We start from the raw sequence: 115343 nt of genomic DNA, 5'->3' as shown, positions 1-115343 counted from the left end.
GGCTTACTTTATTAGAAAAAAACGGTTTGCAAATGCAGTCATGTCTTACTTTTGATAAGAAGTTTGATTTTGACTGGTGGTGTAATATGATGGATGTCCCTTTACAAAAGCGTGAAAAATTAACAGAATGTATGATGAAAGCACCAAACGAAATGAAGGGATATTTTAATATTCAATTTAAAAATAATAAAGTAGAATCGTTCTATACTGAAATGGCTATGTTTATATGTAAAAAAAGTACAACGTTAAAAAGATAAATGTGTTGCAGTCTTTCTGAAGTACGATATACTTAGTACAGAGAAACTGAGAATTGAGGAATAGTTATAATGATTCGTGTACGCATTGAAGGTACTGAGGAAGAAATGCTTGAATTTATGGGGAAAATGCCAGACATTCCTGGATTTGAAAAGACACATATGAGAGAGCCGAGAAAAGGAAATAACCCGAAATACGATTCAAGTAAAAATGTACTTGCATATTTGTCTTATAAAAAGATTGAAGTCGCCAATAAATAGGCGGCTTTTTTAGTTTGCGCTGTTTCACCGCCTTGTCTTTTTTACATAATAATAATAGTAGATTATGCTCAAGAGGGGTGAGAATAGTTAATAAGAAAATTATCTTTTTTGGAGACTTTGGTATTGATGACGCCGTAGCGTTAATTTATGCAAATAAAACATGTAAATTAGATATTCTAGGTATTGTTGCTGAGTACGGGAATGTATCACGAGATATCGTTACGGAAAATGTTTATTTTTTAGAAAGGTACTATGCTACACAAGTGAAAATTATTGAAGGTGCGAGTAGACCGATGACAGCTGAAGAGCCTTTGTTTTTCCCTGAAATCCACGGGGATCACGGTTTAGGTCCTATTATTCCACCTGAGATGAGAATTTGTAAACGAGAAAATTTTTGTGAATTAATCAAATTAATCGAACCTTGTCCAGAAGATATTATAATTGTGGCGACAGGGAGACTAACGACGCTTGCTACGTTATTTTTATTGTATCCAAATATAATGGATCGTATTTGTTCGTATTATATAATGGGCGGCGCTTTCCTATTTCCAGGTAATGTTACACCAGTATCTGAAGCGAATTTTTATGGTGATCCAATTGCAGCAAATATTGTTATGAAATATGCGAAAAACGCTAGCATATACCCGTTAAATGTAACACAGGGCGCGCTTATAACACCTGAAATGGCCAATATAATAGATAAACAAGGAACTGGACAGGCGAAACTCATTAAACCAATGATTGATTTTTATTATGAGAACTTTTATAAAAAAGAATATCCGGGTATTGGTGGAAGTCCTATACACGATTTACTACCGTTTATCTCGTTTATAAATGACAGTATTTTCGAATATAAAAAATCGGCAGTGTGGATTAGTACGACAAATGATGTGACTAGGGGCCAAAGTGTAGCAGACTTTAGAAAAATAGCTGAGCCAACAAGGTTTGATGATCGGCCGATTCAAAGAATTGCTGTTGGTTTTAACTATGCAGCTTTTAAAGAAGAGTTTATGCGAACAATATTGAAGCCAGATTGTCCTTAATGTGTGTAATAACAAGTCGGATAAATCGTTAGTTCAAAAAAAGGTTTAATCTGTGTGTATTATTCTCAAAAATCTTAAAGTTGAACAACATGAATAACTTATGAAAAATGTCACATAACTAATGGTAAGCAATTGTTTCTAATTATATTTTGATTGGTGAAATGTAAAGGAGGTTATTATATGATTTGGTCTTTAATCGTCGGTGGTATATTAGGATGGCTTGCGAGCTTAATTACTGGAAAAGACGTACCTGGTGGTGTAATTGGTAATATTATTGCTGGTATTATCGGTTCTTGGGTTGGTTCGAAATTACTTGGTAGTTTTGGTCCAGTCATTGGCGGATATGCAATTATTCCAGCTTTAATCGGTGCGATCATTTTAATTTTCATCGTAAGCTTCTTATTACGAGCAATGCGAAAATGAATGTAAGGACTGTTTACATTTGTAAGCAGTCCTTTTTATATGTTATGCTAGTATTATACAATCAGGAGGTGTCAGCATTGAAAACATTCACAGTAAATTTCCATCAAGAAGATAATGCTAAAGCGACAACAGTACATAAATTAAGTGAAGAGGACTTTAACAAAGCAACAGAAAAAGGCACTCGTCATCTATTTGATTTAGATACAAACGTTGGATTCTTCGTATTCTTTGATGCAGAAGATGCAGAAGGAAACGATCAATACTTAATGTTACAATACGAAGGTGATCATGAAGAGCCAACTGCGTGCTACGGATTTGATTTAAAACTATACTATCAATTTTTAGCACTGTACTTAAACGATCTTGAGTTCCAAGGTGAAACAGATGAGGAAGAGGAAGAATACGGTCCAATTCATCATTTAGCGCATTTACTTTATCATATTGTTGAAGATGGTAAATCAATCGAAGTGTAATATACATATTTGAAGCTGCCCTTTTTGGGCAGCTTTTTTATATGACATTCGAATGGTGTACTGTGAGCTAAATAAAGTGAAACTTTAATCAGTGGGGTGTTCATCCCCACTGATTATCAGCCCTCACCAATCGGGCTTTTACGGACAGCAGGGCCCCCACCTAACTTCTTTGTTTCCGCTGAATTTTGAGGTGGGGATCTTACTGCCCGGCAAATAGCGGGATAAATTAATAATAGAAATTTATTTATTACTTTCATGTTAGCATCGTAAAACACCTGTTATAATGATTGTAATTAAATTCATGGAGGCTAATTTTATGCTTGTAGATGTAAAAGCTTTTATTAAAGCTGCAGTTTTAACATGTATTTCATCATTAAGTGGAGATAACACGTTTGCTTATAATTTTGAAACTGTAAAAAATACTATCGCTACATTTTTTAAGAAGCTAAGATTTACCGTATAATTTTATTTTAACCAGTAGGAAAAGAGTAATCACTTCCTACTGGTTTTTTTCTGTTTCAAGGAGCTGTTGTGAGAGCATGTTTTAAGTTATAGATAGAGGATATTATCATTGAGAAGAGAAGGTTTAAATAAGGAGATGAAAATGGTTTCGTTTATCAGGAGGTAGTTACTTCGGATATAACAGACTTGGTTACTTTTTAGAAACAGCTTTTGTAATATATTTTGTACAAGCTTTTGGAGAGAGTGAAGCACTGACTTTTTTGGAACAAACATAATTTGAAAAGTAGTGTAATGGGTTGGTTAACGAAATGAATAAGATGCAATAGGGGGTAAAGATGATGAAAATATATTTAAAAATAGTTATGTTATTTTTGGTGTTTACATGTATGTTTGCGCTAGCCGCATGTAAAGAGACAGACGAAAAAAAGGAAACAAATCCAACCTCGGAAAATAATAAAAATGAACAAAGTAATTTTTCAGAAGAACAGAAAAATCCTGAAGCAAAACCAAGCAATGAAAAAACAACAAAACCATCGCCTGACCCAGATTCGAAAAATAGAACACTTAATCAAAAATCAATTAACCACGTTAAAGATTTGTTTGAACTCGCAAAAGAAGGAAAAGTACCTAATGTACCATTTGGAGCCCATACAGGGGATATTGAAGAAATTGAAAAAGCGTGGGGGAAAGCAAATAAAACCGAATATGCAGGGAACGGAATGTACGCAACTTTTACAAATAAAAATATTGTTTTCGGATTTAATAAAGGGTCACAAGTTTTTGATGTACGCTCATATCATGCAGAACTAAAATTGATTACATTACAAGAAATTGAAAAAGCATTAGGAAAACCATCTTCAGTTAAAGAGAATGGTGAAGATAAAATATATGTATACAAAGTAAATAACCAGTATGAGCTGAAATTTGTCATTCCAAAATCGACTGGTAAGGTAGATCATATTTCTGTATTTTCACCAGAGGATAGTATTAATAAAATGGCAGGATAAGAAATTAAGTGATTTCAAAAACACCTCACTTTCCTTAAATGAGGTGTTTTTAGTTGTAAATAAGGAACGTCTCCTGCCATATAAAACATACTTTCATACGCGAAATACTTCACTTTTGTTTTTTAATATTCATCCAATAAGAAATATTGATCTACTGAAAAAGTAGTAACCTATAAATTATGTGTAGGCTGGTTCGTGATTTTTTTACGTTCTAAATTTTGAACAAACAGTGCTTGAACAATACCTCCAATTAATAAGAAACTAGCACAAATATAAAACAGCATACTTCCATTTAACTTACTTAATAAAACTGCACCAATAACTGGTCCGCACGTTCGAGATATATCCCAGTGTATACCGTAAATTGAAAAATATAAACCACGTTTATTGTGAGGTGCAATTTCTGAAACGAATCGTAATAAGTGGTTTAGAGCAATACTTTCTCCAATGACTAAAAAGAGTAAGGTGAAGAATAACGACAATATCGTCGTTGAATAACTAAAGCCAACTGCAGCTATTGTATAGCAGGCGTAAGAAATAAGGATGATTTTCGCCATAGAAAATCGTTCAGACCATTTTACGAGGAAGATTTGTAGTATGATTTCCAAAATGGCTTTGCATGTTGAAATAAATGCGAGTATGAATACGAGATTAGGAAATACATGTTCTGCAAAAATACGATAATTCGTCTCAGTTTGTGCATAAAAAAAGCTAATAGGGAGTGTAGAAACCATAAGACCGAATATAGCATAATGTTTAAAAATAAATTGCTTTGGTGAACTTGCCTCAACTGTTTGTTTCGACTTACTCATAGGTGGAACGGTTTCTGGGAGCTGGGTCCAAACAACAACGGCATATATCGTAAGGGTTACACTTTGCACGATAAATAAATATTCTGGGTGAGTATTATAAAAACATGCACCGATTAAAGGGCCGACTACGGATCCAATTGCTCCCATCGTTTGTAGGAGAGCAAAAATTTCTGCTTGCTGCTCTTGTTTTGTTAAATCAGCAATTTGTGCACGCTGAGCTGGAATGTATAAGGAACGGCCAATACCATTAATGACATATAACAGTGCAAATATAAAAACAGATTGAGCGAAAACGAAACTGCCGATTGCAACACCTTGTAGTAATAATCCGAGTAACATAATCTTTTTTCGGCCATATTTATCAGTAATTCCTCCAGCAATAAGCGTAAATAAAATGTCTGAAAGTGGCTGTAATCCGAAAATTAGCATAGTTATTATTACATTGCCGTTTAACATTTTATTGACGTAAATAATCATAATGAGAGCTAACATAGATTCAGTCGTTCGGGTTAATAATTCACCACACAATCTAATAAAAATAGGTTTATTGTAACGAAGTAAGAGATAATTCAATATTAATTCCTCCTTTCTATATTGAAATGATAAGATGAAAGGAGAGTTGGAAAAAGGGTAGAGACTATAGGGAGGATTTTTCACCTTTTAGGGGGAGTATGATGTTTATTTTAGATCAATACATTGAACTATGGATTGCTTATGGAAAAGAAAAAAAAGAGGGAGAACGATTGGAAGTAACAGTGCAAAATATATCTGGTACATTATTTTGTACAGAGCGCAATAGTAAGTTAATTATAAAAAAATTAGATGAGTTAAATTGGATCAAGTGGTTTCCAGGTCGCGGCAGAGGAAATCGGTCTAAGTTAATATTTCAAAAGCACCCGATATCTTTAATTTTAGATAGAGGAAAAGAAATAACGAAAAAAGGGGATGTGAAAAGCGGAAGTATATTTGTGGAACGCTATAGCTCACATTTTCCATCAGTAAAGGGAGAATATCATTCCTGGGTGGATTCAATATTTGGTCATAAGGTTGAAATGACATCTGAAGGGAGAAGAGATGTACTCCGGTTGCAAGTACAAATGAATTTAGATATCACATTAGATCCTGTATACGCTACAATGCGCTCAGAATGCCATATGGTAAAACATATATTCGACACACTCGTGTATGTAGACGGTAATACAAACATTATAGAGCCAAGACTTGCATTTCACTGGGAATATAATGACGCTGAAAAAATATGGACGTTTTACTTACGAAAAGGAGTTCACTTTCATAATGGAAAACAACTTACTGCACATGATGTTATATACTCGTTGAATCGATTTATGAAGCTGGAAAATAATGCACACGCATGGATGTTACAACACGTTGAAAGTATCCGTTCAGTGGATGACTACGTTTTCGAAATTCAATTACATACAGAAAATCGAATGTTTTTACATATGCTAAGTGCAGAACAGTGTTCTATCGTGAATGAAGATGAAGCAGGAGGGCTAATTGGAACCGGGCCTTTTCAATTATATAAAAGTAATGAAAATCTGTTCATTTTAGAAGGACATCCTTTATATTTCCGTGAAAGACCTTTTTTAGATCGTGTTGAGTTGTGGAATGTAGAACAAGGTGTAGGTACATACGATGTTTTAGTAAAGGCGCAGTATAAAGATAAAGAAAAACATAATAAAGAATTGTCTCGGCTTGAGTCGAACGTGACATATATAACATGTAATCTTACGAAAGAAGGACCAATGCAAGATGAGTTATTTCGGAAAGCGTTATATAACATCATTCATGGTTATACAATCGTTCAAGAACTCGGCGGAGAACGTGGAGAAGTGGCAAAAAAACTAATATTAGCAGGTGAAAGCATTGTAGAGATTGAGGAAGATGTAGAAAGTTTAATTAAAAGGAGTACTTATCATAATGAAGTGCTACAACTCTACACATTTACAGGACGAGATCATGTTGAAGATGCACAGTGGATACAAAAAGAGTGTGCGAAATATGGGATTCGTGTAGAAAATAATTTTCTTGATATAGAAGAGCTATTGGAAGTAAGTACGATACAAAAGGCCGATATGATGCATGATAGTGCCACAATTAGTGAACGAATAGAAGATAGTCTATTATATATGTTTCTTACAAAAAATAGTTTTATTCATGGACAAAGCAGCATGGACTTTCATGAAAAGTTGTCTCCTTATTTTAGACAAGAAGAATTAGAGAAAAGAGTTACACTGTTACGTGATATCGAGGATACTTTGTTACGTCAAATTCATATTATTCCTTTATATCGTAATAAACAAGAGGTAAGTACACATGAAAAAGTTCAAAATATAATGATTAATTCACAAGGTTGGATTGATTTTTATAATATTTGGTTTAAGTCTTGATATATAAGGGCTTTTGCACATTTTCATAAGGTGTGTAAGAGCCTTTTTTATATGTAGGAATAGGTTTGTTTTACACATTGTTACGCTACTTGTGATAAAAGTTTATTTACAGCGTAACAGTGTTATGTTACATTATTATCAGGAAGGAGTGTTATACAGTTGAGTACAGATTTAATTTCAAAAAAAGATTTATTAGAACTAACTGGTATTTCATATGGACAGTTATATAGGTGGAAAAGAAAAAATTTAATTCCGGAAGATTGGTTTGTACGAAAATCAACGTTTACAGGTCAAGAGACATTTTTTCCGAAAGAAAAGATATTAGAGCGTATCGATAAAATCCAAACGATGAAAGAGGATTTATCACTTGATGAACTAGCTAACATGTTTTCACCGAGTGTGAGAGAAATTCTTTTAACAAAGGAAGACATTTTACGCAAGGGGATTGCATCAGAACCAGTTTTACAATTTTTCATAGAACAAACGAATAAAAGAGCAGATTTTCAATTTGTAGATATTCTTTATGTGTACATGTTAGAAGAATTACTACAATCAGGAGAGATTAGTTTAGAAGAAGGAAAAATGGTCTTGCAAGTTTTACGTGAAAATTATGAAGCAATTAAACATAAAACTTGTGACTTAATCATTGTCCGAAAGTTAGGGATTTCTACATGTTTATTAGTTTCAAACGTGGACGATTTAATTTTTGAAAAAGGCACCAAAATCGTTTTACGCGAAGCGATTATGAAATATACCGAAGCATTAAAAACTAAATTGTTGTAGTGGAGGAGAAAGTATGCGTACAGATAATTTGATTATAAATGGTTACGGTTCATCGAATGGCGGCGAGTTTCATAAAGTGCAATTAAACGGAAAAGGAACTGTGAATGGAAATGTTGAATGTGAGCAATTTGAATGTAACGGTTACGGTGCAGTTACTGGCAATTTGAAAAGTAGTAGTGCACGAATTAGCGGATCTGGTAAAGTTGATGGCACAGTTCATGCTGAAACGATGCGAATTGATGGAAAAGCAACAATTACGCAAAATGTAAAAGCAAACAGTTTGAAAATTGCAGGAAAAGGTACGATAGGTGGAAATGTCACTGGTGAAGAATTTAAAGTCAATGGTCAAGCTACAATTGACGGTAATTGTGAAGTGGATACTTTTTCTTCAGAAGGACAATTTACAATCGGTGGTTTATTAAACGCAGATGAAATTAATATAAATATTCACGGTACATGTCGAGCGAAAGAAATTGGTGGTCAAACGATTAAAGTAAGACATAGATCAGGTACATTTAGTAGGCTATTTAAAACAGTGTTTGGCTTGCAGTTAGAAGCTGAACTATTAGAAGGTGACAATATCGATATTGATTATGCTCACATAAGAACAGTAAGAGGAAACAATGTTACAGTAGGAGCAAACTGTGAGATTGAACTGATTGAATATACTGGTGTTCTTACTGTTGATAAAAATGCAAATGTAAAAGAAATTAAGCAGGTTTAACGGAAGGGAGAAATCAGTATGGAACATCCACATAGTCTGACAGTAAATGGTTCTGGTAATTCAGCAGGCGGAGATTATAATAAAGTGAAGATTCGCGGTGAAGGAACAATTACGAATGATATGAGTTGTAATGAGTTTAAAACGTACGGAACGAGTGATGTACGCGGTAATATGAAAGTGAAAAATTATGTCGTGTATGGAGATAACGAAGTACAAGGAAATGTAGATGCGGAATATGTAAAAGTATATGGTAATACACAAATTCATGGTGATGCTCATATTGAAAAAACAAAAGTTAGAGGTATGATAAATATTGAAGGAAAGTTTTCAGGTGATTTCGTAGATGTAAAAGGTGCTTTAAATGTAAAGGGAGATATTGAAGTAGAAGATTTATCATTAACTGGTGGTCTTGAAAGTGATGGATTACTTAATGCTGAAAATATTGAAATTTCACTTCGTTATGAAGGCAGTAAGATAAGAGAAATTGGTGGTAAAAAAATTACCGTTCGTAAAAAAGCGAGATTTATTCCTTTTACTAGTCATGCTGGGAGCCTCCAAACTTCGATTGTTGAAGGAGATGATATCTATTTAGAACATACGATCGCTGAAGTGGTAAGAGGCAACAACGTCACAATTGGTCCTGGATGTGAAATTAGTGTTGTAGAATATCATACTAGTTTTAATCAAAAAGGTAATGCAGTCGTAAAAGAACATAAACAAATATAAGTAGTATGAGGGAGAGCAAGAGATATGGTTGAGAAGAATAATAAGCTCGGCTTTGTTGTGGCGGGCTTATTGCTAGGTATTTTAATGGCATCGATGGATAATACCATTGTCGTAACGGCGATGGGAACAATCGTTGGTGACTTAGGAGGCCTTGAAAACTTTGTATGGGTCGTTTCTGCCTATATGGTCGCAGAAATGGCAGGCATGCCGATTTTCGGTAAGCTATCAGATATGTATGGTAGAAAGAGATTCTTTATTTTCGGTTTAATTGTCTTTATGATTGGTTCGGCACTTTGTGGTACTGCTGAAAATATTACACAGTTAGGTATTTATCGTGCCATTCAAGGTATTGGTGGCGGGGCATTAGTGCCGATCGCGTTTACTATCGTTTTTGATATTTTTCCACCTGAAAAACGCGGGAAAATGGGTGGTTTATTCGGAGCTGTATTTGGATTATCTAGTATTTTCGGGCCATTACTTGGCGCATATATTACCGATTACATTAGCTGGCACTGGGTATTTTATATTAACTTACCACTTGGCATTTTAGCACTTATTTTTATTACATTCTTTTATAAAGAATCACGCGTTCATAGAAAGCAAAAAATTGATTGGTTTGGCGCAATTACTTTAGTTGGTGCAGTAGTTTCTTTAATGTTTGCGCTTGAACTAGGCGGACAAAAATATGATTGGGATTCTAGCTTTATTTTAAGTTTATTTGGTGGATTCGCTATTTTAATCATCGCATTCATTTTTATTGAACGAAAAGTAGAAGAACCAATTATTTCATTTGAGATGTTTAAGCAGCGCTTATTCGGAATGAGTACAATTATTGCATTATGTTACGGTGCTGCATTTATGTCAGCAACTGTTTACATTCCGTTATTCATTCAAGGTGTATACGGCGGGACTGCAACAAACTCAGGATTATTACTTTTACCTATGATGCTAGGATCAGTCGTAACAGCGCAGTTAGGTGGATTTTTAACGACTAAGCTGAGCTACCGAAACATTATGATTATTTCTGCTGTTATTATGTTAATCGGATTATTCTTATTAAGTACATTAACGCCAGAAACAAGTCGTGTATTATTAACAGTTTATATGATTATTATCGGATTTGGAGTAGGTTTCTCATTCTCTGTACTAAGTATGGCTTCAATTCATAACTTCGGTATGGAACAGCGTGGATCTGCGACTTCAACGAGTAACTTCATTCGTTCATTAGGAATGACACTAGGTATTACAATCTTCGGAATGATCCAAAGAACAGGTTTCCAAGATCAATTAGAAGAAGCATTTAAAGGGATGAGCGGGGAAATGAATACAAAATTAGGGGATTCAAGAGCCATTTTATCAGAATCGGCAAGATCTCAAATCCCTCCGCAAATATTAGATAAAATTATTGACGCTCTTTCTAGTTCAATTGTTCAAACATTCATGTGGGCATTGGTACCAGCTGGATTAGCATTCATATTCATTTTCTTTATGGGAAATGAGCGTATGGTAATTAAGAAAGAACAAATGAATAAAAAGAGTGAAACATCAAAAGCGTAATGAAAAAGCTCCTTTCCAATTGGAAAGGAGCTTTTTCGTATGTACGGTGTTAGATTAGCCTTCGATAATTTCGTATTCTTCGTCTGCAAGTAATAAAATTTGCGTTTTCTTGCCTTTGTTTTGAACTTCGATTACATCGTATGCGCCTAAGTCTCTTACTTTGCTTTGAGAAGCGTTAACCATAACTTCAATAGAATCAATTAAGATATCTTCTTCAATATATGATTCAGGCAATGCCATATCTTCAGTATCTAATACACACGCATATAGATTTTGTAAATTTTCAGTAGTTGGGTTTTGTTCCTCAACATCAATGATATTTTTTACTGCATCCATATTTTCTTCTTTTGCTTGGTACACTTTAATTTTAGCCATAATTTTAATCTCCTTTATAACGTAATCGTAGAGGCTACACCTCATTATAACGTTTTTTTTATGAAAGATGAAATTGTTATATGTATTTATAGTAAAAATTATGTGTCCTTACTCAAAATTGGTGTAATTTCCATATAAATGTACGAGTAGGTAACGATAATGTTACGTTAAAGTTATATTGTCCAAGCTTTTCTTATTTTCTTCTCATATATATGTAGTAGCAATTCTATATAGAGAAGGGATGGAGTGTAAGTGGGTTGTGAACCGAGAGTTTCTAGAGATTTTGTTCAAGTACCTGAACTGGTAGGTTTTCGATTACTTTTATCACATCCAGCTGGAGACCCTTTAAACTACGGATTATTATTTATTAATTTTCCTGATACGATTTTTATTTTTATATTGGCATCAAGCGGATACCTTTCCATTTCGAACTGTTTAAAAATAGAGGGCGGAACTGGTGATGCCGAAATAGAAGAGATAAAAAAATGATAGAGGATGACGTTAACACGTACAAATCAGTTGTTAAATTGACTAAAGTATATAAGAACGGTGAGACGGAATCTTTTATTTATAAAAATGAGTTATAATACATGTATTTAAATGCACCCTCAAACTATTGTTGAGGGTTGTTACATAATTAATTATGTTGGTCCTTCAAACCGTTTGTTAACGGGTAAGAAATATATTTATTGTTGACTTATTTTATAGGTTGATCATTTCATAGTTAGTAGATGTTATAATCATTTTATGTTTACTGATATTTTATAAATATTTGAAGTTTTAATTTAATAGTCAATTGCTTTTATGATGAACAGGTGGGTATGTATATGAATACGAATTATGGAGCGCTCATGAAAATGTTAAGAGTAGTTGATTCTAAAGAAGGCGGGAATGTAAATGATATATGAAGCGAATATACATACAAGAAAAAAACTAGTTTCTATGTTTGAGGATTTCAATAACGTTGTTTTACTTTCTTATTTACAAGGGCATATGGGTACTGCTTGGGTAAATGACCTTGAAAATCCAAAAGTAGCACAAGTTACGGTAGGGATTTTTACATTTTACGCTGGAGACCCAAATACGAAAGAAACAGAAGAGTTATTACGTAATATTCCAGAAAGAATTTTAGTTATCGTAAATAGTGAAGAGTGGAAACAACGCTTAGAAACATTCCATGAAAGAAAAATAGATAAGTTTTTACGTTATAAATTCAAACGAAATCCAGAAGTTTTTAATCGTTCAAAATTACAATCTTTTATATCAACACTTCCAAAAGAATATGAGTTAAGAAGAATAGATGAGCATATCGCAAATAGCCCCAAATTACATAAGATATCTGAAGATTTTACAAGTCAATTTCATTCGGTAGAAGATTATATAAACCGTGGTATAGGTTATAGCATTTTATATAACGGAGAAGTTGTATGCGGTGCATCCTCGTATAGTATTTATAATGACGGGATTGAAATTGAAGTTGCGACTGATCACAATCATAGAAGAGAGGGCTTGGCAACTGTAGTTAGTGCAGCTATTATATTGGATTGCTTAGAAAATGGAAAGTATCCAAACTGGGACGCAGCGAATACTACATCTGCTAAACTAGCAGAAAAGTTAGGATATGAATTTGATAAGGCATATGATACTTATTTTGTAGATAATAGATGAGTGAAGGAGTTACATACTAAAAAATAAATACGCCCTAGTACGTAAGTCTAGGGCGTATTTATTAGTTGGTAAATATCTTCATAACAATTTTATCATATTTTATCTTTTGAATGTTTGGAATTAAAGATATTTATGTGACTTTTTGAAAAAATAAAAGAGCAGCTAGCAAAAGCTAACTGCTCTTCTCCAAGGGGGAATGGAGAAATACAATCATGTTACCTATAGTATTGACAGAACATTGAGTTTTAATCAGCCATTTATAAAAGGAGAGATAAAATATCTTTGATTAATCCTTAGCTCCAATTAGGAGTACTGATAGAAAAACGATTGAGAATATATTTTTTTATTACATTTACAATTTGAAGAGTAGAACGTGTTTATCGTAATTCTCCAAACACCAATTATATTTTTTTAGAATGATTGGATGGACTGCTTCTTTCGTAGTATCGACTTCAGTATATCCATATTTCTTATAAAAGTTTTCTAATTCCTCAAAAGGAAGACAATATACATTTTGTATTTGTGATTTTTTTGCAGTTTCTACTAAAAATGAAACAAGCTCACCAGCTAATTGTAGCCCTCTAAATTGAGGCAGAATAAAAATTCCGCCCATTTCTAAAGTATCTTCATCTATTTGGACTAATCGGCCAACACCTGCATACTCGTTGTTATATGTAATAATTGCAACTTTATCTCTCTTTAAATCACTCCGTACAAATCCTATTGAGTCATATTGGTTATTAATCCATTCTAAATCGTTAGATGTGGCCAATTGAATACTCATATACATCCTCCTTCGGAATACTAGCGCTCTCTTCATTATATAGAACATAAGATACTATATCAAAAGAACCTTGAGATAGCACATTTGTTTAAGTTATTAGTTAAAAGTGTGGGATTGCTGGCATTGAAATCATGGCTTCACCAAACATAGGATAATAATCTTGTGAATTTAGTGTTACATAGTCAAAATAAAAATTAGTTTATGTGTTCGGTAACGTACGATTGTTTAAGTGTAGAGAAAATCATAGGGTTATTTTAATTAGTAGCTACTGTATTCATTGAAGCTATTAAGGAAATGTGGTAATCGCCAGCCCTAGTGATACAAATCATATTAGGATTTAGTAAAAAAAATTCTTCCTGAAAAAGAGGGGGATTAAAGATAAGAGCACTTCGAAAAGTGCCCTTCAGTAACGACTACTCATTCTAAAAAGAAAGGATGCAATATATCATATGAAGTTAAGTGTATTTAAGTATGGGTCTTTTATATAAATGTGAAATAAAAGAGGGTTGTCTTCTTATTAGAAGGCAGCTTTTTGTTATTACAAAAAAGAATTAGAAATAAAATATAAATTCAGTTACTTGTCCAAACAATTTTTTTTAAAATACATAAAATGCTAGTAGTTAGCCAATATTTTTATATTGCTAATTTTTTAGACTAAAAGGGGTGATTTTATGTGTGATTGTGAAGTTTGTAGAAGAAAGAAAAAACGTGATCCATTAAATCGGGGTTCTGAACCAAAAAAACAGGATTCCGAATCAGTGAATTCTTATTCATTTAGTAAAAATGCAAATTTTTTAGAAGAAGCTATACAAACAGATGAAATCGATCAAGTTTCTGAGGAATATATTGAAATAGTAGATTCAGCAGATGTACAAGTTACGACTACAGATACAAAAGCTGCACTATCTATCCAAGCCGCGTTACAAGCAGCTATTGTGGTTGTAGTAAGTATTTCTATAGCAGATAGTGAAAAGGCAGATAAAATAACACAAGAATTGTTTCAAAAATCATCTATTAAACAAATTAATAGACAAAAAACATTTATTAAAAATTCCAGAAACGTAACCGTAACAACTACTGATACAGATATTGCAGTGAATATTCAAATTCTGCTTCAAATTTTATTAGCGTTACTAGTTAAACTAAACATTTTATAAAGTGTCTATCCTATTTATATTTAGCTATAAGGGTTCACACTAAGTAAATATTTTTTGTTGTAATATGTGGTACAAGCTTGGACTTTCTCATTATGACCGAATTAATATTCAAGATTGATGGGAAATTAAGTGTGGAAAACTACACAATAACAAAGGTGAACCTATTATTTAACAGTGAATAAAACTTATATATGTGAAGTAAAGGAAAGCTGTCTTCGTATTAGAAGACAGCTTTTTAATTTTATTAGTAAAAAGCCGTGAAAATAAAAGATTAAGTTACTTGTCCAAGCATTTTTTATTTAAATACATATAATGCTGGTAGTTAATCTAAATTTTTATAGAAAACTGATAGGAGTGAATATTGTAAATGGATGATTTAAATAAGTTTTCTTCCTTTAAGTTTGATAAGGATCAAAAGAATATAATTATAGACCTTTTACTCTCAGATATTTTTAATAGGCATGGGATAAATGAAGAAAAACTAAAAAATTTATCGCCAGAAAAAAAGCAGCAAATTAAAAGTATTGTTTCTGAAATACAATCACAAGTTAATAATTATTTAGATTGAAAGGGGGTGAATGTATGAAAAAAACATGTCATTCAGATGAAAATAAAAGGTGGAGTGCATTAGACTCCTCAAATCCTCATCCATCTTTTAAAAATGATACCGTTTCAGAAGCTGCAGCACAAGAAAGTAAAACTTACCAAATTTCTGAAGAATCTATTACAATTGTAGATTCAGCAGATGTAGAAGTTACGACTACAGATACAAAAGCTGCGTTATCTATTCAAGCTGCATTACAAGCAGCTATCGTGGTTATAATAAGTATTTCTATAGCAGATAGTGAAAAAGCTGACCGTGTAGCACAAGAATTGTTTCAAAAATCATCTATTAAACAAATTAATAAACAAGAAACTGTTATTAGAAATTCTAGAAATGTTACAGTTACGACTACAGATACAGACATAGCAGTAAATGTTCAAATTCTTCTCCAAATTTTATTAGCTTTACTAGTAAAATTAAATATTTTATAAAATGTTTAACCTTTTTTAGATATAGTGCATCTTACAGGTAAATATTCACTGTTTTAATTATAGTACAGGCTATAAATATTTATCATAACTGGACTAATATTCAACATCACCAAAGTATGAATGTAAACAAACAATGTGATGGAAAATAAAGTTTGGTTATTTTACGAAAATTTAAAAGCCATTTCCTTTATTGGATTTGGCTTTTAAATTTTAAACAGTATAAATTTGAAAAGATAATATTAAGTTAAAGAAGTAAAATATACTGATACAAAATACTTATAAAATTACTCGTGTTATAGAAAAATAATAAGAAAAGGATGTTTAAAATAGAATCATTTTCATTAATAGTTCAAGTTTTGAAGAATAGTGCATACAATATAAAGTGTTTTCCTTTCTTCATTTAAGTTTTACGTATATAATTTAAAAGTACTATTTTTATTTTATTATTTTATATTTATAACAGAATAGAGGTTTAAAAATGAGTGTTAAAATCATTACGGATAGTGCGGCGGATTTACCAGTAGAATTGCTGCAAGCATATGATATTGATTTAATTCCACTCCGTGTATATGATGAAGCAGAAACAGAGTATTTAGATGGAGTAACATTAGAGTCAGTTACATTATTGCAAAAAATGAGAGAAGGCGCTGTTTATAGAACGTCATTGCCTTCGCTTGAAACTTTCCAAGAAAAATTTGTTTCTTATGCAAAAGAAGGTAATCCTTGTATATATTTAGCTTTTTCATCTGAACTGTCTGGTACATATCAATCATCAGTTGTCATTAAAGAGGAAGTAAAAGAAACATATGCAGATTTAGATTTAGAAATTATTGATACAAAATGCGCTTCGCTTGGTCAAGGTCTTGTCGTTTTAGAAGCTGCTAAAATGGCAAAAGACGGCGCATCAAAAGAAGATATTTTAAACCGTGTCGCTTTTCTAATGAACCATATGGAGCACATCTTCACTGTAGCTGACTTACAGTACCTTGTTAGAGGTGGACGTTTAAGTAAAGTAGCTGGTTTTATCGGTGGTTTACTAAACATTAAGCCTATCTTAAACGTGGAAGAAGGAAAACTTGTACCACTTGAAAAGGTAAGAGGGAAAAAGAAAGTATTAAGCCGAATTGTTGATATTATGGAAGAACGTGGTAAAGACCTTAAAGGTCAAACAATCGGTATGACTCATGGTGATGACTTAGAAACAGCGGAAGCATTAAAATCATTAATTACGGAAAGATTCGGTTGTGAAGTATTTATCGTAAATACAATTGGTGCAGCAATCGGAGCACATACAGGACCTGGCGTTATAACGTTATTTTTCTTAAATGAAGTAGAGTAAAGGATTGATCATTTGATCAATCCTTTTTTCTTTAATCTGTGATTACCGGTCGATATGGTATTGGTGAAGATAAAATCTTTGAAGTTTTCCTATATGAATTGCTCTCTTGTAGAGGGAGTATTTTTTATATGTGGAATGATACTTAATGGTAGAAGAAAAGAGTATAAATAAGAATGTATTTGTAGGAATTTAAATATTTGAAGATATCGAAATTTTGCCATTTCATATATAATTGTGTGGGGAGAAATATCTGTAACTATTTGTAAAAATAGGGGTGGCTATAAAAATGCAAGAAATTGCTAGATGGGATTTAAATCGATTGTATTCGAATGAGGATATTCTATTTCCGATTTTGGAGTTGAAAGAGCAATATTTTGTAACAAAAGATGTAGAGGTTCTTTCAAAGCTAATACAAGCTATTGAAAAAGCAGAATACTATTTGTACTGTAGATCAGTTGAAGAAAGTGTACCATCTGACCTTACTAAATTGACCGTGAAAGTGAAGGAACTAAAAAATGAATTACAGCAAGTAATAAAACATAATGAAGTGGAAACTTCAGATAATACTAAGTTAATAAAAGATGAGCTTAATGCGTGGGAAAATATGTACATACAATTACGGGATAGGATAGAAATAGAGCGCAATAATAGACAATTATCCTTTGGACAAGCAAATACTATTGCAATGAATAGTGATAATGAAAAGGAAAGATTAGAAGTATTCGAGTTACTTACAAGTACTTTACATAAGGAAAAAGAAATCTTTGCTACTGTATTAAATCAAATAGGGAGATTGCGTAATGCAAAGAGTAATGAAATAGAAGATAGAGAGATTTTAACACAATCTTTTCATGCGAATGGCATTTCAGAAACTGTATTATTCCAAATGTGGAATGCGACAGAAGAAAACCTTGATAAATTAGTAAGTGCTTTAAACGTGTATAAGAAAGGAAAAGCTTCAATTACATGGCATGAACTTATGACGGTAAAGGAAAGTAATGAGGTCATGATTCCTTTTTCAGTAGCAATACAAAACGTTTATGATGCATGTAAGAATATTGATGAAGAATTAGCAGAATTTGCACGTAATGCGATAGAAAGTGGTTGGGTAGATGCTGAACCGAGAGAGAATAAACCACCAGGTGGGTTTTGTGCTCCATTTTTCAGTGAGAAAGAATCGCGAATTTCCATTCGTTATGATGGGAGTATAGATAGTGTAAGAGTGCTCGCTCATGAATTAGGACATGCTTGGCATTTTTATAATATGAGTTTTGAACAATCTACATCTTTTTTAGATGATTACTTGCCAATGAGTACGGCTGAATCAGCATCTATTTTCTTTGAAACGGTACTCTTAAATTATCTAATTGAAACAACGGATAGTAAAGATATGAAAAAGTCATTACTTAGCTGGAAAATAAGAAATAGTTTTAATTATGTAATGGCAATACGAGCATCGTATCAGTTTGAAAAAACATTTTATGAAAAATGTAAAGAGGGTCCTTTAAGTGCTGATGAAATTGAGAAATTATCTATAATTGCACAAAAAGAAGCTTATGGAAAAGCTTTAAGTGAATACCAGCCGTTTGTATGGATGAAATATATTCAATTTTATATAGCAGATGTTCCTTTTTACAATTATCCATACACATTTGGATATTTAGTAAGTTTTAGCTTATTAGAAATAGCTCAAGAAGGTAAAAGTACTTTTCATTCGAAATATAAAGAGTTCTTACGAGAAACAGGAAAGGCTCCAGTAGAGGAGCTTATGAAAAAACATTTTGAAATAGATATAAGAAATTATGAATTTTGGAATAAAGCTTTTATTCAAATTTCTAAAGACATTGATGAATATTTGCAGCTTATGTAAGGGGAGAGTACAGTGGATCAGCAGTTTATAAAAGGTATACCTTTTTCAACTTTAGAATATGCAAAAGCTATAAGTTTATTAAAAGGTTGGCTACATGAACAACAAGAGAAACCCAGGTTTGTAGTAACTGCAAATCCTGAAATTGTTATGTCTGCAAAGGAAAATACGGAAAAATCAAAGGAGTTTAAAAAGATGTTACTATCTGCGGATTTAATAACAGCGGATGGGATTGGTGTCATAATTGGCTCGAAAATATTAAAAGGAACTTTGAAAGAACGTGTTACTGGGGTGGATTTAACTCACGATTTAATAAAATATTGTAACGACAATGAATATCGTGTCTTTCTTTTTGGAGCTGCGCCAGAAAGTAATAAAAAGGCATTAGAAAAATTAAATGAGCAGTTCCCAGGAGCACAATTTAAAGGACGGCATGGATTTGTAAATGGTGAAGAAATAGAAGAAATAAAAATGAAAATTAAGCAGTTCAAGCCGCATTTACTACTCGTAGGACTAGGCTCACCAAAACAAGAAGAGTTCATCTATGAAAACATACAAACATTAAACGTTCCGCTATCTATTGGTATCGGAGGTATGATTGATATAATATCTGGTACTGTAAAAAGAGCACCAAAAATAATGAGGGATACTGGAACTGAATGGCTGTATAGGTTACTCTCACAGCCGAAAAGATTAAAGCGACAACTTGTACTTCCGAAATTTTTATTATCGGTTATGTCTGAGAGGATTAAAGGGATTAATTAATAAAGGGGACTACATACATGAACAGAATCGGCATTATCGGAGCAATGCAAATTGAAATAGATTTACTTTTAAAAAAGCTAGTAATACAAGAAGAACAGACAATTGCGGGAATGCCATTTTATATTGGAGAATTCATGGGAACAGAAGTAATTATTACACGTTCTGGTGTAGGGAAAGTAAATGCTGCTGCATGTGTGCAAACATTAATTCATAAATTTAATGTAGACTCTATCATCAATACGGGCGTTGCTGGTGGATTACATCCAGGTGTAAAAGTTGGCGATTTAGTTATTTCAACTAACGTTACCCATCATGATGTAAGTAAAAATCAAATGAAAAAATTATTCCCGTTTCAAGAGGAGTTTATTGCAAGTAAGGAATTGATAGAGTTAGCACGTAAAGCATGTAACAGTAATAGTTCAAATATTCAAGCTCACGAAGGAAGAATTGTAAGTGGTGAATGTTTTGTTGAAGATTCAAAGTTAAAGGCAAAATTAATAGATGAATATGCACCTCATTGTACAGAAATGGAAGGGGGAGCAATTGGACATGTCGCCTACATAAATGATATACCGTTTCTTGTTATACGATGTATTTCTGACAGCGCAGATGATGAAGCTCAAGTTTCTTATGATGACTTCGCGAAAACTGCTGCGAATTATTGCTCAGAAATTATTATTGAGATGCTTAAAAATATATCTGGTAAAACTATAGTCCAAAAGGAGAGATAGGAATGTTACAAGCATTAATTTTTGATATGGATGGAACATTATTTCAAACAGATAAAATTTTAGAATTATCGTTAGATGATACTTTTGATCACTTAAGATCAATTCAATTATGGGATACGGTAACACCGATTGAAAAATACCGTGAAATTATGGGTGTGCCGCTACCGAAAGTTTGGGAAGCTTTATTACCGGACCATTCTATTGAAATAAGAGAACAAACAGATGCATATTTTTTAGATAGACTAATTGAAAACATAAAAAGCGGAAAAGGCGCTTTATATCCAAATGTAAAAGAAATATTTACATATATAAAAGAAAATAATTGTTCAATTTACATTGCTAGTAATGGTTTGAAAGAATATTTACGAGCAATCGTAACGTATTATGCTTTAGACAAGTGGGTGACAGAAACGTTTAGTATTGAACAAATACAATCGCTAAATAAAGGTGACTTAGTTAAAAGTATTATGAACAAATATGATATAAAAGAGGCAGCGGTAGTTGGTGACCGGCTATCTGATATAAATGCAGCGAAAGACAACGGTTTACTTGCAATTGGGTGCAATTTTGATTTTGCGCAAGAAGATGAACTTGCTCACGCTGATATAGTAATAGATGATTTAATAGAGTTAAAGCGGATACTGCCTGCTGTACAGAGATAAATAAAGTGTGTGCATTTTTTCCAAGTCCTATATGTCTTATTTTATGGAGGGAGTATGCTTAAAAATAATTTTAAAATTAGTAATATTCCTGCGGTTTTGTGGGGAGAGAAGAGTGAAAAAGTTTTTATTGCAGTACATGGAAATATGTCAAATAAGGAAGATGCAGTTATTCAAATATTAGCTGAAGAAGCCAATCGAAAAGGTTATCAAGTATTAAGCTTTGATTTACCTGAGCATGGAGAAAGAAAAAATGATAACACTCCTTGTAAAGTACAGTTTTGTGTTAATGAATTATCTATAATTATGAACTATGGAAAAGTACATTGGAAAGAAATAAACGTATTTGCATGTAGTATGGGGGCGTATTTTAGTCTTTTAGCTTATCAAAATGATGTGCTAAAAAAGGCATTATTTTTATCACCAGTAGTTAATATGGAACGAATTATTGAAAATATGATGAAATGGTTTAATGTAACACCGGAGCTTTTGCAAAAAGAAATGACTATAGAGACACCTATTGGTCAAAAGTTATATTGGGATTATTTATGCTATGTAAAAGAGCATCCTATTAGTACATGGAATACAGATACATATATTATGTACGGAGCTAAGGATGAACTGTGTGAACTTGAAACTATTAACTATTTTACAAAAAAACATCGTTGTGAATTAGAAGTTATGGAGACGGGTGAACATTACTTTCATACCGAAGAACAGTTAAAGATATTTGAACAGTGGTTACACAAACATATCGATTAACAAATTATAATTTATCTTGAACCTGTTAGAGAAGAATGAGGAATATATAAACTGATAGTATATTTGAGAGAAATTATAAATGGTGAATGTATACACTTAAACAAACAGATGCTTTAGTTCAATAAGAATTAAACAACTTTAAAGAGCCTTACGACACACTAGATTGTAACAAGACTCTTATATTTTCATAATAAAATTAATCGACTGTATTATCGATTTACATATGAAGTGAAGTATATGCATACTATGAATTAAATAAAGTAATAAGCATAAAAATGCTCAGAATAAATGGTTCTCGAGCATTTTTATGTATTTTCGTACTTAGGGGGAGTGGACTTGAAAGATATACATATTCAACAAATAGAAAATTTAATGGAATATGAATTCAGTCATCTCGTTCAAGACAGTGAAGAAGAGGGCTTTAATTTCCTTATAAGGCTAATAAATGAATATAAAAACAAAATAAATGTATTCAATAAAACTGGAGAATGTTTATATGGTATTTTCCAAGGGGATATGTTAGTCAGAGTTGGAGGTTTAAATAAAGATTCGTACATAAAAGACAATAGGATTGGGCGGTTAAGGAGATTTTATATTTTAAGGGATTATCGGCGTATAGGGTTAGGGAACTTATTATTAAACCAGCTATTAGGTCATGCGGAAAAGTATTTTGAAGTGATTGTTTTACATACTGACACGAAGCAAGGGGATGTGTTTTATACTGCAAATGGATTTGTGAAAGGGGGATTATATAAGGGATCAAGTCACTACAAAGTATTATAGAGATTGCTATCCAAACAATAGCTACGGAAAGGTATTTTCGTTGATAAGTCGATATATCTTAAAAAATCGCTGATATATATGAAGGTGCGACCCTTATATTAGAAACAACTTTTATAATTTCATTTACCAAATTGTCATTATAAAAAAGAGCACCTTAGCTTTTAAAATTTAGCTTATAAGGTGACTCCTTTTCAGTCAATTACGTTTTAACCTTCATTTGTTTCAATAATAATCCTGGTTTACCTTTTACATAATAAAAATGCGGATTATTTTCATCATCATAAAGCATAATATAAGGCTTTTCTTTTAGTGGGAGTAGTATAAGTACTTCGTCTATTGTAGTGTGTAACCATTGATTAGTAATAGAAACCGGCTTAGATAAAGGGATTTTTATCATATAGCCATCTTTTGGAACGACATTTAAGTTTTTAAATGGACCAGTAATTGATTTAGCGTATTGAACTGCTTCTTTTTGGATTACTGGATCTAAAGATTGTTTTTGGATGACCATTTCTTTTTGACAATCAAATACTTCAATTTGTTGATTTGTATTTGCGAACGCATTTGTTGATAATAGAAATAGAAGAAGAGAAATGACCCCGATTTTTTTTATCATAGTACAACACCTCACCATTACTATCCCCTCAAAAGCTTTAAATATTTTTCTGTCACATTCATGTAACAAAGATGTTGTATGATACAATTGGTTTTTGTTTAAAAGCAATGGAGGAAAAAATATGAAAGTTTTAATTGCAGATGACGAACAAGATATGTTAAGGATTTTAAAAGCTTATTTTGAAAAAGAAGGCTTTGAAGTATTATTAGCGAAAGACGGAGAGGAAGCACTTCAAATATTTTATGATGAAAAAATTGATTTAGCTATTTTGGATTGGATGATGCCGAAACATAGTGGTATTACTGTCTGTCAGGAAATAAAAAAGAATTCAAGCGTAAAAGTATTAATGCTTACGGCGAAAAGTGAAAGTGAAGATGAATTAGCAGCGCTTCAAAGTGGGGCAGATGAGTACGTAAAAAAACCATTTCATCCAGGAGTACTAATTACACGAGCGAAAAAACTTATTCAGCATGATGATATTATTCAAGTACAAGATGTAAAGATAAATTTCGCCAAAAATAAAGTATATAAAAATGATATAGAGTTAGAAATTACAAAAACAGAGCTCGAATTAATAAAATGCTTTTTAAATCATAAAGGAACTATTTTAACTCGTAAAAAATTGTTAGACATTGTATGGGGATTTGACTATTTTGGAGAAGAGAGAACGGTTGATACACATGTAAGAAGGCTGCGTAAAAAAATTGGAGAAAATATTATTAAGACGCATCGTGGGCTGGGTTATAGTTTGGAGGAACAAAGTGAATAAACTTGGGAAAAAGCTATTTCTCAGCATTTCTTTAACCGTTATTCTTATATTTACAATTTCTTTATTATTAATTAACTTTCTCCTGCCGAAATATAATATTTATAAAACACGTGAAAACTTAAATGAATTTACAACTCAAATACAAAATGCGCCAGTCAATGATTTAGAAGATGTTATTCATACAATTGAAAGTGAAAATAATGTTACAATTGCGTATACGCCAATTAATCAGTCAGAAGATGCTATGAACGACGCGTTACGCATGCAACTTACGAAAAAGAAAGTAACGTTAAATAAGCTTTGGATTACGAAAGACGAAGTTATGAAAGTGAAGACGGAAGGGCAATCGAATAAACTGTACGATCAAGGAAAGGTAAAAGCGAGTTTTTTTGCTAAATATATTGCGAAAGATGATACGATAATTTTAATTGGGACTTCCATTGCGAATTCAAATGAAATTATAAATACGTTAAATACATTTTACTTATATATCCTATGTTTCTCGCTCCTTCTTATTATTTTACTTGTGTGGATACTTTCAAAAATAATAACGACACCACTGAAAGAGTTAAGTGATGTGGCTCAGGATATTTCACATTTGCAGTTTAAAAGAACGAAAGTGAAAACGAATGATGAAATAGGAGAGTTGGCCAATAGTATTAATATCATGAGTGAAAAACTACATGAAGCACATCAAGACTTAACTGATCGTAATGAACATTTAAAACGATTTATGGGTGATGTAACGCATGAATTAAAGACACCGATCGCATTAGTAAAAGCATACTCTATGGGGATTAAAGATGGATTAGATGATGGGACTTATGTAGATACAATTATTAAACAAACAGATCAAATATCAAACTTAATTGAAGAACTATTACGATTTTCTAAACTAGAAAGAGATATTTTACAAAAAGAAGAATTCCCCATTGAACCACTGGTCCAGAGTATATTAGATAAGCATCAGATTGAACTGGATTCGAAAGAAATTAACTTGCAAGTAAATTGTAATGCGGGCGATACAATCGTTTATGCAGATTTAAATAAAATGAGAATGGTGTTTCAAAATTTAATTTCTAATGCGATAAAATATACAGCAAATCAAAACATAATAATTACATTAGAAGATAGAAATAAAAGTATATATTTCCAAATAAAAAATGGCATTCCTACGGATAAAATTAAGGATATCGAGAAAATTTGGGAGCCTTTTTATGTACTAGAATCTTCTCGTAGTAAAGAAAAATCAGGTACAGGATTAGGTCTAGCGATAGTGAAAAGTATTTTAGAAAGGCATGGTTTTGAATATGGAGTTTCCTCTATAGATAGAGAAATTCAATTTTATATAAATGTGAAAAAGGACTAATGAAAATATTAGTCCTTTTTGCAGCTTTAGAGATTAGCGATACAGGATGAATCACCATAATTTTCAAAATTGATGTATTAAATGGAGAATTAGCAAATGTTCTACTTTCATTAAATTCACGTGAAGTTCACAGGAAAACGTTATATTTACATAGTTATATTTGAATTTAATGAAGTGAGGTATTCAGATTTGAAAAGAAAGAAATTAGTAATTGGTAGCATTTTAATGGGTATGACGTTATCTTTATCTGCATGTGGTTCATCAGATAATATTGTAACGACAAAATCAGGAAGCATTTCAGAAAGTGATTTTAACAAAAAATTAAAAGAAAACTACGGTAAACAGAATTTATCTGAAATGGTAGTAGAAAAAGTATTAAATGATAAATATAAAGTTACGGATGAAGAGGTAACGAAACAACTAAAAGAATTAAAAGACAAGATGGGCGATAATTTTAATACATATATGGAATCTAATGGTGTGAAAAATGAAGATCAGTTGAAAGAGAAATTAAAGCTTACTTTTGCTTTTGAAAAAGCTATTAAAGCAACCGTAACGGAAAAAGATATTAAAGATCATTATAAGCCAAAGCTTCAAGTTAGCCATATTTTAGTAAAAGATGAAAAGACAGCAAAAGAAATTAAAGAAAAATTAAATAGTGGCGAAGATTTCGCGACATTGGCTAAACAATATTCAGAGGATCCAGGTTCTAAAGAAAAAGGTGGGGAACTATCTGAATTTGGACCTGGTATGATGGTGAAAGAATTTGAGGATGCTGCGTATAAGTTAGAAGTTGGTCAATTGAGTGAACCTGTTAAATCTTCTTTCGGATATCATATTATTAAGCTAACGGATAAAAAAGAGCTTAAACCGTATGAGGAAGAGAAAGAGAATATTCGTAAAGAATTAGAACAGCAACGTATACAAGATCCTCAATTCCATCAACAAGTTACTAGAGAACTGCTTAAAAATGCAGATATAAAGGTATCTGATAAAGACTTGAAAGATACCTTTAAAGAGTTAGAAAAATAATAAATGGAATGTAAGGCAAGCGATAGAAATATCGGTTGTCTTTTTCTCTATTTATCCCGCTATTTGCCGGGCAGTAAGACCCCACCTCAAAATTCAGCGAAAGCAAAGAAGTGGCCCTGCTGCTCGTAAACGCCCAATTGGTGAGGGCTGATTAAAGTTTTACTTTATAAAGAAGGAGGAAGCGGGAAAATACTTTCATACCTGCATTAAATTTTACTTAATAAGAAATCTTTGAGTTTCTCAACTTTTATATAAAAATAAAACTGAATTTTCAGTTATTTTGTTATATAGTAAAAGAGAACGAATAAGGGGAGGGAACATTTTGAGTAAAAAGAAAATGGCAATTACACTGTCAGCAATGCTATCTGCAACAATTATACCTAGCTTTACTATGAATGTGCATGCAGAGAAGAAGGAAGAGATTAAAAATACGAAAATTGAATTAGAAAATGGGATGACAAAGCCGATTTATTCTCTCGATGAAGCTATTATCGAAAATTTATATGTAGAGACAGAAGTTGATAGTGATCGAGACGGTAAGAAAGATAGAGTATCGATAAAAGTTATGCGTCCAAAGACAGATCCGAATGTGAAAGTTCCTGTTATTTATGAAATGAGTCCATATCGATCTGGATTAAAAGCTGTTCCTGTATATAATGTAGATGAAGAATTATATGCGTATGAAGGAAAACCGTATGGAGCGGTTAATCTTGGTTCGTATGGGAACTATTACGTGCCAAGAGGTTATGCAGTTATTCTAGGCGAAAGTATCGGTACTGGAAAATCAGATGGATGCCCTACAACTGGAGATGAACAAGAGATACTCGGGACAAAATCTGTTATTGATTGGGTAAACGGTCGCGCGAAAGCATTTACAGAACAGGGTGAGGAAGTTCAGGCAAATTGGTCTACAGGAAATGTAGGTATGACTGGAGTTTCCTATAATGGTACTTTACCAAATGCTGTTGCGACTACTGGAGTCGAAGGTTTAAAAACAATTGTTCCAATCGCAGCAATTAGTAGTTGGTATGATTATTATCGTGCAAATGGTGCAGTCATTGCTCCAGGCGGATATCAAGGAGAAGATACAGATAATATGGCAGAAGCAGTACTGACAAGGGAAAATCCTGAAGTTTGCGGACAAGTTATAAAAGAATTAACGGCTGGACAAGACCGAAAAACAGGTAATTATAATGATTTTTGGGATAAACGTAACTATGTAAAAGATGCTAAAAATGTAAAAGCGAGTGTATTTGTTGTTCATGGTTTAAACGATTGGAATGTTAAGACGAAACAGTTCGCGCAATGGTGGGAAGCACTTGCGGAAAATAATGTTCCTCGTAAAATGTGGCTACACCAAGGTGGTCATGGTGGGACATCAAGTAATAACTGGCAGCAAACACAAAATAAATGGTTAGATTATTGGTTGTACGGAATTGAAAATGGAATTATGGATGAACCAATGGTTGATGTGCAACGAGAAAATAAAACGTGGCAAAAGATAAAAAATTGGCCAGATCCAGCGGCTGTACCTTCAAAAATCCGTATGTATTTAAGTAATAAATCAGTCAATTTACCATTAAGTATGGGAGCGGCTAATAAAGTTTTCTCAGTCTTAGATGATGCACAAATGAAATCAAACCAATTAGTAGCAAACCCAGAATTAGAAGTAGCAAATCGATTAGTATATACAATGCCTGTACTGCAAAAAGATACGCGTATAAGTGGTACACCAAAGATTTCAATTACAGGAAATATTGATCGATCTGTATCAAATTTAACAGCATTACTTGTTGACTATGGAGGAGCGAAGCCGGAAATCGTAACGAGAGGCTGGATGGATCCACAAAACTTAAAGAGTATAGAAAATTCAACAGCGATTCAACCGGGCAAAGATTATACATTTACATGGGACATGCAGCCAGATGATTATGTATTTAAAGTGGGGCATCAAATCGGAGTTGTTTTAATTGCAAGTGATTATGATTATACAATTAGACCGAAAGCTGGCACGAAACTTACAGTGAAATTAAGTGAAGTGACATTGCCGATTGTGAAATAAATATTTTTTCTAAAGAACTTACTAAAGTAAGCTCTTTAATTTGTAGTCTGAATTTTTAATTTTTATATTTCAAATTGGAAGGTTATGTAATACAATATCATTATATTCTATGGAAAGTGAGTGATATATTATGACAGTCAGCTCTTTCGAAATATCATTAAAATTAGAGGTACAGGAAGATTAGTTGAATTAAAATCTTCCGTACGTAAAAACGGAGGAGAAAATAAATGTTTAGCTTTTATAGTACACTTTGTACGGAACTGTATGATTACACAAAACCAGTCGGTTATTCTTTAAATGGTGATATTGAGTATTACAAAGAACGTTTAAAAGATTGTAGAGGAAGAATCCTCGAAGCTGCAGTAGGTTCAGGGCGTGTCATCATTCCGCTTCTAGAGGCTGGTTTTAAAGTGGATGGGATAGATTATTCACCTGAAATGCTAGATTCTTGCCGTAAGCGCTGTAAAGAGAGAGGCTTACATCCTAATTTATATGAAGGAAGCTTGCAACAATTTTCACTTCCGCATAAATATGACGCAATTATCATTCCTACTGGATCTTTTTGTTTAATTGAAAATCGTGTGGATTCTATAAATGCATTGAAATGTTTTTATGAACATCTTAATCCAGATGGACGATTAATCGTAGATATTATGCTTCCGCATGACTGGAAGACTGGGGAAATTCATACATCGACTTTCTCTTTGCCGAGTGGAGACGGAATCACATTAGAAAATAAATCAATTGAAATAGATTGGCTGAACCAAGTTACTGTATCATATTTGAAATATGAAAAGTGGAGTAAAGGACAGTTAGTACAAACAGAACTACAACGCTTTGCGGTACGTTGGTGTGGAATAGAAGAGTTTAAACTTCTGTTAGAAAGTATAGGTTTCTCTAACATTACTTGCTCTGCTGAATATGATTATGAAAAAGAACCGTCAAATGCAAATCAAATGATTACTTTTGAAGCTATGCGAAAAGAATAGAACTAAAACTATGAATAAAAAATAAGGCAATCGATTTAAAATCGGCTGCCTTATTTTTAATTTTATGTAATGGTTTATAGAGAAAGATTGGAGGGAAATAAATGAAACTTATATTAATATTTGGCCCACAAGCAGTTGGAAAAATGACAGTGGGGCAAGAATTAGCAACATTAACCGGTTTAAAACTTTTTCATAACCACATGACAATTGATTTAGTAAGTCCAATTTTTGATTACAGTACGAAAGAAGCAAAAAGACTAGTAAGTTTATTTCGTAATGAAATATTTGAAGAAGTATCTAAAAGTGATTTATCTGGAATGATTTTTACGTATATATGGGCATTTGACCTCCAAGCGGATTGGAATTATATACATCATGTAGAAAGTATTTTTGAATCAAAAGGTGGGACAGTGTATTTTGTAGAGCTGGAAGCGGAATTAGATGAAAGATTAGAACGAAATAAAAGCCCGAATAGATTAGAACATAAACCGAAAAAAAGAGATATTGAGTGGTCTGAAAATAATTTGAAAGAAACGATGAAAAAGCATAGATTAAACTCTCTTCATGGTGAAATTGAAAAAGAAGAGTATATAAAAATTAATAACACGTATTTGAGTGCAAAAGAAGTAGCGGAAATGATTAAAGAGAAGTTTCAATTGTGAAATTTTTGAAGTCTATTTCGTTTTCGTTGTCCAAGCATTCTCCTACTAATTACACATACTATTTATGTTAAAGTCGGCTACTATTTTATATAGGGCTGTTATTTTCCTATAAATGCTATTTTAGTGAAGTGGGAGGAATCAATTTGGAAAACGTAGAACAAGATAGAATTGAAAATCAAGTGTATTCAAATCGTGTAGTAAGATCAGAATTTGATTCGAATTGGGAAACTTGTATATCAAAGAGTGGTTATGTAATTTATGTAGCAACAAGTAATAATGCTGAAGTAATAGTGCTTCTTGCAGATGGTTCAAGTAAATTATTAATTTTCGAAAAAGGCGGTAAAGTAGTAGTAGGTGGCGGTGAAACAAGTCATTACAGTAAGCCGCATATTGCAAGAAATATTTAAGATAGAACATGTTAATTAAGAAGAAGCTGGAAAACGGTTGTCATTCATGTTTAGGGCATGATAGACGAACCGTTTTTATTTGTTTATAAATTTAGAAGAACTTCATTGATTACAAATACATCGGGATGACCAGCAAAATTAGAAGAAAACTTGGCGGGTAATGGTACAAAATATTATGTAGGTTTGCAAAAATGTTATAAGCGATATAAAAAAGCATTTCCTATTTGGGTAAACACTACTTCTATGTTATAGTATAATAGTGTTTTTAGATGGTGCTATTTTAATATATTTATAATTTTGTTATGTATTATTTTTATATTAAATAAGCGTCTAAAGTATTTTTTTATATAAGGAGTAATAATTAGAGAAATGAAAAATATAGACTTTATACTAGAAAGTGATGAGGCATTAAAACCGTCTGAACGATTAGTACTATTATTATTAGAGAAGCATAGAATGTTATATACGAACGATCTATTGGCATTATCAAATTTATCATATAAAACATTAACAGATTCATTAACGGCGCTAGTTTTAAAATCGTATGTGTTAAAGGAAACAGGTAAGGGAAGAAGACAGAATTGCTATAGATTAGTATGATAAGGCAGCTGTTTTAGAAACTTTTACATATGTTTTTTCAATCGTAAGGTGAAATTGTATTTTTGTTTTCAAACGAAAAACTTACTATAAGAGGGGCTAAGATAGTAGCGTTTCATTTTTGTAAATGTAATTATTTCATCATTGAAAATACAAAAATAAAATAAACCGCATAAAACAGAAATAAAAAAACAATCCATTTTAAAAATGGATTGTTTTTTTATTGGAATAATATTATTTGATATGTTGAAAGCATAAATAGCAGAATAAACATTACCTGTTTTAGTTCATGCAACTGAACAAATATGATGAAAACTATGTGTATAGTTTTTTGCTTGCTTTTTCAGTAACTCTAATGAAATCATGGTCTTCATTGTTTAAAGGTAGTATTTTTAACATTATTGCTATTCAGCATTAAGCACAAAAAAGTAATATATATAATATTATTATGTAAACTTAAGATTTTAAAAGGAAAATATAATAATTAATAGAACATGTAGAAGGAGATGCTTAAATATTTTGAAGGATGGGAGATTATTATGGAGCATTTACAATCAATAGCACAAGCTGTTATAAGTGGTAATAAGGAAAAAGTAGTGAAGTTTATAAAGGCGAGTCCAAGTATTGTTAACGAATGTAGTGAAGATGGCTGGACACCACTTCATTTAGCAGCTTATTTTGGACAGAAAGAAATAGCGAGTTTTCTTTTAGAAAGCGGTGCAGATATACATAGTAGAGCGAAAAACGAAAATGAAAATACACCTTTGCAAGCGGCAATTGCGAACAAGCAAAGTGAACTTGTCGCTTTCTTAATTGAAAAAGGATCAGATGTAAATATTATGCAAAGTGGTGGCTGGACAGGACTCCACGAAGCAGCATTATTAGGAAATGAAGAAATAATTATGTTGCTCCTTAAAAATGGAGCTAATAAGATGATTAAGAAAAATGATGGGAAAACAGCGTATGATATTGCATTAGAAAAAGGATATAATCACCTTTTACATCATTTGAAACAGGAAGTGAACTTATGATGAATAAATGGAGTGTTGGTATATTTTTATTTAATGAAGTAGAAGTGTTAGACTTTGCAGGGCCATTTGAAGTTTTTTCTGTAACTGAGGTGAATGAAGAAAAAACATTTACTGTTTATACAGTTAGCGAGAATGGGGAAATGATTACAGCAAGGAATGGATTGAAGGTACAGCCAGATTATAGTATTGAAAATTTACCACCAGTGGATATTTTAATAATTCCGGGTGGGCTAGGTGCTAGAAAATATGAAATAAAAAATGAAATAGTAATAAAATGGATTCGCCAACAAATGAAAGAAGTAAAGCTGATGACTTCAGTTTGTACAGGAGCGCTATTACTGGCGAAAGCAGGTTTACTGGAAGGTTTAAAAGCAACAACACATTGGGCTAGTATTGAAAAGTTTAAAAATGAGTTTCAAAATGTTGAAGTTATAGAAAATGTAAAGTTTGTAGATGAAGGACATATTATAACATCTGCCGGAATTTCAGCTGGAATTAATATGGCATTTCATATTGTGAAAAACTTGTTAGGTGTGCATGTTGCGGAGGACACAGCGAAGCGAATGGAGTATGATATTAGTTTGCCAATATAAAAAGCCCGGATTGGGCTTTTTATATTGAATGAATATAGTTAAGCTCTTCATCACTCAAAATAGGGCGAACAGATGCATTTGCATTTTCTTGTGCTTGTGTTCCTGTTTTTGCACCAGGAATTACAACACTTACTGCCGGATGAGAGAGTACATAGCGAAGTGCAAGTTGCCCTAGGGTTTGATTTTTATTTGAGAGCAACCGAAGTTTCTCTACGGTTTGTAAGTCTTCTTGAAACCAAGTTTCATTTGGCCAATCTTTGCGTAAATCTCCATCTGGAAAAATTGTTTTATTTGTGAATTTTCCAGTTAAAATGCCCATTTTTAATGGACCACGAATAACAGCTCCTAGATTTTTCTCTTGTAAGAATGGTAATATATCTTTTTCCGGTTTTCGATTTAATATATTGTAATCAAGTTGTACGATATCAATTTCGTTGTTGTTATTGAAATGATGAATGTATTGTAAATCATGAGTCGAAACACCGACTGCTCTTACTTTGCCATCACGTTTTAATATGTCAAATGCACGTAGAAATGCTTCTGTTTCTCTACGATTATGCCACCAAATATGACAAAAATAAAGATCAATATAATCTGTTTGAAGACGTTGTAAACTTGTTTCGAATACGGCGATGATTTTTTCGGGAGTATCATATACAGGAACTCCATTAAGGTCGTAGTGATGTCCGATTAAACCACCTTTTGTTGATAGGATAATATCATTACGATGTCCTTTAATCGCGGTAGCCACCAACTTTTCACTATGTCCTAAACCATACACATCCGCAGTATCAATAAAATTCACACCACATTCAATTGCTTTTTTTATAGCGGTTATAGATTGTTTATCGTTAACAGGTCCCCATTCATCACCACCGATTGCCCATGCGCCAAAACCTATTTCAGAAACAGTTATTCCAGTTTTACCTAATGTGCGGTAATGCATATTTCCCCTCCTTGTAAGCATGTTATAACATGGATATGTGGGGAAGGAATTTTGTGTGTGAAAAAACTCTTCTACAATAGTAGAAAAAGAATTACAGAAACTACTATTTTATAGCAGCATGTATAAAAAAAATCGGTGTAAATATGGAAATGTCGTCGAATGCTATCTTTAATTGGTTAATTTATGGGATATTTTTGTGAAGGAGTTTATTTTATAAGAATAGAATTTAGTTTAGTAAGAAAACGTGCCGATGGTAGTGAAAAATATGGGTTAGGGGGATTTGAATGAGGAAACTCGAGCGAGTAAATGTTCCTAATATACCAGAGCAATTATCACAACCTAGTGACAAGCGTAGGGTAAATAAAAAGAAGTTAAGGCGACTTATTTTAATGGTCCTTTTTATTGCGGCAACTACTCTATATGTTCAATATATTTTAACGAAACAACAAGAAGTAATTGATAAAAAGAAAGATACGATTACGGATCAAAAGAAACAATTAGTATCTTTAAAGAAAGATAAAGATTCTTTAAAGACTAACATAGAAAATTTAACAGACGATGAGGAAGAAATTTTGAAGTTAGCGAGAAAAGAGTATCAATTTTCTAAGTCAAATGAAACTATATTTGTGATGCCAAAGTAATAAAAAACAGTTAGCTATTGAACTGCACCCCCAATTGTTAGACGCCGTCTAACAATTGGGGGTGCAGTTTTTTATGTATGAATGTCATGGTACAAGGAACAATCACATATTGTAGAAATGAAGAGTTTAAGCTATTTTCATAAATATGGAATATGCATTGAAATAAATGTTGTTAAAATTCTGTCAATTATATTATAATACAAGGTAAGCGGATACATTTTTTAATCAACGTTGAGTTCCTCGCTCATACGACTATTAAGAAACCCGTTATCCTCGTATAAGAAAGGAAGATAGCTGTGTACGCTTCAAATACAATTTATATCGTAGGGGATGCGAAAGCACCTCAAAATAATCCCATTACTGAAAAGTATAAAAGCTATTTTGTAGCATTTATACTTGTTAAGGATACAGGGGAAATTGTAGATGCAGACTGCTCAGCGACAATTGCATTAACATCTCAATTTGTTAAATATTTATTTCTACATAAAAATATAAATGACCCGGCATTAGTAATGGAAGTAAAGAACCGATATTTCGGTTCTTCTCAAAAAGCGTTACTTGTAGCGCTAAAAGATGCACAGAAAAAATATAATCAGATTGCTGCTTTGTCTACTCAATCATAGACAAAATCCAGCCGTAAGAATCATTCTTATGGCTGGATTTTTTTATTTCACATTATTGTTCTACATCAAAAGTAAACGAAAACAAAGTAGAGTGATAGAAGAGTAAATGTCCAATGGGTTTACCTAATAATTCGTGGGTATAAATCTCCGGTGGATTAAGATTTCACTTCATTGGGGAACGAAAGGATGAACAAAATGAAAATTACAGATGTAAAAGTAAATCGTAGACGTGTAAAACTGCATACACCGTTTAAAACCGCACTTCGTACTGTAACAGAAATTGAAAGTATAGATGTTTATATTCATACAGACGAAGGAGTGATTGGTAAGGGGGCTGCAGCCGCAACGCCAGTTATTACGGGGGATTTCACCAGCGGAATAGAAGAAGCGATTTTAGGACCGATGCGTTCATGTTTAATTGGTCAAAATATCATTCAGTTTCAGCAGTTATTACAGGACATTCAAATGAGTTGTATTGGAAATTCAAGTGCGAAAGCAGCGGTAGATATCGCTTTATATGATGTATATTGCCAATATCAAAATGTGCCGTTATATGCATTGTTAGGTGGGAAGAAAAAAATTCATACCGATATTACAGTGAGTGTGGATGAACCTGTATTAATGGCAAAAGAAGCGAAGAAACATATAGAAAAAGGATTTCAAACATTAAAGATTAAAGTGGGTAAAGAGGCGCATTTAGATTTGGAACGTATTGAGGCAATTCGAAATGTGGTACCAAGAAATACGACATTACGTTTAGATGCGAATCAAGGTTGGAGTCCAAAAGAAGCGGTCTCTATCATTCAAGAGATGGAAAATCGTAATTTAAATATAGAATTTATTGAACAACCAGTACACGCGAAAGATTGGGATGGGTTAAAGTACGTCAAAGATCGTGTGCAAACGCCAATTATGGCCGATGAAAGTATATTTTCAGCAAGTGACGCATTAAAGCTCGTTCAAGGAAGATATGCAGACTTCATTAATATTAAATTAATGAAGTGTGGTGGCATACGTGAAGCATGGCGTATTGCAGATATCGCAGAAACAGCTGGTGTGAAGTGTATGGTGGGCAGCATGATGGAGTCTTCACTTTCCGTTAGTGCTGTTGCGCATTTAGCGGCAGCGCATCCTAATATTCATTATTTTGATCTTGATGCACCGCTTTGGTTAATGGAAGAGCCAGAAGGAATGACTTATTCTGGATCAAAGATAAACCTTCAATCGGCAGTGAATAGTAAGTTTTAGGAGAAGAGACTAGTAAACTATCTTTTAAGGGGGATAAATATGAAAAAAGTAGGAACTGCATTTTTAACAACTTTATTTATATTTTCATCGTTTACATCGGCAAATGCTGAAGAAAAGAAGGATAATAAAGCATTTATAGATGTATCTGCTGCAACGTTATGGACAGTACCTGATTCATTAAGGCCAATCGATACACCGAGTGCAACAAATCCAGTGGATCTATGGAAATGGACGAAATCAATGACACTTGACGAGAAACTATGGTTAACAAATGCAAATAAATTAGAAACACAAGCGTTACTCGGTCAAGAAGTAACTGTTATTGATAAGAAAGGCGAATGGGTGAAGGTATTAGTGCATGGACAGCCAACACCACGAAATGAAGAAGGTTATCCGGGCTGGATACCTGAAAAACAATTAACATATAATCAAGAATTTGCAGATAAAACAAATGAACCTTTTGTCTTAATAACCAAACCAACAGCGATTTTATATATAAACCCTTCTGAAAAACATAAATCACTTGAAGTCAGTTATAATACAAGACTGCCGCTATTAAGTGAAGACACAATTTCATACCGTGTATTGTTGCCAAATGGTCAAAAAGCATGGATACGTAAAAATGATGGAACAGTTTACCAATCTCAAACTGATATTCCAACTCCGGCCGCTGATGATTTAATTAACACAGGGAAAATGTTTTTAGGATTACCGTATATATGGGCTGGTACAAGTGGTTTTGGATTTGATTGCTCTGGCTTCACGCATACAATCTACAAATCGCACGGCATTACAATTCCGCGAGATTCTGGACCGCAATCAAGAGCAGGAGTTGCAGTTGATAAAGAAAATCTACAAAAAGGTGATTTAATTTTCTTTGCACATGATCAAGGGAAAGGTAGTGTCCATCACGTTGCAATGTATATTGGTGATGGCAATATGATTCACTCACCAAGAGCTGAAAGATCGGTAGAGATTATACCGCTAAATACACCAGGATATATAGAAGAATACGCTGGTGCTCGTCGTTACTTACCTTAAAAATAGAGGGGGTTTTTAAATGAAAAAAGTTGTTCGTTACTCATTAGTTAGTACTCTATTAGTTTCTTCATTTTTAGTTGGTTGCGCAAAAGAAAAAACTGCAACAAAGCCGAAAGATGAGAAGAAAGTATTACAGTTACTAGAAACGGGTGAAATTCCGTCGTTAAATTCAGGGAAAGTAACAGATGCAGTCTCGTTTAACGTTTTGAATAACGTAATGGAAGGACTATTCCGTCTATCGAAAAATGATGAAGTAATTGAAGCCGGCGCACAAAAATATGAAGTGAGTAAAGATGGAAAGACATATACATTCCAATTGCGTGATGCGAAATGGTCTAACGGAGATCCAGTAACCGCTCATGATTACGTATACGCTTGGAAGCAATTGATTAATCCAGATACAGCTTCTCAATATGCATACATTGCGTACGATGTAAAAAATGCTGAGAAGATAAATAAAAAACAACTAGGTCTAGATGAATTAGGAGTAAAAGCGAAGGATGATAAAACATTCGTCGTAGAGCTAGAACACCCTGTACCGTATTTTACGAAATTATTAATTTTACCATCCTTCTATCCAATTAACGAAAAATATGCGAAAGAGCAAGGTGATAAATACGGCTTAGAAGCAAATAAAGCGGTATATAATGGACCGTTTACATTATCAGAGTGGAAGCATGAAGCTAGCTTTACAATGAAGAAAAACGATAAGTATTGGGATAAAAAAGAAGTGAAGTTAGATGAAGTAAACTATCAAATTGTAAAAGAAATTTCAACTGCGGTAAATTTATATGAAACAGATAAAGTTGATAGAGCTGTTATTTCTACAGAATTCGTAGATAAATATAAAAATAATAAAGAGCTAAAACAATATACAGATCCAGTTATGTACTTCTTCCGATTTAATGAAAATGTACCAATTCTTAAAAATAAAAATGCACGTCTTGCGCTAAGTACAGTTTTTGATAAGAAGGGACTCGCAGATTCATTTTTAAATGATGGATCGGTTGCAGCAAACTATTACGTACCAAAAGGATTTTTAAAGGGCCCAGATCAGAAAGATTTTAGAAGTACGGCTGGCGAGTTTAATAAGACAAATGTAAAACAGGCGAAGGAATATTGGGAGAAAGCGAAACAAGAGACAGGTACAAATGAAGTGACGTTAGAACTATTAAATTATGACTTAGAAAACTTTAAAAAAGTTGGAGAGTACATTAAAGAGCAGCTTGAGAAAAACTTACCAGGATTAAAAGTGAATGTGAAATTACAACCACATACGCAAAAATTAGCACTTGAGAAGAAGAAAGAATATGAAATGTCGTTATCACGCTGGTTACCAGATTATCCGGATCCAATGACTTACTTAGAAGTATTCCTTTCTGGAAGTAGCGTCAATAATACAGAATATGCAAATCCAGAATATGATGCATTAATTAAGAAGATTAAAACAGAATTAGGTAATGATGAAAAGGCTCGCTGGAAAGCAATGCAAGATGCTGAAAAAATGCTACTTGATGATGCAGTAATTGCACCGGTATTCCAGCGCGGATTATCATACTTACAAAAACCATATGTGAAAGATTTATATGTACATCAATTTGGTCCAGCTACAAGTTTAAAATGGGCAGATTTACAAAAATAAAAGAATGGGGAAACAGACTTCACGTATGTGATAGTCTGTTTTTTCTTATTTAAAGTTAGAAAAATAGTTCATGGTATAATTTATTAGTCTGTAAACAGTATTTGGAGGGAAAATGATGTCTATGTTTGAAGAAGAGAAAGTAATTTATACAAAAAGATTATTCATGAGGAAACCAATTGTAGAAGATATTGATCAGTTTTATAACATATTAAAAAAAGATACTGTTGGCAAATGGCTGGCTAAATCAAGAGGAATGTCGAAGGAAGAAACAAATGACTATATCGGGCAACTTATCTTACATTGGGAACAGTTTGAATTTGGAGTATGGTTGTTATTTAATAGTGAAACAGGAAAGCTTTTAGGACATTGTGGTTTAAGAAAGGTAGATGAAACAGGTGAAATAGAAATTATGTATCTCCTTGACCCAGAACATTGGAGGAATGGGTATGCATTAGAAGCAGCAGAGGCTTCCATTAAATATGCAATAGAGACTTTGAATGTAACAAGAATAATTGCTAGAGTTAAAGTAGAAAATGAGAGCTCGAAAAAACTTTTACGAAAGCTCGGGTTTATATATACCCATGAAGTTGATCATAGCGGGCGCTTATTATCATATTTTGAACTCCATACATCATCCAAAGAATTCTAGACATTTCATATGTGTTTTCATTGTTAAAAAATAAAATTATTACTAAAATTCCAGTGTGAAATTTATGTAGAATCTTGTATAATTAACGTGTTTCTATGGAAACATTTTTTGTGCTATTTATATAGGACTTAATAGAACAAGTAAGGAAATACATACATGTATATAATAGATAAATAGAATGGAACATGTATAGAGAAAAAGGAGAGAAAAGATGACGTGTCAAAAACAAGGATTACAATTTAATAACGATAGAAAGAGGGACAGAAGATGAAAATGAAGCATGCTTTTGGTCCTATAATTTTAGCGTGTGTGCTTTTTTTCATTATCATTCTAATCCCATCGAAAAGTTTAGTGTCGCTTATTAGTGATAAGAAGGTAGAAGATGCGGCAACTTCTTTACAAAAAGAGAAATTACAAAGTGTTTTCTTACAGCAAAAAATGTTAGAGAATTCACAGTATTTACCGATGTACGGTTCATCAGAATTTTTACGAATGGATGCATATCATCCGTCTAATTATTTCAAAGTAAATCCAGCTGGTTTTACACCGTTTTTAATTGGAACTGGTGGTACACAAAGTTTAGCTCATATTTTAAATATGACATCTACTATGGATGAATTAGAAGGTAAAAAAGTAGTCTTTGTTCTTTCACCACAATGGTTTACAAAGACTGGTGTATCACAAGGGGATTTCACTAATAATTTCTCCAAACAACAAGCATATCATTTTATTTTTAATGATGAGATAAATCCAGAAATGAAGAAGCAAATCGCGAAACGGCTATTAGATTATAAAGTTGTTCAAGAAGATGATATATTAAAAAATTCATTAGAAGGTATTGTATATAATGATACGAAACATAACATAAAAGCAGGTTTAGTTAAACCACTTGCTTATATGCATCGAAATATTTTAGATCATAGAGATTTATTTAACTCTTTATTTAAAATCGAACCGATGAAAGAGAAAACAAATATCGGACTGCGTTCAATTTCTTGGGAAGACGCACGTAAACACGCAGAACAAGAAGGGAAAGCGGAGTCTACTACAAATACATTCGGAATTGAAAATCCGTATTATCATAAGAATAATCTGAAGAAAAAACTAAAAGGTTTAAAAAACTTTAGAGCAAATGAAACATATGATGAATCACCAGAATACGATGATTTACAAATTATTTTAGATTTATTTAAAGAGAAAAATGTCAAACCACTCTTTATTTCTGTACCTGTAAATGGGCCTTGGTATGATTATACTGGCTTCCCGAAAGAACGCCGTGAAGTGTATTATAAAAAAGTTCGAGAACAGGTTGAGAAAGCAGGATATCCAGTAGTTGATTTCTCTGGTCATGAATATGATAAGTATTTCTTAAAAGATACAATTCATTTGGGCTGGAAAGGTTGGATTTATTTTGATGAAGCAGTGCAGAAATTTAATTCTGAGAAATAAAATATAGAAATCGGAATGGCTATGAGCCGTTCCGATTTTTTTAGTATAGAGGATTTTGGTGAGGACAATTTGGGAATGCATGTATATCTTGAACCTGTCTATAATCATAATGTTTCATTGTGAACTGGGCTTGATAAAGGTATTCATACACATATAATTGACCATCGTGCGCTGAACATAATACACCAGAAGTTCCTTGCCCATTTATGAAGGAAATACCGATAGGGCGTCCGATTAAGTATGGTATTTTTTGCTGCCAATGCATAGAGGAATCACTCCTTTTTAAGATAATATACGAAAGAAATGATTGAATGGTTGCTTATCCATGTAAATGTAGATGGAAAGGTGTTATATAATTCTTGAAGATTAATATAAATAAAAAACCGCTATAACTCCAAATGAATTTATAGCGGTTTTTGTTATATTCTTAAGTAAGATTTTTACGCTTTTTTGTCCATTTTTTTATAACGAAGTATAAAAGTATAAGTACGACGCCACCAATTGCGAATGATTTCACATACGGACCAGCAATATCGTTAATATTCTCCCAATTTTCACCTAGTTTTTCACCTAAATAAATGAAAATAATAGACCAAGGGATAATCGCAAGTGCTGTTAATGTAGTGAAACGTAGTAATGGCATTTTTGTAATACCAGCAGGAATTGAAATCGCATGACGCACTACTGGAATGAAGCGTGCTGTAAAAATGACGCCAGTTCCGTAACGATTAAACCAATCTTCTGCAGCATCTATTTGTTTTTTATGTATGAAAATATATTTTCCATAACGTTCTAATATAGGGCGTCCGCCGTATCGTCCAAGCCAATAAATAAAGATTTGGGCAATAACACCGCCAATTGTACCGAATACAACTGCGCCTATAAATGAGATACTTCCATTGAATACTAAGTATCCTGCATAAGCAAGGACAATTTCACTTGGGATAATCTCAATCATAAGTCCAAGCATAATGCCCCAATAACCTAATCCTTCAAAAAACGTTAATACTGAATGAATAAAACTACTTAACATTGTTGCACCTTCTAGTTTATGAATTTTTGAGTATAAGAACCTTTTATTTAATCACATAAAAGGTTCACCATGTGTAGATTATACCTTATTTGCATAGGGGATTGCTATTTCAACTTTTTTATGTCTCTCATAAGTATTATAGTAAAGTATATAAGCCACGTTTTCATGAAGGGTTAATGAAAAGATTATTAAAAATTTCTCATATATCAATGATAATAGACTGAAAATTAAGTATAATGGTATGGGCCTTTCATTTACAAAAATAGGAGGAGAACGTATGTATATTACAGATCCGATTTATGGACCAATCTCTATTCGTGATAGAGATATCCTTCGATTGATAGATACAAAAGCATTTCAAAGGTTGGCGTATATTAAACAACAAGGACATACTTATTTTTTACATGAGAACGCAATACATACAAGAGAAGAACATTCGATAGGTGTATATGCACTAGTAAATAAAGTGATAGAACATCTTACTGAGATTGGTGACATACATTTATCGAAATATGAACGAAAGCTAGTATCTACTGTAGCCCTTCTACACGATGTTGGACATGGGCCATATTCACATTTTTTTCAGCAAATATCGGGTGAAAATCATAGTGAGTGGACGGTACGAATCATTCAAGAGGACGAAGAAATACGTACGATTTTAAATCAAACACCTAGATTATTAGATGATGTAACGAAAGCTTTAACAGAAGATGGAGTTTTTCCAATTATAGATGAGCTCTTATTTAATTCATTAGGAATGGATCAATTAGATTTTTGGAATAGAGATTTATATTACTCATCGCTTGAATTAGAAGGTTTACAGATAGAAGGATTGATTGCTAACATGCGTTTAATTGACGGTAAACTTGTTATTGAAGAATCGGGAATCCCCTTCATCGAACAATTAATGAAAATGAAAGAAGGGCTTTACAATAATGGATTTGGCCATCCGTTTGTGATAGGAAAAGATATATTGCTGCAAACAATTTTTAAAATGATAGAGGAGAAAAATCTTTCGTTCTATACTCCTGAACTTCAAAACTTCTTTCATAAAGGAGAGAAGTTAGAAGTAGAAGACTTTCTTCCGTTACAAGATGAAATGATTTTTAAATGAAATACAGTGCTTTGCAAAATCAGATGATGTTGAAATAGTATCTTTAATTCAACTTTATGTTTCAACAACTAAAAGTTTATCATTTCAAAAAGGAGTGGAGGGTGATTTTAAAAAGGAAAATAACAATTTAGCGATAATAACTGAGAAAAAGGCGTACAGTTCATATGCAGGTGGTATTTACGTCCATAGTGAGGGGCAGTTAGAGGACATTTTAGAGAAATCAAATTTCATTCAAGAGATAGTAAATTTGCCTAAAAAAGAATATGCCTATTCAATTTGATTTGGTTCGAAAATAAAAAATGAATGAGATGGAAACGTAAATTTAGAGGAGGGAATAAAATACATGAAACATAAAATTGCTGTACTGGCAGATGTACATGGAAATGCAACTGCTTTAAAAGCAGTTATCGAAGATTCTATGAAAGAAGGTGTGACTGATTATTGGTTTTTAGGAGATTTAATTATGCCTGGTCCTGGATCGAATGATTTGTTTGAAATATTAGAAAGCATTAACGTTGATACTTATGTACAAGGAAACTGGGAAGATAGTTTTCTTGACGTTCTTAATAAAAATATTGATATTGATAACGCAACTGATATTTATGTTTCTAGATTAGTTCAGTATCAATGTGAAAACCTGGATGAAAATTATATTAAGCATGTTAAAAATTTACCATTACATATAACAAAACAGGTTAATGATTTATCAATCAGTATTAGTCATAATCTACAAAATAAAAATTACGGAGGAGATTTGTGGCCCACTAATAATCAGGAACAGTTTGATCGGCTATTTGATCGTGATTATGATATTGCGATTTACGCTCATACCCACCATCAATTGTTGCGCTATAGTAGCAATGATCAATTAATTATTAACCCAGGAACAGTTGGACAACCTTTTTACAAGTGGAATAAGCTAAATTCTGACTTGCGTGCTCAGTATGCAATTCTTGAAATTGATGAGGCAGGGATTACTGATGTGAGGTTTAAAAAGGTTTTTTACGATGTAGAAAAGGAATATAAAAATGCCATGAATAAAAATCTTCCTTACATTGATTTATATCGTGAGCTGTTAGAGACAGGAAAAACTCATACGCATGATATTGAATTATTACAAGAAATTAATGACAAATATAATTATAAAGATGAAGTAATTAAGTTTATCGAGAAAATCTGATAGGAATTTAATAGAAAGAAATGAACATTGTTGAATGTTAGGTTAGTAATGATTTTTACATAATACATAATCAAGAGTTATTTTATAATGAAACTTAGATGTAAAATGATTTTTGTATTTTATATTGATTGAAAACAAGCATCCCCCTGTCCTAGGTATATGACGGGGGGATGCTTGTTTTTTTAAGGCTTCACATCTAAGTTCTGTAAAAATAAAGTTGCTGTTACGTAACGCTTTGCTAACATTTGTACATAAGCGGTATGTACAGAAAGGGTCGCAATAATAATAGCGTTACGAATTGCTTCGCGTTGTTCGTTATTAATTTGATCGAACTTACTTGCGATTTTATCAGCTTTTTCTTTTACGATGTTTTCAATTGTATGAACGGTATCTGTTGCATTTAATTGTAAGCAATTTCCTTGATTGAGTTCTTCAAATAGAGAAGAGTATGCTACATATAAATGAACAGGATTGATTAAATCATCACTTCGATCAGCTGGATCATTTACAATAAGGCGTAATAGCTTACGAATGGATTCAAAATCAAGTGCTGTTTTTAAATCTTCGACAATAAATAGTAAGGCTGCTTGTTCAATTGAATATTTTTTCCCTTTTTGAGGAGAGCCAATCATTTCTTTTATATCTCGTTTCACCCAGTTTTGCATAGCAGTTACAGAGAAACTTGTGTTTTCAATCTGATTGCCAAGCGCAACTATTTCATTTAAAGAAAAACCGACATCAGTATCGTCAATTTTAATCAGCTTTTCAAAAATAGGTGAAAGTGCGGTAGTAATAAAAGCTGTAACGCTTTGTCCGCTTTCAATATCTTTTTTATGTGACTTTGCCCAAGCTTCTTGTAAAATACCGAGAGGCTTTTTCGTATTCCATCCTCTTAGTGATAGAAGAAGGGTAGCCATTTCGTTTCGTGTGAGATGAAATGTTTCCATCTTTTCACCTCCAAAATAATAAAAAGTTCTTATGAACTTATAATATGTTTTGTTTCATTTAAAGTCAATTCTGTTTTGCTTAATTTTTCCTTTGTGACCAAACTGTTGAAAGTAAATAATACTTGCATATTTCGACAAAAGTTCATATAATAAGTTCATAAGAACCTTTAAAATGTTCTTAAAAACAAATCTATCATTCTGAATTTACTAGAAAGATAGATTTCACATATATCTATATAAAAGGAGAATGGATATAATATGTTGAAAAAACTTGTAGCAGTAATGACAGCATTCATGGTTATCTTTGGGGCTAGTAGCTTTATGTTCGTAGATCATGCAGCAGCGAAAAGTTACAAATCTGGTAAAAAATCATTTACACCAAGTTCAGGTCAAAAGTCAAAAGTTGATTTAAACAAAAAAGACTCAAATGTAAATTCTCAAAAAACGACTCCAGATTCAAAAACGAAAGCAACAAACACGGCACCAAAAAGTAATAAAGGAAGCTTTATGAAAGGTTTATTACTAGGTGGTCTTGGTGGTTTACTAATGGGTAGCTTATTTGCAAATATGGGAGCTCTTGGTTCTGTATTAGCGTTTATGGTAAATATGTTAGTAATGGCTGGTATCGTAATGTTAGCAGTTCGTGCATTTAAATACTTCAAAGACCAACGTAAGAAGAAGGCAGATGAAGTAGCATGGAAACAATAAAAATTTCTGAACAAGAGCTTATAAATGCGCTTTGTATATATATCGCTGAAAAAAGACAAGTGGGTCCAGAAGAAGTATTAGTTGAACTCATGTATGATGACGACTACGGTTTCTCTGCGGAAGTAGAGGTAAATGGTCGCCAGCAAATTTTAATTCAAGCAAACTTAATCGAAGCTTTACGCTTATTGCTTGACAGAGAATATAATGTCAATCCATTCGCAGCGAGATTACAACTTGAATTAGATGATGAAGAAGGCATTTACGCATTAGCGAAAATTAATAACTCAGATGAGTAGAGAAGAGAGCTGTTGAGAATAATCTCAGCAGCTCTTTTTAGTATGTGCATATGTAGATGAGTAATCACGCCAAATTTCATTCATCTTTCGTCTACCGATATCTACCATCGGATTAAACTGAATTGCAGCTTTCTGACGAACAAAGTGAACGTTTTGAATGGCGTGAGATAATTGTTGGTCGACTATATCACGTTTTTTGCTTGCATATTTAGCAATAGATAGACCTGCAACTGTTCCTTGCGCCATCGCAATTTTTCCGCTTTCAATGCCTGTAATATTGCCGGCTACAAATAAACCAGGAAGAGGGGTTTCCATTGTTTCGGAATGGAGAGGAACGTGTCCGCCTAATTCTGAAATGTAATGGAAGGGACAACCAGCTACAGCTGCAAGTTCGGCAAGTGGGTATAATCCTCCGGCAATACAAACAAAATCTGCTTCATATATTTTCTCTGATCCATTAATAACATTTCCTTTAGAGTCAATATTAGCAATACGTACACCTTCAACTTGATCTGTTCCGATAATTTCAAGAGCTGCTTTCCGAAGGTGAAGTGGCGTTCCGTTTATTTTCATTCCGTTGTTTGGATAGAATGTTAATCCAGCTTTTCGAATCCAATCAAATTTCATAAAGTGGCTACCTATTCGCAAGAAAGCAGAAGGAGCGAGGTGAGCTGCATTTAAAAGAGAGTTTAAAACTTCTTCAGGTTCACCAGCTTTTTGACTTAACTCGCTTTTCTCAGGGAGTACAATATGATCCACTGTAATTCCCGCTAATTGCAATTCACTTAAAATGGCGAAAGACAAAATGTTAGCACCAATAATAATTCCTTTTTTTCCAACTTGCACGCGATGAACATTTGTCATAACTTGAGCTGCTCCAATTGACATCACTCCTGGAAGTGTCCAGCCAGGAAGGGGAATAGAATATTCCGCAGCTCCAGTAGCAAGTAGTACGAAAGGTGCTTCTAACGTACCGATATTAGTATGTACAAACCAATTGTTTTCATCTCTATCTAAATTATAGACCGAAACACCGCACCTGATATGTACTGAAAGTGATTCTGCTTCTTCATGAAGTCGCTTCGATTCTTTTATTCCGTTCCACCATTCTCCAGTAGGCTCTTGATGCAACTGTCCTAACAATCTCCCGCCTGGCTTCATAAATTCATCAATAACGAGCACTTTTAGTCCGAAACGAGCACAAGAAATAGAAGCAGATAATCCCGCTGGCCCTGCACCAATAATAATTACATCACTCATCGTTTTTTCACCATCTCTCTCACGATATTCGGATGCTGTTTCCCGCTTTCAACAACCATGTTTTCTTCTACAACAGTTAAGCATGCGCGTACATTTGTTTGATTATTTACTGTCATGCGGCATTCGGAACAGTGCCCGATATTACAATAAATACCTCGCGGTGTTCCGCTATCTTCATGAACTCTTAATGTCCGTATTCCATTTGCTAACAGGGCAGCAGCTATCGTTTCATGTTCATATGCTTCGTATTGATGACCGTTAAATTGAAAGGTAATACGCTTACTACTTTGTAAAGTGCCTAAAATAGGGTGATGTGTAATTCTACTCATTTACTTTCACCTACCGATCCAAAAGTAACTGCACGTATTGGTGGTTGATATTTTAACGGTAGTTCATTAAGAGTTACGTCAGGATTCGCATTTTCAATCATTCGATCTATCATTATTCTGCATGTGCGACCACCGCAAAATCCCATGCCAGCACGTGTTCTTAGTTTTAATTCTCTTGCCGAGCATTTATATTCAGCAATTGTCGATTGAAGTTGCCCATATGTAACCTCTTCACAACGACAAACGATTAAGTTGTTTTTATTTGTCATGTGTATTCCTCCTCTAGTTCGGTTTTCACAAATTACATATGCAAAAATCATGCCAATATAGAGGAGGAGAGGGCTATCTGTAAATGCCTGATCGGTGCATACTGCTTCTTTATTGAAGTCCAAGTTTCTTTAAACGGTTATATAAAGTAGCCCTTGTTACACCAAGTTGTTTTGCGCATTCTAATTTATTCCCATTTAAAATTCGTAAAGCCTTTTCGATAACTTTTTTCTCATGCTCATCCATCTCTTCTTGTAAAGAAAGGATTGTATTATTGTTGCTGAGTAATAGGGAATGGGCTGTATGGTTGTCTAAAGTTTCAGTCGTATGAAATGGTAAATATTCTTGTTTTATAATTCCGTCTGTTGCGAATACCACAAGCCGTTCAACAACGTTTCGAAGTTCGCGAATATTACCTGGCCAATTGTAATGAAGCAGTTCATGCATAATGCTTGAAGGTAAGTCACGAATTGGTCTGTTATAGTTGATTGAAAAATCGTTTAAGAAAGAATAGGTTAATTCAATAATATCCTCGCGTCTTTCGCGCAACGGTGGAATCTGCAAGCTAACTACATTTAAGCGGTAATATAAATCTTCTCGGAAAGTTCCTTTTCTCATTTCTTCTTGTAAATCACGATTTGTAGCAGCGATAATACGGAAATCAATATTAATTTCTTTTTCACCACCAACTCGGTAATACTTTCGCTCTTGCAGTACACGTAACAGTTTTACTTGCATATCAAGTGGCATTTCACCTATTTCATCAAGAAATAAAGTACCGCCTTGCGCGAGTTCAATTTTACCTTTTTTTCCTTTACTATTTGCTCCAGAAAACGCCCCACGCTCGTAACCGAATAATTCACTTTCAAATAATGCTTCTGGAATTGCCCCGCAGTTAATCGAAATGAAAGGCGCCTTCGCTGCTTCACTTGCTTCATGAATTGCTTTCGCAAATACTTCTTTTCCAACTCCGCTTTCCCCAAGTATTAAAACAGTTGATTTCACCGAACAAACTTTTCTAGCTAATTGTATCGTTCTTTGTATAACAGGACTTTTTCCATTCATCGCAAGGAATGGATCGGATTCATCTTTATACTTTGCCACTTCTTGTTCTAAACGGTGCATTTCATGTGACATATTAAATAGTTTTTCATTTAAAGCGACTTGATTTGTAACATCTGTTTCTGAAACGACTGCTCCTATAATTTCATCATTACAATAAACTGGATTTGAATTAATTAATACGAATAAATCGGGACGAGGCTGATGGAACTGAGCGACTATGCTTTTTCCATCATGTAAAGATTGTAAAATTTCCAAGTCTTTATAATCAAAAAAACGAGTAATCGGTTGCCCAATAATCTCATTATGGTTGACTGAAAATATTTTTTCAGCACCATCTGTCCAAGTTCGAACGCATTCTTTACTATCAATTACTGTAACAGAAGAGTCAGTTGTTTGTATTACAGTGTCATAAAATGACTGTAGTTCATTGTAGGACTTATAAAGAAATGGAATCATTTGTTGAGAAGTTATACAGCATATCGGCTCATCGTTTTCGTTAAGGATGATAACAGCTAATTCATAAGAAAAAGCGTCAATTAATGCAGTGAATGAGTCATCTACATAAATAATTGCGCAATTATATTCTTCTGTAGTAGAAGGGAGGTAATAAAACCTTTCGTTTATTTTCTTAATGGGATCAAGGCTACATGTATGATTGATTAAAACGCTTTCCAAAAATTCTTGTATAGTCGGAAATGAGAATTCCATAATGTCCTCCTGTTATGTATAAAAATTTTGACAGTGATAAAAAAATAATACACCTATTTACTATGAATTTAAAATATTTTTACAAATAAAAATATTATTTATAAAAATTGTATATGTACAGAATTGGCACGTCAATTGCATAAAAAGAAAGTGAGAGGGCTAGGAAAGGAGGAGTATATTGTGAGGCACTGCGACGTTTTAATTATAGGTGGTGGAATAATAGGGTGTTCTATCGCTTATTACACTTCAAAATACGGAAGAGACGTAACAATCATTGAAAAAGGGGAATTTGTCAGCGGGACGTCTTCACGGTGTGATGGGAATATTTTGGCCATTGATAAAGACCCGGGATTTGATAGTCAAATGTCTTTAGTAAGTCAAAAATTAGTAACTGATTTAAGTGAAGAATTAGAGCATTCATTTGAATATAGGGCACCAGGAAGTATTCTCGTATGTGAGTCAGACGAAGAGATGGAAGCTGCGCAGCAATGGGTAAATCGGCAAAAAGAAGCTGGATTACCGTTTCGAATGCTTGATAGGCAAGATATAAGGGAAGAGTCGCCTTTTTTTGCTGATGATTTATTAGGCGGTTTAGAATGTGCGACGGATTCAACTGTGAATCCATATCTCCTTGCTTTCTCGCTTCTGTCAGAGGCACAAAAGTTTGGCGCAAAAGCTTTTAAGCAGACGGAAGTAAAGAGTATGGAAATAGAGACGGATGGTTCATTTGTTGTAGAAACTACGAATGGAACTTTTACAGCACAACAAGTTGTAAATGCAGCCGGTGTGTGGGCTCCTAAGATTGGTCAGATGTTAAATATAAATATACCAATTGAACCGAGAAAAGGGCATATTATTGTAGCTTCAAGGCAACAACACGTAGGATGCCGTAAAGTAATGGAATTCGGTTATTTAATTTCTAAATTTGGCGGAAAACGAAAAGTGGATGCTTTAACTGAAAAATACGGGGTTGCGCTCGTATTTGAGCCTACTGAAAGTCAAAATTTCTTAATTGGTAGTAGTCGTGAATTTGTAGGATTTCATACGAGGATAAATAATGAAGTCATTAAATGTATCGCAAATAGAGCAATTCGCTTTTATCCGAAAATGGCAGATATGATGGTAATTCGTTCTTACGCTGGTTTACGTCCGTGGACAGAAGATCATTTACCGATTATTTCACGAGTGGAACATATTCCGAATTATTTCATTGCCGCTGGACATGAAGGTGATGGGATTAGTCTTGCAGCAGTTACTGGAAAAGTAATTGAAGAGTTATTAAATGAAAAAGAGACAATTATTCCTATTGAACCACTTCGTTTGAGTCGTTTTACAGAAAGGGTGTTAAACGGATGAGGTCACAAAGAGTCTTTACGACGATTGATACACACACAGGTGGGAATCCAACGAGGACATTAATTAGTGGACTTCCAAAGTTGATTGGAGAGACGATAGCAGAGAAGATGTTACATATGAAAAAGGAGTATGATTGGATTCGAAAATTGTTAATGAATGAACCGCGTGGTCATGATGTAATGTCAGGAGCATTATTAACAGACCCGTGTCATCCTGAGGCTGATATAGGTGTTATATACATAGAGACAGGTGGATATTTACCGATGTGTGGTCACGATACAATCGGTGTATGTACAGCGTTAGTTGAATCAGGTTTAATTCCGGTAGTTGAACCGATTACTTCTTTAAAACTAGATACACCGGCTGGCTTAGTTGAAGTAGATATTGCTGTTCAAGATGGAAAAGCAAAAGAAGTATCTTTCTGTAACATACCAGCTTTTTTATTGAAAAATATTACTGTACAAGTGAAAGACATTGGAACTATAGAGGCTGATATTGCCTATGGAGGGAATTTTTATGCCATTATTGATGCGAAATCAGTAGGTCTAGAATTAGTACCAGAAAATGCATCTACAATCATCGATAAGGCGATTCATATAAGGAACACAATTAATGAGAAGTTTGAAATCACTCATCCAGAGTATTCGTTTATAAGAGGATTAACACATGTTGAATTTTATACAGATCCTACTCATGAATGTGCGCATGTGAAAAATACAGTTGTTGTACCACCAGGCGGAATAGATCGATCTCCATGCGGTACAGGAACATCTGCGAAGCTAGCTGTATTATACGCTCAGAAAGAAATCGAGATTGGTGAAGAGTTCATTCATGAGAGTATCGTTGGTTCTTTATTTAAAGGATATGTCATGAATACGACACATGTTGAAAATATTGAAGCTGTCATAACGAAAATTACGGGATCAGCTTGGCTTATGGGTATGCATAGATTTTTTTACAATGAAATGGATCCACTTAAAGAAGGATTTTTGCTAATTCCGCCGATGGAACATGAAACGGAGGATATAAAATGAACATTCAAAAAATGTATACAGCAGTAGACGTACATGTAAATGGCGAGGCATTTCGTGTAATGAAAGACGTACCATGCAAATACTACTACAGTTTGGAGCAATTAAATGAACAATTTTCAGGTGAATTAGCAGAAGAGATGAAGCTTTTATTAAATGAACCACGTGGTTTTATCGGTTTGAATGGGTGTATTGTCGTTCCATCTATCTATAATGAAGTGGATGCAGCTGTATTATTTTTTAATCATGAAGGTTCGGTTCCGCTTCATTATGGAGGCATTGTTGCAGTAATAACGATGTTACTCGAAAGTAGGTATTTAAAAAAGAGAGAGTCCAATCAATACAAAATTGAAACGTTATGTGGAATATTTTTAGTTCATGCGTATGTAGAGAATGATGAAGTTATATCGGTTTCGTTTGAAAGCAAACTATGCTATATGATTGAGAAAAATTTACAGGTTGGTAATGTAAGTTATTCTCTTATACAAGCAGATAAAGTATATGCAGTTGTAGAAAAAGGTGCGTATTCGCCAGAAATTCGCATGGAAAACATTTCTGAATTGAAAAGATGGGGAGAAGCTACACTGCAGGCTATACAAAAACAGTCGCTAATAAAAAGGCTTATTTTAGTAGATCCTTCGCAAAAAGAAAAGAACCATATAAAATCGATTACATTTCATGAAGATAACTTTATCGTACGTTCGCCAGGTTTTGTTTCTACTATTGTATCCTATGTTCATGCGTTATTTAAAAATGATTATATGGCGGATAAACCTTTTAAAAATGAAAGTATATTTAATAGTTTTATAACTGTGGAAAAAGTGAAGAAGGAGGAACTAGGATACATTTTCCGTTTTGAAAGTAGAGGATTTATTACAGGGATGCAGACGTTTCTATTAGACCCTACGGATCCATTTCCGGCAGGTTTCTTATTAAAATAAAATGTGATAAGGAGAGATAAATATGCAAAAAATTAAAGGGGCATTCCCAGTATTAATAACACCGATGGATGAATTTCAGGAAATTAATTGGGATGGGGTAAAGCAAAATGTAAATTACTTTATCGAACAAAACGTTGCAGGTATCATCATTAATGGAAGTACAGGAGAGTTTGTAAGTTTATTAAAAGAAGAGCGATTTAAAATGGTAGAAACCGTTTTGAAAGAAATTGATGGCCGTATTCCAGTTATTGTTGGAACTGCTGCGGAAACGACGAAAGAAACAATTGAATATACGAAGCATGCAGAAGCACACGGAGCGGATTGTGCATTAATTATAAACTCTTACTATTGTAAACCGAAGGAAGAGGAGATTTATTTTCATTTTAAAGAAATCTCAAACTCTGTAAATATACCAATTATGTTATACAATAATCCATTTACTTCTGGTGTTGATATGAGTACAGAGCTAATGCTCCGTATTGGAAAAGAGTGTGAAAATGTTACACATATTAAAGAATCTAGCGGAGATATTCGAAAAGCGAGAGATTTAGTAAGACAAAGTGAAGGGGCTTTCCAAGTCTTCTGTGGTTCTGAAGATTTAGTTATGGAATCATATTTAGTTGGTGCCTCGGGATGGGTTTCAGTAGCAGGAAATATCGTTCCCGGTCTCGTTACAAAAATGTATGAGCATTTTCAAAATGGTGAATTAGAAAAGGCGTGGGAAATAAACGATGCTATTTTACCACTTTGCGAGTTTCTTGAAGGATCAGGGAAATATGTTCAAATCGTTAAACGTTCTATGGAATTACATGGGCAAGCGGGAGGACCTTCTCGCTATCCAAGACTAGGGTTAACTGTAGAAGAAGATCAAAAGCTTCAAACGATTTTATCAAATATTGCAGCTCATGCAGCTGTTTAAATAAGGAGGAGGACATAATGTTAAAGACAAATATTGAGCTGAAACCAAAAGTGGAAGCGTTTTTAAATGAAGAAATTAAAATGTTTATTAATGGCGAATTTGTTTCTGCTATTGGCGGAAAGACGTTTGAAACGTACAATCCAGCAACAGAAGATGTTCTAGCTGTCGTATGTGAAGCGCAAGAAGAGGATATTGATGCTGCAGTAAAAGCGGCAAGATCTGCATTTGAATCTGGCCCGTGGGCAGAAATGACTACTGCTGAAAGAGCGCATCTTATTTATAAATTAGCAGATTTAATTGAAGAACATAGAGAAGAATTAGCGCAACTAGAAGCTTTAGATAATGGAAAGCCATACCAAGTAGCACTTGATGATGATATTTCAGCGACTGTAGAAAATTATCGTTATTACGCAGGATGGACTACAAAAATTATTGGGCAAACAATCCCGATTTCAAAAGATTACTTAAATTATACGAGACATGAACCTGTTGGTGTTGTAGGACAAATTATTCCGTGGAATTTTCCGCTTGTTATGTCTTCTTGGAAAATGGGAGCTGCACTGGCGACAGGTTGTACGATTGTATTAAAGCCAGCAGAGCAAACGCCTTTATCTTTACTATATGCAGCGAAACTCTTTAAAGAGGCTGGATTTCCAAACGGCGTTGTAAACTTTGTACCAGGCTTTGGTCCTGAAGCAGGGGCTGCAATTGTAAATCATCACGACATTGATAAAGTTGCTTTTACAGGATCTACTGTTACAGGAAAGTACATTATGCGTCAGTCTGCAGAAATGATTAAGCATGTAACGTTAGAGCTTGGCGGAAAATCACCAAATATCATTTTAGAAGATGCGGACTTGGAAGAAGCGATTAATGGTGCATTCCAAGGTATTATGTATAATCACGGTCAAAATTGTAGCGCAGGATCACGTGTGTTTGTTCATCGTAAACATTATGAAACTGTAGTAGATGCACTTGTGAAAATGGCGAACAACGTAAAACTTGGAGCAGGTATGGAGAAAGAAACGGAAATGGGTCCACTCGTATCTAAGAAACAACAAGAGCGTGTGTTAAATTACATTGAGCAAGGGAAGAAAGAAGGCGCTACAGTTGCGGCTGGTGGTGAACGTGCACTTGAAAAGGGTTATTTCGTTAAGCCAACTGTATTCACAGACGTTACAGACGATATGACAATCGTTAAGGAAGAAATATTTGGACCAGTTGTTGTTGTTCTGCCATTTGATTCGACAGAAGAAGTAATTGAACGAGCGAACAACTCATCCTATGGCCTTGCTGCGGGTGTATGGACGCAAAATATCAAAACGGGTCATCAAGTGGCAAATAAATTAAAAGCAGGAACAGTATGGATTAATGATTATAACTTAGAAAATGCAGCTGCACCATTTGGTGGATATAAACAATCTGGTATTGGCCGCGAATTAGGTTCATATGCGCTTGATAATTATACAGAAGTGAAAAGTGTTTGGGTAAATATAAAGTAATAGGGCGTTTTACTGATAAAAATTGAGGGATGAAATAATGAAAGATGCGGACAACTAGAAAGTTTGATAATAGTTGTCCGTTTTTTTTATATACAAAATTGCTTTTCAAAAGAATGATAAGGGGGATTTGGATGGAGAATTTAGTAGAATGGTTAGTAGGGCAAGTGTGGAGTATCGGTTTAGTTGTTTTTGCATTAGGGGCAGGCGTATATTTCACGATTGCAACACGCTTTTTGCAAATCCGTTATTTTAAAGAGATGATTAAACTATTATTTGAAGGAAAGAGTTCAGAGACGGGAATATCATCTTTTCAGGCATTTTGTTTAGCCTTATCAGGAAGAGTTGGAATTGGTAATATTGCAGGGGTAGCGACAGCAATTGCTTTCGGCGGTCCTGGAGCTGTATTTTGGATGTGGGTAATGGCTTTGTTAGGGGCAGCGAGCGCGTTTGTAGAATCAACATTATCTCAAGTATACAAAAGTAAAATAGGGAATGAATATCGCGGCGGTACTCCATATTTCATTGAGAAAGGTTTGAAAATGAAATGGTTTGCAGTCATTGTAGCAGTAGTTGTAACACTTTCATATGGCGTTTTATTACCAGGTATTCAATCTAGTAGTATCGCAGTTGGATTTGAAAACTCTAATGGTATTAGCAAATATATAACTGGTATATTTTTAGTCTTGTTACTAGCAGCAATTATTTTTGGTGGTGTAAAGAGAATTGCTGGCGTTTCTCAAATGCTTGTTCCATTTATGGCAATTGGTTATGTAATTGTTACATGTATCATATTAATTGCGAATGTAACGGAGATTCCAAGTATGTTTGCTTTAATTTTCTCTAGCGCATTTGGTGTAAATGAAATGTTTGGTGGAATTGTTGGTGCAGCTATTGCATGGGGCGTAAAACGCGCTGTATTTTCAAACGTTGCTGGTGTCGGAGAAGCGACGTATAGTTCGGCGGCTGCTGAAGTATCGCATCCCGCAAAACAAGGATTAGTTCAAGCGTTTTCCGTATATATCGATACAATTGTCGTATGTACAGCGACAGCTCTTATGATTTTAATAACAGGTATGTACAATGTTATACCTGAAGGGAAAACCACCATTGTACAAAACATAGGAAATGTGGAAGCTGGTCCAATTTATACACAACAAGCAGTTGAAACTGTGATAACAGGGTTTGGTCCAATATTTATTTCAATTGCGATTTTCTTTTTTGCATTTACAACGTTACTCGCTTACTACTATATCGCTGAAACAACACTTACTTATTTAGATCGTCAACTGAAGTATGGCTGGTTAAAACCAGTTTTAAAATTTGGATTTTTAATTATGGTTTACATCGGTAGCGTTGAATCAGCGTCGCTTTTATGGAATCTTGGAGATTTAGGAATCGGTAGTATGGCATGGTTAAACTTAATCGCAATCTTACTTTTAAGTAAAACCGCATTAAAAGTGTTAAAAGATTATGAAACGCAGAAAAAAGAAGGGAAAGATCCAGTATTTAATCCTAAAAATGTGGGGATTGAAGGATTAACATTTTGGGAAGAAAGAAGTAAAGAGGTTGAAAGAAAAAGTTCTAGAGAAAAAGTTATTGTAGATGATAATTTAAAATTATAACTTAAATTAACTGAAAATTTTTAATTTAAAAGAAGGTATATTACCTCCATATTATCACATACTACAATAAGTATGGATAATATGACTGGAGGGAATAAGATGGAACATGAGCAACATAGTTCGATAAATGATATTCTACATCATTATAAAGAAGGTATAGGTAGTTTTACAAATCAAATTCCTGAAATCGCTGAGACATATAATGCGTTCACGCAAGCTTGTTTTCAAGAGGGTGCTTTAACAAAAAGAGAAAAGCAACTTATTGCATTAGGAATTAGTTTAGCAACGCAAGATGAGTATTGTACAATTTATCATACAAAAGGTTGTCTTGATCAAGGATGTTCGGATAAAGAGATTCTGGAAGCATGTGGTGTTTCAGCAGCATTTGCTGGCGGAGCTGCGATGAGTCAAGCGGTAACTTTAGTGCAAGAGTGTTTAACAGAACTGAAAAATCAAAAGCATTGAATAAAAAAACGTTTTAAACTTTATGTTTAAAACGTTTTTTATGTGAAATTAAATTTGAGTATAAAAATTATCTAGGATGGGTTCAATTTATGGTTATACAATAATGGGAGAATTTTAAATTTAGTAGGAATGAGAAATAACAACTATTTATTTAGTTTTAAGGTTTTGTAAAAAGCTTCAATTGTTTCATATAATCAATGGCTTTTGTTTTGTTTTTCTGTTTAGAAACATACATACAAATTTTTATCGTTTTCAATTTAATATTCTATATCTTCATAAATAGATTTTTCTACATCAGGAAGAACTGTGTATATACTCTTACCGATTAAAGCTTCTAATTCTTTCTTAATCGCATAAAACCCTTTCCAATGTAAAGATGTATGAGATGTTGTACCATGACGCAAACCAACAGAAATTAATCTTCTTTCCAGCGTAGTAAAGCCATCCGCATCAGCAAGAGCGTCACAAAGAGTAATTACTTTATTGTATAAATCGTAGTTACAATGTTCATTTAATATTTCAACTAACCGGCTTCTCATATGGTCAGGAACGAGACTCCATTCCGCTGCGATATCTATATGTTCATTTTTGCATGGGAATGAGTGTGTCACACAAATAACAGCGTTTCCTGTATACCCTAAATCATTCATATACATATAACCATCATAGGAATGAATGACCGATTTGGTAAAACCTTTGTATCTTCCGATATCATGCAAAAGGGCAGCGTTATATGCTATGTCAGCATCTAGCTTGTACCCTTTTTTTATAAGTTCTATAATTATGTTTTCAGTTGCATGAGCAACATGTAGTGAATGTTCAAACCAAGGGCCCGGGTTTTGTTCATATGCCCATTCGAGTAATTCTTTTGCGTATGTTCTATCTAATATATATTTCATATCGTTATCCTTTCACAAAAAATCATATCTTACTATAAATTCCTCTTATTATTTCATTATTCCTTCTTTAAAAATTGTTACAATGAAACAAAAGGGGGAAAAGTAATGCGAAATTTAGTAATTGAAGAAATTAAGAAACTAGAAAATGATATAGAAGAACTTTCGAAACTTTTGAAAATGGTTGTAAATGATGGGGCATCAATTGGTTTTTTGCCTCCACTGGAACAAAAAGATGCAACAAAGTATTGGCAAACAGTATTAGCGCCAGAAGTGATATTGTATGTGGCTAAAATAAACAACGAAGTAGCAGGGAGTATTCAATTACAGTTAGTTACAAAGCCTAACGGAATTCATAGAGCTGAGATTTGTAAATTAATGACTCATCCAAACTTTAGACGTAACGGTATTGGACGAGCGCTTATGCAAAAAGCAGAGGAACGAGCAAAGCAAGAAAACAGGTCTCTTTTAGTATTAGATACTAGAGAAGGAGATCCTTCCAATAAATTGTACAAATCACTAGACTACCAAGAAGTTGGAACAATACCAGGGTATGCAATTTCTCCGAATGGAAAGTTAGATGCTACGGTTATTTATTATAAAAACATTTAAGGTATAATCAAACGGGGAGAGTGCTTAATTATTAGTAAGTGAATAATAAACGACTATTTTTAACACCGTCTATATTTTTCTGGCGGTGTTAAAATAGTTAATTATAATCTAATTAACGCACTAAATGAATTTGAGAAAGTTTTTAGAGGGTTCTTTTAGTAATGATTCTCGTCTTATAATAAATGTAGAGAAGATGACTAGCCAACTATAGTTATTTTCGCTTTATTATGGGAAGGGGATGAAAGAATGAAAAAGAATAGTTTACAAAAGATGAAGAAAGTTATTTTAAGTGGTGGCGTATTACTTACGGGATTATTAACATTTGGATTTTCAGAAAAGGCTTCAGCTCATGGATATGTAGAATCACCAGCGAGCCGATCTTATTTATGTAAGCAAGGGGTAAATGTAAATTGTGGACCGATTCAATATGAACCTCAAAGCGTAGAAGGAATAGGTGGATTTCCGCAACTAGGACCTTCTGATGGACAAATTGCAGGGGCTGGTCATTTTCCCGCTTTAGATGTTCAAACTGTAGATAGGTGGAAGAAAGTTACGTTAAATGGCGGGACGAATACATTCAAGTGGAAACTAACGGCTCCTCATAGTACGAAAGAGTGGAAATACTATATTACGAAAAAAGGTTGGAATCCCAATAAACCTTTGACGCGATCAGATTTAGATTTAGTGCCATTCTATGTGAAAAATGACGGTGGAGCTAGACCAGGAACAACAGTAACGCACGAAGCGAATGTACCAACTGACCGTAGTGGATACCATCTTATTTTAGCTGTTTGGGAAATTGCAGACACTGGAAATGCGTTTTATCAAGTTATAGATGTAAACCTTTTGAATAATGGCTTATCCTCAAATTTCGCTTTTAACAATGTAGTGCAAGCTCCTACACTATTTTAATTGAAACATACATTTCGATCATCTAATTCATTTTAGATGATTTTTTTTATGAAAATGATGAAAAATATAGAAGAAAGTGCAATTATTTATAAAAAAATATGCTTTAAATATTGTCATATTTGCTTCTTTAAGATATCCTTTTCATGAAGAGGTGGAAAACATGGAAAAAGTACTAGTTTTCGGGCATAAAAACCCAGATACAGATGCAATTTGTTCTGCAATTGCTTATGCAGAATTGAAAAAAGAATTAGGAATGAATGCTGAGCCTGTACGTTTAGGCGAAATCAGCGGTGAAACTCAATTTGCGTTAGACTATTTTAAAGTAGATGGACCGCGTTTTGTTGAGACAGTAGCAAGCGAAGTGGACAACGTTATTTTAGTTGACCATAACGAGCGTCAACAAAGTGCTAACGATATCGAATCAGTTCGTGTGTTAGAAGTTATTGACCATCACCGTATTGCTAACTTTGAAACAAGCGATCCTATATACTATCGTTGTGAGCCAGTTGGCTGTACAGCTACAATCTTAAACAAAATGTACAAAGAAAATGGCGTAACAATTCGTAAAGAAATTGCAGGTTTAATGTTATCTGCAATCATTTCAGATTCTTTACTATTCAAATCTCCAACTTGCACAGAACAAGACGTAGCAGCTGCTCGTGAATTAGCGGAAATCGCTGGTGTAGATGCAGATAACTACGGCTTAGAAATGTTAAAAGCTGGTGCTGACTTAAGCGGAAAAACAATGGAGCAATTAATCTCTCTTGATGCTAAAGAATTCCAAATGGGTAATGCGAAAGTTGAAATCGCACAAGTAAACGCTGTTGATACAAACGACGTTCTTGTACACCAAGCGGAACTTGAAAAAGTAATTTCTGCAGTAGTAGAAGAAAAAGGTTTAGACCTATTCTTATTCGTTGTAACTGATATCTTAACTAACGATTCTGTCGGTCTTGCGATCGGTAAAGCAGCAAACGTTGTTGAGAAAGCATACAACGTATCACTAGAAAACAATACAGCTACTTTAAAAGGTGTTGTATCTCGTAAAAAACAAATCGTACCAGTATTAACAGAAGCATTCCAAGCTTAATCGTATTGCGTACAGATGAACAGTAAGGACAAGTAGTCAGATTGGCTACTTGTCCTTTTTTATTTATAATAAGCAGAAATTTTTAATTTTTAAACAGTCGCATTGTGTATGCTTAATGATATGGAAGTATTGAAAAGTAAATTACAGGGGATTTTTGAAAAAATATTGAATCTGTTTCAAAATTAGAGAGCTGGATTTCGGAGGAACTGCGTTTAACTTTTTAGAAGAAAGGATATAAAGTTTTGATTAACGAATTAAAATAAGGATAGCGTTAGCTATCCTTATAATCGTTTATTCGTAAGATTTTTTCTTGTTTATATAAAATGTGATTATCGTAGTAATGAAGAAAATAGGTATCGCATACACTTGCCCAACAAATAACTTCCAGCCGACATAATTATAGCCTTCAGATGCTGGGATGATAACGGAAATAACGCAAACGATAAAATAGACTAATAGTGCAGGGATAATATTTTTCATTTTTATGAACCTCCTTTATTGCTTTATTAATACATGCTAGTATTATAATTTACTTTTATTATTTTGAAGAAAAAATGAAAAAATTTTATGGTATTATAATATTTGCAATGAGAGTAATCTATAGTACGTATATGGTAAAATGTGTAATTTTAACTTTCAGAATTATTATATAGTATTTCGAGAGAAAAATGTACAAAATAACGAATTTTATTTACCAAAGTAAAGGGAGTAGAAATATATATGAAAAGGCTATGTATAATTCCATGTGGAAAAAAGAAAATTTGGGATAAACATTCAGACTACGGACCGATGGAAGCAAAAGATGTATATATTAGTCCGTTCGGAAAAGCATGTCAGGCGTACGCAACTATGTTTTTCGAAAACTGGGTTATATTATCAGCGAAACATGGATTTTTAAGACCAAGTGATATTGTATTAGAAAACTATGATCTTGCATTTGATTCAAAAAGCGATGAGGTAATAAGTATAGAGCAATTACAAAAACAGATGGTAGATAAAAGTTTATTACAGTTTGACGAAATCGTCTTATTAGCAGGGAAGAAGCATAAAAAAGTAGTGACAAAGCTATATCCAGAAGAAATGATTACATATCCGCTAGAGGGGTGTAAAGGGATTGGGTATATGTTGCAGAGGTTGAAAGAAGCTGTGAAGGAAGGGGAGGAAATATAGGTGTAGTTTCAGTGATTTTAAACTCTATTTATTTAGGGAGCTGAAAAGTAAAATAGAGTTTTTAGGCATCGCCGAAAGGGTGATGCTTTTTTGTTCGTGTCGTCATTCATGTAAAAGTAATTTAGAGAATAAATCATTCGATTTATGAAGCGATAGCTTTTTTATATCGAAAACAAATTGCGTCACTTTTAGAAAATGTAGGACGTATGGGCACAGTTAAGATTGTAAGTGGGAATAGCAATAAGACAAGTTTTGAATAAGATATTAAGAAAGGAGATGTTGATGAATAATGGCTAGATATAGTTTGCACGGAGGACACAATAGTATTGTTCAAGGTGCTAATTTCGGGAATCGGAAAGAACACGTTCTAGATAGGCAAGTTAAAGATGCCGTGGCGGCTAAGTTAAGAGCCCTAGGACACACGGTTTATGACGATACGGACGAGGTAGGGGCAACTCAATCACAAAATTTAAATAATATCATTCGGAATAGCAATTCCCATGCTGTGGATTTAGTTATTTCTTTTCATCTTAATGCAAGTGATGGAAATGGACAGGGTGTTGAGGTTTTATATTATGATCAGAAAGATTTGGCGGCTAAAATCTCAGCTCAACTAGCAAAAGATATTGGATGGCGTGATCGAGGTGCGAAACAACGTACAGATTTAGCAGTATTAAATGGAACGAAGGCACCGGCTATTCTTATTGAATTAGGATTTATTGATAATGAATCCGACATGGCAAAATGGAATGTTGATAAAATCGCTAATTCTATTGTATTTGCTCTTACAGGACAAACTGGAGGAGGTGAAGCGAATTTGCTCAAAGTAAAAACTGGTGGTGTAGCATTTAGTAATTTACAAGCTTTGGCTCAAGCTATGGTTGATGCGGGTATTGATGGACAAATTGTCGTTCAAAAAGATGGCATTGGTTATGCTATAACGAATGGCTATCCGTCCGGGAATATCGATAAATTTACAGCTTGGTTAGATGCACGTAAATGGTACTATGAGTACGTGAGATAAAACGAAAATTGGTTTGATTAAAAACTAAAAATTGTCTTATTTTTAGTTAACAAGTATATTAAGTAACTATAAAAATATGGACAATTTATATGTAAATTAGTACACAAAACCACCTGTCAGAAAGGTGGTTTTATTTATCAAGCTATTTGCGGGAAGTAAAATTCTTACCTCAAAATTCGGATGAAGCTAAGAAATTAGGTGGGAATTACACTGCTCGTAGCCTCCTACTAATTATCGTTTCACTTTATATAGTTTAGGGTTTTGTAAATCTTTACTTATTAAACCCGTAATAATATTTTGTTTTCTCAATACATAAGCCGAATTTTAAATTATTACCCAATAATATAATACCTCTCATACTATTTATTAGTTGATAATAACAAAAAAACAAGCTTTGAATATAATAATGAAAAAGGAGATGTTAAATAATGGGTTATATTGTAGATATTTCGAAATGGAATGGCGACATTAACTGGGATATCGCAGCACCACAATTAGATTTCGTAATTGCACGTGTGCAAGATGGTTCAAACTATGTAGATCCTTTATATAAAAATTATGTACAAGCAATGAAAGCAAGGAATATTCCGTTTGGTAATTATGCGTTCTGTCGTTTCATTTCAGTAGAGGATGCACGGATAGAAGCAAGAGACTTTTGGAACCGTGGTGATAAAAATGCAACAGTTTGGGTAGTTGACGTAGAAGTAAGAACAATGAACGATATGAGAGCGGGTGCACAAGCTTTTATTGATGAATTACGCAGATTAGGAGCTAAGAAAGTCGGTTTATATATTGCTCATCATATGTATGCTCCATTTGGAATGGCAAATGTCAATTGTGATTTTGTATGGATTCCTCGTTATGGTGGTAACAAACCGGCCTATCCATGTGATATTTGGCAATACACAGAGACAGGCAATGTGGCTGGTATCGGCAAGTGTGATTTAAATAAGCTGATTGGAAATAAGCCGTTAGCTTGGTTTACAAATCAAATTGTTGAGCCGATAAAAAAACAAGAAGGGGTTGGAATTATAGTGAATAAATATAACAAAGTAGTTACTTATGAATTTGGTGTAAATTTAATTTCTGACATGATTCAAATGATGGATAAGCTTGGATATATTTCTAAAATAATATCTCGTGGAGATAACCAAGGGCTTGTGTATTTCGAAACAGATTATCGTCAAGGGAACGAACTGGACAAAGCAACTGCTTGGTTAGATATGAAAGGAATTAAATATTTTTATACAAAAGAGTAGTTTGCTAAATAAAAATAAGAGCCGTCATGTGACGGTTTTTATTTTTATTTAATCTTTTAACTCTACTTATAATATGGAGAAAATAGACTAATAAACAAGCCTTTGTATACTTTCAAACATAGAATATGATGAATTCTATCAAGGAGGAAGCATATTTATGAGAAATACTTGTCATTGTGGACATTTTCAAGATTGTAATAAATTTTGGGATGATTTAATGTTTGGGAGATGTAAGCGCAATGATTTTCACGAGTGTTGTTGCAAAGAGAAACCGAAGTGTGAGTGTGAAAAATGTCATTGTAAAACAAAAGCGAAATGCCATTGTAGGCATGAAGAGGAAGGGTATTAATAATAAAAAAGAGTACGATGCGTACTCTTTTTTGGGGTGATTATATTCCATTTTGAACAGATTTCTTTACAATTACCCATGTGTCTTTCTTTTTAACCGTTATAGCTACATTAGTTCCATTAGATTCCTTATAAAAGATATATCCATTATTTGAGTTTACATATGTTACTGGTTCGCCTATGCAATCTCGCGAGCAGGATTTGTTGACTAGTTCAATTAAGGATAGTTCACTTGGATCGGTTTTACTGGCTTCTATAACAGCATCAAGGCTTGTTTTTCGATAACCTTGCAAGTTTATATGAAAAAGCTGCTCTATTTCTCCTGTAATGCTAGTGTTCATTACTTCTACTGAATTCTTTTTTTCTTGAAGAAAGCCGTTTTCATAAAGTAATTTTGTATAGCCAATCCATGCTATTAACACTAGCATGAAAAACATACCCGTCATTTTAAGTATTCGAAGTCGTTTGCTTATAATTGTTTCTGAGTATTTCATTCACTCTAATCCTCCAATGTTTTTAATTTAAAATATGCTTGGATACATACTTTTAGAAGAGGATGAAAGTTAATGAGTTTTTAATAAAAAAGAAAACATCCAGGGTTAGATGCTTTCTTTTTTTGGTATTTTTGGCTATCTGTTAGTTACTTGTTTCATAAGTGGTCTTATTTCTTTAACTGGTGGTTTCTTATCATAGGCATCAACGTAAGAAAAGTAGTAGTTTAAGTTTCTTAGAAGACCTTTTCCTATTTTTGCACTTAAGAAAGGAAAGACTTGTCCGGTATAATCATCGAGAGATTTACAGTAATATTTTTCATCTAAATATATACTGTATTTACATGTTAGTTCTACTAAAGGATTCCCTTCATCATCAAATACTTCTTTAGAATCAATAATATCTATTAGTGCAAATTTTTCATTTAAGTAAACTTTCTTTTTTTTCTCGTGTTTATTTGTAAGTATAAAAACGAGACCAATCGCGTTAATCAAACTATTTCCTCCTATAAAAAACGGATATTAATAAAATATATCGATATAAGCTAAATGTAAAGAGGAGAGGTGAAATATCATGGAGAGAAAACTAAATAAGCCGATTGGTGAGAGCTGATAATCAGTGGGGGATGAACAAACCCCTCACTGATTAAAGTTTCACTTTATTGAAAGACTTGCGGGAATTGTTTTACGATTGCGTTTGTTATCATGTCAGCCATTTCTAATGCTTCTTTTTCAATTTTATCGTAAAGTTTTACTCCTGCTTCATAATCTTCATTTAGGAAGGCAAGTGCTTCTGCTTTCGTTAGTGCTAAATGTTCATAAAACATTTTTCTAAATTCTTCTTTATCTATATATGGGTTGATACTGTTAAGAAATTCAATAATTGCGTCACCATTAGCGTACCATTTTTTCTCTATAGCGGCCGCTGCATTTTGATTACCAGCTTTTGCCGCTTTAACAAGATCCGCTGCAATTACTAAGTGATCTTTAATTAATGCACTATATTTTTTTACTGCATCTTCACCGTAAAATGGTTCAAGTGATAGTCCCATATGTGTTGCGTTTTGTAGAAGTCGTCCAACAGTAACGTTAACATCTGGTAAATTAAATACTATACTTATAATAGCCAATCTCGTCCAAGCGACGTGTTGTTCCCATAAAGAACGCATATATCCTTTTAAAAAATTCTCATTTTTACTAATTCGGTAGTTCCGTACGGATAAATCATAGTTTACATAAGGGTTATGGTAGGGGGAGTAATACGATTGCCAATAAGAATACATAAATAGTAACACTCCTTTGAACATGTATAACTCAAAGTATGATGAAGATTTATTTTTAGTTCCGTGTCCTAGATTATTTTTAGGGAATTTGAAATGGAGAAATTCAATGAATGATGTTGTGATATATATGAATAATTTGAATATAAAGTAAAAGAGGGTCTGCAAGGGAAGTTACAGACCCTCAAAAGGGTATTGCCGAGATGTCGGACTCGACTACGTAATGTTATCATAAAATTCTTTTGAAAAAACCTGGTAAATGTGTCCAAATGAAATTGGGACCTTCATACAGTCAAAGGGACCTGCTTCCCGCGGCAGATCCCAATAACTAGATAATGTCGATGAGCAAAAAACTCATCTGGAGTACTTTTATAGTAACAAGTAAAATGTGTTTTGTGTATTGAGAAAGAAGAATTGCATAATTATATACGAACAATTTAACTCCCAACAATTTATGATTATCATTAATTGTTGGGAGTTAAATATGGTTATAAAATGGAGAAAAGACTTGGAAGTGAGATCGAGGTACACAGAAGTATGTAATCATGAAAAAGACCTGCTAATATAAGCAGGTCAACTTAAGGGGTTTATCCAACAGATTATTATATATGTTAACAACTCAATTGTAGTAAGTCTATATGTTTAATATTGAGAAAACTTCTGTGAATAATATATTTTTTGCGCATATATTAACGTTTAAAAAGTTGAGAAAGAAAATTAAAAAGCTTTTTATAAGAGAATAATGGCTGATACTTATAGTATGATTCATATTTCCACGCATCATTATTAGAGAATTGGAGTTGTTTTGTTTTCGTTTTTGCCGTGATGGACCTCATATTACGATGTTTCATATAGTAACCTCCTGAATTTATATGTATACGATTAGTAGTATTCAAGAAAGGGAAATAAAATGAACATTTAAATTGAAACTCTTTCTTCTTGTGTACTGGATTTACGTTATAAATGTTGTAAAACATATAAAATAATGATGCTAATTCATATTAAATAAGTGAAGAAACATAGAATAATGAAAAAACAATAAGCATCTAATCATCCCTTTCAAGTCGCATAAGTGATTGATATAATAGAAGTAGATGAAAGATAAAGAAAAGCAGGTGACTCTTTTTTGTTTACTAAAGCACAAGAACTTTTAGCGTCCTACTTTGGTTATTCTTCGTTTCGAAGAGGACAAGATGAAACAATTAAAAATGTACTAGATGGGAAAGATACGGTTTGTATCATGCCAACGGGTGGCGGTAAGTCGATTTGTTATCAAATTCCGGCATTAGTATTTGAAGGAACGACGTTGGTTATATCACCTTTAATATCACTTATGAAGGATCAAGTAGATACATTGGTACAGAATGGCATTTCAGCTACATATATTAATAGTTCTATATCTATTGCAGAAGCAAATCAGCGAATTCAATTAGCGAAACAAGGACATTACAAGTTACTTTATGTGGCGCCTGAGCGTCTTGATTCGATGGAGTTTGTTGACCAACTTATCGATATGAAAATCCCTATGATTGCGATTGATGAAGCACACTGTATTTCACAGTGGGGACATGATTTCCGTCCAAGTTATTTACATATACATCGCATATTAGATTATCTTCCAGAAAAGCCGCTCGTATTAGCATTAACAGCAACAGCAACACCGCAAGTACGTGATGATATTTGTAATACACTTGAAATTAATCAAGAAAATACAATTATGACAACGTTTGAGCGTGAGAACTTATCGTTTTCTGTCATTAAAGGGCAAGATCGAAATGCATATTTGGCGGATTATATTCGTCAAAATCAAAAGGAATCTGGGATTATATATGCAGCTACTAGAAAAGTAGTCGATCAGTTATATGAAGATTTAATGAAGGCAGGAGTTTCTGTATCAAAATATCACGCTGGTATGAGTGATATTGATCGAAATGAGCAACAAGAACTCTTTTTACGAGATGAAGTAAGTGTAATGGTAGCAACATCTGCATTCGGGATGGGTATTGATAAATCGAATATTCGTTACGTAATTCATTATCAGCTTCCAAAAAATATGGAAAGTTACTATCAAGAAGCAGGACGTGCTGGTCGTGACGGATTAGATAGTACATGTATATTGTTATATTCTTCTCAAGATGTACAAGTACAGCGTTTTTTAATTGATCAATCAACTGGAGAATCACGTTTTTCAAATGAACTTGAAAAATTGCAAAATATGACCGATTACTGTCATACAGAACAATGTTTACAATCATTCATTTTGCAATACTTTGGAGAAGAACCGAAAGAAGATTGTGGACGCTGTGGTAATTGTACAGACAATCGCGAGAGCATCGATGTGACAAGAGAATCACAAATGGTTTTATCATGCATGATTAGAACCAACCAACGCTTTGGAAAGCAAATGATAGCGCAAGTATTAACTGGGTCGAAGAATAAAAAAGTTATTGAATTTAATTTTCATACTTTACCAACGTATGGGCTTTTATCGAACCGTAGTGTAAAAGAGGTCAGTGAGTTTATTGAGTTTTTAATTTCAGACGAGTTAATTGCAGTTGAACATGGCACTTATCCGACGTTAAAAGTAACTGAAAAAGGGAAAGAAGTATTACTTGGTAAAGAGAATGTTTTACGAAAAGAACGAGTAGAGACAAGACAAATTGTTCAAGACCATCCTTTATTTGAAGTGCTTCGTGAAGTACGTAAAGAAATTGCACAAGGAGAAGGTGTACCTCCGTTCGTTATTTTCTCTGACCAAACATTAAAAGATATGTGTGTGAAAATGCCGCAAAATGATTCCGAATTGTTGACGGTAAAAGGTATCGGAGAACACAAACTTGTGAAATATGGCTCGCACTTCTTACAAGCAGTTCAGCATTTTATTAAGGAAAATCCAAATTATGCTGAAACGATTAAGACAGAAGTAGTTTCAGAGCGTAAAAAGTCAGGAAAAGCGTCCGCAAATTCTCATTTAGAAACGTATGAAATGTATAAACAAGGTATTGATTTGAATGAGATTGCAAAAGAACGTAACTTATCAAGACAAACAATCGAAAACCATTTAATTCGCTGCTATGAGGATGGAATGGAAGTAGATTGGCAAAGCTTTGTTTCAGCAGAGTATGAATCTCTTATTGAAACTGCCGTTCAAAATGCAGATGGTGGTCTGAAATCTATTAAAGAACAGCTTCCGAATGAAGTGAGTTACTTTATGATTCGTGCTTATTTACAAATAAGAAAGTAGAGGCATATAAAGGGGATAAGAATTTATGTATCATGTTTTCGTTTATGGAACGTTAAGAAGAGGACAAACGAATGCTCATTATATGCTAGGTGCAACATGCATCGCAGACAGAGCTTGGACATATGGAAAATTATTTGATACGAACGAAGGATATCCAGCCATGACTTATTCGATTGAAGAACAAGTGTATGGAGAAATTTATGTAGTAAATGATGAGATATTGTGTAAGTTAGATGAACTAGAAGAATATACAGGCAATGCGGAGACTGATTTATATAATCGAATCACGCAAACAGTATATGTTGCTGATAGGGAAATTGAGGCATATGTGTATATCGCTCAGGATAAAAAGATGTTAAAGAAAGTGATAGACTCTGGTGACTGGCTTATGTATCAAAAAATATAATAAGGTAGTTTTAAAAATTGGAAAGCAGATAATGACGAATTCATTATCTGCTTTTTATTGTGTGAATAATTGTCGTTCTCTTTTTATTCTTATAGTTCTTAGTACGATTCCAATTCCGAGAAATAAAACAGTAGCAGCGACCCCGCTAATAGGATTTAACCAAAAATCACTACTGTTTGTAAGAGTAATAATCCCTGTTATTGTAACTAAAACAGTAGGAACAGCATCCTCGATCGCATGCATGATAACACATGGCCAGACGGATTTTGTAAGTCTATATATTTCAACATACATAATTGACCAACAAACCATAAGGATACAGCCAGATAGAAGCATATTTAATCTTGAGATAGATTCAAAATACTCATTTGGTAAAAAGACTAGATAGTAAGCAGCATGCCAAAGTGCCCAAATGAAACCAGAAATAATATAAATGTACCAATCGTTTAGATTTAGTTCAATCAACTTTGGAGTTAAATAACCCCGCCAAGAAAACTCTTCAAAAATGTTTTTAATAAAGTTACCAATAGTAGACATGACTATGAGTGACAATAACGTGGATATATCAAAACTAGAAATATGAGCTATTCCAAAAATGAGCGATATGCTTATCGTTATTACTGTAACAAATGGATAAATAAGTAGTGCAGTGAAATACCATATAAAATTTCCTTTCAAATTTGGCTTGATGCCAAAATCATTCCAATCTCGGCTAATAACTCTAAGTAAAATGCTTACGAGGAAAGGTAATATTAGCCATAATCCCATACCTAAAGTGTTTCCTTCAGGTTGATTTGTTAGAAGAGAATCTAGAAATACCCCAATCCACCCACTGGCCAAAACAGTGAATACAAAAATAAGTAAATATAACTTTAACGGTTTCTTTTTCGCGACATTCATTTGAAGAGCCTCCTTTACTTTTATTTATCCTACTATTTGTGGGCAGTAAAACGCCCATTGATTAAAGTCTTTCATTTTTACAATGTTTTTTAATAGATAAATTAAATAGGAGACAAATAGAAAGTAGTATCTTTTGTATGCATCACTATACTATATGTGTATTTCTGTGATTTAGATGTTGCATATTCTTTTTAAATTAGAAAGATGAAAAGTAAGTTTTTTCGGAAAATTTAAATGGAAACTATTGACTTTATGATTGGGTTTTTAATACAATGATACTTCGACTGAAAAATTAGAACGGACAGGAGGGAATCGTCGAAATGAGCAACATATTTGAAGATGAGTTACAAAAAATGAAGGATACTTTACATACGATGGATGAGCAATTGGATAAGCTTGAAAAAACCCCGGTTTATTATGGAGAAGATTTTAAAGAGCAAATTCTTGAAAGTATGAGGGAGTCTAATAGACAAAACTTACGTATTGGTGTGCAAGAGCCGTACTTTGGAAGGTTAGATTTTCAGGAAGATGGAAAAGAAGAAGTTATGCCGATTTATATCGGAAAAGTAGGGGTTTCGGATATGGACACGATGAAGCCAATCATTATTGATTGGCGAGCGCCTGTCGCAAGTATGTTTTATTCATTTACCGGTGGAGAAGAATTAGCATTTTATCAATCACCAGATGGGTTAGTAGAAGGTGATGTGTATTTAAAACGAAACATTTCCATTCGAAAAAGAGAACTTGAACGTGTTGTTGATACATATGTAAAAGGAAATGAAGATGTATCGCATGCCGATGATTTTCTTCTATATCGATTAGGTGAGAATAAAGATAATAAGCTAAAGGATATTGTTTCAACAATTCAATCGGAACAAAATGATATTATTCGAGCGGAAAGAAATTTACCATTACTTATTCAAGGGGTTGCAGGGAGCGGAAAGACAACAATTGCTTTACATCGCCTTGCTTTTTTAATTTATGAATATCGTGAACAATTAGAAGCAGAAAGAATGATCGTATTTGCGCCGAATAGTCTGTTTTTAGACTATATTTCGAGTGTACTTCCTGAATTAGGTGTAGGAAATATTAGTCAAACAACGTTTCCGGATTGGGCATTACGTACGTTAGATGATTCAGTGAAACTAAAGCAGACAGAAGAAAAATTGAAAGAAGCATTTTCAATTAATCGTGATGAAAAGAAGGTAATGCTAGGTAAATTAAAGGGTACGTTGGAATTTAAGACGTTTATTGAAGAGAGAATGATCCAATTTGAAAATGAGTTAGTTCCGACAAAAGATTTTGAGGCGTGGGATAGAGCGACTATTCCAGTAGAAGATATTAAAAAATGGATGCAAGTTGAATATAAACATTATCCTTTACAGAAAAGAAGAGAACGATTAGTAGGACGAATGAAGCGCTGGATTGAAATTGAACTTAAAAAATTCGGGGAAACAAACGAGAAAAAATTACTTAAAAAAGAAGCGACTAAGAGACTGAACGCATATATGAAGTTTTGGCCGAAAATGAGTGCTCTTTCACTGTATAGTTCAATAGTAAAAAGTAAAGAAATACTCGAGGTATTACCTGAAGAACTTGTTAAAGAAACAGAAAAGAGTTGTCGTAAAAAAGAAGTGTATGTAGAAGATTTACCAGCTTTAATATACATACATCATCGTATAACAGGGATTGAAATCGGGCAGAAGTTTCATCACGTTGTTATTGATGAAGCGCAAGATTTTTCGCCTTTCCAAGTTTATGTATTAAAAGAAATTACATTAGGTAATTCTTTCACTATATTAGGTGATTTATCGCAAGCGATTTATGATTACCAAGGAATTGAAGATTGGAATGCTTTTAAGGAAGTATTCCAAGAAACCGGTTATTATGAATTGACAAGAAGTTATCGTTCTACAAAAGAAATTATTGAATTTGCAAATGAAATAATTAAAAATGCAGAAATCCCAGTAGGACTCGCAACACCAGTCTTCCGCAGTGGAGAAGATGTGAAAGTAATTCATGCGGAAAATCAATTTACTGAAATTGTGAAGACGGTAAAACATTTGCAAAATGCAGATGTGAAAACAATTGCGGTAATCGGAAGAACAGAAGATGAATGCCGTGATATATATGTGAAATTAACAAATGCAGGATTAACGGTAAACGTAATTGAAGCAAACCAAAGTAAATATGAAGGTGGTATATCAGTAGTACCTGTCTATTTAGCGAAAGGTTTAGAATTTGATGCGGTGCTTTTAATTGATGTGGATGAGGAACATTACAAAAACACAAAACATGATGCAAAGTTACTATATGTCGGATGTACGAGATCACTTCATGACTTATGGATTTTCCATAGTGGGGAAGCGTCACCTTTAATTAAAGGATTAAAATAAAGTGAAACTATAATCAGTGGGGAGTTTTACTGCAAGCTAATGTGGGATAAATATAAAAAGAGGATTTTCTAGTACTGTATGAAAATCCTCTTTTTTATATTAAAATGGTAGACGTGTAAAATGACAATAAAGTTATTTAATTTTCGATATAAGATACTTCACTGTACTTAAAAATATAACAATAAAGTCGTTTCTGTAGTGCTTTAAGAAAAAAATGTACTTTTTAATAGACTACATGCTGCTAATTTAAGTCTTTAATTTATAGCTGTAGAAATAAATAATAATGAATAAAGATAATGATTAATATATAATTTAATGAGAACAAATGTACATTTATTTTTAAATGTGAGTTCTAAAAAATAAAAGCCTTTTCTCAATATCGAGAAAGTAGGGTCTTCAGCATACACTTTATTTTTCACATTCACAATCATCTAAATAATATACAACAAATATTTCCCGATCTTCGTCTATTTCTGACGCACATCTTTTTAATGGTCTCGCCTGTAGAGAATGATTAAAAATTAAAAGATGAGGTAGTAAGTCAGAAGTACTTTCTTTCTCAAGAACATGAAGCACCTCTCTTTGCGATGGTTCATCTTCATATTTTCGGTATTCAACACATCTAAAGTTGTATTTCTTTGATTGAGTTAGGTAAGTTGTTTCTTCCTTCAACTTTTTAAGTTTAATTCTCACTACATCATCAACCCAAGAGCCTATATTCTCGTAAACTACACCATTACTTACAATGTAATCAGTTATTAATCTCGCAGATATCTCTTCATTTTTTAAGTTTTTACGTGAAAATAATACTTCTTTCGTTTCAGTAATATATTCGATGGTATTCATTTTTGCATTAGCCTCCTTCACTTAGTTTAAAATTAGCTTATACTATAAATAAGACAGATTTTGTCATATTTTATGAAAAAGGTGATTAAATGTCTAAAACTAAACGTATCATTAGAATCATGCTGGCATTAAACAATAATAATTCCATTACTGCAAAGGAACTTGCTAAATCCGAAGGAGTCTCAGAGAGAACAATCCTCCGAGATATACAGGAGCTAAGTGAAATTTACTTTCCAGTCTATTCAGAAAGAGGTAGAAATGGAGGATTTAGTACACTAAAAAATAAAATGATCCCTCCTATTTGGTTTAGTGAGGATGAAATAATAGCTTTATTTTTTGCAATAGATGCCATGCAATATGTTGGCGCCACTCCTTTTTCTACTTCATATAATGTAATTTTAAATAAACTGTTCAATATGATTCCTCAGGAAACTTCCGATGCAATTGAGAATACTAGAGACAAAATCTTGATGTGGCAACCAAATATTAAAGTAGATAAAAGGGTCCTAAGAAACCTTTATGATGCATCTGTAGAAGAGAAAACTGTTAATATCTTATATGAAACAACTGAAGATGAAATCTATAGAGAGATAGAACCTATGGGCTTATACGTATATGACGGGTATTGGTATTGTCCCGCTTACTGTAGAATGAGAAGAGGCATAAGGCTTTTCAGAGTAGATCGAATAAAAAAAACAATTATTAATTCTACTTCTCATTCCACTAATGTCCATTCGAATGTTAAAGAATGGCTGTATTCTGAGTGTGAATCTAATCTCATAAAGCTCGAAGTGAGTTTAAGCAAAGAAGGAAAAAGAAAAGCTGAGAGCATATCATGGTTAAGAGATAATATGGAATACAATTCAGATGGAACCGCGAAAATAACAAAGAATATTAACCCTTCAGAAGAGTGGTTTTATGTTGAACTACTTTGGAATATTGGACAAGAAGCAGAAATAATAGAACCTGATTTCATAAAAAATAAGCTTATTGAAAGGGCTAAATCAGTGATAACGAAATATAATGACTTTTAGCTTAATTTACATTTAATTTTATACTACTAGAAAGGATCACTGCATAGATAATTGTTCCTTTATTCAACTAAAGGGTGCGATTGTGGCATAAAATAGATAAAAAATAATCAAACTTTATTTCAAATCCACAACGGATGATGGTCCTATTATCAACGAATGGTATCTATCTTCCTAAGTCTATTAAAACGCCATAATCCCCTACTCGTGGTTTAGAAAGTAGGGGGTATTTTTTGTAAAAGATTTATCCTTTTTATCAAAGCACTACACTACATTTGAATAATGTTCAATTTCAAACGAATAAAGCCATTAATATTAAATCTTGATAGCCACCATCCAATTTTACCCCCTTTGCTTTTCTACCCTCTTCAAAGAAGCCTAGATTCTTATATAACTGGATTGCACCTAGATTATCTTCCATTACCTCAAGACAAACTTTTTCAATCTTACTGTTATTTTTAGCCCAATTGATTAACGTTTCTAGAAGTGCTCTTCCAATACCATAATTTCGATATTCGGGTAATATGGTCATCGCAAAAGCCCCTTGATGACTAATTTTTTCTTTGTTTCCGTTCTTAAAATCTATTGTACCGACTAACTTACCATCAACTTCAGCAATAAACTGTACATAATTTGGATTTTCATGATAAGCTTTTAACGTTTTTTGAATAACATCGATACGCACCTTTTTTACATCCTCAACCGTACTTAGCATGTATGGAGCGTTTATTAAAGCTTTTGAAGCAGAATCTAGTATTCTTTCTGCATCCTGTTCTTTAGCTTCTCTAATTATTATTGTTTTTCCATCCTTAGATTTATAAGTAAAAACATTAGTTGATAAGATACTACACACACCCTTTCGGAATATAATTAGTTGAATTTTTTAACTATCGTGCAATTATTAAGTAAGAAAAAGTCGTATCACCTTTTTCTGCAATCGCTCTGCTTCAACTTAATGATGATTATTTCAAATATTTTTAATTTTTACAAGGATTTATTCCTTAATATAGCCCGATTGTTGAATAACATGACTAGCGTTTTTTAAACAATTTTATTATGTTTTAAACAACTTTATTATCTCTGTACAAGATGAATTAATGACTTGAGCTGTTGTGTAAATAATATACAATGACCTTTTCTAATTCCTTAGTTTGTTCTTTTTCCCATATACGAACGGCATCTACTAGAGTTTGTGTGTGTTTTAACCAATCTAGAATAAGATGTAGTTGTTCTTGTATTTGCCCAATGTTTTGCTCCTTTATGTTCTTATTCTGAATTCTATCAATTAATTGAAGCATATAGGGAAGTTTTTCTATGCATTCGCTTAAATCTCCGCAATAACCTGAAGGGAATTCATGTGTGCCAAATTCTAAAGTATTGATGTAATTAGAAACTAGGTATATCATAGCTTCTTGTTCGGTATCACCACCTAATTCAATCGCTTTTCGAAGGAATTTTTCTAAATCGTCTTCTTTATTGCTAGAGTCCATATAAATTCCTATCCATCTAAAAGGTCTTGAATCAAATGGGTTGTTTTCTGTCCATCTATATAGAATGTCAATTAGAAAACTATTTAGTGAGAAAGTTAAGACCTCATCTTTTTCGTTTAATGCATCTAAAATAGTAAACAGCGAAATGGCAAACTCTTCTTGAACTTTTGATTCCCATTTTTTTGCATTTGTAATAAATGTCCCTAAATGTTTAAAAGCTAATTTTCGAAGTCCCGCTTCGCGATGCTGACAGTAACAAATAAAATCATGCCAATGCTCATTTGTATTCATATGTATAATAATAGTTTGTAATGCAGTGAGAGGTTTATCCATTATAAGTCCCCAATCTATTAAGCACGTGTTGAAAATTTAGTGTTGCTATATCATTACATAAATTAAAGTGGGAAGAATTTAAGATGGATTTTATTGGTCACGGGATCTAATCGATTGGTAATGTAGCGATTCTAACAGGACCCATTATTGACTTTGAAGATGAAACGAAAAAAGTTATTATGTTTATCTGAATATTGAGGGGATATGTTTATTTAATTTTTAGAAAACATAGACTATTAAATTTGTAAATGGTATAATCTTCTTATTATTGGAAATAAAATCAAAATATTTGAAAATAAAGGATAGGGTTGGTTTTAATGGGGGATTCTGATCACAAAGAAACAAAGGCAATATTAAAGTTATGGTTTATTTATATACCACTTGCATTTGGAGAATTTGTCTTTTCGAATATCATAGGTTATTTAAAAAAATAAAGATTTTGTATTTGAAAAACAATTAACCTAATTTAATTGTTTTTTTATTTTCCTCTAATAAACCAAACAAAAATAGAGATTTTGAACAAGATGAAGTTTATGAAGGAAATAACGTTGATTAGGTGCTGAAAACGGGAATCATTCAAGCATGGTAATTCACCGTTTTTATAGCTTCCTATAGTGAGATGTTATGTTCACATCATATGTATACGATATTTGTAACTTAATATAGCATTACTGGAACTTCAAAATTAGTAGTTAAGGTTGTTACCTTTTAGAGTGTTATATATAACTTAGCTAAAAAAGCACAAATCATATAATTTGCGCTGTTCATTATCTGTTTTTTGGTAAAAAATTATAGTTTTTGTCACATTAATACTGTATGATACATAGTATAAAACACATACTGTATGACATATAGTAATGGAAATGAGGTGAGTGAATGGATACTTTATTAAACTCGTTAATTACTGAGTTAAGAAGAGGGACATTAACGTTAGCTGTTTTAAGTCAATTAAGAACGCCGCAGTACGGATATTCACTTGTCCAGTTATTGGAGCAATCAGGGGTTACAATTGATCAAAGTACTTTATATCCACTACTTCGCCGATTAGAAAAGCAGGAATTAGTGACGAGTAGTTGGGATAAAACGGAGAGTAGACCTCGTAAGTATTATGTTTTAAGTGATTATGGATTAGAAATATTTTTGCAGTTGAAAAAAGAATGGATAAAGGATTCGAAAGAACTTTATAACTTATTAAAGGAGGAGGAAGAGAATGAATTTAATTGATCTCTATATCCAAGAGGTTGCGAAGAGATTACCTGAAAAAAAATCGTGAAGATATTACACTTGAACTAAGGTCAACTATAGATGATATGTTACCTGAAGATTATAATGAGAAAGATGTAAAGAGCGTTCTCGAAAAATTGGGGAGTCCGGTTTCATTGGCTAATGGTTATTTGGATAGACCGATGCATTTAATTGGACCACGTTATTTTGATGTATATACAACGTTGTTAAAAATGATTATACCAATCGCAGCTGTCATTGCACTCATATCAATGGTTGCAGAAAATTTTATAGGCTATAGTGGTGATCAAGCAGTATTAAATGTTATTTTTCAATTGATAGGTAAAGGCATTGGGGAAATTTTTGAAGTGGGCCTCCATGTATTTTTCTGGTTGACACTTGTGTTTGTTATTTTAGAAAGAACAGATACAGACAAAGGTATCGAGCCGTTGACGACAAGTTTAAAAAAATGGACACCAGATGATTTGAAAAACATCTCGTATATTCCAAAGAAAAAAGCAATCTCGAAGTTTGAAGTTTTTGGAGGTTTAATGTGGACAGCAGTTTGGGCTACACTTTACTTTTATGCGAATCATCTTGTTGGCGTATATAACGGTACGGCAAATGGACTGAAGTTTGTCTCGCCAACTTTTAATCAAGATGTTTTATTGCAGTACTGGCCAATCGTTGTAATTATGATCGTTTTTGAAATATGTATATCCCTTTATAAATTAGTGCAGGGACAATGGACTCAAAGATTGGCGATTGGGAATGCTATTCTTCAGATAGCTGGGACGATAGTATTCATTGTAATTGTAGTAAATCCACATGTATTTAACGCAGGGTTTATTACGTATTTGGCAAATGCATTTACTATTTCCCTAGAGGGATTTAAAACGTGGTTAGTTGGCGGTGGAATTGTAATTTACACATTATCTGCTGCAATAAATATATTTGACGGTTTCCGAAAAGCTAGTATTCGTATGTAGATAAAAATCGGAAATTTCGATAAAATAAAACTATTGAAAAGATAGTGATATAAGGTGAACATGATGAAAGGAAGAAAACAATGATAAGGGAAGCAACGAAAAAAGATTTAGCATACATTTTAGATATTTATAACGATGCGATACTTTATACAACAGCTGTATATGCGTATAAACCTGTAACCCTTGAAAATAGAATAGATTGGTATGAACAAAAAAAGGCTGAAGGGTATCCAATTTTTGTATATGAATTAGATAATAAAGTAGTAGGATTTGCGACATTCGGCCCATTTAGAACGTGGCCTGCTTATAAATATTCAGTTGAACATTCTGTGTATGTAGATAAGGCATATAGAAAAAATGGCATTGGGTCTTCATTAATGAAGGAATTAATCAAAATTGCAAAGGAAAGAGAGTATATGACCTTAATTGCTGGAATTGATGCAGAGAATGAGAAAAGTATTGCCTTGCATCAAAACTATGGATTTGTTCATGCAGGAACAATAAAAAAAGCTGGTTATAAGTTTAATAAATGGCTAGATTTAGCTTTTTATCAGCTGGAACTTAACGGTCCTGAAAATCCTATAGAAGAATAAATATTTTTCGGTAGCAAGAAAAAATTCATGCTACCTTTTTCTTATTTTAATAGCTAATGAAAAGGTTTTTTACATTCAATGTTGAAATATTAGAAGTTAATATAACGATATAAAAAGAGGGATAGAAATGGAAACTGTTATAAATAAAATAAAAGAGGTACAATCTAATTATGTGGGAATGGCAATTTATTCTACAAAAAATAATCGTATAGTTGCTTCGTATAATAGTGAATTAAATATTCCGTTAGCATCAGCAGCAAAATTAGTCATTGGATTTGTAGTAACGCAAATGGTGAAGGAAAATAAACATAATTGGAATGATATACTTCATTACATTAAATTTAATCCACATGAAGATAGTGCGCAGTTATATCCGCATTTACAAAGAAGAACTTCTTTAACACTTAGTGAAGCGGTAGAGGTAATGATTGCTTGTCATGATAGTTACGTTGCACAGTCAGTTGTAATGCACTGTGGTGGATGGGATGCTGTGAAAATGTACGCACAAACGTACTTTTCAAAAATTCATATACAAGAGAATGCTAGAGATGAGAAAAATGTTGGAGAATTAAGTGAAGTTCTTGCCCTTTTCATACAAACCTTTCAAGGTTATAAATCAGAACCAGAATTATGGGAACCAATTATTAGCGGCATGGTAAGACAGCAAGGAGAGTATGAAGAAATTCCATATTATCATATAGCTCATATGACAGGTGGATTACTCACAGCTACAATAAATATTGGTATTATAGGAATGTTTAACGAATTTCCACTTCTTTATGTGATTGGGGGAAAAGATTTACCGAATCGCCGTGAAAATAAAGAGGTAGATGAAGCTTTTGCAGTAGTTTTAAAATACATATACAAAGAATATAGTGAAAGCATGCTAGGAGCGAGCGATTGAAAAGAAACTTAAAGACTTCAACAATCATTATTTTAATTTTAACGATTATTGCTCTTGAAGTTGGAATCGCACTATATGATCACAATTTGTCATTAGATACAATTTACTTTGCAGCAATTCTTATTTGTATTGTATTGCTTTTTGGCACACGTGTTTCTGAAGAGAAAGAAAGTACATCGAAACGAGGACGAAGAAAAATAGCTGTTATATTTTGGCTATCTATTTCATTGTCTATCGCTTGTTTTGCAGTTATAAGTTACATAAGGGTAGGCTATGTCTCTGTACCAGGGATAATTGGCTTTTCATGCTTTGTTACATATGGTGGATTCGTTTTGATTAGTATTTTAAAGGGGAAAAATAAAATGTAGCTTACTAAGTTGAAAGGAAGCAATGTATATGAAACATATAGAGAACGGTACACGTATTGAAGGAGAATACATTAAAAATAAAGTCATTCAATATAATATGTCCATCTTAACAGATGAAGTAAAACAGCCGATGGAAGAAGTAAGTCTCGTAGTAAAAAATGAAGAAGGAAAAATATTTGGTGGTGTAACAGGTACGATGTATTTTTATCATCTTCATATCGACTTTTTATGGGTTGATAAATCAGCTCGTCATGACGGTTGGGGGAGCCAACTTTTACATAAAATTGAAGAAATTGCGAAGGAAAAAGGGTGCAGATTAATATTGCTAGATTCATTTAGTTTTCAAGCGCCAGAATTTTATAAAAAGCATGGTTACCGAGAGTATGGTATCGTTGAAGATCATCCGAAAGGTCATAGTCAGCACTTTTTTGAAAAGAGATTATAATAATATTATGTATACTGATTGATGGGAGAAAGCATATGTACACGTATAAATTGCAACAAGAACAACCAATCTGTGCAGAAAAAATAAAGAAGCTTTATGATTCTGTCGGTTGGTGGCCAGAAAGAAAAGAAGTCGATATTGAAAAAATGTTAAAGAATAGCATAGCCATTGGAGTATGGGAAGAAAATGAATTAGTTGGATTTGCTAGAGTCGTTTCTGATGGTGTTTTTCGAGCATACATTGAAGATGTTGTCGTACATGAGAATGTAAGAAATAAAGGTATTGGAGAGAAAATGCTTACAATATTACTTCGAGAAATATCTCATATTGATATTGTTAGTCTATTTTGCGGAGAGAAGCTAATAAAGTTTTACGGTGAGCAGCAATTTCAAGCAACGAAGCAAATTGTGATGCATCGTAATCAAACAGGGAAAGAATAAGAGGTGCCAATTAAAATGAATGCAACAAGAGCGTACTGTTTATCGAAAAGAAAAGCGACAGAAGATTCTCCAGATGGATGGAGTGCAACATGTATGAGGCTTAATAATAAAATATTTGCGATAGTAAATCATGAAGAAGGTGAAAAGGCTGCGATTACATTGAAGTGTGATCCAGAAGTCGCATTAAGAATAAGAGAAGATTATCCAGAAACAATTATTCCAGGGTATCATATGAATAAAAAACATTGGAATACCGTTTATATTCATAAGGGTATAGAGCAGGAGCAAATTAATAAAATGATTGATTGGTCGTATGATTTAGTACTACAATCATTTTCAAAGAAAAAGCAGCAGGAGTTAATGGATTAATATGTATTAGGAGTGTGTGTAATGAAAGATTCGATTAAAGATACGTATGATAAATTAGCGAGTACATATAAAGAAAATCTAGATTTCGCAAATCCATATAACAGTTATTATGAAAGACCGGCGATGATGGAGCTTATTCCAAAGGAACTAGAAGGAAAAAAGATATTAGATGCTGGATGTGCAGCTGGATGGTATACTTCTCAATTCATAGGAAGAAGAGCAAATGTTACAGCAATTGATGTAAGTCCTGAAATGGTAAAAGCAGCAAAAGAAAATATAGGAAAAGAAGCGACGTTCCTTTGTCATGATCTGCAAGAAACATTGCCATTTGAAGATAATACGTATGATGTGATTGTAAGTTCATTAACTCTTCATTATATAGAAAATTGGAATCAAGTATTTCAAGAATTTCGTCGTGTATTGAAGCCAGGTGGAGAACTTATATATTCTATTCATCATCCTTTTATGGATTTCACAAAGTTTCCATGTGAAAATTATTTTGAAAAACAGTTATTAATAGATACTTGGGTTAAACCGAATATTACTATTAAAGTCAAGTTTTTTAGAAGATCATTACAAGACATACTAAATGAAACTACAAATTATTTTGTATTAGAAGAGATAGTGGAACCGAAGGCAATTGAAAAAATGAAAGAAGTAAGCGAAAAATCATATCATTATTTAAATATGAATCCACATTTTCTTATCATAAAAGCAATCAATAAATAGCTAGTAAAATAACTTTGTTTTACTAGCTATTTACAGTTTTACATTACATATTAGGAGACTTTAAAATGAATACGAAACGAAATAGAGTAGTATATGCACTATTTACTATAGTTGTTATTATTTTAGGTCTTAGCTCAAGAAAGTTTGCTTTTGCACTACCACATCTATTAAATGATTATTTAGGTGATGCATTATGGGCATTAATGATTTTCACTGGCTTTGGATTTTTGTTTCCTAAAACAGAGACGAAGAAGTTGGCTTTTATTAGTTTAATGTTTTGCTACGGGATTGAAGCGAGCCAATTGTATCATGCGGAATGGATAGATAGCATTCGTGGAACGACTTTGGGCGGACTCGTGTTGGGATACGGTTTTTTGTGGAGTGATTTAGTGGCTTATACAATTGGTGTTGGAGTGGGAATACTGTGTGAGGTTATTTTTCGGAAGAAATAAGAATTGTAAAAGGGGTATTGTAAATGGAACAAGCACTGGAAATTGCAAAGCTTTGGTTTCGAAATGAACATGTCACAGCTACTGTAATGCAACCAAAAGTAGCGAAGGTTTTATGCAAGAATAAAGAGTACATTTTAAAGAGAACGGGATCGATAAAGCAACTTCTAGTTGAATTCGATGTTTTGAAGCAACTGTATGAAAAGGGAATTAAAGTACAGAGAGTAGTAAAGACAGAAAATGATGAACAATATGTATTATATAAAGAAAAATATTATTGCTTATATGAGTATGTTGCCGGAAGTGTTTTAGAAATAAAAGATACGAATAAGCTGGAAAGGCTAGCAAGTACAATTGGAGAAGAAATAGCTAATCTGCACAAAGCATTACATTCGGTGAATAGTGACCATGAGTTAATAAAAAGAGATTTATATAAGATGGTATTTGAATGGGCTATACCGATTTTAGAAAAGAATGAGCATGTTCATCGAGAGGTAATTCAAAAGATGGAGCGAATGCACGCAGCTTTCAAGGAAACGGTCCATCCATTACCGAGACAAATTATTCATCGTGATATGCATCTATCAAATGTAATCTTTAAAGATGATAAACTGGAAGGGTTTATAGATTTTGAGATTTTAGAAAATAATGTAAAAATATTTGATTTATGTTATTGCTGTACAAGTATATTAAGCGAGCTATTTAGTGATGAAAAATTAAGAGGGAAATGGTTACATATCGTTAGCAAAGTCTTTGAAGGTTATTATAAACAAAATGATTTAACGAAAGAAGAACTAAAAGCCATTTGGTATGTTATGCTTTCAATTCAAATTATCTTTATTGCTTATTTTGTCCAGTTACCAGATTTATTAAAGTTAAATGAAGAAATGTTCTTCTGGATTTTTGCTAATAAGGAAGCTATTGAAGAAGTTATAGAAGGTATCGTAAAGGTATGAAAAAAATAATATTAATTGGTTCTGGTGGTTCAGGAAAATCTACATTAGCAAGGCAGTTAGGAAATAAATTAAATATTAAGGTGCATCATCTTGATGCATTATTTTGGAAACCGAATTGGGAAGGTGTTCCGAGAGAAGAACAAATAGCAGTTCAAAATAACTTAATTAAAGATGAGAAGTGGATTATTGATGGGAATTATGGCGGGACGATGGATATCAGACTGAATGCAGCTGATACAATTATCTTCCTTGATATTCATAGAACAATTTGTATTTATCGTGCGTTTAAAAGAATTGTAAAATACCGGAATAAAAAAAGACCAGATATGGGCGCGGGATGTGAAGAAAGATTTGATTTGCAATTTTTTAAATGGATATGGAAATATCCTAATGCTAAACGACCTACAATTTTAAAAGGGTTAGAGCAATTGTCCGAAGAGAAAAAGGTTATTGTTTTAAAATCTCCAAATGAGGTTCGGAAATTTTTAGAGCACATATAATAATAGAATGTGACACAACAATTCTTTTTGAATCTTACCGATTAGTTTAATTAAACTAATCGTTTTTTATTATGGAAAATTTAACGCTTTTGAAAATTGTATTTTGTAATGAGTATATGACTATAAATTCATATAAAATGAACGTTTGGAGGAATAGAAAATGACTAATGATTTAATTCAACTAATTGATTCATTAATGGTAAATATTCCAGCTGGAGAGGTAGTATTAAGAGATGATCGAATAAAAAAAGAATGGCTAGTGCAAATTCAACCATTTCTTCTTGCGAAGTATGCTGTAACAATCGAACTATATGATGCTATTACAAATAGTACATTAAATAATTTTGATAAAAATCATAAACCAGTTGTCAATATTTCATGGAACGATGCCATTGCGTTTTGTAATGTACTTTCAAAAAAAGCGGGATTAAAAGAATATTATTCTATTAGTGATGGTGGTCAAATTGTGAAATGTAATTTAGATTCAAATGGCTACCGATTACCATGTGAGGCAGAGTGGCAATATGCATGTAAAGCAAGTACAACCGGATATACATACGGGAAACTTCATGATATAGCGTGGTATAATGAAAATTCAAATGGAGAGATTCATGACGTTGGCCAAAAAGAACCGAATGCATGGGGACTTTATGATATGCTAGGGAACGTTTGGGAATGGTGTTATGATTTGTATGATGAAACAGTGTACGGATCATACCGCATTTTTCGTGGTGGTAGTTGGGCTGAAACAGCGAGAGGGTGCGGCGCTACTTGTCGTCGTCGAAGCCATCCTACATTTCATATAGATGATCTCGGTTTTAGACTCGCTAGGTCAATTTAGTAGGAACATGCTACGAACAACTAAGAAAAGGGTATGGAGAAAATCCGTACTCTTGCCAACATAGAAACGATTTAACGTAAGGAGTGTTTATTATGGCGCGTGTTTTATTTATTAACGCTGGATCAGAAGGACATATAAATCCAACTTTACAAGTTGTAGAAGAATTGATTTCTCGTGGTGAAGAGGTCGTTTATTTTTCAATAGAAGCTTTCAGGGAGCGGATTGAGAAGACAGGTGCTACTGTACGAACGATTGATGATCAAAAATTTATAAAAGCGTTTCTATCTGGAGGCAGAAATTATTTACAGGAAAGAATAAACGGCCTTCTACATACAGCGAATATTGTAATATCTAGCGTTCTAGAACAAATTGAAGGTGAACATTTTGATTACATGATTCATGATTCTATGTTTGGTTGTGGCCATTTAATTGCTCAAATTCTTAAACTTCCAGCCATAAATTCATGCACATCTTTTGCGCAGGATGAAAAATCCTTTGAGCAAATGTTAGGTCATCTGTCAAAAAATATCCCAGTAGAAATTCATGATAAAATACAGAATGATTTTCAAAACTTAACAAAGGGAATTACTGAAAAATATGGTGTTGAAATAAAATCATCGTATGAAGTTTTCTGTAATCCTGCACCCCTTACTATTGTGTATACAATTAAGGAGTTCCAGCCTTTTGGTGATACGTTTGATGAAACATATAAATTTGTAGGACCATCTATCTCTGCACAAATGAAAAACAGAGACGTTGATTTTACTTCAATTGAAGAAAAAAGTCCGATTTATATTTCATTAGGTACTGTTTTTAATGAAGCGATTGACTTTTATAAACTGTGTATGAAGGCCTTTGAGAATAGTGAGCATACAATTGTTATGTCTATTGGCAATAAAACAAAAATAAGTGATCTAGGCGAAATCCCTAAAAACTTCATTGTGAAAAACTATGTGCCTCAAACCGAACTGCTTACTTATACGAAACTATTTATTACACACGGCGGGATGAACAGTACGCATGAAGGACTATATAACGGGGTTCCGCTCGTTGTAATACCGCAAAGTGCAGATCAGCCAGCAATCGCAAAGCAAGTGGAGAGTCTTGGAGCAGGAGTTCAATTACATATGAATGAATTAACCGTGGAAAAATTGCGTGAAAGTGTGGAGTTAATTTTAAATAACCCTTCATATAAAGAGGCTGCTTTGAATTTGAAGGAATCATTCCGAACATCGGGTGGATATAAGGAAGCTGTTGATGAAATTTTTACATTTGTAGATCAGTAATAAATATAAAGTTATACATGAAAAAAGTGTCTATATTAAATGATATAGACACTTTTCTGTTGTAAGAAGAGAAGAATTGTTTAAATGAAAATACTAAATGTGAATTTTGAGAACTAAGTCTACAATTTCTGCTGCACACTTTTATTTTATCCCGTAGTAACCGACCGTAAAACCCCAACTAATTAAAGTTTTACTTTATGATTTCAGGATGTGGTTTTATATGTTAGTAATAATTTCACTGTTTCTGCACAACTTCTGCACATGCTTAGGCGAGTTCTATGTCATGATATATTCATAAAGTGAAATGTTTCACAAGGAAAAAATATATTTTCACTGCGGTGTATGCATAATTAATACATACATCGGTACAAGTTTGTCTCTTTTTATTCTTTTACATCAAAGCCCACATTCCACTACAAAGTATAACAAGAAGGAGACATGAGCATGAATAATCGATTTTTAAAACAACTACAAAATATGAAAATGAACAAAAAAAGTTTAGGAGCTGTAGCATTAACAGCTGGAATTATTAGTACGACACTTATTCCTCAAAATGCTTATGCGCACGGTTTTGTTGAAAAGCCCGGTAGCCGATCCGCTTTATGTAGTCCAACTTATGGTGCGCTAAATGTAAACTGTGGAAGTGTTATGTATGAACCACAAAGTTTAGAAGCTCCAAAAGGGTTCCCGCAAGGTGGTCCAGTAGATGGACAAATTGCTTCAGCAGGCGGAAAATTTGGTGGTATTTTAGATCAACAAACAGAAAATCGTTGGTTTAAAAATACAATCACTGGTGGGGAAAATACATTTACTTGGAAGTATACTGCGCCTCACTTAACGAGTAAGTGGCATTACTATATTACTAAAAAAGGATGGAATCCAAATAAAGCGCTAACAAGAGCAGATTTCGAACCAATTGGAACTGTACAACATGATGGTTCTGCAGCTTCAAATAATTTAACTCATAAAATCAATGTACCTACTGATCGTAGTGGATATCATGTGATTTTAGCAGTATGGGATGTAGCTGATACAGCAAATGCATTCTATAATGTAATTGATGTTAATCTTATTAATGATGTGAAACCAGACATAGAAGCGCCAAGTAGTCCAAATGGACTTCAGACGCAAAAAGTAACAGCGAATAGTGTAGAACTAACATGGAACGCTTCTACGGATAATGTAGGGGTAAAAGGATATCAAATCTTCCGTAACGGAGAGATGATTGATACAGTACCAGGGACTCATTTTATTGATAAGAAGTTACAACCAAGTACAGAATACTCTTATACTCTAAAAGCAATTGACGCAGCTGGCAATGTATCGAAAGAAAGTACAGCGCTTACAGTAAAAACGACAGTTGAGACTCCTGATACAGAAGCACCAACACAACCAAAAGGATTACATAGTATGGGAACGACAGCGTCAAGTGTGGATTTAATGTGGAGTCCATCTGACGATAATATTGGTGTAGACCATTATGATATTTATAGAGAAACAGAAGGGTCAATGAAAAAGATTGCAACATCCAATACAACTTCTTATTTGGATAAAAATCTGCTCGCTAATACTACTTATAAATATGTAGTGAAAGCTGTTGATGTAGCTGGAAATGAATCCGTACAGAGTGATATATTCACAATTACTACAAAAACTGAAAGCGCTTCACATGAAGCGTGGGATGCAAAAAAAGCATATAAAAAGGGAGATAGAGTTCTACACGAAGGAAAAGTATATGAAGCAGTCCAGAGTTATCAAGGAAATGGTGATCCAAACTGGATTTATGCATTATCATTATGGAAAACAGTGTAAGTTTTACCTAGGTATGAACTAAAAGATGATGGGCTTTGATGCAAAAGGTAATTTTGAGAATTCACTTTTCTATTAATAAAAAAGGGTAGTGTATGAATACATAAGATTCATATACTACCCTTTTTATTATGATAACACTTTCGTCATAAGTATGTGCGGAATGCCATCTTCCATAAATATATCAGAAGAAGTTTGATAGTCTAATTTTTTATAAAATCCTTCAGCTTGTGTTTGACCGTGTAGCTTCACTTTTGTAGCTTGTTCGTTACGAGCAATTTCTTCTAACGTTTGAATGATGACTTTACCTAATCCATATGTACGATAATCTTTTAAAATACAAATACGTTCTAATTTTCCGACACCATCAACAAATCGTATACGCCCTGTGCCTACAGGAAGATCATGATAATAAACTAAAATATGTTTACATTGCTCTCCGATTTCATCGAATGTATCGAATTCATCTGTAAGAGGAACACCTTGTTCTTTTACAAATACTTCTTTTCGAATATGAAAGGCAATTTCTAAATCAGTAAGTTCTGTTATAAGTTTGGATTGCAAAATGTTCAGTCCTTTCTAGTGTAATCAGTTTGCGTTTTCCTAGTATATCATAATAAAGCACTATTAAGAGAAGAAGAACATACTAAAAAGCCAACTTTAAAAAGTTAGCTTTTATTACAATTTCTTTATCCCATTTTTAGTGCCAATAATTGCTGTACTCGTCATACTTATAAACAACCCTGTTTCAACTACACCAGTAATCATTTTTAATTGGGTGTGTAAATGGGCAGGATTAGAAATATGATTAGGGAATATACAATCGATAATCATGTTATTGTTATCGGTTATATAGGTTTCATTATTTTTTAAACGTAACGTTGTTTGACACCCTAAAGACTGAATTTTATTTTCGGTTTGTTTCCATGAAAAAGGGATGATTTCAACAGGTAATGGAAAATTACCTAAATGTGTTACAAGTTTCGATTCATCAGCAATGATAATTAGTTCTTTAGAGGAAGAGGCAACGATTTTTTCACGAAGTAATGCACCGCCACCGCCTTTTATAAGTTGTAAATTTGAATCAATTTCATCCGCTCCATCAATTGTAAGATCAAGACTTTGTACGTCGTTTAACGAAAGTAGGGGGATATTTAGTTGATGTGCTAATGCTTCAGTTTCCTTTGATGTTGGTACAGCTTGAAATGATAATCCTTCTTTTACACGCTCACCTAATTTTTGTATTGTCCAATATACAGTAGAACCTGTACCAAGCCCAATCTTCATGCCATCATTTACAAAGTTAGCGGCATATTCGCCAGCGAGCTGTTTTAAATTCATCGCTTTACTCCGCCGGACGCGGCCCGGCATCAAGACCTGAATTTTCAACTGTAAGTACCGGACGAACGACTATATCTTTATGTACACGCATTTGACAAGATAATCGTAAATGATCTTCAATTCCTTTTTCCGTCATTGCATGTTTCTCATTCGCACTTGCTTCACAGAAATCACCTGCTAGTATTTCTACTCTACAAGTTGTGCAACGTGCATTCCCGCCACAACGATGAAGAATGTTGACACCGCTATCTTCAATTGCTAATACTAACTTTGTTCCTTCTTTCACATCAAAAGTTCCCGCACCTTCAATTGTTAATTTTGGCAAATTTGTTCCTCCTCACGTAAAATTGTACATAACATATTTATGACCGCGAATTATTGAACATAAACATTATTTTTTTATATCCCCGTAACTTTTTTTAATGTTGAATCGTTTATTAAGTAAGCGCTGAAAAGGAGTGGTTATTTTGTGCACAAAAGTAACTCATGTTTCAAAGAACCATATCGATATGAATCATTCAAATATAAACTTTTTAATTGAACAATATGGAGAGTTAAAAAGATACTGTACTTTTTTAACGAAAAACAAATGGGATGGGGAAGATCTCGCCCAAGAAACAGTGTGTAAAGTGCTTCAAAAATATAGAAATAAAGATATTTGTATGACACTCGTCTATAAAATAGCAAGAAATCGTTGGTTAGATCAGATGAAGTCTAAGTCTGTTCATGAAAAAATAAGAGCACAAATCACTTTTGAAGAACCACATGAGAACATTGCAGATTTGCATGAAATGGTAGGGAAAGTATTGTCTTCATTAAATGTACAGCAATCCGCAATTTTATTATTAAAAGATGTTTTTCAATATAGTATCGCTGATATTGCTAAATTGTGTTCTGTATCAGAAGGTGCAGTGAAAGCTTCTTTATTTCGGAGTAGAAATAGGCTGAAAACTGTAAGTGAAGAAGGGATTGAGATAGTCGAATTCACAGAGGATATTGAAGTTGTTGTAACATCTATTCGTGAGGAAAGACCAGAATTATTAACGAAGCTTCTTCCGACAATAGATTTTACTAAATTACCATCTAAACAGCCAGTCTTATTATTTAATGTGAAAAACCCTTCTTCCTACAGTTATATGCTTTACGCAGCATAACAAGTATTGGAGGGATTTAAAATGAATGCAATTCCATATGTAGTAGAACAAACAAAATTAGGAGAACGTTCCTATGATATATATTCAAGGTTATTGAAAGACCGCATTATTATTATCGGCTCAGAAATTAATGATCAAGTAGCGAGTAGTGTCGTAGCGCAATTATTATTTTTAGAAGCAGAAGATGCAGAAAAAGATATATTCTTATACATCAATAGCCCTGGCGGTTCAACGACAGCAGGTTTTGCAATATTAGATACGATGAATTTAATTAAACCAGATGTGCAAACGCTATGCATGGGCTTTGCGGCATCATTCGGTGCATTATTATTATTATCAGGAGCAAAAGGAAAACGGTTTGCTCTCCCTAACAGTGAAATTATGATTCATCAGCCGCTTGGTGGTGCACAAGGGCAAGCAACAGAAATTGAAATAACTGCGAAAAGAATATTAAAGTTAAAGCATGATATTAATAAAATGATTGCAGAAAAAACAGGCCAACCGATTGAAAGAGTAGCACATGATACAGAAAGAGATTATTTTATGACTGCAGAAGAAGCCAAGGCATATGGGATTGTAGATGACGTTGTTACGAAAAAATAAGTTAAAAACAGGCTAGAGGATATGCTAACCCTCTAGCCTATTTTTATTAATCTTTTACCCATTCATCAACTAGCGCTTGATTCTTCTTAATCCATTTTCGCGCCGCTTCTTCGGGATCTTTCGTTTTATTTAACTCGACCATTAACGTACCAAGCTGTTCATCGTTCATCTTCCATTTGTCAAAGTATTTTATGATATCCGGATGGTCTTTTTCGAAACCTTTACGAACAGAGTAATAAATGTCATCTTTTTCACCATATACTTTCTTAGGGTCTTTTAAATATTTTAAGTCAAATTCTGAAAAGCCCCAATGCGGATTCCAAAGCGTAACAGCGATTGGTTTCTTTTTCGTATATGCTTTCTTTAGTTCACTCATCATCGCAGCTTCAGAAGATTGGACAAGTTTTAGTTTTATATCATATTCTTTCATTGCTTTATTCGTTAAATTCATAAGACTACTACCGGGTTCGATACCGACAATTTTATTCTCTAGTTCATCTTTATGAGCATTTAAATCTTCGATACTGTTTATGTTTTTCATATAAGAAGGGACGACTAAACCTAGTCCAGTACCTTCGTACCATTTTGATTTTAAGACAATATCATCTTTATAACGATCGTTTAGCGGTTTATCTGTAACTGGTAGCCATACTTCTAAATTCGCATCAACATCACCACGAGCGACACCAGTCCAAATTGCGGCTTTTTCTAAATACATAAGTTCAACTTTGTAGCCTTTTTCTTCTAATAAAACTTTCCACATGTTTGCGGTTGCAATATTTTCTTTCCAACTTGTTACACCAAGTTTAATTTTTCCTTTCGAATTTGCATTTGTTGCATTACATGAAGTGAAAATCATAGTAATAAATAATGCAAGGCATATAAACCAAATTTTCTTTCGCATCGAAAACCTCCTAAGTAACGTTTGCCTTATAAAATAAATGTATAAGTAAGCATTCTTATTATGAACGGAAACGAGAATTTTAAAGAAATCTTATGAATGTCATTTTTATGTAATATTTCTTTGTAAAATCGCAACACTATGTGAATAGATGGGTAGAAAAGGAGTAGTGACATGGATAATACAAAGGTGCGTGTTGAAAACGTAACAAAAGTATTCGGGAAACATCCGCAAAGGGCCCTTTCCTTATTAAAAGAAGGAAAAAGTAAATCGGAAATTTTAAAAGAGACAGGAATGAACGTTGGGGTGAAAAAAGCAACGTTTGAAGTTTACTCTGGAGAGATTTTCGTTATTATGGGTTTGTCTGGTAGCGGGAAATCTACGCTAGTTCGTATGTTAAATCAATTGATTAAACCAACTGCAGGTCATATATACATAGATGGTGAAGACATCGCAACGATGGGAAAAGAAGAGTTACGGAGAGTAAGAAGAACGAAAATGAGTATGGTATTTCAGAAATTCGCTCTATTTCCGCATCGTACAGTTATACAAAATGTTGCATATGGTTTAGAAATTCAAGGAGTTCCGGTTGAAGAGCGAGAGAAAAAAGCGTTAGAATCGCTACAGTTAGTAGGACTCGATCATCATAAAGATAATTACCCAAGTCAACTTAGTGGTGGTATGCAGCAGCGCGTTGGAATCGCAAGGGCACTAACGAATAATCCAGATGTATTACTAATGGACGAGTCATTCAGTGCATTAGATCCACTTATTCGAAAAGAAATGCAAGATGAATTGTTAGAGTTACAAGATAAAATGGAAAAAACGATTATATTTATTACGCATGATTTAGATGAAGCGCTTCGAATTGGAGATCGTATCGCATTAATGAAAGATGGAGAAATTGTCCAAATTGGAACACCAGAAGAAATTATGATGAGCCCCGCTAATGAATTTGTAGAAAAGTTTGTTGCGGACGTGAATTTAGGAAAAGTAATTACGGCTGAGTCTATTTTAAAACGACCAGAAACTTTATTAATTGATCGTGGACCTCGTGTAGCCCTTCAAATTATGAGGAATGCAGGTGTCTCAACTGTATATGTTGTAAACAAAAAGTATGAGTTTTTAGGTATATTAACTGCGGATGATGCGAGTAAAGCAGTACAAAAACAGTGGCCGATTGCTGATTTATTACTTAATGATATTCCGCATGTGTATTTGGATACTTTACTGGAAGAGACTTATGCAAAAATGGCGGAGATGAAATATCCGTTACCAGTAATCGATGAGAAGAAAAGGCTAAGAGGAATTATTAAACGTGAAAGTGTCATTCAAGCTCTTGCAGGAAACATTGAGGAAGAGGTGAAAGACGATGAATAGTATACCGCGTATTCCATTAGGGGAATGGGTCGACTCATTTGTTGCAAGTTTATATGAGCACTTTGAAGGCTTATTCCGAGGATTCTCTTATATTATTGGCGGATTTGTTGATTTACTCACTAATTTTTTAACAATAATATCTGCCATATTGATGATTATTATCTTATGTTTCCTCATTTGGTACACAACGAGGAAATTATCTTTAGTCATTTTTACGCTCATTGGATTATTATTTATTTTGAATATTAACTACTGGGCACAAACGATGCAAACATTGGCACTCGTACTTACGTCTGTTATTATTTCAATTATTGTCGGAATTCCAATTGGTATATTAGCATCTCAAAATGAACGTTTCTCAAAATTTTTAAAACCAACATTAGATTTTATGCAAACAATGCCTGCATTCGTATACCTTATTCCAGCGATTACATTTTTCGGAGTAGGTGTAGTACCTGGAATTATTGCATCAGTAATCTTTGCAATGCCACCGACAATTCGTTTTACTGACTTAGGAATTAGACAAGTTCCAGAAGATTTAATTGAAGCAGCGAATGCATTTGGATCCACAGCATCACAAAAACTATTTAAAGTACAATTACCACTTGCAACCGGAACGATTATGGCTGGTGTGAACCAAAGCATTATGCTTTCGTTATCGATGGTTGTAACAGCATCACTTGTAGGAGCTCCAGGACTTGGAGTTGATGTATATCGCTCTGTAACACAAGTTAATATCGGAATGGGATTTGAAGCTGGATTAGCTATCGTAGTAATCGCAATTATATTAGATCGAATTACACAAGGGTTCCATACGAAAAGAAAATAATGAATAAAAAACACACTTTTATAATACAAAGTGTGTTTTTTATTGCATCCAGATCACATACGAACGATAACAGAACTTCCAGCTGGTGCACAAACTTGTTTTTTTTGTTGTTCCATTGATTTAATTAATTGATTATTTTCCTCGATTAATGAGATTAATTTAGTTAATTGATTTTCAAGACTTGCAATACGCTGCATCATATATTGTGAATCATGATGCAATGTATTCCTTGCGGGATGAGGGGAATAAACATACTGTTGATTTATATTTGGATTCCAATGAGGATACATTTGAATCGTTCCTCCTTCAATAAATTACGAAGCTTTCTTATAGTAAATGCCTATGTATAATTAATAGTTACTTGAAAATTTTCCAATATAAAAGGAGTATGTACAGAAAATGGAAAATATTATATGTGAAGTTACAGGACATTTTTTGGAAATATTTAAGCGAGATAGTGCGTATATTAATACATTCAAGTAAATGTATGTTATTTAGGGAGAAATGGTGGGAGGAGATGTAATTTTGGCTAAAAATAAAAAAAGAAATGATGCTTTGGCAATAGGTGTCGGTATAGGGGTTGTAATTGGTGTATTTCAAGGGCACTTTACAAATAATTTAGTAATCGGAATTGTGATTGGGATTATAATTGGGATTGCGTTTTTGAAGAAGTAATGAGATGTAAATTCATTTCAAAAATTATTGTATCAAAAGAATGAAAATTCGGAATATGAAACCTGTTTTTCCTTTTATTGTGATATTATATATGAAAAGGAAGGTGATGGATATGTCAACAAACAATCAAATAGAACAAAACTGTTTCATTTGCAAAAAACATATAGGAAATATTATAGTTCCAGGTGGAGCTATTTACGAAGATGAACTCGTTTACGTTGGACATGTCCACCGGGATAGTGAAGAAACATACCTGGGTTATGTAATGATAGATATAAAAAGACATGTACCTGGCCTTGCTGAACTAACAGATGAAGAAGCGAAAGCGTTCGGACTTATAACAAGTAGAGTAAGTAAAGCGCTAAAAGAAAGCGAAGGTGCAGAGCATATTTACACTTTTGTTTCAGGAAATGGTGCACCACATATGCATATGCACATTATTCCGCGTTATCCGAATACACCAAAAGAGTTTTGGTCACCAACCGAGATAGCGAAATGGACTGGCGCACCATATGGTGACGAAGAGAAAATAAAAAAACTATGTGAAAGAATACGAAAGTATATGGTAAATGAGTATGCATACAAAAAATAATACACAATATTCATGGGTTGGAAATATAGAAATGTGTTTAGGAGAAATTTCAGTTAAACAATATGGTGATATTGTACTTGGTAAATATGGCGGGAATAAAAGTGCTGGAGCGAAAAAGAATGAAGATGGTGCATTAGTTTGGTCAAATGGTGAATGGGAATTTGCAGCTATTCTAGATGGACATAATAGTGCGGAAAGTGTTGAGTTAGTAGTAAATACAATCGAAAAAGAATATGAAAATATAAAAGTAATTTTGAATGAACCAATTAATTCAGTATTTCAGTCTGTTGAAAATCATATACTTACAATTTTTCAGTCATCTTCATTTAAGGAAAAGTGCAAAAAAATTAAAGGTGAAACAGCTTGCTTACTATGTGTAAGGAAAGAAAATTATATATGGTGGCTTTCTATCGGTGATTGTTTAGTGTATGTATTTCATGAAGAGTTACATAAGTTAGGACAATATGCATTAAATCAACGTCATTTTTACGAATGGATTGGAAATGTAAACACATTTGATTTACCTGTTCCTTGCTATTCATCAGGTATTCGTGAATTACGTACTGGAAAGAACCGAATTGTAATGGTGACAGATGGAGTATTAGAATGTGGGGAACGCCGATATGAAATACCTGTAAATTTGTATAATGCTATGAACAGAAATGATAAAACACTTAAAGAAAATATTCACAATGTTTTAGAACACGTGCATCATCAGTTGGGACGTGATAGTGCGACAATTATTAGTTGGGACGTAGAAAATAAAAGGAATGCTACGTATCCGAGTGATCAGCCGGAGAAAAGGTAAAGGAGGAAACATCACTGTTTTGGGTTAAAGGAATTTTATTAATAGTATGGATTATATCCTTAGTTGTTTTTGAAAAAGTAGTGAGGAAAAAACTAAATATACCGAAACAAACAGACTGGAATAGTAAATATGTAAACAACTTTCATAAATGGGGCACTAGGGCTCTTATTATTTCTTATATAATTTTTACGATGATATGTGCTACTTTAAATCCCGTTTATATTAGTAATTTACCCATTTTATTTTTAATAACTTTATACTGCTTTCAATCATTTATGGAGTGGAAATTTGATAAAGAATCGAGGGAATATGTCATTTCTTTAGGAACGGTTCCGCTATTAGTAATAACAGGAATTATTCTTAATTTTTTCTTTTATACCTATTGGATTTAATCATATATGGAATGAATGGGGAGACAAAATGAAAAATCCTAAATTACGTGCTGAAGCAATGATTTTAAATGAAGATCATTCTAAAGTACTTGTACAATGCGATGAAAATGGATCATTTTATCGTTTTCCAGGTGGCTCTATTGAATTTGGTGAAACGTCAAAAGAAGCAATAATTCGAGAGTTAATAGAAGAATACGATTTGAAAGTTGATGTTCAAGAGTTAGCAATTGTAAATGAACACATTTTTGAGTGGGACAACGAAAAAGGTCATCATTGTACATTGATACATTGGGGGACTGTTGAAAAAATCATTACAAATGAAATAAGGCATAAAGAGCATGAGGATATTATATTAATTTGGAAAAGTCTAGAGGAATTACAGGAGAAGCCGACATATCCTGAAGGCATCATAAGTTATTTAGAAGGGGATAACCGTAATATAGTCCAATTTATTTCAAGTAATTAAATGAAATAACTAATAAACAAGAAACCATTTACTACTAAATGGTTTCTTGTTTATTTAAGCATTAATTTTAGTTAATATAGATGTAATGAAATTAGTTTTATCCTCTGCATACTTATGTTTATCAGTAGGATTAGCTTGTGAAAGTTGAATCTTTAACTGTTCATACTGCATGCGTGCAGTTTTATTGTCTATTAAGTAATCACGAAATTGTAATTGTTCTATTAAATATGTATTCCCTTGTTCATACATATGAATTTGATGAGTTCTTGGTTCACCTTTATTAAAATAGTATCTTTCGGGTAATACTTCTTTTCTATATTTATAGTTTAGTAGTTTTAACTTTTTAATACAATGTATACCGTCCGTATAATTTTCTAATTCAATTGCTATATCAATAATTGGCTTTGCACTTAAATATGGAATAGAAGTACTACCAATATGGTGTATCGCTAAAATATGTTCGCCAATTTGTTCCTCAATGAGTTGTTTCTCTTTCATAAACTCAATTTCCCATTCTTCAGTCCACGGCACTAAAAACACTTTCCCATACGGTAAACCTAACATTTAATTAGCATCCCTTTCAAAATAGTTTTCAAAAAGTTTATTACATTTTCTTAAAGCTTCTCAAAACAAGGTGTTCCCACAATCTCCAAGGAAGAATCTTCTTCGCAAAGATCATAAATTTCACACCTTTACCGATTGGATATCGTAAATTTGTACGCTTAGATTCAGCAATTTCTACAATTTTATTAGCAACATCTATCGGATTACCAAATGTATCACTACCGCTATTAATATGTTTTTGTATTTTATCCATATACTCTTTGTAAGGAGATGTTGTATCAGATTGGTTTTCAGCTAGTTGTTTCCCAACCTCCCATATGTTTGTGTTATAAGAACCTGGTTCAATTAAAGCAACATCTATTCCGAAAGGTTTTACTTCTAAGCGAAGCGATTCACTCCAGCCTTCTAATGCATATTTTGAAGATACATAAGGAGATAAACCAGGGAATCCAACTTGGCCGCTAATGCTGCTTATATTAATGATTTTTCCACTTCTTTGTTTTCTCATATACGGTAAGACAAGCTGGGTAATTGATATAGCTCCAAATAGGTTCGTTTCAAATTGTTTACGGTATTCCTCTACTGGAATTTCTTCTACAAAGCCGCCATTTGCATATCCTGCATTATTAACAAGTAGGTCTACTTTTTGTATTTCTTTTAAAAATAATTGGAAGTTATGTATAGAGTTTTGATCGGTTACATCTAATTGTTGAATTTTTATGTTTTGTTGTAAGTTGAGTTGAGCGGCTTGAGATAGTAAGTTCACTTGTTTTTCAAGGTTCCGCATTGTAGCAATAACTAAATAATCTTTTTTTGCGAGTTCGAGTGTAGTTAATAGTCCAAATCCACTTGAGGCTCCTGTAATTATTGCGATTTTTTTATTCATTTTCCGCCAGCTTTCTTTTTCTTTTATCATAACGAGTTATGATAAGAAAATCTATTATTCTTACATTCAGTATGAAATCAATTTGTATGTAAAAAAGGGGATTATAGGGAATGAGCGTATATAGAGTAGTGTATATTAATATGATAATGAAATGAGGGAAGAAAAATGGTCCATGTGAAGGATGTATTAGCAGATCAATTGTTGGCGAATGCAAACGATCCCAGTTGGTATATTCCATTTTCAGATGCAGTGAAAGATCTATCTGAGAGAGAAGCTTTCTGGAAACCGAATGAAGAGAGTAATAGTATAGCTGAAATTGTACAACATTTACTGTATTGGAACTCAACGTGGCAAACTAGGTATAAAGAATCAAATGTGAATGCAGTACCCGCTATTGGAGATAATAACAAAAGTTTTATGCTTTCAGATAATCAAACTTTCGATGAATTACGGGAAAAACTATTAGAAAAACTGTTACAATGGCAAAATCTTATAAATGAAGAAAAGGTTGAAAGTGATGTAGTAGGATTTCCTGTTTCTGTAAAGTGGTGGGAAGTGTTAGCGAATGTAACAACTCATAATGCATATCATATTGGCCAAATTATTTACATCCGAAAATTACAGCAGAGCTTTGATAATGAATAAAATAATAGTTCTCAAATTAGGTGAACAAAAGTGGACAAAACGAGACAGATGTCTCATTTTGTCCACTTTTTTATTATGAAAGAAAAGAGAAAACCTATTAAATCAAGGATTAGAATTTGGCACGGTACTTGCAATATAAAAGATGATCAAGAAAATAGGAGGGCTGGATATGTTAAAAACAACTGAAAGTAAAGAGAATGAAATTACGAAAGAACAAGCTTGTTGGATGTACGAAAAAATGTTAGAGATTCGTAAGTTTGAAGATAAGGTGCATGAATTGTTCGCGCAAGGCGTTTTGCCAGGTTTCGTTCATTTATACGCAGGTGAAGAAGCGGTAGCAGTTGGTGTATGTGCCCACTTAACGGATAGTGACAGTATTACAAGTACACATAGAGGTCATGGACATTGTATCGCAAAAGGTTGTGATTTAAATGGTATGATGGCTGAACTTTTCGGGAAAGCGACAGGATTATGTAAAGGTAAAGGCGGTTCCATGCATATTGCGGATTTAGATAAAGGAATGCTTGGTGCTAATGGCATTGTAGGCGGGGGGGTCCCACTTGCTTGCGGTTCAGCATTGACAGCTAAATATAAAGGAACAAAAGATGTAAGTGTTTGTTTCTTCGGTGACGGAGCAAATAATGAAGGAACATTCCATGAAGGGGTTAATTTAGCGGCGATTTGGAAGTTACCAGTTATTTTTATTGCAGAAAATAACGGTTACGGTGAAGCAACTACATTTGAATATGCTTCAAGTTGTGATTCTATTGCGGATCGTGCAAAAGCTTATAATATTCCAGGCGTTCAAGTAGATGGAAAAGATCTTCTAGCTGTATATAAAGCTGCTGCAGAAGCAGTGGAACGTGCGCGTAATGGTGATGGTCCAACAATTATTGAATGTATGACATATCGTAATTACGGTCATTTTGAAGGTGAAGCGCAAACATATAAAACATCAGAAGAAAAAGAAGAACATTTAAATGAAAAAGATGCGATTGTGAATTTCCGTAAGCATTTAATTCATGAAGGTTTATTAACGGAATCTGAACTTGTTGATATGGAAAAAGCAGTAGATGATGCAGTACAAAGATCCATTGAATTTAGTGAAAATAGTCCATACCCAGACGATGAAGAATTATTAAAAGATGTATACGTTTCTTACAAATAAGAGGAGGGTGAAAAAATATGACTAGAACAGTAAGTATGTCAACTGCAATTAATGAAGCAATGAAAATCTCAATGCGTCGTGATGAAAATGTAATTTTAATAGGTGAAGACGTTGCAGGCGGTGCACAAGTTGATCATCTGCAAGATGATGAAGCTTGGGGTGGTGTTCTTGGTGTTACGAAAGGACTTGTACAAGAGTTTGGCCGAAATCGTATATTGGATACACCAATTTCTGAAGCGGGTTATATGGGAGCTGCGATGGCAGCTGCTGCAACTGGGTTACGTCCGATAGCTGAATTAATGTTTAATGATTTTATCGGTAGTTGTCTTGATCAAGTATTAAACCAAGGTGCAAAATTCCGCTATATGTTTGGTGGTAAAGCGAAAGTGCCAGTTACGGTACGTACGATGCACGGTGCAGGTTTTAGCGCAGCTGCACAACATTCACAAAGTTTGTATGCCTTATTTACGAGCATTCCAGGTATAAAAGTTGTCGTTCCTTCTACTCCATATGACGCAAAAGGCTTATTATTAGCGGCAATTGAAGATGACGACCCGGTAATCTTCTTTGAAGATAAAACACTTTACAATATGAAAGGTGAAGTGCCGGAAGGGTATTATACAATTTCTTTAGGAAAAGCAGATATTAAACGAGAAGGTTCTGATGTAACAATTGTCGCAATCGGAAAACAAGTTCATACAGCACTTGCAGCTGCAAAGCAATTATCGAAAAAGGGGCTTGAAGTAGAAGTAATTGATCCACGATCTTTATCACCGCTTGATGAAGATACTATTTTATCATCTGTTGAAAAAACAAATCGTCTTATCGTTATTGACGAAGCGAATCCAAGATGTAGTATCGCAACAGATATTGCGGCAATTGTAGCGGATAAAGGTTTTGATTTGTTAGATGCACCTATTAAACGAATTACAGCACCACATACACCTGTTCCGTTCTCACCACCACTTGAAAAGTTGTATTTGCCAACGCCAGAAAAAGTAATTGAAACTGTATCAGAAATGATTGGAGACCAATCTTTATTACATGTGTAATAAAACGATGAGAAGGGAGAGAGACACATGGCTGTAGAAGTTGTAATGCCGAAGTTAGGTATGGCGATGAAAGAAGGTATTATTACGAGCTGGAATATTAAAGCAGGCGATAATGTAGCAAAAGGAGAACTAATTGCTAGTATTAATTCAGAAAAAATTGAAACGGAAATTGAAGCGCCAGCTGATGGTACGGTACTTGATATAGCTGTAAGTGAAGATGAAGGAGTGCCGCCTGGTACTGTAATTTGCTACATCGGTAAACCAAATGAAAAAGTAGAAATGCAGGAAAGCACACATGTGGTAGAAGAAAAAACATCTAATATAGAAGTACAAAATCAAGAACCAAATGGGAAAGAAGTAGCGAAGCAAAGAATTAAAATTTCACCTGTAGCGAAGAAAATTGCAAAGTCTGAAAATCTGGATATCAAGGCATTAGTTGGTACAGGTCCTGGCGGAAGGATTACAAAGGCAGATGTATTAAAGGCGCTAGAAGAAAGAGTAGCAAATCCAGAAGTACCTGAACAAGAAGAAAGTACAGTCGTTCCTGTTACTGGTATGAGAAAAGCAATTGCGAGTCGTATGCATGCAAGCTTACAAAATAGTGCGCAATTAACGTTAACGATGAAAGTAGATGTTACAGATTTAGTTGCATTACATAAAGACATAGCGGAAGTTGTGCAAAAACGATACGAAAACAAACTAACCATTACGGATTTCGTTTCTCGTGCTGTTGTATTAGCACTTAGAGAGCATAAAGAAATGAACAGCGCTTATATAGATGATGCCATTCATCAATTTGAACCTGTGCATTTAGGCATGGCAGTCGCATTAGAAAAAGGATTAGTCGTTCCAGCTATTCGCTTTGCAAATAATTTATCTTTAGTAGAGTTGTCTAAAGAGATTAAGGATATGGCACAAAAGGCACGAGCAGGTAGCTTAAGTAGTGATGATATGCATGGAACGACATTTACAATTAGTAATTTAGGTAGCTTTGGTATTGAATATTTCACACCTGTATTAAATACACCTGAGACTGGTATTTTAGGTATTGGCGCAATTGAACATGTTCCTGTATATAAAGGGAAAAAAATTAAAAAAGGTAGTATGTTACCTTTAAGTTTAACATTCGATCATCGTGTACTAGACGGTGCACCAGCAGCAGCATTTTTACGCACAATTAAACATTATTTAGAAGAACCTATAACAATTCTTTTATAAAGAGGAGGTGAGAGAATGAGTAAACTAGTTGTAATTGGAGGCGGACCAGCTGGATATGTAGCGGCAATTACCGCGGCTCAAAATGGAAAAGAGGTCACTCTTATTGATGAAGCTGACCTTGGCGGAACGTGTTTAAATGTTGGGTGTATGCCGACGAAATCACTGTTAGAAAGTGCTGAAGTACATGACATTGTGAGAAAAGCGAATGATTATGGGGTTACGCTTAATACAGGAAGTATATCAATTGATTGGGATCAAATACAGGCGAGGAAATCACAAATCGTAATGCAACTCGTCCAAGGAATACAATATTTAATGAAGAAAAATAAAATTAAAGTTGTAAAAGGAAAAGCGAAATTCGAAACGGATCATCGTGTGCGAGTTGTACAAGGAAATAAAGAAGAAGTAGTTGATGGAGAGAGCTTTATTATCGCAGCTGGTTCCGAACCTACAGAATTACCATTCGCTCCGTTTGATGGAAAATGGATTTTAAATAGTAGCCATGCGATGTCTCTTAAGGGTGTACCATCTTCATTGTTAATCGTTGGCGGTGGTGTAATAGGATGTGAGTTTGCAAGTATTTATAGTCGCCTTGGGACAAAAGTTACGATTGTTGAAATGGCACCGCAATTATTACCAGGTGAAGATGAAGATATCGCACATATTTTAAGAGAGAAATTAGAAAGTGATGGCGTAGAAATATTTACAGGAGCTGCTTTAAAAGGATTAAATAATTATAAGAAGCAAGCTTCATTTGAATATGAAGGTAGTATCCAAGAAGCTAACCCGGAATATGTTCTCATTTCTGTCGGCCGAAAACCACGTGTACAACAATTAGATTTAGAAAAAGCAGGGGTTCAGTTTTCAAATAAAGGGATTGCTGTGAACGAACATATGCAAACGAACGTATCACATATTTACGCAGCTGGTGATGTGATCGGTGGAATTCAGCTTGCTCACGTTGCCTTCCATGAAGGAACGACAGCAGCATTACACGCAAGTGGAGAAGACGTGAAAGTAAATTATCACGCTGTGCCTCGATGTATATACACAGCTCCAGAAATAGCTAGTGTCGGGTTAAGTGAAAAAGGTGCAAGAGAACAATATGGTGATATTCTCATCGGAGAATTTCCTTTTACAGCGAACGGAAAAGCTCTTATTTTAGGAGAACAAGTAGGGAAAGTAAAAGTCATTGTGGAACCTAAATACCAAGAAATTGTAGGGATTTCTATTATCGGTCCTTATGCAACTGAACTTATTGGTCAAGGAACCGTAATGATTCATACAGAAGTTACCGCTGATATAATGAGAGATTATATTGCAGCACATCCAACTTTATCTGAGGCGATTCATGAAGCGTTAATGCAAGCAGTAGGACATGCTGTACATGCTTAAATAGAAATATGATAAACCACTATTCTCTAAATGAAAGAGAGAATAGTGGTTTGAATTTTTATAGAAGAAATTAAATGTCTTATTACTATTTAATTTCAATCGCTGAAGTAATATCGTTCCAATCAGCAGCTAAATTAGCAGTTTTACCGTACCAATCAGCATGTTTAAATAAAACGCCTTTTCCATATCCTTGTGTTGAAGTGTGCTCCCAAAGTGTCGTTGAATAACTTGCAGAAGGTGACGCTGTACTTACAGAAGAAATTCTGTCATTCCAGCTAGATGGTAAGTTTTTAAAGCCGCTACTCCAGTAAATATATTGGCCACCTTTATCTTTATGTTCATAAAAATCAGTACTACCAGCACCGCTACCTAAAGGATTAATTTTATTTTTAATTGCTTTTTTATCCTTTTCAATATACGCATCTAATGTTTCACGACTAGTAAAACCGTAAGCTAGCCAATCCCCATTTTCATTTTGCTCTGGTAATACCATAGTAATTTGGATATTTTTCTTATCCTGATCATTTAATTTTGCAAATGAATTAACATTTTGTTCATCCACTTTTAAATAATCAAATGACTTAATTGTGTTGCTTTTTTCTTCAGCACTTACCGCACCTAGTCCTCCAGTTAATGCAAAACCCGCTACTAATGTTCCTGCTACTAATTTCTTCAACATATAACCATCCCTTTTTGTTTGAATTTTTGTACAGGTGAATCTTGTACAGCTAAAATGTATTCTAATTTTATACTTTTGTAAATATTCTGAAGTTTTATAAATAATAGGCGGAATATTTACAGTTTTACATTTTTTCTTTAGAAAAAATAGTTATTGGAATGATATAATAAGTGGATATATTGTTTTTACTGGATGTAAAGATGTTTCAGGAGAGGTGTCATTGAAATATTTTACAAGAGATTGGTATAAAAAAATGCAAGTTTTAGAATTTGTAAGTTTTATAGAGTCTATAAAAGAATGGTCGGAAATGGATATAGAAAGTTTAAAGGAGGAAATGGAGAAAAGGAAAATCGATTTATTAAAGTTCCTTCCTGAATCGATATACTCAATTATACAAAACATCACAATTAATTCAGAATACCCATCAGGTGAACTGAAAAAACGTATGCAAAAGTGGACAGCAGATTATGAGAAAAGAGTGGCACAATTAGAGCAATTATACGTAGAATATTTTAATTCCATTGAGAAAAAACTTCCGTCAAATGTCGCTCAGTTACACAAGACATCACTACACGATAGTGTAATTAAAGTAGTAAAGAGAGAATCAGAAGATACTTTGTCTATCGTATTAGATTGCAGTGGTACTTTTAGTGAATTTGATAAACTTGAAGTAACCTTTATCCCGCATTAACGGGCAGTAAGACACCCACCTCAAAATGCAGCGAAAACAAAGAAGTTAGGTGGGGATCAACTGCCCGTAAAAGCCCGATTGGTTAGAGCTAATAATCAGTGGGGGATGAACAAAACCCCCGCTGATTAAAGTTTCACTTTATAGGAGTAACAAAGTGTTCTATGCCGGAAAACTTTGAAGATGCTTGGTGGTTATATCATGAAATAGCTCTTACTGAAGATGGTTTTGAACTAGGTGTTTTATTTGACTGTCCATTTAGAGAAGTGACGATTTGCGCGGCAGATGCATTACTTGTGAAGAAATAACTTTTTATGGAGCATTACAAACGTTTGACATAATAAAAAAATAAAGTTATTGTAGAGACATGAAGTCTACAATAGGGGCTGTACTATGAAATATTCTAAAGCTACAAATTATGCTCTTCATACAATACTTTTTCTGGCAAAGGCTACACCAAATAAGTTAGTTAGTGTTCACCAATTAGCAGAAATGCAAAATGTTTCACCAACGTACTTGTCTAAAATACTAACTAAGTTGACGAAGGAAGGGATGATACATTCATCATCTGGTCCAAAGGGCGGTTACTCGCTTAGTAAGAATTGGGAAGATATTTCATTTTTAGATATTATACATGCAATTGAAGGTAAAACATCATTGTTTGAATGTTGTTTACATGACAAACCTGGATGTTTAATTAATGAAGTAATGCTTGCAGCAGAAGAGAAAATGGAAGAAGAGTTACGAAATCAAAAAATCGTAGATCTTGCGAAAAAATAAAAGTGGATTTTTAATCTGCTTTTATTTTTAAATTAATTAAGGATAAAAAAACTCTTTGATATCTTTAATTGTAGTTAGAAAATGATATGAAGAAGGAGAGAAGATGATGACTAAATTTTGGAATGATCGATATAAATCAGATGAATATTTTTACGGGGAAGAACCTAATACATTTATTAAAGAACAAGCATTTCGTTTAGCAAATCACAATAAAATAATAGCTTTCGCGGAGGGAGAAGGTAGAAATGCTGTATTTCTAGCAAGACAAGGGAACGAAGTAACAGCTATTGATTATTCGGAAGATGGATTAGAGAAGACAAAAAAATTGGCAGAGAAGCATAATGTAAACGTGCATACAAAAAAAGTAGATTTATTAGCTGATAGTTTGCCAGAAAATGAATATGATGCAGCAATTATGGTATTTGGACATTTTCATGATGATTATAAAAAAATGATATTAGGTAAAATGATACAAACGATAAAGCCTGGTGGTTTAATTATGTTTGAGGTTTACTCAAAAAAACAAATAAACTATAGTACTGGTGGACCAAAAGATGTTGATATGCTGTATGATCCAATTGATATTCTTACTTGGTGTGAAGAACATAAGGTAATTCATTTCTTTAATGGAGAACAAGAGCGAGTTGAAGGGAAAGGGCACACTGGTTTAGCTGATGTTATTCAAGTTGTTATTAGAAAATGAATATAAGTGTTAATGAAAGGTAAATGTATGAATGTAAAAAGACCAGTCATGTAAGACTGGTCTTTCTATTTAGATACTAAATTATCAAGCTTCCAATATGTATCTGTTAACGGCGCAGCTTTGCTATCTATGTATAAATACATATTATTTAAATCTTTTGGTGAAGTTTTCAGTTCAAACACAACGTCAGTAGTTAAAGAGAATTCGTGTGGAACATTTTTATAGTGCTCGTCATCTATCGGATGAGCTTCACCTTCATATTTCTGACCAGTTTTTTCATCTTGTATGAAATATTTTATTTCCGAAAGATCAATAGTTTGTCCATCGTCCCGAACATTATTAATCATAACACGAGTAGTAAGGCGCCGCTCTTTGTCTATTTTTTCAAACTTTGCATTTTCAACTGTCGCTCTATAGTATTCGTTTTTAACTATTTCTCCATAGTGCATTGCATTCTTTTCGAGAGCGCTCTTTTCTTGTTTTGATGTAGTATTGCTATTACATCCTGTCAATATTCCAGTAAATAATAATGCTGTACATGTCGTTTTGATTAATGATTTCATAGTAATCCCTTTCTGTGTTAAAAAGTAAAACATAGGAATAATTTTACATCAATAGGAAGGTGAATGGAAGTATTTTTGCGTAATATACAGATATACATTTATTTGGTTGTCAAGTTAACAGGATAGAAAGAGGGAGAAGACTGTATAAAACGGAATAAATAAGAATTGAAAATATTGTAAAACAGAAGAGGCATGCATATAATTAAAATAAAGTTTAAGTTTCTGAATCTTCAATAACGGTGGTGATAACATGTTTACTGAAGAGCGTCGAGAGAAAATTTTAGAACTACTTAATACAGATGGAAGAGTAATCGCAAAGGATCTTGCGGAAAGATTTGATATGTCTATTGATTCTATAAGAAGAGATTTGTCTATTATGGAAAAGGATGGTTTATTAAAAAGAACGCACGGAGGTGCAATTGAACTTACGCGAGTGAGAAATTTAGCCGCGGAACCAGCTAAACGTTATAGTGATAGCTCAATATATGAGGACACAATTGCAAGAGTTGCGGTATCTTATATACAAGAAGGTGATTCAATTTTTATTGGCGGGGCTTCCACTCATAATGCGATGCTGAAATATTTACCGGAAGTATCATTTACGGTTATTACGAATTCTATAGAAATAGCTGGTTATCTACGAGAATATAAGAATATTGATACGTATTTAATTGGCGGAAAAGTAAAACCTTCAGGGAATATTACTGATACACTTGCCTCTGAATTGATAAGTAGATTTTCTATTGATCTTTATTTCTCTACAGGTGGAGGCATTTCATTACAAGGTATTAGTACTGCAACACCTGAAGTTGCTTATTTTAGTAAAAGAGTAAGTGAAATTGCTAGAAGAAATATTTGTTTAGCTCCGCATAATAAACTTGGAATAGATTGTTTTATAAGAGGAGAGTCTTTAAAAGAAATTGACATTATTATAACTGACGAACAGGCGAGTAAAGAAACTGTTCAGGACTTTGAGAAACAAGGTAAACAAGTTGTAATAGCGCCATTATATTGATTTGAAAGGAGTTTGACATGATTGTAAAAGAGCAAGAGTTTCATATAAATGGATTAACTTATACAATTCGTTCTGCACCTGAGAAAGATGCTGAGCAGTTATCGAAAATTAGAGTTCAGATTGATGGAGAAACTGAAAATATGGATAGAGATGCTGGAGAGGGATTTATAGATGACCTAGGGTTTCAAAAAATAATAAAAACAGATAGTGAAGAAACGAAGAATCTCTTTTTAGTTGCAGAAGTGCACAATCGAATCGTTGGATTTTCAAGGTGTGAAGGATCAAATTTAAAGAGATTATCTCATAAAGTGGAGTTTGGTGTTTGCATTTTAAAAGAGTTTTGGGGATATAAAATGGGTAAGAGCCTATTACAACAATCTATTAAATGGGCTGACGAAAATGCAGTAAATAAAATATCTTTACAAGTATTAGAGACAAACGAGAAAGCTATTCATCTTTATAAAAAAATAGGTTTTGAAGTAGAAGGCATTTTGAAAAATGACAAAAGACTATCGGATGGAAAGTATTATAATACGGTAGTGATGGGAAGATTTACTAATACTTTTCATAAAAGAGGGGAAGAGGTATGTTTTACAGAAGGAAGTACTATGTAGTGAAAAATGAATTCATAGAAGTATTTAATGATCATTTCAATAATACGAACTTACCTAATCAATTAAAGCATGGTTCTAGGCTAATAGGACGCTGGATGAAAGATAATAAGAATGGTACGTCTGAAGTATTTGCCATATGGGAATATGATAGTTATGAACAGTATAATGAAATAGAATCGAAAATTAGAAGTGACGAGAGGCATATTAGAAGAATACATGAATGGTATGAAAACCATGGCGGGAAAGAATATGTTTTACAGGAGTACATAGTAGAGATGAAAAATGAAGAGTTAGTATGTACTGTAAAATAATAGGAGTGAAGACTAATGCAGGTCAGAACGAAATTATATATTAGTTTATCAGCCGCTATTTTATTTGCAATAGCCGTGATTGTTTTCTTTATAAATGGTAATCCACAAAAGTGGTTTTGGTTATGTATTTTCTTTGCGGCCATTATACAAAATATAGTACTACTAAAAAAGAATAAAGAAGTGTATTAGGATATTCGAATTATTAATATATTTGTGTCGTCTTGCTAGTTGTATTGAAAACGCTTTTATTCAGTTTTATAATAAAAGTATGTTTTATAAATCTCCAAAACAATTAAAAGGGAGATGATACAATGTTAGCTTCACCGTTTTACTTACATACATGGAAAAAGTTTATTGATGAAGGAGTCCTTGATTCGAACCGTATAAACGAAAGAATTTCAGAATCATGGTACCGATGTAAACAAGCAAATGTGAATCCTCATATGAGTAAAGGTCAGAAAATTTTGTCTTCTAATTTTTTTCAAGAACAAAAGAAAAAGAGTGAAATTTTCCTTGATATAGCATTACCTCAAATACAAAATATGAGAAAAACCATTGATGAACTACAAATGATGGCATTATTAATCGATCCAGATGGTTATGTTCTATCGTTAAGTGGAAATAAACAAACGTTAAAGCGAGCGAAACATATTAATTTTATTGAAGGTGTAAAATGGACGGAAGCAGCTGTTGGCACAAATGCAATTGGAACAGCGCTAGAAATTGAAGAAGCTATTATGATAAGTGGTACTGAACATTACTCCGTGGTATCTCATAGCTGGAGTTGTGCGGCCGCTCCCATTCATAACGATGACGGGAAATTAATTGGTGTTCTAAATTTCTCATGTCCAATTGAATTTTCGCATCCATATATGCTCGGTATGGTAACTTCAATGGCACATGCAATAGAACGTGAATGTAGCATAAGAGTTCATCAAAATGAATTACACTTAATCCATCGTTTTTTAGATGTCATTGATAGTGATGAACAAGTAGTTATTTGTAATCATCGTGATGTTATCGTTTCTGCGAGTAAGAGCGTTCGTGAACGAATAAATAATTGGTCAAGAATGAAACTTGAAGAGTTAATGCACCATGGATTGGAAACTAAATTAGAGATACCAGTATATAGTAATGAAAGAATGATTGGGAAATGTATGTATTTAAAGGAAAATAAACAAATGAATACATATTCTGCTCTCACATTTATAAAAGGGATTACTTTTTCAGGAGTTACCGGGACAAGCAGAGCATTTCAACACACACTAGAAGAAATTAAGCTTGTTTCACCGACTGATGCTAGTGTGTATGTATGTGGTGAGACAGGAGTAGGAAAGGAATATGTTGCGAGAGCGATTCATGAAAATAGTCCAAGAAAAGACGGGCCCTTTATAGCTGTTAACTGCGGTTCTTTGCCTAAAGAATTAATGGAAAGTGAATTGTTCGGTTATGCTGAAGGTGCATTTACAGGTGCGCGACGTCAAGGATATAAAGGGAAATTTGAACAAGCAAACGGAGGAACATTATTTTTAGATGAAATTGGTGAAGTACCACCAGAGATGCAAGTAGCATTATTGCGTGTTTTACAAGAACGCACAATAACTCCAATTGGGAGTTCAAAATCGGTACCAGTAAATATTCGTATTATTACTGCCACACATAAAGATTTACTACGGTTAGTAGAAGAAGGGAAATTCCGTCAAGATTTATATTATCGTTTGCACGTTTATCCGTTATATGTTCCATCGTTAATAGAAAGAAAAGAGGATATCCCATATTTTATACAACACTTTTGCGAACGGAAGAATTGGAATGTTGTATTTCCAAAGGGTATATACAATCAATTTTTACAACATACATGGCCCGGAAATATTCGGGAACTAGTAAATGTATTAGAACGCATTTACATTTTGTCGCAAGGACGGGAAATATGCGAAAAACAAGTAGTTTTTTTGTTACAAACAATGAGGGGAAATCAACAACAACTTGAGTTACAAGTTGAAAATAAAACAGAACATACATTACATTTTCGCGAAAAAATACAGCGTGATAGCATGATTGAAGCATTACAAAAGACAAATGGAAATGTTTCGTTAGCTGCAAAACTATTAAATGTACCCCGTAGTACATTTTATAAGCGAATGCAAAAATATAAGTTATAAAGTAGATTTTTGTAATCTACTTTTTCTTTGTGGGCTCATGTTCTGTCGGAATGTGCGCTTACCGGGGAAATAATAGAATTGTTAGAAGGGAAATTTCCTAATGGAGGTTAGTGTGTGAAGTACATTGAAATTGGAATCGGGAATAGGTGGTTTGTTCGAACGGAAACTGAAAATAAAGATGGGACTGAATTTGAAGAACGAGGTATTATAAAACCTATTTATTTTGAGTCATTATACGTACGTATTTGGTTTCGGAAAACTTGTTTTATTTTTGATACGAAAGAGGGTTTTAAGAAAGATAAGAAGAGAAGGGTTGAATATAAATTTATTGTTGGAATTGTAAGTAGACTGAATAAAGAAAAAGTGGGCTAACATGCGTAGTTATATTGGACAGGAAATTCTTTTGACTTATATCAAATTCATGAAAAGCACATTTACTAAATATAAATTGTTAATAAAATCGCTAAGAAAACTTAGCGGTTTCTTTTTAAAAAGGGAGGGTTTGCGTATGAATAGGATCGTAACTGTTTTACTTGCAATTATTATAATGGGGTATTCCATTTATAGTTGGAATGATACTTCGGAACTGAGTATGCTAATTTTACAAACGCTTTTAGGGTTTATGTTAGTTAGCTTAGGCGTGCAAAATTTAAAAAATAACCGAAAAGAAAATAGAAGTATAGGAATTGCTTTACTACTCGTGGCTTTGTTTTTAATTGTTGTATCTTTAATAAAATATTTTATATGAATAAGTTTTTAAATTAATAAAAAATGATTATTTATTGAATCCCCCTCACAATAAAAAGTTGAAATTCTACTTGTATTTCACTATATAAAATATGGCATAATGATTTAGTTAAAATAGAAATGGATAGGGTATTTGAGAGGGGCAGTATAATGAGTTTTGCAATTGAAATAGTAATAAAAGCACCATTGGATGTTGTATGTGACTACATAATAGAAGATGAAAAAATAAAAGAATGGAATACGTTTATAATAGAAAATCGCTATCCTTCAAATATGGATAAAGAGAATCCACGTGTAGGAGATAAATATATTACTGTTCAAAAAGTCGGTAAGAAAATATTCGAGGCTGAAGTAGAAATCCTTGAATACGATGCACCGCATATTATTTCACTTGGTAGTGAAATGAAGCAAGGATATTCAGCAATGACTTATATGTTAGAAGAAGATGAGGAAGGTACAGCACTAACAGTAATTTCAGAATATGAACCTAGTAATTTTTATTATAAAATTATGTATAAGTTAACAGGCTGGATATCACGAGGTATAACTATGGAACAAATGGAGCGTCTAGCAGAATGTGTAGAAACTGCTTATAATAAAGAAAATTAATATTAAAGAAATATTAAGGGGAAAACGTTACTCAAAGGATTGAGTAACATTTTTATTATTTTAAGATTTTTCATTGGAAATCTTAAAAGCTCTTTTTTATATTTCTTTATCAATACAAAATCTCTTTGTTATCCAATAAGTAAGTTCAGAAGAGGTAAGGTTATGTTCTCTTTTCTTACCTTGGAAAATACGGTATATGTATGTCTCAATGGAAGGAAAAAAATGACCTGTTTTATTACCTTTTTCCCAGTCAATTATTTTAGTAAGAGTTTCCCACTTTACTTTTTCTTGATGAGCTTTAATAAGTTCATTTAAAAACTTTAAGCTAGTATGCTGTTTTGTAGCACCTAAAAATGATAGAAAACTATTTACTAGTTGTTCTTGAGACATTTTCTTGTCCTTTCTATATAGGAATTGTTATTGGTATTATTATACAATAGATGTCAGGAAATAAAGGTATTTACTAATGAAGTGGGGGAGAATTTTATGTCTATGTCGCTATATTATAAAAAAATCCGTGAGCAATTAGGACATGAACTAATATTCATGCCAAGTGTAGCTGCTGTTATAAAAAATGGGCAGGGAGATATTTTGTTTCAATATCCTGGCGGGGAATACTGGAGTTTGCCAGCTGGAGCAATTGAACTTGGGGAAACTCCAGAAGAAGCAGTAATTCGGGAAGTTTGGGAAGAAACAGGATTGGAAGTACAAGTAAAAAAACAAAAAGGAGTATTTGGAGGAGAAAAGTACCGCCATATATATCCGAATGGTGATGAAGTAGAATATATTGTTGTTGTGTTTGA

131 protein-coding genes and 7 pseudogenes (2 of these 138 cut by a window edge) are annotated in these 115343 nt (G+C 33.4%); 106 read left to right on the top strand and 32 right to left on the bottom strand.

Going from position 1 to position 115343, the window contains the following annotated elements; translation table 11 throughout:
- The 8 genes and pseudogenes from ACTFRY_RS18190 to ACTFRY_RS18155 form a co-directional block, all read left to right on the top strand.
- Window positions 1-257: the 3' end of a class I SAM-dependent methyltransferase gene (locus tag ACTFRY_RS18190; protein WP_000031305.1), read on the top strand. Its footprint begins 529 nt before the window's first position; 257 of the gene's 786 nt are visible here — the last part of the coding sequence; the start codon falls outside the window, past its left edge; it ends in the stop codon at window positions 255-257.
- A gap of 69 nt (window positions 258-326) precedes the next feature.
- On the top strand, window positions 327-515 hold the full coding sequence (locus ACTFRY_RS18185) for a DUF3970 family protein (protein ID WP_000621885.1): 189 nt from the start codon (window positions 327-329) through the stop codon (window positions 513-515).
- Window positions 516-592: 77 nt separating this feature from the next.
- Window positions 593-1558 carry a nucleoside hydrolase gene (locus tag ACTFRY_RS18180; protein ID WP_001223681.1) on the top strand — a complete coding sequence of 322 codons (966 nt, stop codon included), beginning with the start codon at window positions 593-595 and terminating at the stop codon, window positions 1556-1558.
- Between the two features lie 180 nt (window positions 1559-1738).
- Complete coding sequence (locus ACTFRY_RS18175; protein ID WP_000638306.1) at window positions 1739-1981, top strand: GlsB/YeaQ/YmgE family stress response membrane protein; 243 nt, start codon at window positions 1739-1741, stop codon at window positions 1979-1981.
- 77 nt (window positions 1982-2058) lie between these two features.
- Window positions 2059-2454, top strand: coding sequence for a hypothetical protein (locus tag ACTFRY_RS18170; RefSeq protein WP_000847587.1), 396 nt, complete (start codon window positions 2059-2061; stop codon window positions 2452-2454).
- A 316-nt stretch (window positions 2455-2770) separates the two neighbouring features.
- On the top strand, window positions 2771-2917 hold the full coding sequence (locus tag ACTFRY_RS18165; RefSeq protein ID WP_000959554.1) for a hypothetical protein: 147 nt from the start codon (window positions 2771-2773) through the stop codon (window positions 2915-2917).
- Between the two features lie 139 nt (window positions 2918-3056).
- Window positions 3057-3228 (top strand): annotated as a pseudogene (locus ACTFRY_RS18160) (aminopeptidase); the annotation flags it as partial.
- Between the two features lie 23 nt (window positions 3229-3251).
- Entirely contained in the window at window positions 3252-3923 is a 672-nt protein-coding gene (locus ACTFRY_RS18155) for a YjgB family protein (protein WP_001987496.1), read from the top strand.
- Window positions 3924-4093: 170 nt separating this feature from the next.
- Here the strand turns inward: ACTFRY_RS18155 and ACTFRY_RS18150 are convergent, their stop codons facing one another.
- A complete protein-coding gene (locus tag ACTFRY_RS18150) occupies window positions 4094-5308 on the bottom strand; it encodes an MDR family MFS transporter (protein WP_001108458.1) in 1215 nt (404 codons plus the stop codon).
- 101 nt (window positions 5309-5409) lie between these two features.
- Here ACTFRY_RS18150 and ACTFRY_RS18145 point away from each other — a divergent pair, with 101 nt between their 5' ends.
- The 5 genes from ACTFRY_RS18145 (at window position 5410) to ACTFRY_RS18125 (ending at window position 10936) form a co-directional block, all read left to right on the top strand.
- On the top strand, window positions 5410-7146 hold the full coding sequence (locus tag ACTFRY_RS18145) for an SgrR family transcriptional regulator (protein ID WP_098616656.1): 1737 nt from the start codon (window positions 5410-5412) through the stop codon (window positions 7144-7146).
- Window positions 7147-7305: 159 nt separating this feature from the next.
- On the top strand, window positions 7306-7929 hold the full coding sequence (locus tag ACTFRY_RS18140; RefSeq protein ID WP_000102244.1) for a YhbD family protein: 624 nt from the start codon (window positions 7306-7308) through the stop codon (window positions 7927-7929).
- A gap of 13 nt (window positions 7930-7942) precedes the next feature.
- Window positions 7943-8653: a bactofilin family protein gene (locus tag ACTFRY_RS18135; protein ID WP_001258387.1), complete on the top strand. Its 711-nt coding sequence runs from the start codon at window positions 7943-7945 to the stop codon at window positions 8651-8653.
- 18 nt (window positions 8654-8671) lie between these two features.
- Window positions 8672-9379 (top strand): polymer-forming cytoskeletal protein, encoded by a 708-nt coding sequence (locus tag ACTFRY_RS18130; protein WP_000400904.1) that lies wholly within the window; start codon window positions 8672-8674, stop codon window positions 9377-9379.
- 24 nt (window positions 9380-9403) lie between these two features.
- A complete protein-coding gene (locus ACTFRY_RS18125) occupies window positions 9404-10936 on the top strand; it encodes an MDR family MFS transporter (protein ID WP_098616655.1) in 1533 nt (510 codons plus the stop codon).
- Between the two features lie 54 nt (window positions 10937-10990).
- Here the strand turns inward: ACTFRY_RS18125 and ACTFRY_RS18120 are convergent, their stop codons facing one another.
- Window positions 10991-11311, bottom strand: a complete 321-nt coding sequence (locus ACTFRY_RS18120) for a hypothetical protein (protein WP_001062731.1) — start codon at window positions 11309-11311, stop codon at window positions 10991-10993.
- A gap of 261 nt (window positions 11312-11572) precedes the next feature.
- Here ACTFRY_RS18120 and ACTFRY_RS18115 point away from each other — a divergent pair.
- Both ACTFRY_RS18115 and ACTFRY_RS18110 read left to right on the top strand, forming a co-directional pair.
- A pseudogene (locus tag ACTFRY_RS18115) lies at window positions 11573-11898 on the top strand (BC_2878 family exosporium-associated protein); the annotation flags it as partial.
- Window positions 11899-12208: 310 nt separating this feature from the next.
- Window positions 12209-12979, top strand: coding sequence for a GNAT family N-acetyltransferase (locus tag ACTFRY_RS18110; protein WP_016118084.1), 771 nt, complete (start codon window positions 12209-12211; stop codon window positions 12977-12979).
- 352 nt (window positions 12980-13331) lie between these two features.
- Here ACTFRY_RS18110 and ACTFRY_RS18105 read toward each other — a convergent pair whose 3' ends face one another.
- Window positions 13332-13763 carry a GNAT family N-acetyltransferase gene (locus tag ACTFRY_RS18105; RefSeq protein WP_000027151.1) on the bottom strand — a complete coding sequence of 144 codons (432 nt, stop codon included), beginning with the start codon at window positions 13761-13763 and terminating at the stop codon, window positions 13332-13334.
- Window positions 13764-14434: 671 nt separating this feature from the next.
- On the opposite strand from ACTFRY_RS18105, the gene ACTFRY_RS18100 reads away from it, so the two are divergent.
- The 10 genes from ACTFRY_RS18100 to ACTFRY_RS18055 all read left to right on the top strand — a co-directional run bounded on the left by ACTFRY_RS18100 (window position 14435) and on the right by ACTFRY_RS18055 (window position 22861).
- Window positions 14435-14920 carry a spore coat protein gene (locus ACTFRY_RS18100; RefSeq protein ID WP_000332786.1) on the top strand — a complete coding sequence of 162 codons (486 nt, stop codon included), beginning with the start codon at window positions 14435-14437 and terminating at the stop codon, window positions 14918-14920.
- Window positions 14921-15287: 367 nt separating this feature from the next.
- Window positions 15288-15488 carry a spore coat protein W gene (locus ACTFRY_RS18095; RefSeq protein ID WP_000342253.1) on the top strand — a complete coding sequence of 67 codons (201 nt, stop codon included), beginning with the start codon at window positions 15288-15290 and terminating at the stop codon, window positions 15486-15488.
- A 14-nt stretch (window positions 15489-15502) separates the two neighbouring features.
- Window positions 15503-15955, top strand: a complete 453-nt coding sequence (locus ACTFRY_RS18090; RefSeq protein WP_000750488.1) for a spore coat protein — start codon at window positions 15503-15505, stop codon at window positions 15953-15955.
- Window positions 15956-16433: 478 nt separating this feature from the next.
- Window positions 16434-17294 carry a DegV family protein gene (locus ACTFRY_RS18085; RefSeq protein WP_000111646.1) on the top strand — a complete coding sequence of 287 codons (861 nt, stop codon included), beginning with the start codon at window positions 16434-16436 and terminating at the stop codon, window positions 17292-17294.
- Window positions 17295-17580: 286 nt separating this feature from the next.
- Complete coding sequence (locus tag ACTFRY_RS18080; protein ID WP_098616654.1) at window positions 17581-19164, top strand: M3 family metallopeptidase; 1584 nt, start codon at window positions 17581-17583, stop codon at window positions 19162-19164.
- 12 nt (window positions 19165-19176) lie between these two features.
- On the top strand, window positions 19177-19926 hold the full coding sequence (locus ACTFRY_RS18075; RefSeq protein ID WP_098616653.1) for a WecB/TagA/CpsF family glycosyltransferase: 750 nt from the start codon (window positions 19177-19179) through the stop codon (window positions 19924-19926).
- A gap of 17 nt (window positions 19927-19943) precedes the next feature.
- A complete protein-coding gene (locus ACTFRY_RS18070; protein WP_044797617.1) occupies window positions 19944-20657 on the top strand; it encodes a 5'-methylthioadenosine/adenosylhomocysteine nucleosidase in 714 nt (237 codons plus the stop codon).
- Window positions 20658-20659: 2 nt separating this feature from the next.
- Entirely contained in the window at window positions 20660-21319 is a 660-nt protein-coding gene (locus ACTFRY_RS18065; protein WP_098616652.1) for an HAD hydrolase-like protein, read from the top strand.
- A 54-nt stretch (window positions 21320-21373) separates the two neighbouring features.
- Complete coding sequence (locus ACTFRY_RS18060) at window positions 21374-22078, top strand: alpha/beta hydrolase (RefSeq protein WP_000916869.1); 705 nt, start codon at window positions 21374-21376, stop codon at window positions 22076-22078.
- Window positions 22079-22366: 288 nt separating this feature from the next.
- Window positions 22367-22861, top strand: a complete 495-nt coding sequence (locus ACTFRY_RS18055; protein WP_136986716.1) for a GNAT family N-acetyltransferase — start codon at window positions 22367-22369, stop codon at window positions 22859-22861.
- A 199-nt stretch (window positions 22862-23060) separates the two neighbouring features.
- Here ACTFRY_RS18055 and ACTFRY_RS18050 read toward each other — a convergent pair whose 3' ends face one another.
- On the bottom strand, window positions 23061-23477 hold the full coding sequence (locus tag ACTFRY_RS18050; protein ID WP_000591772.1) for a hypothetical protein: 417 nt from the start codon (window positions 23475-23477) through the stop codon (window positions 23061-23063).
- A 121-nt stretch (window positions 23478-23598) separates the two neighbouring features.
- Between ACTFRY_RS18050 and ACTFRY_RS18045 the strand changes: the two genes are divergently transcribed.
- From ACTFRY_RS18045 to ACTFRY_RS18000, 10 genes are all read left to right on the top strand, one after another.
- The gene (locus ACTFRY_RS18045) at window positions 23599-24246 is read left to right on the top strand and encodes a response regulator transcription factor (RefSeq protein ID WP_000865979.1); all 648 of its coding nucleotides are present in this window, start codon (window positions 23599-23601) and stop codon (window positions 24244-24246) included.
- A complete protein-coding gene (locus ACTFRY_RS18040; RefSeq protein ID WP_016118080.1) occupies window positions 24239-25615 on the top strand; it encodes a sensor histidine kinase in 1377 nt (458 codons plus the stop codon). Before ACTFRY_RS18045 ends, ACTFRY_RS18040 begins: the two co-directional genes overlap by 8 nt.
- A 189-nt stretch (window positions 25616-25804) precedes the next feature.
- Complete coding sequence (locus ACTFRY_RS18035; RefSeq protein ID WP_016118079.1) at window positions 25805-26647, top strand: peptidylprolyl isomerase PrsA; 843 nt, start codon at window positions 25805-25807, stop codon at window positions 26645-26647.
- Between the two features lie 322 nt (window positions 26648-26969).
- Window positions 26970-28709: a Xaa-Pro dipeptidyl-peptidase gene (locus ACTFRY_RS18030; protein ID WP_000038314.1), complete on the top strand. Its 1740-nt coding sequence runs from the start codon at window positions 26970-26972 to the stop codon at window positions 28707-28709.
- A 227-nt stretch (window positions 28710-28936) separates the two neighbouring features.
- Window positions 28937-29698, top strand: coding sequence for a class I SAM-dependent methyltransferase (locus ACTFRY_RS18025; RefSeq protein ID WP_000490908.1), 762 nt, complete (start codon window positions 28937-28939; stop codon window positions 29696-29698).
- 101 nt (window positions 29699-29799) lie between these two features.
- The gene (locus ACTFRY_RS18020) at window positions 29800-30360 is read left to right on the top strand and encodes an AAA family ATPase (RefSeq protein ID WP_000767064.1); all 561 of its coding nucleotides are present in this window, start codon (window positions 29800-29802) and stop codon (window positions 30358-30360) included.
- A 143-nt stretch (window positions 30361-30503) separates the two neighbouring features.
- Window positions 30504-30767, top strand: a complete 264-nt coding sequence (locus ACTFRY_RS18015) for a hypothetical protein (protein ID WP_000432428.1) — start codon at window positions 30504-30506, stop codon at window positions 30765-30767.
- Window positions 30768-31136: 369 nt separating this feature from the next.
- A complete protein-coding gene (locus ACTFRY_RS18010) occupies window positions 31137-31367 on the top strand; it encodes a hypothetical protein (RefSeq protein WP_000789031.1) in 231 nt (76 codons plus the stop codon).
- Window positions 31368-31903: 536 nt separating this feature from the next.
- Entirely contained in the window at window positions 31904-32395 is a 492-nt protein-coding gene (locus tag ACTFRY_RS18005; protein ID WP_000400681.1) for an ankyrin repeat domain-containing protein, read from the top strand.
- Entirely contained in the window at window positions 32392-32988 is a 597-nt protein-coding gene (locus ACTFRY_RS18000; protein WP_016118075.1) for a DJ-1/PfpI family protein, read from the top strand. Before ACTFRY_RS18005 ends, ACTFRY_RS18000 begins: the two co-directional genes overlap by 4 nt.
- Before the next feature lie 19 nt (window positions 32989-33007).
- On the opposite strand, the gene ACTFRY_RS17995 is transcribed toward ACTFRY_RS18000, so the two are convergent.
- Window positions 33008-33934: an aldo/keto reductase gene (locus tag ACTFRY_RS17995; RefSeq protein ID WP_000559352.1), complete on the bottom strand. Its 927-nt coding sequence runs from the start codon at window positions 33932-33934 to the stop codon at window positions 33008-33010.
- A 284-nt stretch (window positions 33935-34218) separates the two neighbouring features.
- Here ACTFRY_RS17995 and ACTFRY_RS17990 point away from each other — a divergent pair, with 284 nt between their 5' ends.
- From ACTFRY_RS17990 to dltD, 7 genes are all read left to right on the top strand, one after another.
- A complete protein-coding gene (locus ACTFRY_RS17990) occupies window positions 34219-34575 on the top strand; it encodes an FtsB family cell division protein (RefSeq protein WP_001228374.1) in 357 nt (118 codons plus the stop codon).
- Between the two features lie 296 nt (window positions 34576-34871).
- Window positions 34872-35198 (top strand): DUF3870 domain-containing protein, encoded by a 327-nt coding sequence (locus ACTFRY_RS17985; RefSeq protein ID WP_000271318.1) that lies wholly within the window; start codon window positions 34872-34874, stop codon window positions 35196-35198.
- A 186-nt stretch (window positions 35199-35384) separates the two neighbouring features.
- Complete coding sequence (locus ACTFRY_RS17980; RefSeq protein WP_001038455.1) at window positions 35385-36446, top strand: dipeptide epimerase; 1062 nt, start codon at window positions 35385-35387, stop codon at window positions 36444-36446.
- Between the two features lie 39 nt (window positions 36447-36485).
- On the top strand, window positions 36486-37487 hold the full coding sequence (locus tag ACTFRY_RS17975) for a C40 family peptidase (protein WP_000755427.1): 1002 nt from the start codon (window positions 36486-36488) through the stop codon (window positions 37485-37487).
- Between the two features lie 19 nt (window positions 37488-37506).
- On the top strand, window positions 37507-39129 hold the full coding sequence (locus ACTFRY_RS17970) for a peptide ABC transporter substrate-binding protein (protein WP_000758259.1): 1623 nt from the start codon (window positions 37507-37509) through the stop codon (window positions 39127-39129).
- A gap of 115 nt (window positions 39130-39244) precedes the next feature.
- Window positions 39245-39778, top strand: a complete 534-nt coding sequence (locus ACTFRY_RS17965) for a GNAT family N-acetyltransferase (protein WP_000061611.1) — start codon at window positions 39245-39247, stop codon at window positions 39776-39778.
- Window positions 39779-40045: 267 nt separating this feature from the next.
- Window positions 40046-41227, top strand: a complete 1182-nt coding sequence (gene dltD, locus ACTFRY_RS17960) for a D-alanyl-lipoteichoic acid biosynthesis protein DltD (RefSeq protein ID WP_000782300.1) — start codon at window positions 40046-40048, stop codon at window positions 41225-41227.
- 40 nt (window positions 41228-41267) lie between these two features.
- On the opposite strand, the gene ACTFRY_RS17955 is transcribed toward dltD, so the two are convergent.
- The gene (locus ACTFRY_RS17955) at window positions 41268-41492 is read right to left on the bottom strand and encodes a hypothetical protein (RefSeq protein WP_016118070.1); all 225 of its coding nucleotides are present in this window, start codon (window positions 41490-41492) and stop codon (window positions 41268-41270) included.
- A gap of 162 nt (window positions 41493-41654) precedes the next feature.
- Window positions 41655-42260, bottom strand: coding sequence for a DedA family protein (locus tag ACTFRY_RS17950; RefSeq protein ID WP_000952914.1), 606 nt, complete (start codon window positions 42258-42260; stop codon window positions 41655-41657).
- A gap of 277 nt (window positions 42261-42537) precedes the next feature.
- Here ACTFRY_RS17950 and ACTFRY_RS17945 point away from each other — a divergent pair.
- Window positions 42538-43654 (top strand): annotated as a pseudogene (locus tag ACTFRY_RS17945) (HD domain-containing protein).
- Window positions 43655-43717: 63 nt separating this feature from the next.
- The gene (locus ACTFRY_RS17940) at window positions 43718-44554 is read left to right on the top strand and encodes a metallophosphoesterase family protein (protein ID WP_000680867.1); all 837 of its coding nucleotides are present in this window, start codon (window positions 43718-43720) and stop codon (window positions 44552-44554) included.
- A gap of 182 nt (window positions 44555-44736) precedes the next feature.
- Here ACTFRY_RS17940 and ACTFRY_RS17935 read toward each other — a convergent pair whose 3' ends face one another.
- Window positions 44737-45501: a DUF1836 domain-containing protein gene (locus ACTFRY_RS17935; RefSeq protein ID WP_000447231.1), complete on the bottom strand. Its 765-nt coding sequence runs from the start codon at window positions 45499-45501 to the stop codon at window positions 44737-44739.
- Window positions 45502-45759: 258 nt separating this feature from the next.
- On the opposite strand from ACTFRY_RS17935, the gene ACTFRY_RS17930 reads away from it, so the two are divergent.
- Window positions 45760-46209 (top strand): hypothetical protein, encoded by a 450-nt coding sequence (locus ACTFRY_RS17930; protein WP_000914478.1) that lies wholly within the window; start codon window positions 45760-45762, stop codon window positions 46207-46209.
- Window positions 46197-46505 (top strand): YxcD family protein, encoded by a 309-nt coding sequence (locus ACTFRY_RS17925; protein ID WP_000447748.1) that lies wholly within the window; start codon window positions 46197-46199, stop codon window positions 46503-46505. Before ACTFRY_RS17930 ends, ACTFRY_RS17925 begins: the two co-directional genes overlap by 13 nt.
- Before the next feature lie 24 nt (window positions 46506-46529).
- Here the strand turns inward: ACTFRY_RS17925 and ACTFRY_RS17920 are convergent, their stop codons facing one another.
- From ACTFRY_RS17920 to ACTFRY_RS17905, 4 genes are all read right to left on the bottom strand, one after another.
- Window positions 46530-47765, bottom strand: a complete 1236-nt coding sequence (locus ACTFRY_RS17920) for an NAD(P)/FAD-dependent oxidoreductase (protein WP_016118067.1) — start codon at window positions 47763-47765, stop codon at window positions 46530-46532.
- Window positions 47762-48094 carry a (2Fe-2S)-binding protein gene (locus ACTFRY_RS17915; RefSeq protein ID WP_000087074.1) on the bottom strand — a complete coding sequence of 111 codons (333 nt, stop codon included), beginning with the start codon at window positions 48092-48094 and terminating at the stop codon, window positions 47762-47764. The genes ACTFRY_RS17920 and ACTFRY_RS17915 overlap by 4 nt, the downstream gene beginning before the upstream one ends.
- Window positions 48091-48363, bottom strand: a complete 273-nt coding sequence (locus tag ACTFRY_RS17910) for a (2Fe-2S)-binding protein (protein ID WP_086392499.1) — start codon at window positions 48361-48363, stop codon at window positions 48091-48093. The genes ACTFRY_RS17915 and ACTFRY_RS17910 overlap by 4 nt, the downstream gene beginning before the upstream one ends.
- A 109-nt stretch (window positions 48364-48472) precedes the next feature.
- Entirely contained in the window at window positions 48473-50134 is a 1662-nt protein-coding gene (locus ACTFRY_RS17905; protein WP_098616649.1) for a sigma-54 interaction domain-containing protein, read from the bottom strand.
- 180 nt (window positions 50135-50314) lie between these two features.
- Here ACTFRY_RS17905 and ACTFRY_RS17900 point away from each other — a divergent pair, with 180 nt between their 5' ends.
- The 7 genes from ACTFRY_RS17900 to ACTFRY_RS17870 all read left to right on the top strand — a co-directional run bounded on the left by ACTFRY_RS17900 (window position 50315) and on the right by ACTFRY_RS17870 (window position 57970).
- Window positions 50315-51490: an NAD(P)/FAD-dependent oxidoreductase gene (locus tag ACTFRY_RS17900; protein WP_016118066.1), complete on the top strand. Its 1176-nt coding sequence runs from the start codon at window positions 50315-50317 to the stop codon at window positions 51488-51490.
- The gene (locus ACTFRY_RS17895; protein WP_001257519.1) at window positions 51487-52524 is read left to right on the top strand and encodes a proline racemase family protein; all 1038 of its coding nucleotides are present in this window, start codon (window positions 51487-51489) and stop codon (window positions 52522-52524) included. Before ACTFRY_RS17900 ends, ACTFRY_RS17895 begins: the two co-directional genes overlap by 4 nt.
- On the top strand, window positions 52521-53462 hold the full coding sequence (locus tag ACTFRY_RS17890) for a proline racemase family protein (protein WP_001025573.1): 942 nt from the start codon (window positions 52521-52523) through the stop codon (window positions 53460-53462). Before ACTFRY_RS17895 ends, ACTFRY_RS17890 begins: the two co-directional genes overlap by 4 nt.
- 22 nt (window positions 53463-53484) lie before the next feature.
- Window positions 53485-54381 (top strand): 4-hydroxy-tetrahydrodipicolinate synthase, encoded by an 897-nt coding sequence (gene dapA, locus ACTFRY_RS17885; protein WP_001169457.1) that lies wholly within the window; start codon window positions 53485-53487, stop codon window positions 54379-54381.
- A 17-nt stretch (window positions 54382-54398) separates the two neighbouring features.
- Window positions 54399-55883, top strand: coding sequence for an aldehyde dehydrogenase family protein (locus ACTFRY_RS17880; RefSeq protein ID WP_000920976.1), 1485 nt, complete (start codon window positions 54399-54401; stop codon window positions 55881-55883).
- Window positions 55884-56014: 131 nt separating this feature from the next.
- Window positions 56015-57505, top strand: a complete 1491-nt coding sequence (locus tag ACTFRY_RS17875) for an alanine/glycine:cation symporter family protein (protein WP_000429511.1) — start codon at window positions 56015-56017, stop codon at window positions 57503-57505.
- 72 nt (window positions 57506-57577) lie between these two features.
- Window positions 57578-57970 carry a carboxymuconolactone decarboxylase family protein gene (locus ACTFRY_RS17870; RefSeq protein ID WP_001999958.1) on the top strand — a complete coding sequence of 131 codons (393 nt, stop codon included), beginning with the start codon at window positions 57578-57580 and terminating at the stop codon, window positions 57968-57970.
- Between the two features lie 257 nt (window positions 57971-58227).
- On the opposite strand, the gene ACTFRY_RS17865 is transcribed toward ACTFRY_RS17870, so the two are convergent.
- The gene (locus ACTFRY_RS17865; RefSeq protein ID WP_000874109.1) at window positions 58228-58869 is read right to left on the bottom strand and encodes an HD domain-containing protein; all 642 of its coding nucleotides are present in this window, start codon (window positions 58867-58869) and stop codon (window positions 58228-58230) included.
- A gap of 105 nt (window positions 58870-58974) precedes the next feature.
- Between ACTFRY_RS17865 and ACTFRY_RS17860 the strand changes: the two genes are divergently transcribed.
- From ACTFRY_RS17860 to ppaC, 3 genes are all read left to right on the top strand, one after another.
- The gene (locus ACTFRY_RS17860) at window positions 58975-59478 is read left to right on the top strand and encodes a GNAT family N-acetyltransferase (RefSeq protein WP_001245249.1); all 504 of its coding nucleotides are present in this window, start codon (window positions 58975-58977) and stop codon (window positions 59476-59478) included.
- 246 nt (window positions 59479-59724) lie between these two features.
- Complete coding sequence (locus ACTFRY_RS17855) at window positions 59725-60390, top strand: lytic polysaccharide monooxygenase (RefSeq protein WP_000742279.1); 666 nt, start codon at window positions 59725-59727, stop codon at window positions 60388-60390.
- Window positions 60391-60550: 160 nt separating this feature from the next.
- Window positions 60551-61480, top strand: coding sequence for a manganese-dependent inorganic pyrophosphatase (gene ppaC / locus ACTFRY_RS17850; protein ID WP_440032363.1), 930 nt, complete (start codon window positions 60551-60553; stop codon window positions 61478-61480).
- A 291-nt stretch (window positions 61481-61771) separates the two neighbouring features.
- On the opposite strand, the gene ACTFRY_RS17845 is transcribed toward ppaC, so the two are convergent.
- On the bottom strand, window positions 61772-61960 hold the full coding sequence (locus tag ACTFRY_RS17845) for a DUF4017 family protein (protein WP_000789486.1): 189 nt from the start codon (window positions 61958-61960) through the stop codon (window positions 61772-61774).
- A 240-nt stretch (window positions 61961-62200) separates the two neighbouring features.
- On the opposite strand from ACTFRY_RS17845, the gene ACTFRY_RS17840 reads away from it, so the two are divergent.
- The 4 genes from ACTFRY_RS17840 to ACTFRY_RS17825 all read left to right on the top strand — a co-directional run bounded on the left by ACTFRY_RS17840 (window position 62201) and on the right by ACTFRY_RS17825 (window position 65322).
- A complete protein-coding gene (locus tag ACTFRY_RS17840; RefSeq protein ID WP_000824872.1) occupies window positions 62201-62650 on the top strand; it encodes a DUF6884 domain-containing protein in 450 nt (149 codons plus the stop codon).
- A 289-nt stretch (window positions 62651-62939) separates the two neighbouring features.
- Window positions 62940-63674 (top strand): N-acetylmuramoyl-L-alanine amidase, encoded by a 735-nt coding sequence (locus tag ACTFRY_RS17835; protein WP_000135281.1) that lies wholly within the window; start codon window positions 62940-62942, stop codon window positions 63672-63674.
- 428 nt (window positions 63675-64102) lie between these two features.
- The gene (locus tag ACTFRY_RS17830; protein ID WP_044797626.1) at window positions 64103-64933 is read left to right on the top strand and encodes a GH25 family lysozyme; all 831 of its coding nucleotides are present in this window, start codon (window positions 64103-64105) and stop codon (window positions 64931-64933) included.
- Window positions 64934-65154: 221 nt separating this feature from the next.
- The gene (locus tag ACTFRY_RS17825) at window positions 65155-65322 is read left to right on the top strand and encodes a hypothetical protein (protein WP_001999954.1); all 168 of its coding nucleotides are present in this window, start codon (window positions 65155-65157) and stop codon (window positions 65320-65322) included.
- On the opposite strand, the gene ACTFRY_RS17820 is transcribed toward ACTFRY_RS17825, so the two are convergent.
- From ACTFRY_RS17820 to ACTFRY_RS17805, 4 genes are all read right to left on the bottom strand, one after another.
- Window positions 65323-65775, bottom strand: coding sequence for a hypothetical protein (locus ACTFRY_RS17820; protein WP_000877574.1), 453 nt, complete (start codon window positions 65773-65775; stop codon window positions 65323-65325). It abuts the gene before it with no gap.
- Between the two features lie 135 nt (window positions 65776-65910).
- Window positions 65911-66267, bottom strand: a complete 357-nt coding sequence (locus ACTFRY_RS17815) for a hypothetical protein (protein ID WP_000606231.1) — start codon at window positions 66265-66267, stop codon at window positions 65911-65913.
- 164 nt (window positions 66268-66431) lie between these two features.
- Window positions 66432-67055 (bottom strand): acetylglutamate kinase, encoded by a 624-nt coding sequence (locus ACTFRY_RS17810; protein ID WP_136986690.1) that lies wholly within the window; start codon window positions 67053-67055, stop codon window positions 66432-66434.
- A 686-nt stretch (window positions 67056-67741) separates the two neighbouring features.
- On the bottom strand, window positions 67742-67903 hold the full coding sequence (locus tag ACTFRY_RS17805) for a hypothetical protein (protein WP_000682736.1): 162 nt from the start codon (window positions 67901-67903) through the stop codon (window positions 67742-67744).
- Between the two features lie 275 nt (window positions 67904-68178).
- Here ACTFRY_RS17805 and recQ point away from each other — a divergent pair, with 275 nt between their 5' ends.
- Together recQ and ACTFRY_RS17795 are read left to right on the top strand one after the other, a co-directional pair.
- On the top strand, window positions 68179-70296 hold the full coding sequence (recQ, locus tag ACTFRY_RS17800) for a DNA helicase RecQ (RefSeq protein WP_098616646.1): 2118 nt from the start codon (window positions 68179-68181) through the stop codon (window positions 70294-70296).
- A 25-nt stretch (window positions 70297-70321) separates the two neighbouring features.
- The gene (locus ACTFRY_RS17795) at window positions 70322-70702 is read left to right on the top strand and encodes a gamma-glutamylcyclotransferase family protein (RefSeq protein WP_000274905.1); all 381 of its coding nucleotides are present in this window, start codon (window positions 70322-70324) and stop codon (window positions 70700-70702) included.
- 54 nt (window positions 70703-70756) lie between these two features.
- On the opposite strand, the gene ACTFRY_RS17790 is transcribed toward ACTFRY_RS17795, so the two are convergent.
- The gene (locus ACTFRY_RS17790; protein WP_016118060.1) at window positions 70757-71602 is read right to left on the bottom strand and encodes a CPBP family glutamic-type intramembrane protease; all 846 of its coding nucleotides are present in this window, start codon (window positions 71600-71602) and stop codon (window positions 70757-70759) included.
- A gap of 320 nt (window positions 71603-71922) precedes the next feature.
- Here ACTFRY_RS17790 and ACTFRY_RS17785 point away from each other — a divergent pair, with 320 nt between their 5' ends.
- Window positions 71923-73998, top strand: coding sequence for a HelD family protein (locus ACTFRY_RS17785; protein ID WP_016118059.1), 2076 nt, complete (start codon window positions 71923-71925; stop codon window positions 73996-73998).
- Between the two features lie 408 nt (window positions 73999-74406).
- Here the strand turns inward: ACTFRY_RS17785 and ACTFRY_RS17780 are convergent, their stop codons facing one another.
- Window positions 74407-74844 carry a hypothetical protein gene (locus ACTFRY_RS17780; RefSeq protein ID WP_044797630.1) on the bottom strand — a complete coding sequence of 146 codons (438 nt, stop codon included), beginning with the start codon at window positions 74842-74844 and terminating at the stop codon, window positions 74407-74409.
- A gap of 89 nt (window positions 74845-74933) precedes the next feature.
- Here ACTFRY_RS17780 and ACTFRY_RS17775 point away from each other — a divergent pair, with 89 nt between their 5' ends.
- A complete protein-coding gene (locus ACTFRY_RS17775; protein ID WP_044797631.1) occupies window positions 74934-75878 on the top strand; it encodes a helix-turn-helix transcriptional regulator in 945 nt (314 codons plus the stop codon).
- A 289-nt stretch (window positions 75879-76167) separates the two neighbouring features.
- Here the strand turns inward: ACTFRY_RS17775 and ACTFRY_RS17770 are convergent, their stop codons facing one another.
- Together ACTFRY_RS17770 and ACTFRY_RS17765 are read right to left on the bottom strand one after the other, a co-directional pair.
- A complete protein-coding gene (locus tag ACTFRY_RS17770) occupies window positions 76168-76728 on the bottom strand; it encodes a GNAT family N-acetyltransferase (RefSeq protein ID WP_176545904.1) in 561 nt (186 codons plus the stop codon).
- Window positions 76729-76969: 241 nt separating this feature from the next.
- Entirely contained in the window at window positions 76970-77698 is a 729-nt protein-coding gene (locus tag ACTFRY_RS17765) for a hypothetical protein (RefSeq protein ID WP_016118057.1), read from the bottom strand.
- Between the two features lie 876 nt (window positions 77699-78574).
- Between ACTFRY_RS17765 and ACTFRY_RS17760 the strand changes: the two genes are divergently transcribed.
- The 15 genes and pseudogenes from ACTFRY_RS17760 (at window position 78575) to ACTFRY_RS17690 (ending at window position 89603) form a co-directional block, all read left to right on the top strand.
- Entirely contained in the window at window positions 78575-78922 is a 348-nt protein-coding gene (locus tag ACTFRY_RS17760) for a PadR family transcriptional regulator (protein ID WP_000380301.1), read from the top strand.
- A pseudogene (locus ACTFRY_RS17755) lies at window positions 78909-79911 on the top strand (HAAS signaling domain-containing protein). The gene ACTFRY_RS17760 and the pseudogene ACTFRY_RS17755 overlap by 14 nt, the downstream one beginning before the upstream one ends.
- A gap of 80 nt (window positions 79912-79991) precedes the next feature.
- On the top strand, window positions 79992-80504 hold the full coding sequence (locus ACTFRY_RS17750) for a GNAT family N-acetyltransferase (RefSeq protein ID WP_000617513.1): 513 nt from the start codon (window positions 79992-79994) through the stop codon (window positions 80502-80504).
- A gap of 127 nt (window positions 80505-80631) precedes the next feature.
- The gene (locus ACTFRY_RS17745; RefSeq protein WP_098616645.1) at window positions 80632-81408 is read left to right on the top strand and encodes a serine hydrolase; all 777 of its coding nucleotides are present in this window, start codon (window positions 80632-80634) and stop codon (window positions 81406-81408) included.
- Window positions 81405-81776, top strand: a complete 372-nt coding sequence (locus ACTFRY_RS17740; RefSeq protein ID WP_000827992.1) for a hypothetical protein — start codon at window positions 81405-81407, stop codon at window positions 81774-81776. Before ACTFRY_RS17745 ends, ACTFRY_RS17740 begins: the two co-directional genes overlap by 4 nt.
- Before the next feature lie 28 nt (window positions 81777-81804).
- Window positions 81805-82221: a GNAT family N-acetyltransferase gene (locus ACTFRY_RS17735; RefSeq protein ID WP_000680411.1), complete on the top strand. Its 417-nt coding sequence runs from the start codon at window positions 81805-81807 to the stop codon at window positions 82219-82221.
- A gap of 35 nt (window positions 82222-82256) precedes the next feature.
- Window positions 82257-82661, top strand: coding sequence for a GNAT family N-acetyltransferase (locus tag ACTFRY_RS17730; RefSeq protein ID WP_000288969.1), 405 nt, complete (start codon window positions 82257-82259; stop codon window positions 82659-82661).
- A gap of 15 nt (window positions 82662-82676) precedes the next feature.
- Window positions 82677-83030, top strand: coding sequence for an MmcQ/YjbR family DNA-binding protein (locus ACTFRY_RS17725; protein WP_000994622.1), 354 nt, complete (start codon window positions 82677-82679; stop codon window positions 83028-83030).
- A 21-nt stretch (window positions 83031-83051) separates the two neighbouring features.
- Window positions 83052-83759, top strand: coding sequence for a class I SAM-dependent methyltransferase (locus ACTFRY_RS17720; protein WP_098616644.1), 708 nt, complete (start codon window positions 83052-83054; stop codon window positions 83757-83759).
- Between the two features lie 65 nt (window positions 83760-83824).
- Window positions 83825-84211 (top strand): DUF2809 domain-containing protein, encoded by a 387-nt coding sequence (locus tag ACTFRY_RS17715; RefSeq protein ID WP_001093462.1) that lies wholly within the window; start codon window positions 83825-83827, stop codon window positions 84209-84211.
- A 23-nt stretch (window positions 84212-84234) separates the two neighbouring features.
- Window positions 84235-85164: a phosphotransferase enzyme family protein gene (locus tag ACTFRY_RS17710; protein ID WP_061663207.1), complete on the top strand. Its 930-nt coding sequence runs from the start codon at window positions 84235-84237 to the stop codon at window positions 85162-85164.
- On the top strand, window positions 85161-85664 hold the full coding sequence (locus ACTFRY_RS17705; RefSeq protein ID WP_000720551.1) for a DNA topology modulation protein: 504 nt from the start codon (window positions 85161-85163) through the stop codon (window positions 85662-85664). Before ACTFRY_RS17710 ends, ACTFRY_RS17705 begins: the two co-directional genes overlap by 4 nt.
- Before the next feature lie 160 nt (window positions 85665-85824).
- On the top strand, window positions 85825-86505 hold the full coding sequence (locus ACTFRY_RS17700; RefSeq protein WP_025966128.1) for a formylglycine-generating enzyme family protein: 681 nt from the start codon (window positions 85825-85827) through the stop codon (window positions 86503-86505).
- A gap of 92 nt (window positions 86506-86597) precedes the next feature.
- Complete coding sequence (locus ACTFRY_RS17695) at window positions 86598-87791, top strand: macrolide family glycosyltransferase (RefSeq protein ID WP_086392496.1); 1194 nt, start codon at window positions 86598-86600, stop codon at window positions 87789-87791.
- Window positions 87792-88235: 444 nt separating this feature from the next.
- Window positions 88236-89603 (top strand): lytic polysaccharide monooxygenase, encoded by a 1368-nt coding sequence (locus ACTFRY_RS17690; RefSeq protein WP_098616643.1) that lies wholly within the window; start codon window positions 88236-88238, stop codon window positions 89601-89603.
- A 126-nt stretch (window positions 89604-89729) separates the two neighbouring features.
- Here the strand turns inward: ACTFRY_RS17690 and ACTFRY_RS17685 are convergent, their stop codons facing one another.
- From ACTFRY_RS17685 to ACTFRY_RS17675, 3 genes are all read right to left on the bottom strand, one after another.
- Window positions 89730-90164 carry a GNAT family N-acetyltransferase gene (locus ACTFRY_RS17685; RefSeq protein ID WP_098616642.1) on the bottom strand — a complete coding sequence of 145 codons (435 nt, stop codon included), beginning with the start codon at window positions 90162-90164 and terminating at the stop codon, window positions 89730-89732.
- Between the two features lie 114 nt (window positions 90165-90278).
- Window positions 90279-90941: a ribose 5-phosphate isomerase A gene (rpiA, locus tag ACTFRY_RS17680; protein WP_001049985.1), complete on the bottom strand. Its 663-nt coding sequence runs from the start codon at window positions 90939-90941 to the stop codon at window positions 90279-90281.
- A 4-nt stretch (window positions 90942-90945) separates the two neighbouring features.
- The gene (locus ACTFRY_RS17675; RefSeq protein WP_001125388.1) at window positions 90946-91266 is read right to left on the bottom strand and encodes a 2Fe-2S iron-sulfur cluster-binding protein; all 321 of its coding nucleotides are present in this window, start codon (window positions 91264-91266) and stop codon (window positions 90946-90948) included.
- Between the two features lie 142 nt (window positions 91267-91408).
- Between ACTFRY_RS17675 and ACTFRY_RS17670 the strand changes: the two genes are divergently transcribed.
- Window positions 91409-92095, top strand: coding sequence for an RNA polymerase subunit sigma-70 (locus tag ACTFRY_RS17670; RefSeq protein WP_000337523.1), 687 nt, complete (start codon window positions 91409-91411; stop codon window positions 92093-92095).
- A gap of 21 nt (window positions 92096-92116) precedes the next feature.
- On the top strand, window positions 92117-92698 hold the full coding sequence (clpP, locus tag ACTFRY_RS17665; RefSeq protein WP_000991610.1) for an ATP-dependent Clp endopeptidase proteolytic subunit ClpP: 582 nt from the start codon (window positions 92117-92119) through the stop codon (window positions 92696-92698).
- A gap of 46 nt (window positions 92699-92744) precedes the next feature.
- Here clpP and ACTFRY_RS17660 read toward each other — a convergent pair whose 3' ends face one another.
- Entirely contained in the window at window positions 92745-93602 is an 858-nt protein-coding gene (locus tag ACTFRY_RS17660; RefSeq protein ID WP_001227620.1) for a glycine betaine ABC transporter substrate-binding protein, read from the bottom strand.
- Window positions 93603-93773: 171 nt separating this feature from the next.
- Here ACTFRY_RS17660 and ACTFRY_RS17655 point away from each other — a divergent pair, with 171 nt between their 5' ends.
- Entirely contained in the window at window positions 93774-94979 is a 1206-nt protein-coding gene (locus ACTFRY_RS17655; RefSeq protein ID WP_000370606.1) for a quaternary amine ABC transporter ATP-binding protein, read from the top strand.
- Window positions 94972-95808, top strand: a complete 837-nt coding sequence (locus tag ACTFRY_RS17650) for an ABC transporter permease (RefSeq protein ID WP_098616641.1) — start codon at window positions 94972-94974, stop codon at window positions 95806-95808. Before ACTFRY_RS17655 ends, ACTFRY_RS17650 begins: the two co-directional genes overlap by 8 nt.
- A 53-nt stretch (window positions 95809-95861) precedes the next feature.
- Here the strand turns inward: ACTFRY_RS17650 and ACTFRY_RS17645 are convergent, their stop codons facing one another.
- On the bottom strand, window positions 95862-96098 hold the full coding sequence (locus ACTFRY_RS17645; RefSeq protein ID WP_141541468.1) for a hypothetical protein: 237 nt from the start codon (window positions 96096-96098) through the stop codon (window positions 95862-95864).
- Between the two features lie 217 nt (window positions 96099-96315).
- Between ACTFRY_RS17645 and ACTFRY_RS17640 the strand changes: the two genes are divergently transcribed.
- From ACTFRY_RS17640 to ACTFRY_RS17620, 5 genes are all read left to right on the top strand, one after another.
- Window positions 96316-96483, top strand: a complete 168-nt coding sequence (locus ACTFRY_RS17640) for a hypothetical protein (RefSeq protein WP_000508470.1) — start codon at window positions 96316-96318, stop codon at window positions 96481-96483.
- 91 nt (window positions 96484-96574) lie between these two features.
- Window positions 96575-97075, top strand: a complete 501-nt coding sequence (locus tag ACTFRY_RS17635) for an HIT family protein (protein WP_137026416.1) — start codon at window positions 96575-96577, stop codon at window positions 97073-97075.
- A complete protein-coding gene (locus tag ACTFRY_RS17630) occupies window positions 97059-97883 on the top strand; it encodes a PP2C family serine/threonine-protein phosphatase (RefSeq protein ID WP_052660139.1) in 825 nt (274 codons plus the stop codon). Before ACTFRY_RS17635 ends, ACTFRY_RS17630 begins: the two co-directional genes overlap by 17 nt.
- A 53-nt stretch (window positions 97884-97936) precedes the next feature.
- The gene (locus ACTFRY_RS17625) at window positions 97937-98275 is read left to right on the top strand and encodes a DUF4181 domain-containing protein (RefSeq protein ID WP_074628857.1); all 339 of its coding nucleotides are present in this window, start codon (window positions 97937-97939) and stop codon (window positions 98273-98275) included.
- A 28-nt stretch (window positions 98276-98303) separates the two neighbouring features.
- The gene (locus ACTFRY_RS17620) at window positions 98304-98741 is read left to right on the top strand and encodes an NUDIX domain-containing protein (RefSeq protein WP_000795352.1); all 438 of its coding nucleotides are present in this window, start codon (window positions 98304-98306) and stop codon (window positions 98739-98741) included.
- Between the two features lie 54 nt (window positions 98742-98795).
- On the opposite strand, the gene ACTFRY_RS17615 is transcribed toward ACTFRY_RS17620, so the two are convergent.
- Window positions 98796-99305 carry a GrpB family protein gene (locus ACTFRY_RS17615; RefSeq protein ID WP_000901215.1) on the bottom strand — a complete coding sequence of 170 codons (510 nt, stop codon included), beginning with the start codon at window positions 99303-99305 and terminating at the stop codon, window positions 98796-98798.
- A 40-nt stretch (window positions 99306-99345) separates the two neighbouring features.
- Window positions 99346-100191 (bottom strand): oxidoreductase, encoded by an 846-nt coding sequence (locus ACTFRY_RS17610; protein WP_001034801.1) that lies wholly within the window; start codon window positions 100189-100191, stop codon window positions 99346-99348.
- Window positions 100192-100356: 165 nt separating this feature from the next.
- Between ACTFRY_RS17610 and ACTFRY_RS17605 the strand changes: the two genes are divergently transcribed.
- From ACTFRY_RS17605 to lpdA, 5 genes are all read left to right on the top strand, one after another.
- Complete coding sequence (locus ACTFRY_RS17605; protein WP_000233783.1) at window positions 100357-100836, top strand: DinB family protein; 480 nt, start codon at window positions 100357-100359, stop codon at window positions 100834-100836.
- A gap of 169 nt (window positions 100837-101005) precedes the next feature.
- The gene (acoA, locus tag ACTFRY_RS17600; RefSeq protein WP_098616640.1) at window positions 101006-102004 is read left to right on the top strand and encodes an acetoin:2,6-dichlorophenolindophenol oxidoreductase subunit alpha; all 999 of its coding nucleotides are present in this window, start codon (window positions 101006-101008) and stop codon (window positions 102002-102004) included.
- Window positions 102005-102021: 17 nt separating this feature from the next.
- Entirely contained in the window at window positions 102022-103056 is a 1035-nt protein-coding gene (acoB, locus tag ACTFRY_RS17595) for an acetoin:2,6-dichlorophenolindophenol oxidoreductase subunit beta (RefSeq protein ID WP_000198907.1), read from the top strand.
- Between the two features lie 27 nt (window positions 103057-103083).
- Entirely contained in the window at window positions 103084-104274 is a 1191-nt protein-coding gene (locus ACTFRY_RS17590) for a dihydrolipoamide acetyltransferase family protein (RefSeq protein ID WP_000257769.1), read from the top strand.
- A gap of 15 nt (window positions 104275-104289) precedes the next feature.
- Entirely contained in the window at window positions 104290-105669 is a 1380-nt protein-coding gene (gene lpdA, locus ACTFRY_RS17585; RefSeq protein WP_098616639.1) for a dihydrolipoyl dehydrogenase, read from the top strand.
- A gap of 85 nt (window positions 105670-105754) precedes the next feature.
- On the opposite strand, the gene ACTFRY_RS17580 is transcribed toward lpdA, so the two are convergent.
- Window positions 105755-106348 carry a hypothetical protein gene (locus ACTFRY_RS17580; RefSeq protein ID WP_000914430.1) on the bottom strand — a complete coding sequence of 198 codons (594 nt, stop codon included), beginning with the start codon at window positions 106346-106348 and terminating at the stop codon, window positions 105755-105757.
- Between the two features lie 220 nt (window positions 106349-106568).
- Between ACTFRY_RS17580 and ACTFRY_RS17575 the strand changes: the two are divergent.
- The 4 genes and pseudogenes from ACTFRY_RS17575 to ACTFRY_RS17560 all read left to right on the top strand — a co-directional run.
- Window positions 106569-107024 (top strand): annotated as a pseudogene (locus tag ACTFRY_RS17575) (DUF4085 family protein); the annotation flags it as partial.
- A gap of 152 nt (window positions 107025-107176) precedes the next feature.
- Window positions 107177-107344 (top strand): annotated as a pseudogene (locus ACTFRY_RS17570) (DUF4085 family protein); the annotation flags it as partial.
- An 85-nt stretch (window positions 107345-107429) separates the two neighbouring features.
- Window positions 107430-107816, top strand: a complete 387-nt coding sequence (locus ACTFRY_RS17565) for an Rrf2 family transcriptional regulator (RefSeq protein WP_044797645.1) — start codon at window positions 107430-107432, stop codon at window positions 107814-107816.
- Between the two features lie 103 nt (window positions 107817-107919).
- Window positions 107920-108519, top strand: coding sequence for a class I SAM-dependent methyltransferase (locus ACTFRY_RS17560; RefSeq protein WP_044797646.1), 600 nt, complete (start codon window positions 107920-107922; stop codon window positions 108517-108519).
- Between the two features lie 65 nt (window positions 108520-108584).
- Here ACTFRY_RS17560 and ACTFRY_RS17555 read toward each other — a convergent pair whose 3' ends face one another.
- Entirely contained in the window at window positions 108585-109082 is a 498-nt protein-coding gene (locus ACTFRY_RS17555; RefSeq protein ID WP_000838469.1) for a hypothetical protein, read from the bottom strand.
- 250 nt (window positions 109083-109332) lie between these two features.
- On the opposite strand from ACTFRY_RS17555, the gene ACTFRY_RS17550 reads away from it, so the two are divergent.
- The 8 genes from ACTFRY_RS17550 to ACTFRY_RS17515 all read left to right on the top strand — a co-directional run bounded on the left by ACTFRY_RS17550 (window position 109333) and on the right by ACTFRY_RS17515 (window position 114540).
- A complete protein-coding gene (locus ACTFRY_RS17550; RefSeq protein WP_000493640.1) occupies window positions 109333-110097 on the top strand; it encodes a DeoR/GlpR family DNA-binding transcription regulator in 765 nt (254 codons plus the stop codon).
- A gap of 17 nt (window positions 110098-110114) precedes the next feature.
- Window positions 110115-110711, top strand: a complete 597-nt coding sequence (locus tag ACTFRY_RS17545) for a GNAT family N-acetyltransferase (protein WP_098616638.1) — start codon at window positions 110115-110117, stop codon at window positions 110709-110711.
- Window positions 110684-111022, top strand: a complete 339-nt coding sequence (locus ACTFRY_RS17540) for an NIPSNAP family protein (RefSeq protein WP_044797650.1) — start codon at window positions 110684-110686, stop codon at window positions 111020-111022. Before ACTFRY_RS17545 ends, ACTFRY_RS17540 begins: the two co-directional genes overlap by 28 nt.
- A 15-nt stretch (window positions 111023-111037) precedes the next feature.
- Window positions 111038-111211 carry a hypothetical protein gene (locus ACTFRY_RS17535; protein WP_044797651.1) on the top strand — a complete coding sequence of 58 codons (174 nt, stop codon included), beginning with the start codon at window positions 111038-111040 and terminating at the stop codon, window positions 111209-111211.
- 122 nt (window positions 111212-111333) lie between these two features.
- Window positions 111334-113184: a sigma-54-dependent Fis family transcriptional regulator gene (locus tag ACTFRY_RS17530; protein WP_044797652.1), complete on the top strand. Its 1851-nt coding sequence runs from the start codon at window positions 111334-111336 to the stop codon at window positions 113182-113184.
- Between the two features lie 114 nt (window positions 113185-113298).
- The gene (locus ACTFRY_RS17525) at window positions 113299-113556 is read left to right on the top strand and encodes a DUF3977 family protein (RefSeq protein ID WP_000873842.1); all 258 of its coding nucleotides are present in this window, start codon (window positions 113299-113301) and stop codon (window positions 113554-113556) included.
- 136 nt (window positions 113557-113692) lie between these two features.
- Window positions 113693-113932, top strand: coding sequence for a DUF3953 domain-containing protein (locus tag ACTFRY_RS17520; RefSeq protein WP_001080076.1), 240 nt, complete (start codon window positions 113693-113695; stop codon window positions 113930-113932).
- Between the two features lie 149 nt (window positions 113933-114081).
- On the top strand, window positions 114082-114540 hold the full coding sequence (locus ACTFRY_RS17515; protein ID WP_000006409.1) for an SRPBCC family protein: 459 nt from the start codon (window positions 114082-114084) through the stop codon (window positions 114538-114540).
- A 99-nt stretch (window positions 114541-114639) separates the two neighbouring features.
- Here the strand turns inward: ACTFRY_RS17515 and ACTFRY_RS17510 are convergent.
- A pseudogene (locus tag ACTFRY_RS17510) lies at window positions 114640-114930 on the bottom strand (hypothetical protein); the annotation flags it as partial.
- 96 nt (window positions 114931-115026) lie between these two features.
- On the opposite strand from ACTFRY_RS17510, the gene ACTFRY_RS17505 reads away from it, so the two are divergent.
- Window positions 115027-115343 carry the 5' portion of an NUDIX domain-containing protein gene (locus ACTFRY_RS17505; RefSeq protein WP_000062930.1) on the top strand. Its footprint extends 121 nt past the window's final position, so the window shows 317 of its 438 coding nt (coding positions 1-317); it begins with the start codon at window positions 115027-115029; the stop codon falls past the right edge of the window.

The organism is Bacillus cereus group sp. MYBK195-1 (assembly GCF_051916605.1).
In the GTDB taxonomy this organism is placed as follows: Bacteria; Bacillota; Bacilli; order Bacillales; family Bacillaceae_G; genus Bacillus_A; species Bacillus_A cereus.
Note: the sequence above shows the minus strand (reverse complement) of the source record. Positions and strands in the feature narration are given on the sequence as shown.

Coding starts and splice junctions, on each gene's coding strand:
- ACTFRY_RS18185 (WP_000621885.1), top strand. CDS start 327: ATGATTCGTGTACGCATTGAAGGTACTGAGGAAGAAATGCTTGAATTT.
- ACTFRY_RS18175 (WP_000638306.1), top strand. CDS start 1,739: ATGATTTGGTCTTTAATCGTCGGTGGTATATTAGGATGGCTTGCGAGC.
- ACTFRY_RS18165 (WP_000959554.1), top strand. CDS start 2,771: ATGCTTGTAGATGTAAAAGCTTTTATTAAAGCTGCAGTTTTAACATGT.
- ACTFRY_RS18155 (WP_001987496.1), top strand. CDS start 3,252: ATGATGAAAATATATTTAAAAATAGTTATGTTATTTTTGGTGTTTACA.
- ACTFRY_RS18145 (WP_098616656.1), top strand. CDS start 5,410: ATGTTTATTTTAGATCAATACATTGAACTATGGATTGCTTATGGAAAA.
- ACTFRY_RS18135 (WP_001258387.1), top strand. CDS start 7,943: ATGCGTACAGATAATTTGATTATAAATGGTTACGGTTCATCGAATGGC.
- ACTFRY_RS18130 (WP_000400904.1), top strand. CDS start 8,672: ATGGAACATCCACATAGTCTGACAGTAAATGGTTCTGGTAATTCAGCA.
- ACTFRY_RS18125 (WP_098616655.1), top strand. CDS start 9,404: ATGGTTGAGAAGAATAATAAGCTCGGCTTTGTTGTGGCGGGCTTATTG.
- ACTFRY_RS18120 (WP_001062731.1), bottom strand. CDS start 11,311: ATGGCTAAAATTAAAGTGTACCAAGCAAAAGAAGAAAATATGGATGCA.
- ACTFRY_RS18110 (WP_016118084.1), top strand. CDS start 12,209: ATGATATATGAAGCGAATATACATACAAGAAAAAAACTAGTTTCTATG.
- ACTFRY_RS18105 (WP_000027151.1), bottom strand. CDS start 13,763: ATGAGTATTCAATTGGCCACATCTAACGATTTAGAATGGATTAATAAC.
- ACTFRY_RS18100 (WP_000332786.1), top strand. CDS start 14,435: ATGTGTGATTGTGAAGTTTGTAGAAGAAAGAAAAAACGTGATCCATTA.
- ACTFRY_RS18095 (WP_000342253.1), top strand. CDS start 15,288: ATGGATGATTTAAATAAGTTTTCTTCCTTTAAGTTTGATAAGGATCAA.
- ACTFRY_RS18090 (WP_000750488.1), top strand. CDS start 15,503: ATGAAAAAAACATGTCATTCAGATGAAAATAAAAGGTGGAGTGCATTA.
- ACTFRY_RS18085 (WP_000111646.1), top strand. CDS start 16,434: ATGAGTGTTAAAATCATTACGGATAGTGCGGCGGATTTACCAGTAGAA.
- ACTFRY_RS18080 (WP_098616654.1), top strand. CDS start 17,581: ATGCAAGAAATTGCTAGATGGGATTTAAATCGATTGTATTCGAATGAG.
- ACTFRY_RS18070 (WP_044797617.1), top strand. CDS start 19,944: ATGAACAGAATCGGCATTATCGGAGCAATGCAAATTGAAATAGATTTA.
- ACTFRY_RS18065 (WP_098616652.1), top strand. CDS start 20,660: ATGTTACAAGCATTAATTTTTGATATGGATGGAACATTATTTCAAACA.
- ACTFRY_RS18060 (WP_000916869.1), top strand. CDS start 21,374: ATGCTTAAAAATAATTTTAAAATTAGTAATATTCCTGCGGTTTTGTGG.
- ACTFRY_RS18055 (WP_136986716.1), top strand. CDS start 22,367: ATGGTTCTCGAGCATTTTTATGTATTTTCGTACTTAGGGGGAGTGGAC.
- ACTFRY_RS18050 (WP_000591772.1), bottom strand. CDS start 23,477: ATGATAAAAAAAATCGGGGTCATTTCTCTTCTTCTATTTCTATTATCA.
- ACTFRY_RS18045 (WP_000865979.1), top strand. CDS start 23,599: ATGAAAGTTTTAATTGCAGATGACGAACAAGATATGTTAAGGATTTTA.
- ACTFRY_RS18025 (WP_000490908.1), top strand. CDS start 28,937: ATGTTTAGCTTTTATAGTACACTTTGTACGGAACTGTATGATTACACA.
- ACTFRY_RS18020 (WP_000767064.1), top strand. CDS start 29,800: ATGAAACTTATATTAATATTTGGCCCACAAGCAGTTGGAAAAATGACA.
- ACTFRY_RS18010 (WP_000789031.1), top strand. CDS start 31,137: ATGAAAAATATAGACTTTATACTAGAAAGTGATGAGGCATTAAAACCG.
- ACTFRY_RS18005 (WP_000400681.1), top strand. CDS start 31,904: ATGGAGCATTTACAATCAATAGCACAAGCTGTTATAAGTGGTAATAAG.
- ACTFRY_RS18000 (WP_016118075.1), top strand. CDS start 32,392: ATGATGAATAAATGGAGTGTTGGTATATTTTTATTTAATGAAGTAGAA.
- ACTFRY_RS17995 (WP_000559352.1), bottom strand. CDS start 33,934: ATGCATTACCGCACATTAGGTAAAACTGGAATAACTGTTTCTGAAATA.
- ACTFRY_RS17990 (WP_001228374.1), top strand. CDS start 34,219: ATGAGGAAACTCGAGCGAGTAAATGTTCCTAATATACCAGAGCAATTA.
- ACTFRY_RS17980 (WP_001038455.1), top strand. CDS start 35,385: ATGAACAAAATGAAAATTACAGATGTAAAAGTAAATCGTAGACGTGTA.
- ACTFRY_RS17975 (WP_000755427.1), top strand. CDS start 36,486: ATGAAAAAAGTAGGAACTGCATTTTTAACAACTTTATTTATATTTTCA.
- ACTFRY_RS17970 (WP_000758259.1), top strand. CDS start 37,507: ATGAAAAAAGTTGTTCGTTACTCATTAGTTAGTACTCTATTAGTTTCT.
- ACTFRY_RS17965 (WP_000061611.1), top strand. CDS start 39,245: ATGTCTATGTTTGAAGAAGAGAAAGTAATTTATACAAAAAGATTATTC.
- dltD (WP_000782300.1), top strand. CDS start 40,046: ATGAAAATGAAGCATGCTTTTGGTCCTATAATTTTAGCGTGTGTGCTT.
- ACTFRY_RS17955 (WP_016118070.1), bottom strand. CDS start 41,492: ATGCATTGGCAGCAAAAAATACCATACTTAATCGGACGCCCTATCGGT.
- ACTFRY_RS17950 (WP_000952914.1), bottom strand. CDS start 42,260: ATGTTAAGTAGTTTTATTCATTCAGTATTAACGTTTTTTGAAGGATTA.
- ACTFRY_RS17940 (WP_000680867.1), top strand. CDS start 43,718: ATGAAACATAAAATTGCTGTACTGGCAGATGTACATGGAAATGCAACT.
- ACTFRY_RS17935 (WP_000447231.1), bottom strand. CDS start 45,501: ATGGAAACATTTCATCTCACACGAAACGAAATGGCTACCCTTCTTCTA.
- ACTFRY_RS17930 (WP_000914478.1), top strand. CDS start 45,760: ATGTTGAAAAAACTTGTAGCAGTAATGACAGCATTCATGGTTATCTTT.
- ACTFRY_RS17925 (WP_000447748.1), top strand. CDS start 46,197: ATGGAAACAATAAAAATTTCTGAACAAGAGCTTATAAATGCGCTTTGT.
- ACTFRY_RS17920 (WP_016118067.1), bottom strand. CDS start 47,765: ATGAGTGATGTAATTATTATTGGTGCAGGGCCAGCGGGATTATCTGCT.
- ACTFRY_RS17915 (WP_000087074.1), bottom strand. CDS start 48,094: ATGAGTAGAATTACACATCACCCTATTTTAGGCACTTTACAAAGTAGT.
- ACTFRY_RS17910 (WP_086392499.1), bottom strand. CDS start 48,363: ATGACAAATAAAAACAACTTAATCGTTTGTCGTTGTGAAGAGGTTACA.
- ACTFRY_RS17905 (WP_098616649.1), bottom strand. CDS start 50,134: ATGGAATTCTCATTTCCGACTATACAAGAATTTTTGGAAAGCGTTTTA.
- ACTFRY_RS17895 (WP_001257519.1), top strand. CDS start 51,487: ATGAGGTCACAAAGAGTCTTTACGACGATTGATACACACACAGGTGGG.
- ACTFRY_RS17890 (WP_001025573.1), top strand. CDS start 52,521: ATGAACATTCAAAAAATGTATACAGCAGTAGACGTACATGTAAATGGC.
- dapA (WP_001169457.1), top strand. CDS start 53,485: ATGCAAAAAATTAAAGGGGCATTCCCAGTATTAATAACACCGATGGAT.
- ACTFRY_RS17880 (WP_000920976.1), top strand. CDS start 54,399: ATGTTAAAGACAAATATTGAGCTGAAACCAAAAGTGGAAGCGTTTTTA.
- ACTFRY_RS17875 (WP_000429511.1), top strand. CDS start 56,015: ATGGAGAATTTAGTAGAATGGTTAGTAGGGCAAGTGTGGAGTATCGGT.
- ACTFRY_RS17870 (WP_001999958.1), top strand. CDS start 57,578: ATGGATAATATGACTGGAGGGAATAAGATGGAACATGAGCAACATAGT.
- ACTFRY_RS17865 (WP_000874109.1), bottom strand. CDS start 58,869: ATGAAATATATATTAGATAGAACATACGCAAAAGAATTACTCGAATGG.
- ACTFRY_RS17860 (WP_001245249.1), top strand. CDS start 58,975: ATGCGAAATTTAGTAATTGAAGAAATTAAGAAACTAGAAAATGATATA.
- ACTFRY_RS17855 (WP_000742279.1), top strand. CDS start 59,725: ATGAAAAAGAATAGTTTACAAAAGATGAAGAAAGTTATTTTAAGTGGT.
- ppaC (WP_440032363.1), top strand. CDS start 60,551: ATGGAAAAAGTACTAGTTTTCGGGCATAAAAACCCAGATACAGATGCA.
- ACTFRY_RS17845 (WP_000789486.1), bottom strand. CDS start 61,960: ATGAAAAATATTATCCCTGCACTATTAGTCTATTTTATCGTTTGCGTT.
- ACTFRY_RS17840 (WP_000824872.1), top strand. CDS start 62,201: ATGAAAAGGCTATGTATAATTCCATGTGGAAAAAAGAAAATTTGGGAT.
- ACTFRY_RS17835 (WP_000135281.1), top strand. CDS start 62,940: ATGGCTAGATATAGTTTGCACGGAGGACACAATAGTATTGTTCAAGGT.
- ACTFRY_RS17830 (WP_044797626.1), top strand. CDS start 64,103: ATGGGTTATATTGTAGATATTTCGAAATGGAATGGCGACATTAACTGG.
- ACTFRY_RS17820 (WP_000877574.1), bottom strand. CDS start 65,775: ATGAAATACTCAGAAACAATTATAAGCAAACGACTTCGAATACTTAAA.
- ACTFRY_RS17810 (WP_136986690.1), bottom strand. CDS start 67,055: ATGTATTCTTATTGGCAATCGTATTACTCCCCCTACCATAACCCTTAT.
- ACTFRY_RS17805 (WP_000682736.1), bottom strand. CDS start 67,903: ATGAAACATCGTAATATGAGGTCCATCACGGCAAAAACGAAAACAAAA.
- ACTFRY_RS17795 (WP_000274905.1), top strand. CDS start 70,322: ATGTATCATGTTTTCGTTTATGGAACGTTAAGAAGAGGACAAACGAAT.
- ACTFRY_RS17790 (WP_016118060.1), bottom strand. CDS start 71,602: ATGAATGTCGCGAAAAAGAAACCGTTAAAGTTATATTTACTTATTTTT.
- ACTFRY_RS17785 (WP_016118059.1), top strand. CDS start 71,923: ATGAGCAACATATTTGAAGATGAGTTACAAAAAATGAAGGATACTTTA.
- ACTFRY_RS17780 (WP_044797630.1), bottom strand. CDS start 74,844: ATGAATACCATCGAATATATTACTGAAACGAAAGAAGTATTATTTTCA.
- ACTFRY_RS17775 (WP_044797631.1), top strand. CDS start 74,934: ATGTCTAAAACTAAACGTATCATTAGAATCATGCTGGCATTAAACAAT.
- ACTFRY_RS17765 (WP_016118057.1), bottom strand. CDS start 77,698: ATGGATAAACCTCTCACTGCATTACAAACTATTATTATACATATGAAT.
- ACTFRY_RS17760 (WP_000380301.1), top strand. CDS start 78,575: ATGGATACTTTATTAAACTCGTTAATTACTGAGTTAAGAAGAGGGACA.
- ACTFRY_RS17750 (WP_000617513.1), top strand. CDS start 79,992: ATGATAAGGGAAGCAACGAAAAAAGATTTAGCATACATTTTAGATATT.
- ACTFRY_RS17745 (WP_098616645.1), top strand. CDS start 80,632: ATGGAAACTGTTATAAATAAAATAAAAGAGGTACAATCTAATTATGTG.
- ACTFRY_RS17735 (WP_000680411.1), top strand. CDS start 81,805: ATGAAACATATAGAGAACGGTACACGTATTGAAGGAGAATACATTAAA.
- ACTFRY_RS17730 (WP_000288969.1), top strand. CDS start 82,257: ATGTACACGTATAAATTGCAACAAGAACAACCAATCTGTGCAGAAAAA.
- ACTFRY_RS17725 (WP_000994622.1), top strand. CDS start 82,677: ATGAATGCAACAAGAGCGTACTGTTTATCGAAAAGAAAAGCGACAGAA.
- ACTFRY_RS17720 (WP_098616644.1), top strand. CDS start 83,052: ATGAAAGATTCGATTAAAGATACGTATGATAAATTAGCGAGTACATAT.
- ACTFRY_RS17715 (WP_001093462.1), top strand. CDS start 83,825: ATGAATACGAAACGAAATAGAGTAGTATATGCACTATTTACTATAGTT.
- ACTFRY_RS17710 (WP_061663207.1), top strand. CDS start 84,235: ATGGAACAAGCACTGGAAATTGCAAAGCTTTGGTTTCGAAATGAACAT.
- ACTFRY_RS17705 (WP_000720551.1), top strand. CDS start 85,161: ATGAAAAAAATAATATTAATTGGTTCTGGTGGTTCAGGAAAATCTACA.
- ACTFRY_RS17700 (WP_025966128.1), top strand. CDS start 85,825: ATGACTAATGATTTAATTCAACTAATTGATTCATTAATGGTAAATATT.
- ACTFRY_RS17695 (WP_086392496.1), top strand. CDS start 86,598: ATGGCGCGTGTTTTATTTATTAACGCTGGATCAGAAGGACATATAAAT.
- ACTFRY_RS17690 (WP_098616643.1), top strand. CDS start 88,236: ATGAATAATCGATTTTTAAAACAACTACAAAATATGAAAATGAACAAA.
- rpiA (WP_001049985.1), bottom strand. CDS start 90,941: ATGAATTTAAAACAGCTCGCTGGCGAATATGCCGCTAACTTTGTAAAT.
- clpP (WP_000991610.1), top strand. CDS start 92,117: ATGAATGCAATTCCATATGTAGTAGAACAAACAAAATTAGGAGAACGT.
- ACTFRY_RS17660 (WP_001227620.1), bottom strand. CDS start 93,602: ATGCGAAAGAAAATTTGGTTTATATGCCTTGCATTATTTATTACTATG.
- ACTFRY_RS17655 (WP_000370606.1), top strand. CDS start 93,774: ATGGATAATACAAAGGTGCGTGTTGAAAACGTAACAAAAGTATTCGGG.
- ACTFRY_RS17650 (WP_098616641.1), top strand. CDS start 94,972: ATGAATAGTATACCGCGTATTCCATTAGGGGAATGGGTCGACTCATTT.
- ACTFRY_RS17645 (WP_141541468.1), bottom strand. CDS start 96,098: ATGTATCCTCATTGGAATCCAAATATAAATCAACAGTATGTTTATTCC.
- ACTFRY_RS17635 (WP_137026416.1), top strand. CDS start 96,575: ATGAAAAGGAAGGTGATGGATATGTCAACAAACAATCAAATAGAACAA.
- ACTFRY_RS17630 (WP_052660139.1), top strand. CDS start 97,059: ATGCATACAAAAAATAATACACAATATTCATGGGTTGGAAATATAGAA.
- ACTFRY_RS17620 (WP_000795352.1), top strand. CDS start 98,304: ATGAAAAATCCTAAATTACGTGCTGAAGCAATGATTTTAAATGAAGAT.
- ACTFRY_RS17615 (WP_000901215.1), bottom strand. CDS start 99,305: ATGTTAGGTTTACCGTATGGGAAAGTGTTTTTAGTGCCGTGGACTGAA.
- ACTFRY_RS17610 (WP_001034801.1), bottom strand. CDS start 100,191: ATGAATAAAAAAATCGCAATAATTACAGGAGCCTCAAGTGGATTTGGA.
- ACTFRY_RS17605 (WP_000233783.1), top strand. CDS start 100,357: ATGGTCCATGTGAAGGATGTATTAGCAGATCAATTGTTGGCGAATGCA.
- acoA (WP_098616640.1), top strand. CDS start 101,006: ATGTTAAAAACAACTGAAAGTAAAGAGAATGAAATTACGAAAGAACAA.
- acoB (WP_000198907.1), top strand. CDS start 102,022: ATGACTAGAACAGTAAGTATGTCAACTGCAATTAATGAAGCAATGAAA.
- ACTFRY_RS17590 (WP_000257769.1), top strand. CDS start 103,084: ATGGCTGTAGAAGTTGTAATGCCGAAGTTAGGTATGGCGATGAAAGAA.
- lpdA (WP_098616639.1), top strand. CDS start 104,290: ATGAGTAAACTAGTTGTAATTGGAGGCGGACCAGCTGGATATGTAGCG.
- ACTFRY_RS17580 (WP_000914430.1), bottom strand. CDS start 106,348: ATGTTGAAGAAATTAGTAGCAGGAACATTAGTAGCGGGTTTTGCATTA.
- ACTFRY_RS17565 (WP_044797645.1), top strand. CDS start 107,430: ATGAAATATTCTAAAGCTACAAATTATGCTCTTCATACAATACTTTTT.
- ACTFRY_RS17560 (WP_044797646.1), top strand. CDS start 107,920: ATGATGACTAAATTTTGGAATGATCGATATAAATCAGATGAATATTTT.
- ACTFRY_RS17555 (WP_000838469.1), bottom strand. CDS start 109,082: ATGAAATCATTAATCAAAACGACATGTACAGCATTATTATTTACTGGA.
- ACTFRY_RS17550 (WP_000493640.1), top strand. CDS start 109,333: ATGTTTACTGAAGAGCGTCGAGAGAAAATTTTAGAACTACTTAATACA.
- ACTFRY_RS17545 (WP_098616638.1), top strand. CDS start 110,115: ATGATTGTAAAAGAGCAAGAGTTTCATATAAATGGATTAACTTATACA.
- ACTFRY_RS17540 (WP_044797650.1), top strand. CDS start 110,684: ATGTTTTACAGAAGGAAGTACTATGTAGTGAAAAATGAATTCATAGAA.
- ACTFRY_RS17535 (WP_044797651.1), top strand. CDS start 111,038: ATGCAGGTCAGAACGAAATTATATATTAGTTTATCAGCCGCTATTTTA.
- ACTFRY_RS17530 (WP_044797652.1), top strand. CDS start 111,334: ATGTTAGCTTCACCGTTTTACTTACATACATGGAAAAAGTTTATTGAT.
- ACTFRY_RS17520 (WP_001080076.1), top strand. CDS start 113,693: ATGAATAGGATCGTAACTGTTTTACTTGCAATTATTATAATGGGGTAT.
- ACTFRY_RS17515 (WP_000006409.1), top strand. CDS start 114,082: ATGAGTTTTGCAATTGAAATAGTAATAAAAGCACCATTGGATGTTGTA.